The sequence below is a fragment of the Streptomyces sp. WAC00040 genome, from assembly GCF_056835925.1.
Genome location: NZ_JAKQZE010000001.1, coordinates 3110075 through 3225417, shown reverse-complemented (window position 1 = coordinate 3225417; position 115343 = coordinate 3110075). Strand labels below are relative to the sequence as shown.

Genomic DNA, 115343 nt, shown 5'->3' with positions numbered 1-115343 from the left:
ACGCATGCACAAGCTCGCGGACCATTGTGGCAGGCCATTTTGCGAAGTCTTTGTCAGGGTCCGGATCATCCCCGAGGACGCTGTTCGGGGCAGGTTTCACCGGATAACGTCGGCCCGTGGCAACGTTTCGGCTCCAGGGGAGCAAGGTGCTCGCGGTCGAGATGACCGGTGACGCCGTCAGAGCGAAGAACGGGTCGATGGTCGCGTACGACGGCCAGATGGCCTTCAAGAAGATGTCCGGCGGCGGTGAGGGCATCCGGGGGATGGTCACCCGCCGGCTCACCGGCGAGCAGATGACCATGATGGAGGTGAAGGGGCAGGGCACCTGTTACTTCGCCGACCGGGCGAGCGAGATCAACCTCGTGCAACTGCACGGCGACAAGCTCTACGTCGAGTCGAGCAATCTGCTGTGCGCCGACGGCGGACTGCGCACCGGCACGACCTTCACCGGACTGCGCGGGGGCGCGAGCGGCAACGGCCTCTTCACGACCACCGTCGAGGGCACCGGCCAGGCGGCCATCATGTCGGACGGCACCGCCGTGGCGCTGCGCGTGACGCCCCAGTACCCGCTCTCGGTCGATCCGGGGGCGTACATCGCACACCAGGGAAATCTGCGTCAGGACTTCCAGTCCGGCGTGACGTTCCGGACCTTCCTCGGCGAGGGCGGCGGCGAGGCGTTCCAGATCCGCTTCGAGGGTGACGGGCTGGTCTACGTGCAGCCGAGCGAGCGCAACACCGTCGGGGGGGACGTCTGATGCCGTTCCGTGAGATCAACTCCAAAATGGTCGAGGCGGCCGTGACGCCCGGACAGAAGATGTTCAGCCAGCGCGGCGCGATGCTCGCCTACCGGGGCGACGTCAGCTTCACGCCGAACATCACCGGCGGCCAGGGCGGGCTCGCGTCGATGATCGGGCGCCGCGTGGCCAACGAGTCGACGCCGCTGATGACCGTCGAGGGCAACGGCACGGTGATGTTCGGCCACGGCGGACACCACATCCAGGTCGTACATCTGACCGGCGAGACGCTCTACGTCGAGGCCGACCGGCTGCTCGCCTTCGACGGCACACTCCAGCAGGGCACGATGTTCATGGGCTCGCAGGGCGGGGTCATGGGCATGGTCCGCGGCCAGGTGACGGGCCAGGGCCTGTTCACCACGACCCTCAAGGGCCACGGTGCGGTCGCGGTGATGGCGCACGGCGGCGTGATCGAGCTGCCGATCACCCCCGCGCGGCCGGTCCATGTGGACCCGCAGGCGTACGTCGCCCACCACGGCGACGTGCGGAACAAGCTCTCCACGGCGCTCGGCTGGCGCGACATGGTGGGGCGCGGCTCCGGCGAGGCGTTCCAACTGGAGCTCAGCGGCAGTGGTGCGGTGTACGTCCAGGCGTCGGAGGAGAAGCTGTGAGCACGCCCCCGGTTTTCGACCCGACGACGCTGCCGAGCGACGACAACGTCAACGCGTACACCTTCTGCGTGGAGCTCAAGGGCTCGCAGTGGTTCCTCCAGAAGGGCAAGATGATCGCCTACTACGGGCGCATCGACTTCAACGGAATCGGCCACGGCCGCCTCGACCGGCTGCTGCGGACGTCGTTCCATTCCCCGCTGCACGCGAGCGACTGGGTGGTGGCGGAGGGCAGCGGCAAGATGCTGCTCGCCGACCGCGCCTTCGACGTGAACTCCTTCGACCTGGACGACGGCAACCTCACGATCCGCGCGGGCAATCTGCTGGCGTACCAGCCCTCGCTGGCGCTGAAACAGTCGATCGTGCCGGGCTTCCTGACCCTGATCGGCACCGGGAAGTTCGTGGCCGCGTCGAACGGGCCGGTGGTGTTCATGGAGCCGCCGGTCCGGGTGGATCCGCAGGCACTGGTGGGGTGGGCGGACTGCCCGTCCCCCTGCCACCACTACGACCACGGCTACATGACCGGCGTCATGGGCGGCGTCCGGGCGCTGACGGGCATCGGTGGCGCGTCGGGCGAGGAGCACCAGTTCGAGTTCGTCGGGGCGGGCACGGTGCTCCTGCAGTCGAGCGAGGCGCTGATGTCGGAGCAGGCGACCGGCGTGGTCGGGGCGGAGCCTGGCGTTCCGGGCGGTCACGGGCCGGCCGGGGGCGCGGGCCAGCACGGTTCCGCACCGCGCCTTCCCGGCCAGCTGGGGGACCTCCAGCGTCGCTTCGGGCTGTGAGCGGTAGTCTGCGGAGTGTGACGTCGAACGTCTGCGCCCCTGTGCACCCCCTGGTGCGCGGGGTGCCAGGCGTCACACCCCCCGACTTCGTCCGCTTTTCAACTTCTTAGGTAGAATCCATATATGGAGACCGAGACGGCCACTCGCTGGCTTACCGATGACGAGCAGTGCACCTGGCGCACGCATCTGGAAGTCAACAAGCTGCTGATGCACCAGCTCGAGAAGGACCTCCAGCCGTTCGGCCTGACCAACAACGACTACGAGATCCTGGTGAACCTCTCGGAGTCCCCGGACCGGCGGATGCGGATGAGCGACCTCGCGGCGGCCACGCTGCAGTCCAAGAGCCGCCTGTCGCACCAGGTCACCCGTATGGAGAGCGCCGGCCTGGTCCGGCGGGAGAACTGCGAGTCGGACCGGCGCGGACTGTACGCCGTGCTCACCGATGAGGGCGTCGCGACCATGCAGAAGGTGGCGCCGCACCACGTTGCCTCCGTCCGCAAGCACTTCATCGACCTGCTGTCGCCGGAGGCACTCGCCGAACTGCGGGACTCCCTGACCCCGGTCGCCGAGCACCTGCGCGGACGGCGCGGCAAGCTCTAGCGGCAGCGTCCGGCGACAGAGCCCCGCGCGTCCTCGCGCCGGTCCGGCCGGCGACGGCGCCGTCAGGCGCGGGTCGCGTCCGGCAGGGCCAGTTCGAACACCGCCCCGCCGGCCGGCGAACGGCCGACCGTGAGGGTGCCGCCGTGGCGATGTGCCACATCGCGGGCGATGGCCAGGCCGAGGCCGGCACCGCCCTCGTCCCTGGTGCGTGCGTCGTCCAGCCGCACGAACCGTTCGAAGATCCGCTCACGCTGTTCCTCCGGCACGCCCGTGCCGTCGTCGGCGACGGCCAGCACGATCCGGCCACCCTCGCGGCGGACGGAAGCAGTGACCGAGGCGACGGCGTGGCGCTGGGCGTTGTCGAGCAGATTGCCGAGCACCCGGCCCAGTTGCGCACGGGAACCGGCCACCTGCAACCCGTGTGTCACGTCCGGCTCGACCGGTACGCGGTCGCCGGCCCTGCGCGCCACCTCCTCCGTCAGCAGCTGCGCCGGATCCAGGACCGCCGATCCCGGCCGCTCCCCCGCGTCCAGCCGCGCCAGCAGCAGAAGGTCCGCCGCCAGCTGCTGGAGCCGCACGGTGTCCTCCACCGCGCCGGGCACATCCAGCAACTCCGGGTGCGCCGCGCCCACTTCGAGCTGTGTGCGCAGCGAGGCGATGGGGCTGCGCAGTTCGTGCGAGGCGTCCGCGACGAAACGGCGCTGCCGCTCCACGGACGCCTCCAGGGCGGCCAGGGTCTCGTTCGTCGTACGGGCGAGCCTCGCGACCTCGTCCCCCGAGTCCGGCTCCGGCACACGCCGTGAAAGGTCCTCGGAGCGGGTGATGGCCGCCATCTCGCGCCTGATGCCCTCGACGGGCCCGAGCGCACGGCGGGTCACCAGCCATGTCACCGACCCGACCACGGCGAGCAGGAGTGGCAGGCCCATGAGCATCGCGTCGCGCACGGTGGTCACCGCGTCCTGCTCGGTGGTCAGCGGCGCACCCGCGTACACCGTCGCCGTCCGGTCGTCATCGAGGCGGACCTCGACGGAGGCGAAGCGGTAATCGGCGCTGTCGCCGTCCACGGTGGCGATTCCGGAGGCGAACCCCGGATCGTCGGAGGAGACCTCTCCCCCGCCGGGGTCGTCGTCGTCACCGTCGCCGTCACGCGGCGGCGCCTGGGGCCGGACGTCCGCGCTGCCGGTCCCGGAAACCGCCTGGAGATGCTCGCTGACGGCCAGCACCCGGCCGTCGTCGCCGACGACCTGGACGGGGCGTTCGTCGTCCTCGTCGGGCAGTTCCAGCTTCTCGTAGGGCACACCGAGTGCGATCTGGGACGCCACGTCGCGGGCGGCGACCTCGGCCTGAAGATCCGTGCTGTCGATCAGGTTCGCCCGCAGGGAGAGCAGGACGGCGGTCCCGGCGGCGATCAGCGCCACGGCGACCACCAGGCCGGCGCCCAGCGCGGCCCTGGCCCGGACCGACCTCACGACTCCACCGCCACCAACCGGTAGCCGGCGCCGCGCACGGTCAGGATGCGGGCCGCGCCGAGCTTGCGGCGCAGGGCGCTGATGTAGACCTCGACGATGTTCGGATCGCCCTCGTAGGCGAAGTCCCACACGTGCTCGAGGATCTCGGGCTTGCCGACCACCTCGCCGGTACGCGTCGCGAGGTGCTCCAGCACCGCGAACTCCTTGGCGGTGAGGGCGACTTCCTCACCGCCCGCCTGAACACGGCGGGTGGCGGTGTCCACGCGCAGGTCGCCCGCCGTCAGCACGGGCGAGCCGCCCGCCCTGACGCGCCGCCGGAGCAGCGCCTTGACCCGGGCGACGAGGACGACGTACGAGAAGGGCTTGGTCAAGTAGTCGTCCGCGCCGGTGTCGAGGCCCTCCGCCTCGTCGTACTCGCCGTCCTTGGCGGTCAGCATCAGGACCGGCACGTCGTGGCCGGCGGCGCGCAGGGCGGCGCAGACCCGGTAGCCGTTCATGCCCGGCAGCATGATGTCGAGCACGACCAGGTCATGGACGCCCTCGGTGGCGCGGTGCAGGCCCTCGAGTCCGTCGTGGACGACGTCCACGGCATAACCCTCGGCGGTCAGGCCCGCGGCGAGGGAGAGCGCGAGCCGCCTCTCGTCCTCCACGATCAGCAACCTCATGCGCCCAGGGTCGCAAATGGAAGCTGAAGATCTCTTCAGGCGGCTTCAGGCTGCGTTCAGCATGGCGCGGCAAGAGTGGATCCCGTTGCTGACGCAGCAGCACCACTCGGCACAACGACTCGGGAGAACCTCATGAAGCGCAAGCTTGTCATCGCGACCGTGGTGGCGGCGGTCCTGATCGGCGGTACGTACACGGCCGCGGCGGTGTCGGACGACGACGTTTCGACCGCCGCCGCGGGCTCGGCGCCCGTCACGGTCCTGGACCGGGACGACCGGGACGACCGGGACGACCGGGACGACCGGGACGACCGGGACGACCGGGACGACGACGCGTCCGAGGACAGGGCCGCGGCCCCCGCCGCGTCCGTCACCGCGGCGCAGGCCGTGGCCGCGGCCCTCCAGCACACGCAGGGCACGGTGAGCTCCGTCGACCTCGACCTCGACGACGGGGATCGCCACTGGGAGGTGGACGTCCTCGGCAAGGACGACCGCGAGCATGAACTGCACGTCGACGTGCGGACCGGCGCGGTACGTCAGGACAAGGGCGAGGCGGAGGACGACGACCGCGACGCCCTGCGCGCCGCGTCGGTGGACGCCCGCGAGGCGGTGGAGGCCGCGCTCAGGTCCCACCCGGGGGCGACGGTGACGTCGGTCGACTTCGAGGACGAGGGGGCGGGCCGCTGGGAGGTCGACCTCGGCGAGAACGATGCCGACGAGCGCGAGTTGGCGGTCGACGCGAAGACGGCGTCGGTCACGCCCGAACCCGCGGACGACTGACCTCTCCGACCGGGGGCTCGGCCCCGGCCCCCGCGCCTCAAGCGCCGGCGAGGCCGGCAGAGTCGGCCCGCCCCGGGGGCACATCCCACGGCCGCCGGGCCGCAGGGGGAGATCAAGGGCACCGCGCGAAGCGCGGTACGCCCGTGGGAGCCGGCTTCGGGAAGCGGCCCGAAGAAACCCCGGTTACGACTGCGTCAGCCCCGCCACCAGTTCGTCCGCCGCCCGGTACGGGTCCAGCTCGCCCGCAACGATGCGCTCCGCCAGCGCGCCCAGGCGCCGATCGCCGTGCAGGTCGCCGATGCGTTCCCGCAGTGCCGTGACGGCGATCGTCTCGACCTCCGTCGCCGCCCGGCGGGCGCGGCGCTCGGAGAGGACGCCGTGCTCCTCCATCCACGCCCGGTGCTTCTCCAGCGCCTCGACGACCTCGTCGATGCCCTCGCCCCGCGCGGCGACCGTCTTCACGATAGGTGGGCGCCAGTCCCCCGGCCCACGGGACTCGCCGAGGCCCAGCATGTGGTTGAGCTCCCGGGCCGTCGCGTCGGCCCCGTCGCGGTCCGCCTTGTTGACGACGTAGACGTCGCCGATCTCGAGGATGCCCGCCTTCGCGGCCTGGATGCCGTCCCCCATGCCGGGGGCGAGGAGCACGACCGACGTGTCGGCCTGGGAGGCGATCTCCACCTCCGACTGGCCGACGCCGACCGTCTCGACCAGGACGACGTCGCAGCCGGCCGCGTCGAGGACGCGGATCGCCTGCGGCGCCGCCCAAGCGAGGCCACCCAGGTGGCCCCGGGTGGCCATGGAGCGGATGTAGACGCCGGGGTCGGAGGCGTGTTCCGACATACGGACCCGGTCCCCGAGCAGTGCCCCGCCAGAGAAGGGCGAGGACGGGTCGACGGCGAGGACGCCGACCCGCTTCCCGGCCTTCCGGTAGGCGGAGACGAGCGCCGAGGTGGAAGTGGACTTGCCGACGCCCGGCGAGCCCGTCAGGCCCACCACATACGCACCGCCGGTCAGCGGGGCCAGCGCCGCCATGACCTCACGGAGCTGCGGCGATGCCCCCTCCACGAGTGAGATCAGCCGGGCCACGGCGCGCGGCCGGCCCTCTCTCGCCTGGGCGACCAGCTGGGGTACGTCCACCATCGTGCTGCTCCGATCGTTCTGCGCGTACGGGCTTCGGCGCCCGGATTGGTGCTACGCCTGCTTACTTCGCGGGGACGCGGACGATGAGAGCGTCGCCCTGGCCGCCGCCGCCGCACAGCGCCGCCGCACCGACGCCGCCGCCGCGGCGCTTGAGCTCCAGCGCCAGGTGGAGCACCACACGGGCGCCGGACATGCCGATCGGGTGGCCGAGCGCGATCGCGCCACCGTTCACGTTCACCTTTTCCGGGGTGACGCCGAGGTCCTTCATTGACTGGTGGGCGACGGCCGCGAACGCCTCGTTGATCTCGATGAGGTCCAGGTCCGAGACCTCCAGGCCCTCCTTCTTCAGGGCGTGCCTGATGGCGTTGGACGGCTGGGACTGGAGCGAGTTGTCGGGGCCCGCCACGTTGCCGTGGGCGCCGATCTCCGCGATCCACTCCAGGCCCAGCTCCTCCGCCTTGGCCTTGCTCATCACGACGACGGCGGCGGCGCCGTCCGAGATCTGCGAGGACGTGCCGGCGGTGATGGTGCCGTCCTTGGCGAACGCGGGGCGCAGCCGGCCGAGCGACTCGGCCGTCGTCTCCGGGCGGATGCCCTCGTCCTTGGAGAACAGGACCGGGTCGCCCTTGCGCTGCGGGATCTCCACGGGCGTGATCTCCGCCTCGAAGAGGCCGTTCTTCTGGGCGGCCGCGGCCCGCTGGTGGGAGAGCGCGGCGATCTCGTCCTGCACCCCGCGCGGGATGCCGAGGCGGGTGTTGTGCTTCTCCGTCGATTCGCCCATGGCGACATTCTCGAAGGAGTCGGTCAGGCCGTCGTGCGCCATGGAGTCGAGCATCTCGATCGCGCCGTACTTGTAGCCCTCACGGGACTTCGGCAGCAGGTGCGGCGCGTTGGTCATCGACTCCTGGCCGCCGGCGACGACCACGTCGAACTCGCCGGCGCGGATCAGCTGGTCGGCGAGCGCGATGGCGTCGAGGCCGGACAGGCAGACCTTGTTGATGGTCAGCGCGGGGACGTTCATCGGGATGCCAGCCTTGACGGCGGCCTGGCGGGCGGGGATCTGGCCCGCGCCGGCCTGGAGCACCTGGCCCATGATCACGTACTGCACCTGATCTCCGCCGATGCCCGCCCGGTCGAGCGCCGCCTTGATGGCGAAGCCGCCGAGGTCGGCGCCGGAGAAGGACTTGAGCGAGCCGAGCAGGCGGCCCATGGGCGTGCGGGCTCCCGCGACGATCACGGAGGTGTTGCCGGTCTTTCCAGACATGAGCACGATCCCCTTCCAGCCGCAGCTGAGGAGTGAACGAGGGTTTACTCAAATGTACTGAGCGGTACGGCTCCGGGTCACCGTGCCGCCGGTGTGATCGCGCGCACGTTGCGTAACCGGCCGCCGGGCGCTGCACTGGTGAAATGCTGACGCGAATCGACCACATCGGGATCGCCTGCTTCGACCTCGACAAGACTGTCGAGTTCTACCGGGCCACGTACGGCTTCGAGGTGTTCCACTCCGAGGTCAACGAGGAGCAGGGCGTACGGGAAGCCATGCTCAAGATCAATGAGACGTCCGACGGCGGCGCCTCCTACCTCCAGCTCCTGGAGCCGACCCGGGAGGACTCCGCGGTCGGAAAGTGGCTGGCCAAGAACGGTGAAGGTGTTCACCACATCGCATTCGGAACGGCTGACGTGGACGCGGACGCGCAGGACATCCGCGACAAGGGCGTGCGTGTTCTGTACGACGAGCCGCGTATCGGCTCGATGGGCTCGCGTATCACCTTCCTCCACCCGAAGGACTGCCACGGCGTACTCACCGAACTCGTCACGTCTGCAACGGAGCACTGACCCTAAGGATTCCCGGCCCGGTAGAGTGGGCCGTTCCGGGCCGGGGCCGGGTCGGGGCCGTGCCGCGTCTCCGTCGTTGATCTGTCACCATTCCCCGGGGGGCCGTTCGCCGGCGAACGGTACTCGTTTGGAGACAGTTGCGACCAGGGGACGGATGGGACCGCGCAGTGCGGGGCTACGAACGCCAGGAGAGCCACCGAGCTGACGACGACCACCTCTCGCGGTTCGAAGCCGAGATGGACCGGCTGAAGACCGACCGGGAGAAGGCCGTCCAGCATGCCGAGGACCTCGGCTACCAGGTCGAGGTATTGCGCGCCAAACTCCACGAGGCGCGGCGCAATCTCGCCTCCCGTCCGGCTTACGACAGCGCCGACATCGGCTACCAGGCCGAGCAGTTGCTGCGGAACGCGCAGATCCAGGCCGATCAGCTCCGGCAGGACGCCGAGCGCGAGCTGCGAGAGGCCCGCGCGCAGACCCAGCGCATCCTGCAGGAGCACGCGGAGCACCAGGCCAGGCTCCAGGCGGAACTGCACGCCGAGGCCGTCCAGCGCAGGCAGCGTCTGGACCAGGAGCTGGCCGAGCGCCGCCAGACCGTCGAGTCGCACGTCAACGAGAACGTCGCATGGGCCGAGCAGCTGCGGGCCCGCACCGAGTCGCAGGCCCACCGGCTGCTCGAGGAGTCCCGCGCGGAGGCGGAGCAGGCACTGGCCGCCGCCCGAGCCGAGGCCGCCCGCATCGCGGAGGAGGCCCGCAGGCGGCTCGGCAGCGAGGCGGAGACCGCACGCGCGGAGGCCGAGGCGATCCTGCTGCGCGCCCGCAAGGACGCCGAGCGGCTGCTGAACGCCGCGTCGAGCCAGGCGCACGAGGCCACCACCCACGCCGAGCAGCTGCGCTCGACGACCACCGCCGAGTCCGACCAGGCCCGCCAGCAGGCCGCGGAGCTCAGCCGCGCCGCCGAACAGCGGCTCCAGCAGGCGGAGGAGAAGCTCCGCGAGGCCCGTGCCGAGTCGGAGAAGCTGCTCTCGGAGGCGAAGGAGTCCGCCGCCAAGCAGCTGTCGTCGGCCGAGTCGGTCAACGAGCAGCGCACCCGCACCGCCAAGGCGCAGATCGCCCGGCTCGTCGAAGAAGCGACCAAGGAGTCGGAGACCCTCAAGTCGGAGGCAGAGCAGGCGCTCGCCGACGCCCGCGCCGAGGCGGAGAAGCTCGTCGAGGCCGCGGCCGAGAAGGCCCGTGCGGCCGTCGCCGAGGACTCGGCCGCCGCGCTCGCCAAGGCCGCCCGCACCGCCGAGGAGGTGCTGACCAAGGCGTCGGAGGACGCCAAGGCCACCACCCGCGCGGCGAGCGAGGAGGCCGAGCGGATCAAACGCGAGGCCGAGGCGGAGGCCGACCGGCTGCGCGGCGAGGCCGCGGAGCAGGCCGACCAGCTCAAGGGCGCCGCGAAGGACGACACGAAGGAGTACCGCGCCAAGACGGTCGAGCTCCAGGAGGAGGCCCGCCGGCTGCGCGGGGAGGCCGAGCAGCTACGCGCCGAGGCCGTCGCCGAGGGCGAGCGGATCCGCGGCGAGGCACGCCGCGAGGCCGTCCAGCAGATCGAGGAGGCGGCGAGCACCGCTGAGGAGCTGCTGACCAAGGCGCGCACCGACGCCGACGAGCTGCGCTCCCGGGCGAGCAGCGACAGCGAGAAGGTCCGTACCGAGGCCATCGAGCGGGCCACGACACTGCGCAAGCAGGCCGAGGAGACCCTCGAGCGCACCCGCGCGGAGGCCGAACGGCTGCGCGCGGAGGCCGAGGAGCAGGCCGACGGCGTACGGACGGCGGCGGAGGCCGCCGTGGCCGAACTGCGCGAGGAGACCGAGCGCGTCATAGCGGCCCGCCAGGCGGAAGCGGCCGAGGAGCTGACCCGCCTGCACACCGAGGCGGAGGCACGGCTCGCCGCCGCCGAGGAGCGGCTGGCCGAGGCGCGCGCCGAGGGCGAGCGGATCCGCCGCGAGGCGGCGGAGGAGACGGAGCGGCTGCGCGCGGAGGCCGGCGAGCGGCTGCGCGCGCTCCAGGAGCAGGCGGAGACGGAGGCGGAGCGGCTGCGCACCGAGGCCGCGTCCGACGCCTCCGCGTCCCGCGCGGAGGCCGAGGCCCTCGCCGTACGGCTGCAGAGCGACGCCGCCGCGGAGGCGGAGCGGCTGCGCACCGAGGCCCAGGAGACGGCCGACCGGGTGCGCGCGGAGGCGGCGGCCGCCGCCGAGCGCGTGGGCACGGAGGCCGCGGAGGCCTTGGCGGCCGCGCAGGAGGAGGCGGTACGCCGCCGTCGCGAGGCGGAGGAGATCCTCGGCTCCGCGCGCGCGGAGGCCGGCCAGGAACGCGAGAGGGCCCGCGAGCAGAGCGAGGAACTCCTCGCGTCCGCCCGAAACCGTGTCGAAGAGGCGCAGACCGAGGCGCACCGGCTGGTCGAGGAGGCCGACCGGCGTGCCACCGAGATGGTGTCCTCCGCGGAGCAGACGGCCCAGCAGGTCCGGGACTCCGTCAGCGGGCTCCAGGAGCAGGCCGAGCAGGAGATCGCCGGGCTGCGCAGCGCCGCCGAGCACTCGGCGGAGCGCACCAGGACAGAGGCGCAGGAGGAGGCGGACCGGGTCCGCGCCGACGCGTACGCGGAGCGGGAGCGGGCGGCGGAGGACGCCGCCCGGCTGCGGTCCAGGGCCCAGGAGGAGACGGAGGCCGCGCAGGCGCTCGCCGAGCGGACCGTCTCCGAGGCCATCGCGGAGGCGGACCGGCTCCGGGCGGACACGGCCGAGTATGTGCAGCGGATGCGCACGGAGGCGTCGGACGCCGTCGCCACCGCCGAACAGGACGCGGCACGGACCCGCGCGGAGGCCCGCGAGGACGCCAACCGCATCCGCTCCGAGGCGGCCGCGCAGGCGGACCTGCTGATCAACGAGGCGACGAGCGAGAGCGAGCGGCTGCGCAGCGAGGCCGCGGAACTGCGCGCGTCGGCGGACGCCGAGGCGACGCGGCTGCTCACAGAGGCCGAGCAGATCAAGGTCGACGGCGAGGCCGAGGTCGAGCAGATGCGGGCGGCCGTGCGGGCCGACCGCGAGCAGGTGCTGGACGAGGCCAGGCAGGCCGCCGACAAGCGCCGGGCCGACGCGGCCTCCCAGGCCGACCAGCTCATCGGCGAGGCGAGGGGCGAGGCCGAGCGGATCACGGCGGAGACCGCAGCGGAGACGGAACGCCTGCGGGCGGAGGCGAGCAGCGACGCCGAGCGGCTGCGTGCTGAGGCCGCGGAGACGGTCGGTTCCGCGCAGCAGGCGGCGGAGCGGATCCGGGCGGAGGCCGAGCGCTTCAAGGCGGAGTCGGAGGCGGCGGCGGAGCGGCTGCGGGCCGAGGCCCGCGCGGAGGCCGACCAGTTGCTCGACGAGGCACGCGAGGCCGCCGCGAAGCGCCGTGCGGACGCCGCCGAGCAGGCCGACCAGCTCATCGGCAAGGCCCAGGAGGAGGCGCTGCGCGCGGCCACCGAGGCCGAGGCGCAGGCCGACGCGATGGTGGGCGCCGCCCGCAACGAGGCGGAGCGGCTGGTCTCCGAGGCCACCGTCGAGGGCAATTCGCTGGTGGAGAAGGCTCGCACGGACGCCGACGAGCTCCTTGTCGGCGCCCGCCGGGACGCGGCCGCCATAAGGGAACGCGGCGAGGAGCTGCGGGCCCGGGTGGAGAGCGAGATCGAGGAGCTGCACGAGCGGGCCCGCCGGGAGACCGCGGAGCAGATGAAGACGGCCGGCGAGCGTGTCGACAATCTGGTGAAGGCCGCCGAGGAGCAGCGCGCGGAGGCGGAGGCGAAGGCCAAGGAACTCCTCGCCGAGGCCAATTCGGAGGCGAGCAAGGTCAGGATCGCCGCTGTGAAGAAGGCGGAGGGTCTCCTGAAGGAGGCCGAGCAGAAGAAGGCCGGACTGATCCGCGAGGGCGAGCGCGCCAAGGCGGAGGCCGACCGGGAGGCCGAACGGACGGTCGACGAGGGCAAGCGGGAGCTGGACGTGCTGGTGCGCAGGCGCGAGGACATCCAGGCGGAGATCTCTCGTGTTCAGGACGTGCTCGAGGCGTTGGAGTCGTTCGAGGCCCCCTCCGCCGGCAAGTCCGGGGCGAGTGGCGGCTCGGGCGGCGTCAAGGCCGGTGCGACCGCAGGGGTTACCCGTTCGAGTGGCAAGTCATCCGACGGCTAGCCACTCAAAAGGCTGGACATTCTCCAGATCAAACCGGCATCCGCTCGATGACACGCCGCTCGGGCCCCTAGGATTCCCTCTAACACCTCACCGGTCTCATTGACAGGAACCCCATGAGCGACACTTCCTCCCCCTTCGGCTTCGAGCTCGTGCGGCGTGGTTACGACCGCGGTCAGGTGGACGACCGCATTACCAAACTCGTCGCCGACCGTGATAGTGCTCTGGCCCGAATCACCTCTCTGGAAAAGCGCATCGAGGAGCTCCACCTCGAGACGCAGAACGCCCAGTCCCAGGTCAACGACGCCGAGCCGTCGTACGCGGGTCTCGGTGCGCGTGTCGAGAAGATCCTCCGCCTCGCCGAGGAGGAGGCGAAGGACCTGCGCGAGGAGGCCCGTCGCGCTGCCGAGCAGCACCGTGAGCTCGCCGAGTCCGCCGCCCAGCAGGTTCGCAACGACGCCGAGTCGTTCGCCTCCGAGCGCAAGGCGAAGGCGGAGGACGAGGGCATCCGCATCGTCGAGAAGGCGAAGGGCGAGGCCCAGACGCTGCGCAGTGAGGCCCAGAAGGACGCGCAGTCCAAGCGGGAGGAGGCGGACGCGCTCTTCGAGGAGACCCGCGCCAAGGCCGCCCAGGCCGCCGCGGACTTCGAGACCAACCTCGCCAAGCGCCGGGAGCAGTCGGAGCGGGACCTGGCGTCCCGTCAGGCGAAGGCTGAGAAGCGCCTCGCGGAGATCGAGCACCGTGCCGAGCAGCTGCGCCTCGAGGCGGAGAAGCTGCGTACGGACGCGGAGCGCCGTGCCCGTCAGACGGTGGAGACCGCGCAGCGCCAGGCCGAGGACATCGTGGCCGACGCGAACGCCAAGGCCGACCGTATCCGCAGCGAATCGGAGCGCGAGCTGGCGGCGCTCACCAACCGCCGCGACTCGATCAACGCCCAGCTGACCAACGTCCGCGAGATGCTGGCCACGCTGACCGGTGCCGCGGTCGCCGCGGCGGGCACGCCCGCCGACGACGAGCCGATCTCCCGTGGAGTCCCGGCGCAGCAGTCCCGCTGACGCCCCCTCCGGTGGTTTCGACAGGTGCCCGGTGCCGTTCAGGCACCGGGCACCTGTGCGTCCGGTCCGTCCCCCTGGCCCTGTTTCCCGCCGGTGTCACCCTGATGCGGAAGGGGCTCCTTCCCTTCCCGGAACCCGGTGGCGGGCGCTTCCCCGCCCCCGTAGCGTGAACGCATGATCGAGCTCGAGGGTCTCACCAAACACTTCGGCAGCAAGGTCGCGGTCGACCATCTCTCCTTCCAGGTGCGCCCGGGGTTGGTGACCGGCTTCCTCGGCCCCAATGGGGCGGGCAAGTCGACGACGATGCGGATGATGCTCGATCTCGACAATCCCACCAGCGGCACCGTCAGGATCGACGGCCGGCACTACCACGAGCTCGAAGAGCCGCTGAAGTACATCGGGGCGCTGCTCGACGCCAAGGCGATGCACGGCGGCCGCAGCGCGTACAACAACCTGCTGTGTCTGGCCCAGGCGAACCGCATCCCGCGGAGCCGGGTCGCCGAGGTCCTCGACGTGGTGGGACTGACGCCGGTCGCCCGGAAGAAGTCGAAGGGCTTCTCCATGGGTATGGGCCAGCGGCTCGGAATCGCGTCGGCGCTGCTCGGTGATCCCGCGATCCTGATGTTCGACGAACCGGTCAATGGTCTGGACCCCGAGGGAATTCACTGGATCCGTAATCTGATGAAAGCCCTTGCGCAAGAGGGCCGGACGATCTTCGTTTCTTCTCATCTCATGAGTGAAATGGCCCTGACCGCCGATCACTTGATCGTGATCGGTCAGGGCAAGCTGCTGGCCGACACCTCGATGGCCGATTTCATCCAGCAGAACTCCCGCAGTTATGTGCGCCTCCGCTCCCCTCAACAGGAGGAGCTGCGCGACGCCGTGCACCGGGCGGGCATGACGGTCGTCGAGTCGGACAACGGCACGCTGGAGGTCGACGGCGCGAGCACCGAGCAGCTCGGCGAGCTCGCGGCCGAGCACCGGATCGTGCTCCACGAGCTCAGTGCCCAACGCGCCTCGCTCGAGGAGGCGTTCATGCAGATGACCGCCGGCGCGGTGGAGTACCACGCGCACTCCACCGGCGCGGGCGCACCACAACCGCCCGGCACCGAAGCCCCGCCGTCCGGCCACGGCGCCCCGCAGTGGGCCCCGCGCAAAGAGGGAGCCTGACCGATGGCATCCGTACCCGCCGTCCTCCAGTCCGAGTGGACCAAGATCCGTACGGTCTCCTCCACCCGCTGGACGCTGATCAGCGCGCTCGCCGTGACCGTCGCGATGGGCGCGGCCCTGTGCGCCCTGATGAACGCCACGTTCGACGACTTGCCGGACGCCGAGCGGCTGACGTTCGACCCGACTCTCATCAGCTTCTCCGGGATGGTGCTCGGGCAGCTCGCGATGGTCGTCTTCGGCGTCCTCGTCGTCGGCACCGAGTACAGCTCGGGCATGATCCGCACCTCGCTCGCCGCCGTGCCGCAGCGCGGCACGTTCATCTTCAGCAAGATCGCGGTGGCCGGGCTGCTGGCGCTCGTGGTCGGCATGGCGACCAGCTTCCTCACGTTCTTCCTCGGCCAGGCGCTGCTCGGCGAGCACCGCACCACGATCGGCGAGGAGAACGTGCTGCGGGCCGTCGTCGGCGGCGGCATCTACATGGGCCTGATGGCGGTCTTCTCGATGGGCGTCGCCACGATGCTGCGCAGCTCGATGCTCTCGCTGGGCATCCTGATGCCGTTCTTCTTCCTGGTCTCCCAGATCCTCTCCGCGGTACCCGGCGCCAAGGACGTCGCGCGTTACTTCCCCGACCAGGCCGGCGCCAAGATCATGCAGGTGGTCCCGAACGCCATGAACAGCGGTGACTCCCCTTACGGCCCTTGGGGCGGCCTCGGCATCATGCTGCTGTGGGTGGCCGCGGCGCTCCTCGGCGGCTTCCTCGTGCTGAAGAAGCGGGACGCCTGAACGGACCGGTAGCAGTATCTGCTTGGGCGGAACCATCAGGGCCCGGCTATCCTCCTAGCACTTACGGGGGCGTACGGCTGCACCGCCTGTGCCCCGACGACCCGAAAGTCGATGGGGCTGGAGAATGATCGAGGCAGTCGGCCTGACGAAGCGCTATGGCGCCAAGACGGCCGTGTACAACCTTTCCTTCCAGGTGCGGCCGGGCGCCGTCACCGGATTCCTCGGCCCCAACGGCGCGGGCAAGTCCACGACGATGCGCATGATCCTCGGCCTCGACCGGCCGACGTCGGGCCAGGTCACCATCGGCGGGCTCCCGTTCCGGCAGCTGCCGAACGCGCCCCGCCAGGTCGGCGCGCTGCTCGACGCCAAAGCGGTGCACGGCGGCCGTACCGCCCGCAACCACCTGCTGTCGCTCGCGCAGCTCTCCGGCATTCCGGACCGCCGGGTCGACGAGGTGCTCGGCGTCGTGGGCCTCCAGGGCGTGGCGAAGAGGCGCTCCAAGGGCTTCTCGCTCGGCATGGGGCAGCGGCTCGGCATCGCCGCCGCGCTGCTGGGCGACCCTCAGGTGCTGCTCTTCGACGAGCCGGTCAACGGCCTCGACCCCGAGGGCATCCTCTGGGTCCGCAACCTGATGAAGCAGCTGGCATCCGAGGGCCGTACGGTCTTCGTCTCCTCGCACCTGATGAGCGAGATGGCTCTCACGGCCGACCATCTGATCGTGATCGGACGCGGTCAGCTCATGGCGGACATGAGCGTGAAGGACTTCATCTCCCACAACTCGGCGGACTTCGCCCGGGTGCGTACGCCGCAGACGGAGCCCCAGCAGCGCGAGAAGCTCCTCGCCGCTCTGACCGAGGCGGGCGGCCAGGTTATGCCGGAGCCGGACGGCGCACTGCGGGTGACCGGCCTGCCGCTGCCCCGCATCAGCGACCTGGCGCACGGCGCCGACGTACGGCTGTGGGAGCTGTCGCCGCACCAGGCCTCCCTGGAAGAGGCCTACATGCGGATGACGCAGGGGGCGGTGGACTACCGCTCGACGGCTGACGAGAAGTCCGGGCTCATGCAGCAGCCGCCGATGGGACACGTCCCGCCGCAGCCGCACGTCCCCGAGGTGCCGCAGCAGGGCTTCTACGCCCCGCCGCCGCCCCAGCCCGGCCAGAACCCGTACACGGCGCCGGTGCCGGCCGCGCCGCCCGCCGCCGCCCCGGCCGAGGCCCCCGCTCCCCCGGCGGCCGCCCCCGCCGACCTGACCAAGCCCGAGGACGCACGATGACCACTCCCTACCAGCAGCCCGGCTCGTACGCCTCGCCGATTCCCGTGCGCGGGGCCAGCCTCGGTGACGCGCTCCTGTCCGAGTGGACGAAGATCCGTTCCGTGCGCTCCACGATGTGGACGCTGGGCGTGATGATCGTGCTGATGCTCGGCATCGGTCTCGGGGTCGCCGCGCTCGTCTCCGCCGCCGGTGAATCGGCCGACATCGGCGACTCGTCCGCCCTCGGCATGGGCTTCTTCGGCGTCCTGCCCGGCTCGATCTGTGTGATGACCCTGGGCGTGCTCACCATCGCGTCCGAGTACAGCACCGGCATGATCCGGACGACGCTGACGGCCTGCCCGAGCCGCGGCCGGGTGCTGGCGGCCAAGGCCGCCGTCTTCTTCCTTCTGGTCCTCACGATCACGACTCTGGTCGCGGGCCTCGTCGCGGTCATCCAGAACGCGATGGTGGAGGCGGCCGAGCCCACCGGTGACGAATGGCTGCGCGCGTCCGTCGGCGTGGGTCTGTACATCGCCTCGCTGGGGCTGCTGTCACTGGCCGTTGGCGCCATGATCCGGCACTCGGCCGGTGCGATCACCACCATGATCGGCGTGATGCTGCTGCCGCTGGTGGCGGCCATGTTCATGTTCTCCGAGTCGCTGCAGGACCTGCAGAAGTTCCTGCTGGAGTGGGCCATCCCGAGCCAGCTCATCGGCATCTACGGGGAGGCTGCGTCGGGCGGGTCCTCCGGTCCCCTCGGCTGGGAGCCGGTGTGGATCATGCTCGGTCTCGCGGTCGTGGCGCTCGGCGGGGCGTACGCGACGATGAGCAGCCGGGACGTCTGACCGCGCGCTCAGTACCTCGGCGCGTTCCTGGACCGCTGCACCTTCGAGGTGCGGCGGTCCTTCGCGTTCCAGCACGCCTTGTGCCAGTGACGGCGGTCGTCCACGCCGCCGTGCTCGGGCCAGGCCACCACGTGGGGCATGCCGGAGGCGATCTCCTGGTCGCATCCGGGGCAGCGGTACCGCTTGCCGGCGGCACTTGCACCCGCGACGTGGCGCACCGACCACTCCTCGCCCTGCCAGGACTCGCTGCTGCCGAAGCCGCCGTACCGGCCTGCGGGGTCGCTCGCTCGCTCGGTGGGCTTCTCGCCGCCTCGGGGGCGGTTGCGGCGCGGGGACACGTGACACCTCACGGGGCAAGTCAGGACAGTTGCCCGTACAGCGTACGGGCCCGGACCGCGACGCCCGTTCCTCCGACGGGTGCGCGCACGTCCTGCATCAGGGCCAGTTACCGGAAAATCGCAACAACTTCACGCCCGCCCGTGCCTTTGGCACGTGTCAGGCGTTGTTGCCTGTAGGGGGAGTGACGCGTCGGCCGCAAGGAGGCAGAAGGCGATGCGCGTTGGAACGTTCGTACTGGCGGCCCAGTTCCCGGGCCAAGGACAGGGGGAGGCACTGCACCGGGCGGTGCGTTCCGCCGAGGTGGCGGAGGAAGCGGGCCTCGACGCCGTATGGCTGGCCGAGCACCACTTCGTGCCGTACGGGGTGTGCCCGTCCGCCGTGACCCTCGCGGCGCTGCTGCTCGGCCGCACCCGCCGCATCCGTGTGGGCACGGCGGTGAGCGTGCTGCCGAGCGCGCATCCCGTGGCGCTGGGCGAGCAGGCCGCACTGCTGCATCTCACGTCCGACGGGCGGTTCACCCTCGGAGTGGGGCGCGGTGGGCCCTGGGTCGACCTGGAGGTGTTCGGCGCCGGCCTGGCCGCGTACGAATCGGGCTTCCCGGAATCCCTCGACCTGCTGCTGCGCTGGCTGCGCGAACCCCGCGTCGGCGCGCAGGGCGAACGGTTCACTTTCCGCGAGGTCGCGGTGGTCCCCCGCCCCGACGAGCTGATCGACGGGCCGTCGGAAGGACCCGAGGTGGTCGTCGCGTGCACGTCCCCGCAGAGCGTCAGGCTCGCGGCGGAGCGATGCCTGCCGATGCTGCTGGGCATGCACTGCGGCGACCAGGAGAAGGCGGACATGGTCGCCCTGTGGCGTACGCACGCTCTCTCCTCGGGACACCCGGCCGCGAAGGTCGCGGCGGCCGGGCATGTGTCGGCCGGCGTCGTCCAGATCGCCGATCGCGCGGACGAGGCGGCGGAGACCCTCGTCAAGGCGATGCCCGACTGGCTCAAGCAGGGCCTGGACGCGCATGTGACGGTCGACGGACGGCACCGCGCGATGCGCGACCCCGTCGCGTACACGGAGCTGCTCTGTACCTTGCATCCGGTGGGGCCGCCGCGCCTGGCCGCGGACCGCCTTGCGGCGACCGCGGAGCGCACCGGCATCACGCGTTTCGCGCTGCTCGCGGAGGGCTCCGGCGACCTCGCCACCACCGAGGAGAACGTCCGGCGGCTGGGCACGGACGTGCTGCCCCTGCTCGACTGACACTCGTCCGTGTCCATGGTTGCGAGGTTCCGGGTCCGACGATGCCGCCGCTCCGACATCTGTGCACCTCCAGTGATGCGGAGCGGCAGCAAAAGACTTCAGCAGTCGCGCAGTTCGGGCGACTGATTGAGCAACTGGCCCCGGATCGAGGTGAAGCGGGCGAGCCGCTCGTCGACCGAGGGGTCCAGCGGGAACACCGCGACGCGGTGGCAGTTCTGGAATGCCAGTCGCACTCCGAAGTGCCGCTGGAGCGCGCCGCGAATCGCGTCACTCGCGAGCGCGCGCAGCAGCTGACCACGTGCCTGCTCGTCCGGCGGAGGCGTCTGGTTGTCGGCGAACTCGCCGCCGTCCACCTTCAGCTGAGCCACCAGAGAACTGATCATCTCCCATGCGTAGGGCAGGGAGGTCCGGACGCAGTCGACGAAAGCTGCTTCGTCGACCTCGCCTCGCTCGGCCTGTTCCAACAGCGCCGGTGAGACGTCGAGCGACATGGGTTCTCCTCTCGCGACCCCGCAGAACAGGGCCTTACGGGCAGGGAAGGAGGAAGTGGACCGAACGACGGCATACCAATGCTGTACGGCGACGCAGAGTGCACGGCCGACGACCTCCTGTCTTCCACGGTAAGTGCGCCGACTTGAGCGCACCAGGAGATTGGGCACACAACCGGCCAAATAACGAAGGGCGCTTCCGGGGCGAATCGCGCAGCGCGGCGTGCTTCGAGTAGCGTTGCGGACCATGCGTCTCGTCATCGCCCGCTGCTCCGTGGACTACGCCGGCCGGCTCACCGCCCACCTGCCCTCCGCCCCCCGTTTGATCCTGGTCAAGGCGGACGGCAGTGTCTCCATCCACGCCGACGACAGGGCGTACAAACCCCTGAACTGGATGTCCCCTCCCTGCACATTGAAGGAGGGCGACGACAGCGTCTGGACCGTCGTGAACAAAGCGGGCGAGAAACTGATCATTACGATGGAGGAAATCCTCCACGATTCGTCGCACGAGCTCGGTGTCGACCCCGGCCTCATCAAGGACGGCGTGGAAGCGCACCTCCAGGAGCTCCTTGCCGACCGGATCGAGACACTTGGCGAGGGGTACAGCCTCATCCGCCGTGAATACCCCACGGCCATCGGCCCGGTGGACATCCTCTGCCGCGACGCCGACGGCGCGACGGTGGCGGTGGAGATCAAGCGCCGGGGCGAGATCGACGGCGTGGAGCAGCTCACCCGCTACCTGGAACTCCTCAACCGCGACCCGCACCTGGCGCCGGTGAAGGGCGTCTTCGCGGCCCAGGAGATCAAGCCCCAGGCCCGTGTCCTGGCGACGGACCGCGGCATCGGCTGCGTGGTCCTGGACTACGAGGCGATGCGCGGCATCGAGGACGACAAACTCCGCCTGTTCTGACACCCCCGTCCCCGCCGGCGCGTTTCACACCCGCCGGGCGGCACCCGGCGCGGGACGCCGCTTCCCCGGGCCGGGCCGCGGTTCGGGGCGCAGCCCCGTCCCGCCGGGGTCCGGGCGCGGCCCGGCACGGCCCGCGATGTCCCAAGTCGGCGCACCGGTCGCCCGGCCCGCCACGGGTGCCGTTCACGGCCGCACGGCTGGGGCCTGCGCCCCGGCAGTACAGCCCCACCGGGCGCCACCTGGGGCGGTGACGCCCGGCCGGCTTCCTCGCAGCGCAGAAGCGGCGCGCGGCCGCCAACACGAGGGCAGGGGCAGCCCCGCCCGTCGAGCTTTCCGGGCCCCGGGCGCGGCCGTGTCCCCCATGAGCTTCGGGCGCAGCCCCCTCCAGGGGTGGGCACAGCCCGGTCCCGCCAAGGGGTTCGGGGCACGGTTCGTCCCGTTACGGCTTCGCGCGCAGCCGGCCCCGCCGAGTGGGCAGGCAGTCCAGCCAGGCCCTCGCCATGCAGACGCAGCCCCGTCAAGGGCTCACCGGGCCCAGCCCCTCAGCGGTTCGGGGCGCAGCCCCGGTCGCGCCAAGGCTCGGGGCGCAGCCCGGCACGGCTTCGCGACACAGGCCCAGCCCCGTCAGGGCCCCCGCGCAGCCCCACCCCGCTGTGCGGGGCAGGCCCGGTCCTCTCAGGGTTTCGCGGAGGGGCGGGGAAAGCGTCCGCGCCGACGAGAAGCGACCCGTCAGATGATCGACGGCGACGCGGACACCGGCCCGCCGCTCGTCATCGTCGCTTCGTTCGACTCGCTCGCGGACGCGCTTCCGCCCGGGGCCGTGGACGTTTCGGTGGGCGTCGGACTCGGGGTCGGGGTCGTGGTCCTCGTCGGCGAAGGCGAAACCGTCGGCGGCGTCGCGACCGGCGGCGGCTTGGGACTCGACGGCGGCTTCGGGCTCGACGGCGGGCGCGAGTCCGAAGGACCCTCCGGCCGTGACGAGCTCGGCGACGGGGTCTCCCCCGGTACCGACGGGCGGTTCGTCGACGCGGGCGTCGTGGCCGACGTGGACGATCCCGTCGGCTTGGCGTCGTCCTTGTCCGCCGACGGATCGTCGGAGACGTCGGCCGTCGGGTCCTCGGCCGTCCAGTCGTCGTCGATGTCGTCCTCGTTCACCGGCTGGCCGTTGCGTACGTCGCGGCCGGGCGGCTCCTCCTGGTCGGAGGTCATGCCCAGGGTGACCACCGTGCCGAGGACCACCGCGAGCAGTGCGCCCGCTCCCGTGGCGACGAGGTTGCGGCGGGCGCCCATGAGGATGGCCGCGCCCCGGCCCGCCGGGCGGCGGGGGCCGTCCGGCGGGGTCTCCTGCTGGTGACCCGTCACCGGCGCGGCGGCGCCGCGGCCCCGGGACCCGGCCAGCGGCAGCCGCTTCGTCAGCGCCGAGGCGGACACGCCCCTCGGGGGCGACACGGGTCCCGCCTCGCCCGGGGCGGCCGGCGCCGGCCCGGACTCGCGGTCGGCGACGAGCGCGAGGGCCCGGCGTCCGGCGACGGTGCCGCTCTTGTCGGCGAGCGCGCCCCGCATACCGATCGACGCCTCGAGTTCGGCCCTGGCCCGTTCCACGTTCCCGGTGCACAGCGCGAGGACGCCCAACTCGTGGTGGAAGTAGGCCTCTTCCGCGACCTCACCGGCGATGCGGGCGGCCTCTGAGCCCATCCGCAGGGCCCGCTCCCAGGCGACCCACTGCCGTCCGGCGGCGAACGCCGGCGCGGCGCTGCGGGCGAGCAGGACGGCCGTGCTGGGATGTCCGGCGTCCCGGCCGGGCACCAGGGCGCTCAGGGCGGCCAGCACGGCGTCCGCCTCTGCCACGGCCCGCTCGGAGCTGACGGAGGGGTGCCCGGCCCACCAGGCGTAGTGCTGGGCGGCGGTGTGCGCGTGGCCGACGGCGTCCTCGTCGTAGGCCTTCTCGCGGAGCTGGGCGAGCACACCGGCCGCCAGCCGGTAGCGCGGGCCGGCCGGGGAGAGCAGTCCGCAGTTCATCAGTTCGCCGAGGGCGGCGTCGGCGTGTGTGTCCCCGACGAGGGCCGGCAGGTGTGCCTGGTGCGGTACCTCGCCGCCGAGGGCGACCGCGAAGCGCAGGGTCTGCCTGGCCGAGTCGCTGAGCCGTGAGGCGAGCAGTGAGGCGGGCGCGGCACCCTCGCCGAGCGACGGCAGGGGTACGTCCTTGCCGCCGGCGGCCGCGAAGGGGGCGAACTCCTCGAAGGCCTCCGGGTCGGTCCGCAGCTCGTCGCACTGACGCAGCAGGGCGGCGGCCTGGACGAACCGCAGGGGCAGGCCCTCCGACTCGAACCAGAGGTCGCCCGCCCAGTTGGACTCCTCCTCCGTCAGCGGCCGGTCCACGGCCTTGCGCAGCAGTTCGAGGGCGGCGGCGCGGCCGAGGCCGCCGAGGAAGACCTCTTCGAGGTGCGAGCCCGTGGCGGGTGCGGCGATGTCCGGGGTGGCCGCGACGAGGAACGCGCATTCCGGTGCGGCGTCGAGCAGCTCGTCGAGGGACGCCCCGCCGAACTCGAGGTCGTCCAGAATGACGACGGCTCCGATGTCGCGCACGAAGCCGGCGAGCGCGTTCCGGTCGGGGCGCATTCCTGGCGAGTCGTAGACGGCCGTGAAGAGTTCGTGGAGCAGCTCCCCGGGCGTGCGGCGGTGGCCGTTGAGACGTACGACCCCGTCGGGCGCGAAGGCGCCGCACTTCGCGGCGACGGCGTCGAGCAGCGAGCTGCGGCCGGAGCCCGCCGGGCCGGTGAGCCGGACGGATCGGCCGCTGCCGAGGAGTCGTACGAGCCGTGCGAGTTCCTCGTCGCGTTCGAGCAGCGGAGGTCGGGGAGCGGCGGGGCCGGGCGGCACGGGGGGCTGCGCGGCACGGAGGAACTCCGCGCGTTGCGCGGCGCTGCGGCGGGTCGGGCGGCCGGGCTGCTCTCCGTCTTGCCCGTCGGCCAGGACGGGCCCTCCGGGCGGGCAGGGTTCGATCTCGCTGCCGTCGACCGGGTTGATCGTGAGCAGGAAGTCGCCGGAGACGAGCTGGACCGTGCGCCGGGGCGTGGGCGTCGACTGTCCGGGCGTAATGGCGTCGCGCGGCGGTCGCACCGGTCCGGCGCCCTCGCCGAAGCTGTCGTTGTCCATGGTCAAAGCTCCCAGATCAGGTTCGCCCGGCCTTGTCGCCGCCAAGATCACTGTCTTGGGGCCGAAGCCGCGTGCGGTGCCTCCCGGCCTTCCTGCACGCTTTGTCGCCTCGGTCCGGAGCCCGCCTCATGGGTCCGTCGAAAGGGCAGGCGATCGAACCCTAGACGTTCGCCGCGCATCGCGAAACCTTCGGGGTGCCGCACGTCCCCGACGTCATGGTCTCAGGAGGATTGCGCTGCTCGCCCCGTTCGTGCCCCCGTCACACATGACGGGACGTTTCCTGCGCGGCGGCCCCGACCGGCCACGTGGCCGCTTCGCCGTACCCGCACCCACCCCGCCGCCGTGTCCGGCCTCGCGCCGGTCACCACCGGCGGCGGGGATCACACCCGAGGAAGCGATTCCGCGGCGAGGCCGCCCTCGATGGCGAGGATGCGGTGCAGCCTCGTCGCCACGAGCAATCGCTGCATCTGCGGCGGCACACCGCGGAGCACCAGCCGGCGGCCGCATCTGCCGGCCCGCCGGTGCGCGCCCATGATGACCCCGAGCCCGGTGGCGTCCCAGGAATCGAGGTGGGTCAGGTCGAGCACCAGGTCGCCGGCTCCGTCGTCGACGGCCGAGTGCAGGACCGTACGGGCGTCCGCCGCGCTGCGGACGTCGAGGCGGCCCCCGACGACCAGCTCGGCGTGGTCGCCCCTGATGTGCATATGCGCTCCCCGAGTGTGCTTACAGTGCCCCGTGTTGGCCCCGTGTCGACTGTGCGGCTGACTGTTCTTCGGTTCTTCTCTGTACTGCAACAACTGACTGCCGCGTAGGCGCAGGGGTTGCTACTTGTAAGCGAACCGATACCGAATTCACCCCGCCGGGTGATGCCGAACCGGTCGATAACGCCTCTTCGGCGTCAGTGCTTGTAGAAGCCCTGCCCACTCTTGCGGCCGATGTCACCGGCATCCACCATCCGGCGCATCAGCTCCGGCGGCGCGAACTTCTCGTCCTGCGACTCGGTGTAGATGTTGCTCGTGGCGTGGAGCAGGATGTCGACGCCGGTCAGATCGGCCGTGGCGAGCGGCCCCATGGCGTGTCCGAAGCCGAGCTTGCAGGCGATGTCGATGTCCTCGGCGCTCGCCACACCCGATTCGTACAGCTTCGCGGCCTCGACGACGAGCGCCGAGATGAGGCGGGTGGTGACGAAGCCGGCGACGTCGCGGTTGACGACGATGCACGTCTTGCCGACCGACTCGGCGAACTCACGCGTGGTGGCGAGGGTTTCGTCGCTCGTCTTGTAGCCGCGCACCAGCTCGCACAGCTGCATCATCGGGACGGGCGAGAAGAAGTGGGCGCCGACGACACGCTCCGGGCGCTCCGTCACCGCCGCGATCTTGGTGATCGGGATGGCGGAGGTGTTGGAGGCGAGGACGGCGTCGTCCCGTACGAGCTTGTCGAGCGCGCGGAAGATCTCGTGCTTGACCTCGAGCTTCTCGAACACCGCCTCGACGACGATGTCCGCGTCGGCGACGGCGTCGAGGTCGGTGGTGGTGGTGATGCGCGCCAACGCCGCGTCCGCGTCGGCCGCTTCGAGCTTGCCCTTGGAGACGAACCTGTCGTACGACGCCTTGATGCCGTCCCTGCCGCGGGTCAGTGCCTCGTCGGTGACGTCACGCAGAACGACGTCCCAGCCTGCCTGGGCAGAGACCTGCGCGATTCCGGAACCCATGAGTCCGGCACCGATGACGGCGAGCTTCCTGGCCACTGCGGCACTCCTTAACGACTGTTTACATGTGCGCTCTCTGCCGGAGATTAGCGGTCGTGAGGGGCCCCTGTGACCGTGAAGAGATGCGCGTCACGTCTCAGATGACGGACATCACACCGGGACGGCCCCTCCCGCTTCCCGGACCGCGCTCCGGGCGGCCCCGGCGCCACGGGCCGCCGGCGCCGGCCGTGACGGTGGGCACACGGGCCTGCCGCCGGCCCGGTGCGTAACTAGGCTGGCTTCATGGTCAATCTGACGCGCATCTACACCCGCACCGGCGACCAGGGCACCACCGCCCTCGGCGACATGAGCCGCACCGCCAAGACCGATCTGCGCATCTCCGCGTACGCCGACGCCAACGAGGCCAACGCGGTCATCGGCACGGCCATCGCGCTGGGGAAGCTGGACGAGGGGGTCGTGAAGGTCCTCGTCCGGGTGCAGAACGACCTCTTCGACGTGGGGGCGGATCTCTCCACGCCGGTCGTCGAGAATCCGAAGTACCCGCCGCTGCGGGTGGAGCAGTCGTACATCGACAAGCTGGAGGCGGATTGCGACCGCTTCCTCGAGGAACTGGAGAAGCTGCGCAGCTTCATCCTTCCTGGCGGCACGCCCGGCGCCGCGCTGCTGCACCAGGCGTGCACGGTCGTACGGCGGGCGGAGCGCTCGACGTGGGCGGCCATGGAAGTGCACGGCGAGACGATGAACGCGCTGACGGCGACGTACCTCAACCGCCTCTCCGACCTCCTGTTCATTCTCGCCAGGGTGGCGAACAAGGAGGTCGGAGACGTGCTGTGGGTGCCGGGCGGGGAGCGCTAGCGCTCGGCGCTGACCGGATCGGGTTCCTGCTCGTCCGCCGGGGCCTTCTTCGGCCGGAACACGTAGGTGAGCGTGATCAGGCCGTGGATGCCCGCCGCACGCCAGGCGCCGTACATCCAGCTCCGAAGCGAATCCGTCCGGCCGGCGTCCCCGACGTACCAGATCGCGATCTGGAGCAGCGCGGTCGCGACGATCGCGCCCACCGCCGTGCCCAGCCAGATCCTGCCCTCGTGCCGGGCGCGGGCCATGCCGTAGCGCGGTGGCTTCGGCGGCGGCGGCGCGCCGGCGAGGCGGTGCGCGGCGTGGCCGTCGAGCCACTTGACGGTGCGGTGGCCGTGACCGACCGTGTAGCCGATGTAGAGGGCGGCCAGGCCGTGTTTCCAGTCCGGCTCCGCGCCGTTCTTGAGGTCGATCGCGGTGGCCACCAGCAGCAGGACCTCCAGCAGCGGTTCGCACAGCAGCAGCGCGGCGCCGGTGCGCGGCATCTTCAGCAGGTAGCGGACGGACAGTCCGGCGGCCAGCAGCACCCAGAAGCCGACCTCACAGATCACGATCAGCGTGACGATCACGGCAGCTCTCCCTTCGTACGGTCCAAGCGTGGCCGCCGGCGGGGACGGATTCGTCGTCGCCGTCGACGAACTGCGACTGCATCCTTCGATGTACCGCGGGCTCACCCCGCGCGCGGACGCCCGGGGGCCGTGGTGCCGTGTTTGATGGACGGGTGACCTTCCCGCGCCCCCACCGTGACGACGTGTTCGCCGCGGCCGCCGGTCTGCTCGGCGGCCTGCTGCTGTACCGGCTGGGGCTGCACAGCCAGGGCGAGTCCCGAACGCCGCTGCCTGACTGGGTGACCCTGGTGCCGCTCGTGGTGACGGCTTTCCTGGAGCTTCTGCGCCGGACCATGCCCCGTACGGCGCTGCTCGTGGGCACGGTCGCCGTGATCGGCGACCAGCTCACGCTCGGCAGCATCGCGACGGTCCTGATGTTCGCGGATATCGTCTATGCGGCTGTCGTCTACGGCACCCCGGCCTCCGCCAGGCGCATCCCGGTCATCACCGCGATGGTCACCATCGCCATGACCGTCGGCTTCCTGGCCTGGTTCAGGGACGCGGCCGCGCTGCTCATCGGCGTCGTCACCGCCCTGGTCGCGTTCTTCCCTGCCGCGACGGGCGCCATCGTCCGCAACCACCGGGAGGCGGCGAACGCCGCCCGGCTGCGGGCCGAACAGACAGCGCTGCTCGCGGAGATGGACCGCACCCAGGCGATCGCGGCGGAGCGCGCCCGGATGGCCCGGGAACTGCACGACATGGTCGCCAATCACCTCTCCGCGATCGCGATCCACTCCACGGCGGCGCTGTCGCTGGACGACGAGGCGACCACCAGGCAGGCGATGACCGTGATCCGCGAGAACAGCGTCGAGGGCCTGGCCGAGATGCGCCGGCTGATCGGACTGCTGCGCGACAGCAGCGGTGACGTGGAGCCGGCCGCCGCACCCACCTTGGCCGGACTCGACGCCCTGGTGGAGCAGGCGAGGACGAACGGCCGGCAGAGCGGGCTGAGCTTCGTGCTCCGTGACGACCGGGAGAAGGCCGCCCGGCTGCCGGCGCCCGTGGAGCTCGCCGGCTACCGCATCGTCCAGGAGTCGCTGACGAACGCCATCAAGCACGCGGAGGCCGGTGAGGTGCGCGTCGAGGTGTCGGGCGGGGCGGGCGACGCGCTGCGGGTGTCGGTGACGAGCCCGTTCGGGCGGCGGCCGGGACCGCGGGCGCCCGGCTCGGGTGCGGGCCTGGTGGGGATGGAGGAACGGGTCGCGCTGCTCGACGGGACGCTCGAGGCCGGTCCGGTGCAGGGCCCGGCCGGCGGACCCGACAAGATCTGGCGCGTACGGGCGGTGCTGCCCGTGGCGGACGACAAGGAGCCATCGGCATGACGGAGCAGGAGGACGACTCGAGGACGGGGGCCCGCATCCGGGTGCTGGTCGCGGAGGACCAGAACGCGGTGCGGGCGGGGCTGGTCCTGATCCTGCGCAGCGCGCCGGACATCGAAGTGGCCGGGGAGGCCGCGGACGGCGAGGAGGCGGTGCGCCTCGCGCGCGAACTGCGCCCGGACGTGGTGCTGATGGATGTGCAGATGCCCAGGCTGGACGGGGTCTCCGCGACGCGGCAGGTGGTCGCGGAGAAGCTGGCCGACGTGCTGGTGCTGACCACGTTCGATCTCGACGAGTACGTCTTCGGGGCGCTGCGGGCGGGGGCGGCCGGCTTCCTGCTGAAGAACACCGAGGCGGGCGACCTGCTCCAGGCGGTGCGGACGGTGGCACGCGGCGAGGGGATGATCGCGCCGGCGGTCACCCGGCGGCTGATCGCGGAGTTCGCCGCGCCCGGGCCCGTACGGTCGGCGGACGCGCCTGATCCGGCCGTGCTGGACACGTTGACGAGGCGGGAGCGGGAGGTGCTCTCGTGCCTCGGTGAGGGGATGTCGAACGCGGAGATCGCGGTGCGGCTGTCGATGGCGGAGGCCACGGTGAAGACGCACGTCAGCAGACTGCTGGGGAAGCTGGGACTTCGCAGCAGGGTGCAAGCGGCAGTCCTCGCACAGGAGTTGGGCATCTGACCCGGGGCGGGACGACAGGGCGCGGACCCTTGGTCTGGACCTATTGACGATTGGTCCAGACCACCCTAATCTCACCGAGCACACCGCGGTGAGCCCCGCGGTATGCACAGTGCACGGACCACCCCTGACATGTCCGCACTCATCTCGAGGAGCATCCTTGAGCACCGAAGCGCCCCCACGCCCCCGATCACGGTTCAGAGCCACGGCCACCGCGGGACTGACCGCCCTTCTCCTCCCCCTCGCCGCCATGGTGGGACTCGCCTCGCCCGCGGAAGCGGCCACCTCGGCGACGGCCACCTACGCCAAGTCCTCCGACTGGGGCACCGGCTTCGAGGGCAAGTGGACGGTGAAGAACACCGGCACCACGACCATCAACTCCTGGACCGTCGAGTGGGACTTCCCCTCCGGCACCCGCGTCACCTCCGCCTGGGACGCCACCGTCACCAGCTCCGGCGACCACTGGACCGCCAAGAACGTCGGCTGGAACGGCACGCTCGCCCCGGGCGCCTCCGTCTCCTTCGGCTTCAACGGCACCGGCCCGGGCTCCCCGTCCAACTGCAAGCTGAACGGCGCCTCGTGCGACGGCGGCAGCGTGCCGGGTGACAACCCGCCCTCCGCCCCCGGCACCCCCACGGCCTCCGGCATCACCGATACGTCGGTGAACCTCAGCTGGAGAGCGGCCACCGACGACAACGGCATCAAGAACTACGACGTCCTGCGCGACGGCGCCAAGATCGCCACGGTCACCGGCACCACCTACACCAACACCGGCCTGACCGCCGGCACGGACTACTCGTACTCGGTCCAGGCGCGGGACAGCGCCGACCAGACAGGCCCCGTCAGCGGAGCCGTCGCCGTCCGCACCACCGGCGGCGGCGGAGAGCCCGGCCCCGGCGACAAGGTCAAGCTGGGCTACTTCACCAACTGGGGCGTCTACGGACGCAACTACCACGTGAAGAACCTGGTGACCTCCGGCTCCGCGTCCAAGATCACCCACATCAACTACGCCTTCGGCAACGTCAGCGGCGGCAGGTGCACCATCGGTGACGCCTACGCCGACTACGACAAGGCTTACACCGCCGACCAGTCCGTCGACGGCAAGGCCGACACCTGGGACCAGCCGCTGCGCGGCAACTTCAACCAGCTGCGCAAGCTGAAGGCCCAGTACCCGCACATCAAGGTCCTGTGGTCGTTCGGCGGCTGGACCTGGTCCGGCGGCTTCGGCCAGGCCGTGCAGAACCCGGCCGCCTTCGCCCAGTCCTGCTACGACCTGGTCGAGGATCCCCGCTGGGCGGATGTCTTCGACGGCATCGACCTCGACTGGGAGTACCCGAACGCCTGCGGTCTGACCTGCGACACCAGCGGCCCCGCCGCGTTCAAGAACATGATGCAGGCCATGCGCACCAAGTTCGGCGCGAACAACCTGGTCACCGCGGCGGTCACGGCCGACGCCTCGTCCGGTGGCAAGATCGACGCGGCCGACTACGGCGGCGCCGCGCAGTACCTCGACTGGTACAACGTGATGACGTACGACTTCTTCGGCGCCTGGGCGGCCAAGGGCCCCACGGCACCCCACTCCCCGCTCACCTCGTACCCGGGCATCCCGCAGGCCGGATTCAACTCCGCCGAGGCGATCGCCAAGTTCAAGGCGAAAGGTGTGCCGTCCAAGAAGCTGCTGCTGGGCATCGGCTTCTACGGACGCGGCTGGACCGGCGTGACCCAGTCCGCCCCGGGCGGCACGGCCACCGGGCCGGCGGCCGGCACGTACGAGCAGGGCATCGAGGACTACAAGGTCCTCAGGAACAGCTGCCCGGCCACCGGGACGATCGCCGGCACGGCGTACGCCCACTGCGGCACCAACTGGTGGAGCTACGACACCCCGGCGACCGTCACCTCCAAGATGAACTGGGCCAACAACCAGGGCCTCGGCGGTGCGTTCTTCTGGGAGTTCAGCGGTGACACGAGCAACGGAGAGCTCGTCGGCGCGATCAACAGCGGCCTCGGATAGCACCACGGTCCGCTGACGAAGAAGCCCGGGAGAGCCACCTCTCCCGGGCTTTGTCATGCGCTCCGTGGCGTCCCGTGCACGCAGGACATCGCTACGCGACGTTGACCCTCTGGCCGGGCGGGGCCGCCTCCAACCAGGCGAGGAAGCCGGTCAGCGCGTCCTCGCTCATCGACAGCTCCAGCCGGGTCCCGCGGTGCCGGCAGGCGAGCACGACGGAATCGGAGAGGAGCGCCAGCTCCTCCTCGCCCTCCGGCGTGCGGCGGGCCAGCACCTCGATCGCGGAGCGCTCGAGCACCCGGCGGGGCCGGGGCGCGTACGAGAAGATCCGGAACCACTCGATCCGGTCACCGTTGTACCGGGCGACGCCGTACACCCACCCTTTGCCGGAAGCATCGTGATCCTCCACGAGATTCCAGCGCAGACTGCAGTCGAACGTACCGCCGGAGCGCTGGATCAGCCTCCTGCGCAGTCCGAAGACGAACAGTCCGATCAGCACCAGTGCGACGACAGAACCGCTCACAAGCAGAGCGAGGAACATCTCCACCGACCTCCTCGCATCGTCCCGTAACCGAATATCACGTGCACCTGCATCGCCTCAGCCGCGGCACGGCCCGGAGGAGATCCGGGCCGGCCGCGGCTGAGGGTCGAACTTCTCGTGGGGCGCGACTAGCGCACCGCCACCGCACGCAGACGGACGTCGGCGCGCCGCTCGGCGGCGGCGTCCGTGTCCGACTTGGCGCGCTCCAGCGCACGCTCGGCACGCTGGACATCGATCTCGTCCGCCAGCTCGGCGATCTCCGCCAGCAGCGACAGCTTGTTGTCCGCGAACGAGATGAAACCACCGTGCACCGCGGCGACGACGGTCCCACCCTCGCTCGTGCGAATGGTCACCGGGCCCGATTCCAGCACACCCAGCAGCGGCTGGTGACCGGGCATGACGCCGATGTCGCCGGACGTGGTGCGCGCGACGACCAGGGTGGCCTCGCCGGACCAGACACTACGGTCGGCGGCGACCAGCTCGACGTGCAGCTCAGCAGCCAAGGTTGGCTCCTCGGGTCACCACCCGGCGGTCATGCCGGGTGTTGGGTCAATTCTAAGGGGCGTGAAGAAGGGGGCGGGACGTGCCCGCCCCCTTCAGCGAGTCATGCGACTCAGGAGACGCCGAGCTCCTTGGCGTTGGCCTTGAGGTCCTCGATGCCACCGCACATGAAGAACGCCTGCTCGGGGAAGTGGTCGTACTCACCGTCGCAGATCGCGTTGAACGCGGCGATCGACTCGTCGAGCGGCACGTCCGAGCCGTCCACGCCGGTGAACTGCTTGGCGACGTGGGTGTTCTGGGACAGGAAGCGCTCCACGCGACGGGCACGGTGGACAACCAGCTTGTCCTCCTCGCCCAGCTCGTCGATACCGAGAATCGCGATGATGTCCTGGAGGTCCTTGTACTTCTGCAGGATCCCCTTGACGCGCGTGGCGGCGTCGTAGTGCTCCTGCGCGATGTAGCGCGGGTCCAGGATGCGGGACGTGGAGTCCAGCGGGTCCACGGCCGGGTAGATGCCCTTCTCCGAGATCGGACGGGAGAGAACCGTCGTCGCGTCGAGGTGGGCGAACGTGGTGGCCGGGGCCGGGTCGGTCAGGTCGTCCGCGGGGACGTAGATCGCCTGCATCGACGTGATCGAGTGACCACGCGTCGAGGTGATGCGCTCCTGCAGCAGACCCATCTCGTCGGCCAGGTTCGGCTGGTAACCCACCGCGGACGGCATACGGCCGAGCAGGGTGGACACCTCGGAGCCGGCCTGGGTGTACCGGAAGATGTTGTCGATGAAGAAGAGCACGTCCTGCTTCTGCACATCGCGGAAGTACTCCGCCATGGTCAGACCGGCCAGGGCGACACGGAGACGGGTGCCCGGGGGCTCGTCCATCTGACCGAAGACCAGCGCGGTCTTGTCGATGACGCCGGACTCGGACATCTCCTCGATGAGGTCGTTGCCCTCACGGGTACGCTCACCGACGCCCGCGAACACCGACACACCCTCGTGGAGGTTGGCGACGCGGTAGATCATTTCCTGGATCAGCACGGTCTTGCCGACACCGGCACCACCGAACAGACCGATCTTTCCACCCTTGACGTACGGGGTGAGAAGGTCGATGACCTTGACGCCGGTCTCGAACATCTCGGTCTTGGACTCGAGCTGGTCGAAGCTCGGGGCCTTGCGGTGGATCGGCCAGCGCTCGGTGGCGTTGCCGTTCTCCTCGGGGACGTTCAGCACCTCACCGAGCGTGTTGAACACCTTGCCCTTGGTGAAGTCACCGACGGGAACGGTGATGCCGTTGCCCGTGTCGGTCACCGGGGCCTGGCGGACCAGACCGTCGGTGGGCTGCATCGAGATCGCGCGGACCACGCCGTCACCGAGGTGCTGGGCGACCTCGAGGGTCAGCGTCTTGAGCACGCCCTCCTCGGCCGGGTCGGCGACCTGCACGGTCAGGGCGTTGTAGATCTCGGGCATCGCGTCGACGGGGAACTCCACGTCGACGACCGGGCCGATGACCCGGGCGACGCGGCCCGTGGCAGCGGCCGTCTCAACTGTCGTCGTCATTACTTGTCACTCCCCGCGGTCGCGTCGGCCAGGGCGCTGGCTCCACCGACGATCTCGCTGATTTCCTGGGTGATTTCGGCCTGGCGGGCCGCGTTGGCAAGCCGGCCGAGACTCTTGATGAGCTCTCCGGCGTTGTCGGTCGCCGACTTCATCGCGCGGCGGGTGGCGGCGTGCTTGGAGGCAGCCGCCTGGAGCAGCGCGTTGTAGATGCGGCTCTCGACGTAGCGCGGCAGCAGGGCGTCGAGGACGTCCTCGGCCGACGGCTCGAAGTCGAACAGAGGAAGGATCTCGCCCTTCGTCTCCGTCTCCTCCTTCGCCTTCTCGAGGCTGAGAGGCAGCAGCCGCTTCTGAACCGGCGTCTGCGTCAGCATCGAGATGAACTCGGTGAAGACGATGTGGAGCTCGTCCACACCACCCTCGGCCGTGTCCTTCTCGATGGCCGCGATCAGCGGGGCCGCGACCATCTTGGCGTCCGCGTACGTCGGGTTGTCGGTGAAGCCCGTCCACGACTCCGTGACCTTGCGCTCACGGAAGCCGTAGTACGCCACACCCTTGCGGCCGACGATGTACGCGTCGACCTCCTTGCCCTCGCCGTGGAGCCGCTCGGTGAGCTGCTCCGCCGCCTTGAGGGCGTTGGCGGAGTAACCGCCGGCCAGACCGCGGTCGCTCGTGATGAGCAGGATCGCGGCCCGCGTCGGGGTGTCCACCTCGGTGGTCAGGGCGTGGTTCGTCGTCGACCCCGTCGCCACCGCGGTCACCGCGCGGGTGAGCTCGGTCGCGTACGGCGTGGAGGCGGCCACCTGGCGCTGCGCCTTGACGATGCGCGAGGCGGCGATCATCTCCATCGCCTTGGTGATCTTCTTGGTCGCGGTGACGGATTTGATGCGACGCTTGTAGACCCGGAGCTGGGCTCCCATGAGTCAGGTCCCTTCCGTCGTCTACTTGGCGGTGCTGACCGGAGCGTCCTCGCCCAGAAGCTTGCCGTCCGAGGTCTCGAACTGCTTCTTGAACGCGGCGATGGCGTCAGCGACGGACTGGAGGGTGTCGTCCGACATCTTGCCGCCCTCGGCGATGCTGGTCAGGAGCTCCTTGCGCTCACGGCGCAGGTGCTCCAGCAGCTCCGACTCGAAGCGACGGATGTCGGCGACCGGGACGTCGTCCATCTTGCCGGTGGTACCGGCCCAGACGGAGACGACCTGCTCCTCGACGGGCATCGGCTGGTACTGGGCCTGCTTCAGCAGCTCGACCATGCGCTTGCCGCGCTCCATCTGAGCCTTGGAGGCCGCGTCCAGGTCGGAACCGAAGGCGGCGAACGCCTCCAGCTCGCGGTACTGGGCGAGGTCCACACGCAGACGGCCGGAGACCTGCTTCATGGCCTTGTGCTGGGCGGAACCACCCACACGGGAGACCGAGATACCGACGTTCAGGGCCGGACGCTGGCCGGCGTTGAACAGGTCGGACTCCAGGAAGCACTGGCCGTCGGTGATGGAGATGACGTTGGTCGGGATGAACGCCGACACGTCGTTCGCCTTGGTCTCGACGATCGGCAGACCGGTCATCGAACCGGCGCCCATGTCGTCGGAGAGCTTGGCGCAGCGCTCCAGCAGACGCGAGTGCAGGTAGAAGACGTCACCCGGGTAGGCCTCGCGGCCCGGCGGGCGGCGCAGCAGCAGGGACACGGCGCGGTAGGCGTCGGCCTGCTTCGAGAGGTCGTCGAAGATGATGAGGACGTGCTTGCCGTCGTACATCCAGTGCTGGCCGATGGCCGAGCCGGTGTACGGGGCCAGGTACTTGAAGCCGGCCGGGTCGGACGCCGGGGCGGCAACGATCGTCGTGTACTCGAGCGCGCCGGCCTCTTCCAGGGCGCCGCGAACGGACGCGATGGTCGAGCCCTTCTGGCCGATGGCGACGTAGATGCAGCGGACCTGCTTCTTCGGGTCGCCGGAACGCCAGTTGTCACGCTGGTTGATGATCGTGTCGACAGCCAGAGCGGTCTTACCGGTCTGACGGTCACCAATGATCAGCTGACGCTGGCCGCGGCCGATCGGCACCATCGCGTCGACGGCCTTGTAGCCGGTCTGCATCGGCTCGTGCACCGACTTACGGGCCATGACGCCCGGGGCCTGCAGTTCAAGGGCGCGCCGGCCCTCGGTCGCGATCTCGCCGAGGCCGTCGATCGGGTTGCCGAGCGGGTCGACGACACGGCCCAGGTAGCCCTCGCCGACACCGACCGAGAGGACCTCACCGGTGCGGGTGACCGGCTGACCCTCCTCGATACCGTTGAACTCGCCGAGGACGATCGCACCGATCTCGCGCTCCTCGAGGTTGAGGGCGAGACCGAGGGTGCCGTCCTCGAACTTCAGCAGCTCGTTCGCCATGGCCGAGGGAAGACCCTCGACCTTCGCGATACCGTCGCCGGCCAGGCTGACCGTGCCGACCTCCTCGCGCGAGGCCGCGTCCGGCTGGTACGACTGGACATAGTTCTCCAGCGCGTCCCGGATCTCCTCCGGCCGGATCGTGAGCTCCGCCATCTGGGTTCCCTGCTCTCCTTGTTGGGCCCGAAGTTTCTTTGGGGGTCTGGGGGCCGACCCCCAGGAATCTTCTGCAATCTCTGCACGGCCCAACCGGGCCGCTGGTCTTGCTGTTCTGTTCTGCGCTGCGCCGTCAGCCGGCCATGCGACGGGTCGCCTCTTCGAGGCGCTCCGCGATGGTGCCGTTGATGATCTCGTCACCGACCCGCACCGAGATCCCGCCGAGGACCGTGGGGTCCACTTCGAGGTTGAGGTGCATGTCACGGCCGTACATCCGCGCCAGACCCGCGCCGAGGCGCTGCTTCTGCGCCTCGGTCAGCGGCACCGCAGAGGTGACGACGGCGACCATCCGGTCCCGCCGCGCCGCGGCGAGCTTGGACAGGGACTCGAGTCCCGCCTCCAGGCTACGTCCCCGCGGGTGGGTGACGAGACGGACGACCAGACGCTCGGTGACCGGGTCGGCCTTGCCGCCGAGCAGGCTGCTGAGCAGCTCGCCCTTGGCGGTCGCCGTGCCCGACTGGCTGGTCAGTGCCGACCGCAGGTCTTTGCTGGACGAAAGGATCCGGCCGAAGCGGAACAGCTCGTCCTCGACGTTGTCGAGCACACCGGTCTTCTGTGCCGCGGTGAGGTCGGCGGTGCTCGCCAGTTCCTCGAGCGAGTCGACCAGGTCGCGCGACTGCGACCAGCGGGACCGGACCATGCCCTTGACCAGGTCGGCGGTCTCGCCGCTGATCTGACCGGCGAAGATGCGTCCGGCCAGCTCGGCCTTGGCCTCGGCGGCCTGCGCCGGGTCGGTGAGGACCCGACGCAGCGACACCTCTCGGTCGAGCAGCGCGGTGACGGCGGCCAGCTCGCCGGCGAGCTTCGCCGCGTCGACCGACGTGTTGTCGGTCAGCGCGTCGAGAGACTCGTGCGCGGCGGCCAGCGCCTCGCGGCTGGCTCCGTTCATCGGGTGGCCTCGGCCTTCGAAGCGCCGTCCTCGAGCGAGTCGAGGAAGCGGTCGATGGTGCGGCTCTGGCGGGCGTGGTCCTCGAGGGACTCACCGACCAGCTTGCCGGCCAGGTCGGTGGCGAGCTTGCCCACGTCCTGACGCAGCGCGGAGGCCGCGGCCTTGCGGTCGGCCTCGATCTGGGCGTGGCCGGCCGCGATGATCTCCTCACGCTGCCGCTGGCCTTCCGCCTTCATCTCCTGGATGATCGCGGTGCCCTGCTCGGTCGCCTCCTGGCGGAGACGCGCGGCCTCGTGACGGGCCTCGGCGAGCTGCGCCTTGTACTGCTCAAGCACGCTCTCGGCCTCGATCTTGGCCGCGTCGGCCTTCTCCATGCCGCCTTCGATGGCCTCGCGACGCTCTTCCAGAACACGGTTGATGTTCGGGAGGAGCTTCTTCGCGAAGAAGAAGAAGACGATGGCGAAGGCGATCAGGCCGACGAGCAGCTCGGGACCCGGGGGCAGAAGCGGGTTCTGCTCCTCCGTGGCCGCCAGCTGAACGATGTTGGCGATCACATCAGTGCCTTTCGTCGAAAAGTGTCGTCAGTGAGACGTGATTACTGACCGAACACGAACGGCATAACGATGCCGATCAGGGCGAGCGCCTCACAGAAGGCGAAGCCCAGGATCTGGTTGGCACGGATCAGGCCGGCAGCCTCGGGCTGACGGGCAAGGGCCTGGGTGCCGTTACCGAAGACGATGCCGACGCCGATGCCGGGGCCGATCGCGGCGAGGCCGTAGCCGATGGAGCCGAGCGAACCAGTGACCTGGGCGAGGGTCTCAGTGGCAGCCATGCTGATTCTTCCTTTTCATTCACGGACCGGTGGGGGTTGGCCACCGGACAGCTGTGGTGGTTGTGCGGGAGGGCTCAGTGGTGCTCGGCGAGAGCGCCCTGAATGTAGGTGCAGGCCAGGAGGACGAAGACGTACGCCTGGACGGCCTGCACGAAGAGTTCGAAGACGATCATGGCCATGGTCATCACGAAGGAGACGCCGGCGGCCGGGATCATGTAGCTGTTCAACAGGTACCAGGAGGCGACGGTGAACATCACCAGCATCAGGTGACCGGCGAACATGTTGGCGAACAGTCGCACGGCGTGCGTGAACGGCCGGACGAGCAGGTTCGAGAAGAACTCGATGAACGAGACGAGCCACTTGATCGGGCCGAGGCTCGGGTCGTATCCGGTGATGTTCTTCCAACCGCCGGTGAAGCCATGGCGCTTGAAGGTCAGCGACACCCAGATCACGTAGACGATGAACGCCAGGACCGCCGGGTACGCGATGATCGACGACACCGGGAACTGCGCCAGCGGGATCACGGACCAGACGTTCATGATCCAGACGAAGAAGAAGATCGACACCATGAGGGGGACGTACTTCTCGCCCTCGCGCTTGCCGAGCGTCTCGTAGACGATGCCGCGGCGGACGAAGTCGTAGCCCGCCTCGCCGACCATCTGGAGCTTGCCCGGGACGACCTTGGCCTTCCCGAACGCCATCGTGAAGAAGGTGACGATGAGCAGCGTGGTGATGAGCGCGAGCAGCATCACCTTGTTGAACTCGAAGCCACCTACGGTGAAGATCGGCTTGAAGAGGAAGGAGTGCAGGCCCGGCGCCGGAAAGCCACAGCCGTTGTCGGCCAGGATGCGGCAGCTCCAGTCAAAGGCGAGCGTGGTCTGTTCAGCACTCACCGCGGGCTCCTTCGGCGTGACGCATGGGTTCGGCAACCTCGTTGTGTCGGAGCGGCGCGCAGCCGCGAGTCGGCACCGGACTGGTGTTTCGGATGTGGGGGCGGCAATCAGGCATCGAAGCCTCGCGTCGAGCAGGCGTCAGCTCAGATGCCCGCGCCCGCAGTGCCGCAGTTGGCACCGGACGATAGCAGGGTCTCGAACGGGCATTTATACCGGCCCTACCCCTCACGTCGCCGACCCCGTCTTTTCGCCCTGACGGGGAGCAGACGGTTCGGGTTCGACGTAAAGGACCTTGGCCTTCATGTGGGCACGGGCCTGTGCGGCCACCCATACGACGGTGGCTGCGACGAGCGTCGCGGCGAACGCCTTGGGGTTGAACAGCGTCGTGTCCTTGAACATCGCGACGAAGACGAAGAGCACCAGCAACTGCGTCGTGTACAGCATCAGACCCATGGCCTGGAAGAGCTGCGGGAACTGCTTGGCCGTCCGCTGCAGGACCACGATGCCGATCCCCATGAAGACGATGACCACCAGTGCGCCGACGGCCGCGCCGAGTGCCCCCTTGCCACCGGCGACCACGCCACTGATCACAGCGGCGATCGCGCCGGCGGCAGCGGTGGGTACGGCGGTGAGAAGAAGTGAGCGTGCGTCGTTGGACGGCATGGCGGCATCTCCGCTTGCTGGTGGGGGCAAAGTGGTGTCGTCATGGACGAGCGTAGGCCCGGTCCCGAGATGGGCCTCGGGGGCCAACGAACCGTCGCACTACGGTCCTTCGGCGCTGTCTCCGGGTCTCGTGAACGGTATCACAAACTATTTGATGAGGTCTTTACCCAGTGGTGTGCCAACTCTCACACATGAGAGTGAACGTGCCCGTGTGTGCACGACAAGCGGGCGGAATGTCTGGTAATGCAACGGTCTGGCCATCGGGCGTCATCTCACGACCGCGGACATGCCTCCATAGGAGTACAAGGATCCGGCCGCTCCCCGGGTGCACTGGGGCCGAGGAGTGCCTCCTCACGCGGCACGGCACATGCGTCCGGCCCCGGCGCCTCGTAAACCTCACGGCCGGGCGCGGGCGCGCGGATCCGGTCGGCGCAGGGCCGGACGGAACGAACGGATCGGATCAGCGAGCGGAGTCGGCCCTGCTCCGCTCCGGGAAACGGGCCCTTGGTCCCACGGCAGTCGCGCCGTTGACGCCGCTGACTCCCACGCCGACCGGCACGCGCTCCTCCTCCTGCTCGGGAGCGGCCGTGCCGTGCTGCTCGCGAGCGCCGGCCGTGGCCGCCGCGGACCTCGAACGGCGGCGGTAGCGCGGCGGCACGAGGCTCTCCGCCCACCGCGGCGCCCTCGGTGTGAAGCGCGGCAGCAGCAACAGCACCAGGCCGATCGCGCTCAGCCCCACCACCGCCAGCACGATCCACATGGACCTCGAGTGGATCGAGTACGCGACGACGCCGAAGGCGATCAGCGCCGACCAGAAGTACATGATCAGCACGGCCCGGCTGTGCGAGTGGCCGACCTCGAGGAGGCGGTGATGGAGGTGACCGCGGTCCGCCGCGAACGGCGACTGGCCCTTCCAGGTACGGCGGACGATCGCCAGCAGGAGGTCCGCGACCGGGATCGCGATGATGGTCAGCGGCAGCAGCAGCGGGATGAAGACCGGCAGCGCCGCGTGCGTGGCCTGGCGGGTGCCGCCCTCGAAGATCCGCAGGGCGTCCATGTCCACCTGGCCGGTCACGGAGATCGCGGCCGCCGCGAGGACGAGTCCGATCAGCATCGAGCCGGAGTCGCCCATGAAGATCCTGGCGGGGTGCATGTTGTGGGGCAGGAAGCCCAGGCACATGCCCATCAGGATCGCGGTGAACAGGGTGGCCGGGGACGCCGCCTCGATGCCGTAGCTGAACCAGATCCGGTACGCGTAGAGGAAGAACGCGGCGGCCGCGATGCAGACCATGCCGGCCGCGAGACCGTCGAGGCCGTCGACGAAGTTCACCGCGTTGATGGTGATGACCACGAGGGCCACGGTGAGCAGGGTCCCCTGCCAGCTCGTCAGCGAGACGGTTCCCACACCCGGGACCGGGATCCACAGGATCGTCAGGCCCTGTACGACCATGACGCCCGCGGCGATCATCTGCCCGCCCAGTTTGATCAGGGCATCGATCTCGAACTTGTCGTCCAGGACGCCGATGATCCAGATCAGGGCGGCGCCGGAGAGCAGCGCGCGTGGTTCGTTGGAGAGTTCGAAGACGCTGTTCAGGTTCTCCAGATGGTCGGCGACCAGCAGCCCGGCGCACAGGCCGAAGAACATCGCGATGCCGCCCAGTCGGGGCGTCGGCTCGCGGTGTACGTCGCGGGCGCGGATCTCCGGCATCGCGCCGGTGGCGATGGCGAACTTCCTCACCGGCCCGGTGAGCAGATACGTCACCGCGGCCGTGACACATAGCGTCAGCAGGTAATCACGCACGGGCTGCCCCACAGGAATCGCTGGCCATCTCAGCCCCACACCTTAGCTGTGGTAGCCACATGCTTGAGGACACTCGGGGCCCTGTGATGGTTGCACGGCGACGGCACAGCGATGCTGCTACCCCGCGAACGGCGGGAATCCCGCGACGAGAGCCTGCACCTTTCCGCGGATGTCGTGCGGCTCGCCCTGCTCCCGCAGCGCCGCCGTGAACAGGGTCGCGATCCGGTCCATCTCCTTGCGTCCCATGCCCTGCGTGGTGACGGCGGCGGTGCCGAGCCGGATGCCCCGGCCGTCCCCGTACGGCAGCGCGCAGGTGTCCAGGACGATGCCGGCGGCGGCGAGCCGGCCACGGGCCACCCTGCCGTCGACGCCGAGAGGTGCCGGGTCCGCGCCGACGATGTGGGTGTCCGTGCCGTCCGTCAGCACGGCGAAGCCCTCCGCCGCCAGCGCCCCGGCAAGTTCGCGCGCGTTGGCGACGACCTGATGCGCGTACGCGGTGAACGCCGGCGTCGCCGCCTCCCCGAAGGCGACGGCCTTCGCGGCGATGGTGTGCATCTGGGCCCCGCCCTGCGTGAACGGGAACACCGCCCGGTCGATGCGCTCCGCCAGCTCGGAGCCGCACAGGATCATTCCGCCGCGAGGTCCGCGCAGGACCTTGTGGGTGGTGGCGCACACCACGTCCGCGTACGGCACCGGATTCGGCGCCGCACCGCCGGCGACCAGGCCGATGGGGTGCGCGGCGTCCGCGATCAGATAGGCGCCGACCTCGTCCGCGATGTCGCGGAACGTCTCGTAGTCGGGGTGGCGGGGATAGGAGATCGAGCCGCAGACGATCGCCTTCGGCCGGTGCTGCCGGGCCAGATGGCGCACCTGGTGGTAGTCGATGAGACCGGTCTCCGCGTCCACCCCGTAGGCGACGAAGTCGAACCAGCGGCCGGAGAAGTTCGCCGGCGAACCGTGCGTGAGGTGCCCGCCGTACGGGAGCCCCATGGCGAGCACCGTGTCACCGGGCCGCAGCAGGGCCGCGTACGCCGCGAGGACCGCGGAGGAGCCGGAGTGCGGCTGCACATTGGCGTGGTCGGCGCCGAACAGGGCCGTCGCCCGCTCGATCGCGATGCGCTCGGCGGCGTCGACGAGCTCGCAACCGCCGTGGTGGCGGGCGCCCGGATAGCCCTCCGCGTACTTGTTGGCGAGCGGCGACCCGAGAGCGGCGAGCACCGCGGGAGAAGTGAAGTTCTCCGCGGCGATGAGCTGGAGGGTGGTTGCCTGCCGCTGCGACTCCCCGAAGAGGATGTCCGCGATCTGGGGATCCTGACGGCGCAGTGCCTCGAACGACGTCGACGGCACGGAAGGCACTGCGCGGGCTGCATCGGTGACGGACATGACGGCTCCGGGGCCTCGGGGGGAGCTGCGGCACATCCAATGTAGAACCGGCGGACCGTGGCCGCGCGGTGCGTGCGCGACATGGGTACCGGCGGGGGCGTTCCGCTGCGCGGGGCCGTTCCCCACCCCGCCTCTTCAACGAAACCGGGCTCCACCCGGACCCGGCACCGCGCTCGGCGCGGTGTTCGTGGGCTCCGCCCAGTACCCCCGCGCCTCAATCGCCGGCGGGGCCGACGCACTCAGCCCGCCTGAGGGCACCTCGCACGGCCGCCAGGCCGTAGAGGGACGGCAGGGGAACAGGCCCGCCGCGGGCGCCACGCATCCGCGCCGCGCCCGTCAGGACCGCGCCCGGACCCCCGTCAGCGCCGTGACCACCGGGTCCAGCGCCTGATGGATCTCGTCGCCGATCGAGCGGAAGAACGTGATCGGCGCCCCGTACGGATCGAACACCTCGTCCGCGTCCGGGCTCGGTGCCAGCAGCCATCCCCGCAGCGCCGCCGCCGCCCGCACCAGCGCGCGCGCACGTTCGACGACACCGTCCTCGCGGGGGTCGGGGAGGGTCGCCGGGTCTATGGCGCGTACGAGGCGGGTGAACTCCTTGAGCGTGAAGGTCCGCAGGCCCGCCGAGTGGCCCATCGAGATGACCTGCGCACGGTGGTCGCGCGTGGCCGTCAGGACGAGGTCCGCGCGGATGACGTGCTCGTCGAGCAGCTCGCGCCCGACGAACCCGCTCGCGTCCGCTCCGAAGTCCGCGAGGACGATCTCGGCGTTGGCCTCCATCGGGGCGCCCTCGTGGCCCCATGTGCCCGCGCTCTCCACGATCAGGCCGCCCGTGAGGGGATCGCCGAGGCGGTCGCTCAGGGCATGGCGGGTCAGCCGCTCGGTGATGGGCGAGCGGCAGACGTTGCCGGTGCTGACGTGGAGGATGCGGAAGGCCTGGCCGGTGCTGCTGGTTTCCGCTATGCCACGCCCCTGCGGGGCGGTCAATTGGCCACCTCGAGGTCTGGTACGACCTTGCGCAGCTCGTCCGCGGAAAGGGCGCCCTCACGCAGCAGGACCGGCACCTTGCCGGTGACGTCGACGATCGACGACGGCACGATGCCGGGCGTCGGGCCGCCGTCGAGGTAGACGGAGACGGAGTCGCCGAGCATCCCCTGGGCGGCGTCGCAGTCCTCGGGCGAGGGGTGTCCCGTGAGGTTGGCGCTGGAGACGGCCATCGGGCCGACCTCGGTGAGCAGTTCGATGGCGACCGGGTGCAGCGGCATCCGGATCGCGACGGTGCCACGGGTGTCCCCGAGGTTCCACTGCAGGGACGGCTGGTGCTTGGTCACCAGGGTCAGCGCGCCGGGCCAGTAGGCGTCGACGAGCTCCCATGCCTGCTCGGAGAAGTCGGTGACGAGCCCGTGCAGGGTGTTGGGCGAGCCGATGAGGACAGGGGTGGGCATGTTCCGGCCGCGCCCCTTCGCCTCGAGCAGGTCGGCAACGGCCTCGGGGCTGAAGGCGTCCGCACCGATGCCGTACACGGTGTCGGTGGGCAGCACGACGAGCTCTCCGCGGCGGACGGCCGATGCGGCCTCGCGCAGGCCGGTGGTGCGATCCGTCGCGTCGTTGCAGTCGTATCGCCGAGCCATCAGCGGGCCTCCTGGTACACGTGCTTGGTCATGTGCTTGGTCATGGCATGGCCTTGCGGGCGGTGGCGAACCGCGGCCGCTTGTTCAGGTCCGGGTGGTCGGCTGCGTCGGCCCAGCCGGATTCCTCGTTGAAGATCCACGGCACCTGCCCGCCCTGGGTGTCGGCGTGCTCGATGACGACGAGGCCGCCGGGCCGCAGCAGCCGGTGCGCCGTGCGTTCGATGCCGCGGATGGTGTCCAGGCCGTCCTCGCCGGAGAACAGGGCCATCTGCGGGTCGTGGTCGCGCGCCTCGGGCGCGACGTACTCCCACTCGGTGAGCGGGATGTACGGCGGGTTGGAGATGACCAGGTCGACCTGGCCGTCGAGCTCGGGCAGCGCGGTGAGGGCGTCGCCGTGGTGGACGGTGACGCGGGAACCTTCGGCGTTCTTGCGGGTCCACTTCAGGGCGTCCTCGGACAGCTCCACGGCGTGCACGCGCGAACGCGGCACTTCCTGGGCCATCGCGAGCGCGATGGCGCCGGAGCCGGAGCACAGGTCGACGATGAGCGGCTCGACGACGTCCATGGCGCGTACGGCTTCTATCGCCCAGCCGACGACCGACTCGGTCTCGGGGCGCGGCACGAACACCCCGGGGCCGACCTGGAGCTCCAGGTAGCGGAAGAAGGCGCGCCCGGTGATGTGCTGGAGCGGCTCGCGTGCCTCTCGGCGGGCGACGGCCTCCCAGTAGCGGGCGTCGAAGTCCGCGTCCTTGACGTTGTGGAGCTCTCCCCGCTTCACGCCGTGCACGAACGCGGCGAGCTCCTCCGCGTCGAACCGCGGTGACGGCACGCCGGCGTCGGCCAGCCGCTGGGTGGCTTGGGCCACCTCGGCAAGCAGCAGGTTCACGTGCCTACCCTTCCTGTGACGCTCGTGCGGACGATTCTCTGACCTGCGGGACTGCGGGAACTGCACCGGCTCCGCCGGGTCGCGGGCTACTGGGCAGCCGCGAGCTTGGCGGCGGAGTCGGCGTCGACGCACGCCTGGATCACTGCGTCCAGGTCACCGTCGAGCACCTGGTCCAAGTTGTACGCCTTGAAGCCGACGCGGTGGTCCGAGATCCGGTTTTCCGGGAAGTTGTACGTACGGATCTTCTCCGACCGGTCAACCGTTCGGACCTGGCTGCGGCGGGCGTCCGCTGCCTTGCTCTCGGCCTCCTCCTGGGCCGCGGCGAGCAGCCTGGAGCGCAGGATACGCATGGCCTGCTCCTTGTTCTGGAGCTGGCTCTTCTCGTTCTGGCAGGAGGCGACGATGCCGGTCGGCAGGTGCGTGATACGGACGGCGGAGTCGGTCGTGTTGACGGACTGGCCGCCGGGTCCCGACGAACGGTAGACATCGATGCGCAGGTCGTTGGCGTGGATCTCGACGTCGATCTCCTTGGCCTCCGGCGTGACCAGCACACCGGCCGCGGAGGTGTGGATACGGCCCTGGGACTCGGTGGCGGGAACGCGCTGCACGCGGTGCACCCCGCCCTCGTACTTCAGCCGTGCCCAGACACCCTGGCCCGGCTCGGTCGCACCCTGACCGCCCTTGGTCTTGACGGCGACCTGGACGTCCTTGTAGCCGCCGAGCTCCGACTCGGTCGAGTCGATGATCTCGGTCTTCCAGCCGACGCGCTCCGCGTAACGCAGGTACATCCGCAGCAGGTCACCCGCGAACAGGGCGGACTCGTCGCCGCCCGCGCCGGCCTTGACCTCGAGGATGACGTCCTTGTCGTCGCTGGGGTCGCGCGGGACGAGCAGCAGCCGCAGCTTCTCGGTGAGCGCCTCGCGCTGCTTCTCCAGGTCCTTCACCTCGGCGACGAACTCCGGGTCGTCCTGGGCCAGTTCACGGGCCGTCCCGATGTCCTCACCGGTCTGCTTCCAGGCGCGGTACGTGCCGACGATGGGCGTCAGCTCGGCGTAGCGCTTGTTCAGCTTGCGCGCGTTCGCCTGGTCGGCGTGGACCGAAGGGTCGGCGAGCTGCTTCTCGAGATCGGCGTGCTCGCCGATCAGTTCCTCGACCGCTTCGAACATCGATGGCTCCTGGTTTCGTACACGAAGGGGTGGCTGCGGTGGCTGCTCAGAACGGACAAAGCGCCGGTCCCGGCCACCCCGGAGGGGGCGGCCGAGGACCGGCGCAGTGGCTCGCTACTTCTTGGCGGAGCCGGCAGCCTTGCCGAAGCGGGCCTCGAAGCGGGCCACACGGCCACCGGTGTCGAGGATCTTCTGCTTGCCCGTGTAGAACGGGTGGCACTCGGAGCAGACCTCGGCGCGGATGTTGCCGCTCTGGATCGTGCTACGCGTGGTGAATGCCGCACCACAGGTGCAGCTGACCTGGGTCTCGACGTACTCGGGGTGGATGTCGCGCTTCAAGGTGTCTCCTAGGTTCGGGAGGGCGCCGGGTCGCACGGGCGGGGATGCTCGTACGTGAACCGGGGCCGACGTACCAGTCTGCCAGGACTGGCCGTATCTCCCAAAACCGGGGTGGTCGCCGAAGTATTCCTGGCGGTCGAAGTGGGTATTACGGACTCTTCACGACGGCGGCGGCGTCGCCCTTGTCGCCCGCCGAGTCCCGCACCGCGGAGGCAGGGATGGGCCTGTCCTGCTTGAGCGCCGTCCATACCTGCCGCGCGCCGGTCTCGACGGGCACGACACGGTTGGGGTCTGCGGGGTCGTACTCCACCGGCAAGGTGATCATGTCGACGTCCTCCGCGTCGAGGGCGCCGAGCCCTCTGGCGAAGCCCATCAGCTCGTTCACCGAGTCCAGTTCGGAGTCGGGCGTGATCGCCTCGGTGCCGGCGTCGGCGAGGTCGAGGAGCTTCTTCGGGCTGCTGAACACGCCCACGTCCTTGACCTGCTCGATGAACGCCTTCATGAAGGCCTGCTGGAGCTGGATGCGGCCGAGGTCGCTGCCGTCGCCGACGCTCTTGCGGGTGCGTACGAGGCCGAGCGCCTGCTCCCCGTCCAGGCTGTGGGTGCCGGGCGGGAGGCTCAGGTGGCTCTTGCTGTCGTCGATCGGCTGCGTGGTGGTGATGTCGACGCCGCCGAGCTCGTCGACGAGCTTCTTGAAGCCCGTGAAGTCGACCTCGATGTAGTGGTCCATGCGGATGCCGGACATCGCCTCGACCGTCTTCACGGCGCAGGCGGGGCCACCGATCTCGTAGGCGCTGTTGAACATCGCCCGCTCGTCCATGGGGACGTCGGTGCCGTCACGGCCGGTGCAGTCGGGCCGCCCCACCATGGTGTCGCGCGGTACGGACACGACGCTCGCGGTCTTGTGGCCCTCATAGACGTGGACGACCATCGCCGTGTCGGAGCGGGCGGCGCCGTCGTCGTCGCCGTACCCGGAGTTCTGGCCGGACCGTGAGTCGGAGCCGAGCACCAGGACGTCCATGGAGCCGTCGTCGACGTTCTTCGGGCGGTCCTCGCCCAGTGCCGTCTTGATGTCGACGCCCTGGAGGTTCCCGTTGAGCTTGAAGTAGAGAAGGCCGAGGCCGGAGCCGCCGACGAGGACCAGCGCGGCCGCCACCCATGCCACGACCGTCCAGGTCCGGCGGGCCTTCGTGGGCTGCTTGCGGCGTCTGCCGCCGCTTGGTCCCCCCACGCCCCTCGGGCGTAGGGGGACTATTCGGCCGCCGCGACCGTTCTGCTCGCTCATGCTCTCCTCGGCTCTCGCTGCTCCCGCTACCCCCGCCGGTGGTGTTCAGGCGCGGTTTGTCGTATTTGCTCAGACGTCGGAGCAGCGAGAAGCGTTGCACGGCCCGGTGAGAAGTCCCTGAGAACGCCTCGGGCCCACCGCGCGGTGCGCGATGGGCCCGAGGGACAGCTCGAGGGACCTGGTCCACCCTTGTCACCGGCGGTTCTGCCGGCGGCGGAGGTGGACCGGTGGTCCTGCGCCGGGCCCCTGACGGGCCCGGCGGCTGTGGCGAAGCTCTCTCAGTCGTTGCCGTTGCCGGCGGACGGAGTCGTCTTCTGGATCTGAAGCAGGAACTCGCCGTTCGACTTGGTCTGCTTCATCTTGTCGAGCAGCAGCTCGATCGCCTGCTGCTGGTCGAGTGCGTGCAGCACACGACGCAGCTTCCAGGTGACGGCGAGCTCGTCGCTGCCGAGCAGGATCTCTTCCTTACGGGTGCCGGACGCGTCGACGTCCACCGCCGGGAAGATGCGCTTGTCGGCGAGCTTCCGGTCGAGCTTGAGCTCCGCGTTGCCGGTGCCCTTGAACTCCTCGAAGATCACCTCGTCCATCCGCGAGCCGGTGTCGACCAGCGCGGTGGCCAGGATGGTCAGCGAGCCGCCGTCCTCGATGTTGCGCGCGGCGCCGAAGAAGCGCTTCGGCGGGTAGAGCGCGGTCGAGTCGACACCACCGGACAGGATGCGTCCGGAGGCCGGGGCCGCCAGGTTGTAGGCGCGGCCGAGGCGGGTGATCGAGTCCAGCAGGACGACCACGTCGTGACCCAGCTCGACGAGACGCTTGGCGCGCTCGATGGCCAGCTCGGCGACGGTGGTGTGGTCCTCCGCGGGACGGTCGAAGGTCGAGGAGATGACCTCGCCCTTCACCGACCGCTGCATGTCGGTGACCTCTTCCGGACGCTCGTCGACCAGGACGACCATCAGGTGGCACTCAGGGTTGTTGTGGGTGATCGCGTTGGCGATCGCCTGCATGATCATGGTCTTACCGGTCTTCGGCGGGGCCACGATCAGGCCTCGCTGGCCCTTGCCGATCGGCGCGACGAGGTCGATGATCCGGGTCGTCAGCACGCCCGGGTCGGTCTCGAGACGCAGCCGGTCCTGCGGGTACAGCGGGGTCAGCTTGTTGAACTCGGGGCGGCCGCGGCCCGATTCGGGCGCCATGCCGTTGACCGAGTCGAGGCGGACCAGCGCGTTGAACTTCTCGCGGCGCTCGCCTTCCTTGGGCTGGCGCACGGCACCGGTGACGTGGTCACCCTTTCGCAGGCCGTTCTTGCGGACCTGGGCGAGGGAGACGTACACGTCGTTCGGGCCGGGCAGGTAGCCGGAGGTCCGGATGAACGCGTAGTTGTCGAGGATGTCCAGGATGCCCGCGACGGGGATCAGGACGTCGTCGTCGGAGACCTGCGGCTCGCCGGCCTGGAAGTCGTCACGGCCACGGCGGCCACGGCGGTCGCGGTAGCGGCCGCGGCGTCCGCGACGACCACCGGCCTCGTCGTCGAAGTCGTCCTGGGGGCCGGTGCTCTGCTGGCCGCCCTGACGCTGCTGGCGCTGGCCGCCCTGCTGCTGGTCGTCGCCCTTGCCACGGCGGTCACGGTCACGCTGGCGCTCACGGCGCTCGCTGCGGTCGCCGCCCCGGTCGCCACGCTCGCCGCCCCGGTCGCCGCGCTGGCGGTCGCGACGGCCTTCGGCGGTGTCCACGGCGGCGTCCGCCTTGGCCTCGGGGCGCTCGTCGGTCCTGACGTCGGTCTTGACCTCGACGGCGGTGTCCCCGCGGGCCTCGGTACGGGTGTCCGGGCTGCCCGCCTGCGCCGTGGCGCGACGGCGACGGCGCTCACCGGCCGGCTGGTCTTCGCTGGCCGGCTGTCCCGGGATGTCGATCTGCTGCTGGGCGACAGCCTTCTCGGGCTTGTCGGCCTTCTCCGCCTTCTCAGCGGCGGGGGCAGCGGCCTCGTCACCCGTGCGGGTCTTGGACGTGGCGCGGCGCTTGGGCTTGGCGGGGGCCTCGGCGGCGCCCGCGTCGGCGCTCTTCGCCGGGGAGGTCCCTCCGGCCTGCGCCTCCTTGATGACCTCGATCAGCTGGCTCTTGCGCATACGCGCGGTGCCCCTGATGCCGAGGCCGGACGCGACCTGCTGCAGCTCGGCCAGGACCATGCCCTCGAGGCCGGTGCCGGAGCGGCGGCGCCGTGAGGTGGTGCCCGAGGCAGCACCTGTGGCGGGCGCGGCGTTGTCGACGTTGTTGTCGGCAGTCACGCCCATCAGATCGGTGGTGTCGCTCACGAAGGGTCCTTCCCTGGAGCGGACGTCGGCCTTCTGGCTCGGCGACCGGTTGTGCTGTCCGGCTTCGGTCCCGGGTATGGGCCGTGCCGGAGCGGTGGTCCCGCCGGAGAATTGACGGCGGAGAGAGATACATGCATACGTGCAAGGTCCGGCCCGAGGTCCCCCTGCTCGGCCCACTCCTGGAAAAAGCGAGGGGTGTCGTGCCGGTTCCGGAGCGTGCTCGAAACTGCTCAGGCAGGCTGCTCAGGCAGTTTGGGGAGGCTCCCGGAAGAGTGGTGGTCCCGATGAGGGACGCAAAGCGCCGCGTCGTGAAGACGACGGCCGCTGACTTGAGGTTAACACTACCGGCTCCAACAAACATTCCCCCTCTCTCTCACCGGCAATCGTGTGGCAATCGTGTGTCCCTAGGGCGCGAGCGGCAGAACGCTCGCACCCGCGGCGTCGAAGGCGAGCCGGTTGGCCGCCCATCCCTCGCCCGCCAGCCGTGCGACCTTGTCGGCCGCACTGTCCTCGGCCAGCGCGAGCACCGTCGGGCCCGCGCCGGAGATGACTGCGGGGACGCCGTCGGCGCGCAGTCGGTTCACCAGATCGACGCTCTGCGGCATCGCCGGGGCCCGGTACTCCTGGTGGAGACGGTCCTCCGTGGCGGGCAGCAGCAGCTCAGGACGCCTGGTCAGGGCCTCGACGAGGAGAGCGGCCCGGCCTGCGTTGGCGGCGGCGTCGACATGCGGGACGGTGCGCGGGAGAAGCCCGCGGGCCGTCTCCGTGAGTACCGGCTTGGACGGAACGAAAACCACCGGAACGACGGAATCGGCGGGATCCATCCTGATCGCGCGCGCCGCTCCCGATTCGGTCCAGGCGAGGGTGAAACCGCCGAGCAGACAGGCGGCGACATTGTCCGGGTGGCCCTCGATCTCGGTCGCGAGCTCGAGCAGCGCCACGTCGTCGAGCTTCGCGTCGCCCCCTATCGTCACGGCGCGGGCGGCGACGATGCCGGCGCAGATCGCCGCCGAGGAGGAGCCGAGACCGCGGCCGTGCGGGATGCGGTTGGCGCAGACGACCTCGAGGCCGCGCGGCTGACCGCCGAGCAGGTCGAAGGCCGTGCGCAGGGCCCGTACCAGCAGGTGGTTCTCGTCCCGGGGCAGGGTCGACGCGCCCTCACCGGCGATGTCGATGTGCAGACCGGAGTCCGCGACCCGGACGACCACGTCGTCGTACAGACCGAGCGACAGCCCCAGGGCATCGAAGCCCGGACCGAGATTGGCGCTGGTTGCGGGGACGCGCACCCGGACGGCGGCGGCGCGGAACGCTGGACCGGCCATCGCTCGACGACTCTCCTTGGTTCTGAACTGCGGGATGTACACGATTGGTTCGAGAGGCAGGAATACCCGTGGGCCTCGGCGGTGGAAACACCGCGACGGCAACGACACCGCGCATATGCGGCGGGCCGGGTTCGGGTACAGCCTATCGAAGGAAGGTTCACCTGCGACATAGGGCGCACAGGAGGCGCACGATGCGTGTCGCGAGCCTCCTGTGCCTCTACGTATGACGTTGTCCGGGTTGCCATACTTTCCAGTAGGGCAACCGGACGGGCGCAAGCGGTCTTCCGGCCGGATCAGGGCCGCGAGCCGCCCTGTTCACGCCGGACGCCGCGCCGGCTACGCGAGCCCGAGGCGCTCCGCCGCGGCGGCCGAGTCGACCGGGACGGTGACCGGCTGGGGCGCTCCGGCGACCGCCCAGTCGGGGTCCTTCAGGCCGTTGCCGGTGACCGTGCACACGATCTTCTGTCCCGGGTCGACCTTGCCCTGCTCCGCGGCCTTCAGCAGACCGGCGACGGACGCGGCCGAAGCGGGCTCGACGAAGACGCCCTCCTGCGACGCCAACAGGCGGTAGGCGCGCAGGATCTCACGATCCGTCACCTCGTCGATGAAGCCGCCGGACTCGTCGCGTGCGGCGATCGCCTGCGTCCAGGACGCGGGGTTGCCGATCCGGATCGCGGTGGCGATCGTCGACGGGTCCTTCACGACCTCGCCGCGCACGATCGGCGCGGAACCGGACGCCTGGAAGCCCCACATGCGTGGCGTCCGGGAGGACATCGCGTCCGCGGAGTACTCCTTGTACCCCTTCCAGTACGCCGTGATGTTGCCGGCGTTGCCGACGGGCAGCACATGGATGTCGGGGGCATCGCCGAGCGCGTCGACGATCTCGAAGGAGGCGGTCTTCTGACCCTCGATCCGGTACGGGTTGACCGAATTGACCAGCGCCACGGGGTAGTTCTCCGAGAGGCTGCGCGCCAGGTTCAGGCAGTCGTCGAAGTTGCCGTCGACCTGAAGGATCTTCGACCCGTACACGAGGGCCTGGCCCATCTTGCCGAGGGCGATCTTGCCCTGCGGCACGAGGACCGCGCAGACCATCCCGGCGCGCACCGCGTACGCGGCGGCGGAGGCGGAGGTGTTGCCGGTGGAGGCGCAGATGACGGCCTGCGCGCCCTCCTCCTTGGCCCGGGTGATGGCCATCGTCATACCGCGGTCCTTGAAGGACCCGGTGGGGTTGGCGCCCTCGACCTTGAGGTGCACCTCGCATCCCGTGCGCTCGGAGAGGACCTGCGCCGGGACGAGCGGCGTGCCACCCTCACGGAGCGTGACGACCGGCGTCGTGTCCGTGACCGGAAGACGGTCCCGGTACTCCTCGATGATGCCGCGCCACTGGTGGGTGCCGTTGGTGGTCATGGGTCCCTTACTCCCCTTCAACACGCATGATGCTGGCGACACCGCGCACGGTGTCGAGCTTGCGCAGCGCCTCGACGGTCCCTGAAAGGGCGGCGTCGGGCGCGCGGTGGGTGACGACGACGAGAGAGGCCTCGCCGTCCTTGCCCTGCTGGCGCACCGTATCGATGGATACGCCGTGCTCGGCGAAGACCGTCGCGACCTGGGCGAGGACGCCCGGCTTGTCGGCCACGTCGAGGCTGATGTGGTAGCGCGTCACCACGTCGCCCATGGGGCTCACGGGCAGCTGGGTGTACGCCGACTCGCCGGGCCCCGTTGCCTCGGCGAGCTTGTTGCGGCACACGGCGACGAGGTCACCGAGCACGGCGGACGCGGTGGGCGAACCGCCGGCACCGGGGCCGTAGAACATCAGCTGCCCGGCGGCCTCGGCCTCGACGAAGACGGCGTTGTACGCCTCGCGGACCGACGCCAGCGGGTGGCTGAGCGGGATCATCGCGGGGTGCACGCGGGCCGTCACCGACTGCCCGTCCGCCGCACGCTCGCAGATCGCGAGGAGCTTGACGGTGCAGCCCATGCGGCGGGCGGAGGCCATGTCGGCCGCGGTGACCTCGGTGAGGCCCTCGCGGTAGACGTCGTCGAGCCGTACCCGGGTGTGGAAGGCGATGCCCGCGAGGATGGCGGCCTTGGCGGCCGCGTCGAAGCCCTCGACGTCGGCGGTCGGGTCGGCCTCGGCGTATCCGAGGGCGGTCGCCTCGTCGAGCGCCTCCGAGTACCCCGCCCCCGAGCTGTCCATCTTGTCGAGGATGAAGTTGGTCGTGCCGTTGACGATGCCGAGGACGCGGTTGACCTTGTCGCCGGCGAGGGACTCGCGCAGCGGCCTGATCAGCGGGATCGCGCCGGCGACGGCGGCCTCGAAGTACAGGTCGCGGCCGTGCTCCTCGGCGGCGGCGTACAGCGTCGCGCCGTCCTCGGCGAGCAGCGCCTTGTTGGCGGAGACCACAGAGGCGCCGTGCTCGAACGCGGTGGTGATGAGGGTGCGGGCGGGCTCGATGCCGCCGATGACCTCGATGACGACGTCGATGTCGCCGCGTTTGACGAGCGCGGTCGCGTCCGTGGTGATGAGCGCCGGGTCGATGCCCTCGCGCACCTTGGACGGGCGGCGCACGGCGACCCCGGCGAGCTCCACCGGGGCGCCGATACGCGCGGCGAGGTCGTCGGCGTGCGTCGTCATGATGCGCGCCACCTCTGAGCCGACCACTCCACAGCCCAGCAGCGCCACCTTCAGCGGACGCGTACGCATCATCCGACCTCGCTTCTCATTACTTCTTGGATGTGGACCAGTCTCACCCACCGAACCGGAGTTTCTGCCCTCCGTCCGGCATGCGAGACATCTATCTCAACTATCCGACGTCGAGACGCAGGAGATCTTCCTCCGTCTCACGCCGGACGATCACCCGTGCCTCGCCGTCCGCGACGGCGACGACAGGCGGGCGAAGTGCGTGGTTGTAGTTGCTGGCCATGGAACGGCAGTACGCGCCGGTGGCCGGCACGGCGATCAGATCGCCGGGCGCGAGGTCGGCCGGCAGGAACGCGTCCTTGACCACGATGTCGCCACTCTCACAGTGCTTGCCGACTACCCGGCTCAGCATCGGAGCGGCTTCGGACGTCCGCGACACCAGGGCGACGCTGTACTCGGCGTCGTACAGCGCGGTACGGATGTTGTCCGACATGCCGCCGTCGACGCTGACGTACGTACGCAGTCCCTCGAGCGGCTTGACGGTGCCGACCTCGTACAGGGTGAAGGCGGTGGGCCCGACGATCGCACGGCCCGGCTCGACGGAGATGCGCGGCGGGCGCAGCCCGGCGGCCTCACACTCACGGGTGACGATCTCGGTCAGGGACTTCGCGATCTCGTGCGGCTCACGCGGATCGTCCTCGGAGGTGTACGCGATACCGAGGCCGCCGCCGAGGTCGATCTCGGGCAGCTCGACGCCGTGCTCGTCCCGCACCTCGGCGAGCAGCTGCACGACCCGGCGGGCGGAGACCTCGAAGCCGGCCATGTCGAAGATCTGCGAACCGATGTGGGAGTGGATGCCGATCAGCTCGAGCCCGTCGAGCCTCAGCGCCCGCCGCACGGCCTCCGCGGCCTGACCGCCGGCCAGCGCGATGCCGAACTTCTGGTCCTCGTGGGCAGTAGCGATGAACTCGTGCGTGTGGGCCTCGACGCCGACGGTCACCCGGATCTGCACCCGCTGCCGCTTGCCCATGCTCTGGGCGACGTGCGCGACCCGGACGATCTCCTGGAACGAGTCGAGCACGATCCGCCCGACGCCGGCGCCCACCGCCCGCTCGATCTCCTCCACCGACTTGTTGTTGCCGTGGAAGGCGATGCGCTCCGCGGGCATCCCGGCGGCCAGCGCCGTCGCCAGCTCACCGCCCGAGCACACGTCGAGGTTGAGCCCCTCCTCCTTCAGCCACCTGACGACCGCCCGGGACAGGAACGCCTTGCCCGCGTAGAACACGTCCGCGTCCTTGCCGAAGGCGTCGGCCCAGGCGCGGCAGCGGGCACGGAAGTCGGCCTCGTCGAGGAAGTAGGCCGGGGTCCCGAACTCCTCCGCCAGCCTGGTCACTTCGATCCCGCCGACGGACACGACACCGTCGGCGTTACGGGTGACGGTGTCGGCCCACACCTTCGGGTCGAGGGCGTTCAGGTCGGTGGGCGGTGCCGTGTAGTGCCCCTCGGGGAGGACATCGGCATGACGGGGACCGGCGGGGTGTGCGGATCGGCTCATCGGAATCTGGTCTCTCTCACGTCTCACAGATGGTCGGGCGCGCTGATACCGAGCAGGGACAGGCCACCGGCGAGCACCGTCCCGGCGGCTTCGGCAAGAGCGAGCCGGGATCGGTGGGCGGCCGAGGGTTTCTCGTCCCCGACGGGCAGCACGCTGTGCTGGACGCTGCTCTGGAAGGAGAGAAGAGCGTCGGCGGTGACTTCCAGATGCCGGGCAAGCCGATCGGGCGCCCTGAGCCGGGCGGCGTCCGCGAGGACGGCGGGATGATCACCGATGGCGGCGGTGAGAGCGGGGGCCTCCACATGCTCGTCCGGGCTGCCGGCGAACCCGAGCTGCGCGGCGTTACGGGAGAGGGCGCGGGCGCGGGCGTGGGCGTAGCGCACGCGGAAGAGGGGGTTGCGCTCGTGCTGGAGGAGGAGGGGGTGGGGGTTTAGGGGGTCGGCGGGCGCGGGGCGGTCGGCCGGGGACGCGTCCGTGGTGAAGCGGCCGGCCGGAAGGCGGTCCGCCGGGGACCCGTCCGGGGCGGGGCGGTCCGCCGGGGACCCGTCCGGGGCGGGGCGGTCGGTCAGGGGCCGGTCGTGGGCCGCGGCGGCGAGCAGTCCCCACCGGGTGGCGTCCACACCGAGGCGCCGCAGGAGCGTTGCCGCGTCGTCCGCGGCGGGAACGGGTGCGACGTCCGTACGGAGCCGCCCCCGCGCGTGCTGGGCCTCGATGCGTACGCCGAGATCGGCCCAGACGGGGTCGGCGGTGCCTTCACAGAAGGTCCGGCTGAGGGTGCCCTGCGAGAGCAGGATCCGGCGCAGGGTGTCGGCCGTGACGGCTGCTCGTACGTCGGCCCGGTAGGTGGGCTGCTCGACGGCCCCGGTCAGGTCGGTCCAGCCGTACTTCCGGCCGCGCTCCAGGACGTCCCGTACGAGCCGCTGCTGGGTGTCGGACTCGAGGGTGATGTTGAGGAAGCCGGGCCCGGTGATGTCGACGGCGGCGATTCCGGGGGCGGCGGCGATGCGGTGTCCCAGCTCCGCCGCCACTTCGGCGGCAGGCCGTCCGGCCTGCCGTGCCAGCCGCAGCGCGATCCCGGTGGCGTAGTCCCCACGCCCACCGGGCCGGGGCCGCTCGATCTTGACGACCCCGGGGGCGTCGACGCGCAGCGCACCGTCCTCCACGGCACGGCACACGGCGTGCCGCACGGTACGGGAGAGCTCTGCGGGGGTCACGGGACAAGCGTATGGGAGGAAGGGGGGCACTCCGCGAACCGGTTTCGCGATGCGGGCACTGCGGGGGCGGTCGCGGTAACGCGGACGGTGATCGCCTGCGGGGGCAGTCGCGGTTACGCGGACGGTGGTCGCCTGCGCGGAGGTACAGGCGCCGGGCACGGGCACCACCGGTCATCGGCACGCCGCGGTCACGGGCGCGGTCAACCTCTGGCGCTCTCCGCCCGCCCGGCCTCATGCCTGCCGTCGACGGACCGCGGGCCACCCTCCCCGGACTCGCGGGAGTCCCCGGTCCCCCTGGGCTCCCGGTGCATCAACTTCCGCACGACGCGCACGAGCTCTGCCGGCTCGAAGGGCTTGGCGAGGAAGGCTTCGACCCCGGCGGCGACACCGCAGTCGACCTCGTACTGCGTACAGGCACTGATGATCGCGAGGGGGATGTGCCCGGTGCGCGGGTCGTCCCGCAGCAGGGCGGCGGTGCGCAGGCCGTCGAGCCTGGGCATGACCACGTCCAGCGTGATGACGTCCGGCTGTACCTGATGCACCACATCCAGACACTCGGCACCATCGGCCGCGGTCACGACCTCGAAGCCCTCCAGCTCGAGGTTGACCCTGATCAGCTGCCGAATCACCCGGTTGTCATCGACAACGAGCACTCGGCCGGACACGCCGGACACAACTCGAGAGTAGGTCCGAGGACAGGGCTGCGTCCGGGTTTTGCCCACTTCCGACCCGTGCGGGCGAAGGGCGGGAAGGAGGGAGGCGGGTGGACGGTGGATCGTGTACGGGGACGGGGCTCCACGCGGCAGGTCCGCAAGCGGATCGGATCGGGCTGCGGGAGGGTGCTGGGGCTGCTGTCCGGCCAGTGGGCCCGGACCGGAGAATCCCGTTCCGCGGCGGCTCGGAAACCCGTTCCCCAGGACCCGAAATACCTGTTCACGATGACCCTTCGGGAGCTGGTAGGGTTCTACCCGTCGCCACGCAGCAGCGCGGCGCGCGCCCCCGTAGCTCAGGGGATAGAGCAACGGCCTCCGGAGCCGTGTGCGCAGGTTCGAATCCTGCCGGGGGCACCCTGTATGAGGTGCCCAAAGACCCCGTCACCAGCGGAAACGCTGAGGCCGGGGTCTTCGCGTATGTGCAGCCGTATGCCGCTCGGAGTCGCCGTATGACAGAGTCCGCGGCCTATTCGCGGGATGGATCATAAGGCGTCGTCCCAGGTCAGCGCCTCGAAATGGCGAAGGCCCCCGGACAGGTCCAGGGGCCTAGCAGGTGAGCGAATGGATCACCCGTGGATCTCGCGGATCAGGGCATCGTCGTCGTTGAGCTCCAGGCTGTACGGCAGTCCGAAGCGGCCCAGTAGTTCGGCGAACTCTTCGAGGCGCAGCGGGTCGACGACCCCGTTGAGCAAGATTGTCCGGCCTTCGATGGGATCGATCTCGACCTGGCACCAGCCGGTTTCAAGCTCGTAGCCGTACCAGGACGAGGACCTGGACCTCCAGCCGGCCCGCACGAAGTGCTCAGCGACAGCGGATGCGTCGCGGCAACCGCGTACGGTGCCACATACGTTGTTGCCGACATCGATCCACTTGGAATCGAGCCTCTGGCCCTTGTCGGATACGTCCACGCTCGGATTATCAAGCACGACGAAGTCCACCTTCACTCGTACTCGCGCAATAGATCTTCGATCCGGCGGTTGGCGACTTCCTGCCTGCCGTCGAGGCACTTGGCGTACCGGCTGAGCAGAACCTCGACGCTGTTGCCGGCGCGCTCGGCCACCTCAGTGGCGTCCACACCGGCGTTCAGCCACGTAGAGAGGGCGGAGTGCCGGAGGTCGTACGGGCGCCGAGCAAGCGGCGAGGCGACCGCCGCAGGCGGAAGTGCCAGCGTTCGGGCTTCCTGCCAGGCCCGGTAGTAGGTCGAGGAGGAGACCACTCCCCCGTTCTCGCTGAAGAACAGGCGGCCGTCATCGGCGGTCCCAAAGGTGTCGATGTGCTCGCGGAAGATGGTCACGAGCTGGGGAGGGATGGGCACCCGCCGGACGTCCTCGTTAGGTCGGTTCTTCAGCCCGCGGTCATCGTGACTCTCGCCGGAGTCGGTCCACTGCTTGCCCACGCTCGGCCGCGTCCGGTGCAGGAGTGCAGACCCCCACCCGGAGGCCGGGAGTGTCAGGTCCGACTCGGCCAGGCCCACTGCCTCGGCTGGACGAAAGCCACCGAAGTACATGCCGGCGAAGAGCCCGACCAAACGCCGACCGCGGGCCCGCCGGTACCCGCCGACGTAGGAGACGGCGTGCAGCAGTGCCCGGGCCTGCTCAGGGTTCGCGACAACCCGAGGGTCAACCTCCCCGGCCACTTTTGGCTTTTGCCAGCGAATGGACGCGAGCGGATTCTCTGAGAACTCGCCGAGGTCGACTGCATAGTTCATGGCGTTGACGAGGGTGCGCCGCTTTCGGCGAACTGTTTCGGCAGCAGCCGCGGTGCCGTCAAGTTTCAGCTTGAGTGAGTCGAGGACGGCCCGTCCGACAACGGGATCGGCGAGGTCTGCCAGCGGCCGCGAGGCCTTGCCGACCCAATGCAGGGTGTTTCCGATGTCCGTAGGGAGCTCCCTGTCACTCGGCCCCGGGAGGACAAAAGCCCAGGTGCGCAGCGCCTTGCGAAGCACCTCATCGGCGGGCCGACCGGGTCGATCGTCCAAGAGTGCGATCGTCACTGCGGCCAGGGACTCATTGATCCCATCGCGGGTGTTGGGCGCGGCGTGCGGCCATTTCATCGCAAGGTAGCGAAGGGCGAATTCGTACCAGCTCAGCGTGGCTTTCTGCTCGACCATCGAGTCCGGCAGCCCGGATTCTGTGTCGAACTCTTCGCCCTCACGCGCCGCTCGAAGAAGCTTGGAGCGAAAACTGTCGGCGAGCGCTTTGGTCTTACGCGTCTGAGAGAAGGGCTCCCCTGCTACCTTCCATCGCACCTCGTAGGAGGGGCGAACACCCTTCTTGGTCCGGATCGACCACACGCGCACGTCGGTCGACTTCACGCTGCGACGCCCTCCAGCCCACGGAGCCAGGCAGCAAAGTCGGAACGCCACACGCGCAGCTCTCCGTTGGGGAGCTTGAAGGCCGCCGGTCCTTGCCCAAGCTCACGCCACCTGTAGAAGGTCCGGCGGGACACTCCGCCCAGCTCGGCGAGAATCTGCGGAACGGTCATCAGCTCGTCTTTCACGTCAGGCTCCTTCCAGGGCTGCGAGGGCTTCGCGGGCGGTTCCGCGGTTGAGTTGGATGTCGCGGGCGATGGTGGCGGCGAGGGCGGATTCGCCGGGGGTGTGGCCGTGTCCGGCGTACTCCCAGGAGGCGAGGACGAGGACGGTGTCCGGGTCGCCGAGGGCGTCTTGGTCCTGGGCGGCGCGGTAGTCGGCACGGATCTGGCGGAGTGCGCCGAGGGTGGTGGAGTAGCGGCGGGACTTGGTGGAGAAGTGGCCGCGGAAGCCGAGCATGTGAGCCCAGGCCCCGAGCTTGCGGTCCGGGTAGAGCGGGGCGAGGTCGAGGCAGGCCTCGATGAGGCGGCGGGGGTGATCGGGCACTTCCAGGAGGTCGAGGACTTCCCGGTTCCCGATGCGTCGGTCGAGGCTGCCGGTCGACTCGGCGGCCTTGGTGGCGTACTTGGCGACGTAGGACGCGACGGCCTGCTCGGTGATGTCGGAGCCGTCGTCGAAGGCTTTGACCGGGCGGATGTCGAGCTGGGTGCCCCAGCGGAAAGGCCGGCGGGGCTGGTCCCCGGCGGCCGGGACGGTGATCGAGGTGTAGGAGTGGGCGACGGCGGCCCGGATGGAGTCGTCGAGCAGCTGCACGGTGGCCCAGGACGGAGGCGGCGAGTCGGGGCCGTCCGGTCCGTCGAGGCGGATCACGGCGTGGAAGTGGATCGCGCCGCGCTTTTGGAATTCGGCGACCTTGCCGTATGAGACGCGCAGCACGTCTTTGAGTTCGCGTTGGGTGAGTCCGGCGCGGGCGGCGATCTCGCGGCGGAGCCGGGTGGTGAAGCGCTGCCAGAGCTGTCCGGCGTGGTTGTTGAACAGGACCGTCCCGGCGTAGTCGTAGGTGGCCGGGTCGAGGGCGGTGCCCAGGGCAGGGTCGTCCTCGGGGTGGCGGGTGCCGCAGCGGCAGACGCCACGGTCGGGCCGGTTGTGGACCGGGCCGAAGGACGGGGCGGTGAGGGTGGCGAAGACGCGCGGGTGGTCGCGGACGGTGGCGGGGATGTCCTTGGTCTCGTCTCCGGCGAGGCCCGCGCGGATGAGGTGGTAGGTATCGCCTGCGTAGGTGTAGGCGCAGGTGGGGCAGCGGGTGGCGCGGCGGTTGCCGCAGGCGACGCGGAGCCGTCCGTCCGGTTCGGTGTCGGTCGAGTAGCGGCGCAGGGTCTCGCCAGTGGTCTTGTCCTTGGCGAGGGTCCAGCCGGTGAGGTGGATGGGGTCGGAGCAGCCGCCGGTGCGGTGAATCTGGTCTTTCCAGCGGTCGAAGCCGGGGGACCCGGCCACCCGCAGGACATCCTCGAGGGTGGCCGGGTCCAGGCCCGCCGCAGTGGCGGTATGCGTCACGCGGCCACCTCGACGCGGGCGGGGATCGGCCGGCGGGCGGGTCGGGTGCCGGTGCCGTGGCAGGCCGGGCAGTGGACGGTGATGGTGCGCAGGTTCCCGTGCCGGTCGCGGCCGCCGAGGGTGACCCGTACGGCGGGGAAGCCGTCGCAGTTCGAGCAGACCCGCACGGGCGTGGTGGTGGGCTGGGCCATGATGGGTGTCCCTTCTTGTCCTTTGCGATGGGTTGGGGCACGGCTCCCGGGGCGGGCAAGACTTGGCGGTTGAGACCGCCCCGGGGGCCGGTCAGCGGCGCTTGTGCTCGGAGGTGATCAGCGAGCGAACGACGAGCGCGCACACGGCGCCCGAAGCCGCGGTGACGGCGACCGCCAGGAGCATCGAGACCAGCACCGCGCCGACGACCAGGACGACGGCGGTGCCGCCACCGACGAGGGCGAGCGCGCTGCCGGGCGTGAGCTGGACCGTGGGCCGGGCAGGCACCGCCGGGGCCACAGGGACCGGGGCGGCGGTCGGGGTGTGCTGGACGATCGCGGTCGGCTCGACGGCGGGCGGGGTGACGATGCCGGTCGGGGTCGGCATGGTCGGGATCTTCGGGCGGAGCATGGCGGTTCTCCGTTCGGTCACTTGGTGGTGTTGTTCACGGCGTCGACGCCGGTGCGGGTGCCGGACTCGATGGCGGGGGCCAGGAAGGTGTCAGCGAGGAGGAAGCCGCCGAGGAGGAGCACCACGATCAGCCAGGTCGGCGGGCGGAAGCGGATACCGAGGTAGCCGAAGACGGCGATGACGAGGACGAGCGGGAGTTCGACGTTCATCGGACGGTCTCCTGTCAGGCGATGCGGCAGCGGTGAGTGCGGGCCGCGAGCTGGGCCGCGGAGGAGCTGGAGTAGTCGGCGGACCAGCCGCAGCGGTCGGCGGTGCAGACGGCGGCGTGCTTGGTGCGCCCGTGCCGGTCGCGGTGCGTGCCGACCTGGATCGGTCCGATCCGCATGACGGAGTGGAAGTGGTCTCGGGCGGGCATCGCGGTGTCCTTTCGATCAGGTGAGTTGGGCGGCGATGGCGTCGGCCATCGGGGCGGGGACGCCGAGGCGAGCGCGCAGAGTGTCGGTGTCGATCCGTGTGCCGGTGGCGGTACGGTGCGCGTCGGCGACCTTGCGGGCGTGCTCGACCAGGGCGGCCGGGACCGGCGGAGCCGGGGCGGGAGCGGGCTCGGGCGCTGCGGGCAGGGCCGGGGTGGGCTCCGGCTCGGTGACGGGACCCGGCTCAGGTGCGGACTCCGGCTCGGCCGGCACAACCTCCACCGCCTCCGGCTCCGGCTCCGGTTCGGGGCCGAGGGCGGGGCCAGCCGTGGTCGGCGAGTGGGCGAGAAGCGTGCCGCCGAGGAAGGCGAGCGCGGGCCATCCGGCGATGCCGAAGCGCAACCAGGCGGGCGGATGCGCCAGGTCGAGGAATCCTGCGGTTGCGACGTTCGCGCCAAGCGAGGCCACCAGGGCGATCAGGAACCAGCACCAGGCGAGCCGGGACGGCCCGTCGTTGCGCAGCCGTCGCCAGGCGGCGACGAGGAGCAGGTCGACGGAGACCGGGTAGGCCCAGGCTTTCCATCCGGTCTGCCCGGCAGCGGCGGCAAGGTCGTGCAGGTGGGCGAAGGACAGGGCCCCGGCGATCACGGCTTGCACCAGGACGGCGTCGACGCGGAGTGAGCGGGTCATGTCTTCACCTCCTCTTGGGGTGTCAGGCGGTCGGGGCGGTGCCGGAGCCGAGGCAGGTCAGGCAGAGCGCGGCCTGTCGGTCGGTGGTCTCGCGGAACTTGCGGGCGGAGCCGACGCGGACTGATTCAGCGGTCTCGCCGGCGCCCTTGCAGTCCGGGCACTTCCTCGCGCGGGGCTTACGGGCGCTGGCCATCACTGCCGCCGCGGAGCGCGACCCAGGGCGCGGGCCACCGCATCGAGGTCAGTCGGCGTGTAGGCGGTGCGCACGCCGGAGATCGACATCCCGGCGGCCTCGGCGAGCTCGGCCAGGGTGTAGGGCCGAGGGCGTGTGAACTCTCGTGCATAAGCCAGGTACTCGCGAATGTCGCGGTCGAACTGATCACGCGTGGACCGCAAGGCAGCGAGCTGACCGAGGAAGTCGTCAGGGGCGAGACCGTCCAGGGTGGCCAAGGGGTGAGGCATGACAGGTCCTCTCAGGTTTCGGGCATGGCGGGGGTAGGGAGTTGGCGCGAGGTGGTCGCGTCGACCGGGTGCGGGTGTGTCAGGCGGAGGCGGGTGCCTCTGTCGCCGGGATCTTGACGAGCGGCACCGTGGGCGGCAGTTCGGGCCGGAAGGCGGCGAGCGCGGGCAGTTCCGGAGTGCGGTGGGCGTGCCGGTTGCAGGCGTTGACGGCCTGGCGCATCGAGGTGCGCGGGGTGCGGATGCGGGCCCAGCCGCCGGTCGAGTCACCGGTGACGGCAAGGCCCGGAGTGTCGGTCGGGATGGAGATGGCGGCCAGGACGGCGTCGGGCGCGATGTCGCCGAAGGCCATGTTGGCGCTGGTTTCGTCGTTGACGCGGTGGGCGGTGCGGGCGGTGAGCTGGGCGCGAAGCATGGTGATGCCCTTGCCGAGTTCGGAGCCGAAGCGCTGCCCGCAGATCTCCAGATAGATGCCGGCGGCGCGGCCGAGCTGGGCCAGGCGGACGAGGGCGGTGATGATGCGGTCCCGACGCGGTTCGTCCGCCTTGGTCGGGGACAGGGCGAGTTCTGCCACCTCGTCCACGAGGACCACGATCGGGACAGGCCGCAGATGGGTCGGGAGGTCCCAGATGTCGGCGGCGATCTCCGCGTCGGGGATGTCGGAGGTGATGCGCTGGTCGGCGCGAACCAGTTGGTAGACGCCCTCCATGTGCGTGACGAGCGCGTCGAGGAGGTCGGCGGCGGTGTCGGGGTTGTCGGCCAGCGCGGAGAACCGGCGGGCCAGCGGGAACAGCTCCACCCCCTGTTTGCAGTCGACGCCGACCAAGGCCACGTCCTGTGCGGCGAGTTCGGCGACCAGATGGCGCTGGTAGACGGACTTGCCGGAGCCCACGGCCCCGATCGTCAGTGCGTGTGGTGAGGTCCGGTAGTCGCGGTAGTGCACGGCACCGTCCTCCCGTAGCGCGACCGGGACCCGCATCGGCATGCGGTCGAGCTTGGCGGGCATCTGCACCCGGGCTAGGACGTCGTAGCCGGTCATCCGCAGCTCGACCACACCGGACCGGATCTCGCGCGAGGTGACGCCTTGCATGGTGAACGAATGCCGCAGCCGGTCCGTGGAGGCGGCGAAGTCGAAAGCGTCTTGACCGGGCCGAAGCCCCAGCCTCAGCACCAGCCCGGTACGGGTCGGGCGCAGGCTCAGGATGCGCGGCGGCCGGGGGTTCGGGACCGGCCGGCGGGCGATTCGAGCCCAGGCCAGCCGCCACCGGGACGGCGGGACCGTGAGCCCGCAGGCGTCCATGACCGAGGCGTACCGGACCAGGACCCGCAGGGCCGCGAGGCCGATGCCGAAGGCGAGCCAGTACCAGGCGGGCCGACGCCACTTGAGCAGCAGCGCCAGCCCGACGACGGCCAGCAGACCCATCGCTGTCCCGGTCACGATCAGGCCGCCTTCGGCTTGCCGGCGTCGGCCGCCAGGGATGTGACGGCGATCGCACGGAAGCTGATGCCGTGCCGCTTCTGGCCGTTGAACTCGTTCTCCCACGGCCGGGCCACCACGCCGGTCAGGCCGACCGGGGTGCCGGTGGTCAGCTCGCCGGTGAACCCGGTCTCCGGAACGGTCAGGCTCAGGATCTCGGCGTTGCCGTTCATCACGAACATGACGTCGATCGTCATCAGCGGTGCACCGGTGTCCCGGTCAGTGGCGACCTCTCCGGTCTGACGGTTGGCAATCTTCGGCTGAGGGGGCTGGGCCACCATCACGACGGCTCCGGTGGTGTCGACGGGAATCTGACGCACAACGATCACTCCTCTAGAAGTGCTGGACTCCGTCACTCATGTACATGAGTGACATGAAGAAGAGTGCATGACTCCTATATATGAGTCAACCCGCCAGGACGAAGAAGTCCCGGCGGGTTGAGGGGAGTTGAGCGAGCGTCAGTCCGATGCGGGGATGCGGTACTCGAAAACGAACTGGTCAGCAGCCATGAGGGTGTCGCAGACCTCCACGACGCGACCCGCTTCGGTGACCGCATTGCGGAGGAGATGAATGACGGGTGCGCCGGGGCTGAGCGCCAGTTCGGATGCTTCGGCCTTGGCGGCCGGGCGCGCTGTCAGCGTCTCGACGAACTCGGCGAAGACGTGGCCGTCGCCCTCCAGCCGAGCGTAGATGCCGCCGGGGCCGGGGTTCTCGGCGAACAGCTCGGGGATGTCCTTCACCACGTCCCACGGCAGGTATGACGTGGCGGTTTCCACCGGGACGCCGTTGCGGAAGTAGAGGCGTCGCCGGGCGAGGACCTGAGTGCCGGCGGGAACGTCGAGCCGTTCGGCGATCTCCTCGGGAGCTTCCATCGGGCCGATGTAGAGGACGCTCACCTTGGCCGTGGCGCCGGACTGGGCAGACTCGGCGAGGTAGGCCGCCTTGCCGCCGCGGCGGTGCGAGGCGCGGAACCGGTCCGAGGAGCGCAGCCGCACGGGCGGCCGGTCCTTCACGATCGAGCCCTTGCCATGGCGGGTGTCCACCAGGCCACTGGCCCTGACCTCCACCATGGCTTTGCGGATGGTGCCGCCGGAAACGCCGTAGCGCTCCACCAGCTCGGATTCGCTGGGCACCAGGTCACCAGGCTTGAGGACGCCTGCCCGGATCTGCTGAATGATCTCGTCGGCGATCTGAACGTACCGAGGTACGGACCTGCCACCTCCTACGGGAGTTCCCACAGTCCTTCTCACTCTCCTATGCTCCTGTACATGAGTAACAGCGCCAGCGAGACCCAGTCAACGCCACTGCACTCCGTGTCCGTGGCGGGAGCAGTGGTGCGCGAGGACGGGCGACTCCTGGCGATCCGTCGAGCGGACAACGGAACCTGGGAGCTGCCGGGCGGGGTCCTCGAACTCACCGAGGCCCCCGAGGAAGGCGTAGCCCGCGAGGTGTGGGAAGAGACTGGTATCCGGGTCGAGGTCGACGAGCTGACCGGGGTCTACAAGAACACCACGCGCGGCATCGTTGCCCTGGTGTTCCGTTGCAAGCCCGCTGGCGGGGTAGAGCGAACCTCAGTCGAATCGACGGCAGTTGATTGGCTCACCCCGGAAGAGATCGCCGAGCGCATGGCCGAGGTCTACGCGGTTCGCCTGCTCGATGCGTTGGACGGTAGCGGCCCTCATGTGCGCAGTCACGACGGCAAGCGTCTCCTGAAGGCCGGCTAAGGCGATCGGATCAGGCGTCGAGCCAGGCACGGCGATCCCGGGCGACGCCGTACACACGCTGCACCTGCGATTGATCAAGAACGCCGGACAGGGGCCCGAGAGCGGAGACCTCACGCTCGCGGTAGACACGGACAGCCACTTGCGTAGCTACAACGTTCAGCTCGGAGACGCCGACGAAGACCAGGACCGGCTGAACCGGGACCGCAAAGCCTGAGTACGTTTCGAGCACTCGTTGAACTCGCTTCGCCTCAGCTCGACTCTTGATCGCGTACGGCTGTGGCTTGCCATGGTTGACCCTGATCATGTCGTCCCCGACCCAGACGGCCTTGCCCTGGTGGTTCTTGGTGTTGACGCTGAACACCCCGCCAGGGCCGATGAGTAGGTGATCAACGTCGACGTCACGAGGTAGCGGGACGGCGTGAAGAACGTGCCAGCCCTGTCGGGTGAGACGGTTCAGCTCGGAGCCCACTCTCTTCTCACCGGCCAGGCCAGTTCGCCATGACTGCATTGGGCTTGGCCGGCGCAAGAGCCAAGCCAATGCCCGTTCTGTCAGCGTTGGGCCGGACTTGTTCAGTCGCTCTCGAAGTGCGGTGCCAGGTGCGTTGGACGCTAAGTCGAACTCAGGGGACAGCGGCGGCAGCTGCGGTGCCGCGGGCAAACCAGGCTTGGTCGTTGACGGCTCATGCATGTGCGGCGCGAGCGCATCCAGAGCAGCCTGTCGATACTTCGGTTCCACAATGGTGACCTCACCGGACCGGCGGTCGAGCCACGCGACAGCGGTGCCGTCAGCCAGATTCGCGTAGAGCCGATCATGCCCGAACCGCTTCCACGACGTGATGCGCAGTTCCTCCACTGAACCCCCAGTGCTCGTAACGACGTTGTCGCTATCGCAGCAGCGGGACCCACGGAGCCACAAGAGCGCCCATGCGGTAAGAGTTTCTCTACTTCATCAAGGCGGCTCGCTCCGCTCGCCGCGCGCGGCCCCGGCTCCAGCGCCGGGTCCCGACGCTCCTGTCTCCGCCCCGCTCCGGGCCCCGGCTCCGCCGGCCGCGCGGCTAGTGCGAGACGTCTTGCCCGAGGTAAGAACGAGGCCGGTACGGGGTTGGGGCGGTCGCCTCCGCGGCTTTAGGCAGCCACCATGGGGCGAGCCTCGAAGATCGGGGCCCACATCGTGCTATTGCGGGCAGGTCCACAGACTGCCCGATTCACGGCAAGCTTACGGGCCCCGATCTCTCGCCCCATGGCAGCTCCCGCCCAAAGCCGCTACGCCGACCTCATTTCCCTACTGCTGGTCCGATCTCATTAGCGTCGACTGATTCGGGGAGTCCGTAGCGAGTGGCCCCCTCGAATGTTGGAAGGTCAAAGTGCGTCGTGCGCATATCTACCGATGCCAGGAGACGGTTAAGTATAACGATCGAGTACAACGTGACCGCATCGTGAAGGCGCGCAAATTCAGACTGCCCGATTGTGAGGCGATCTCCAACGGACAGTCCATAAGAAGGGCAGGCGTCCGTGAAACGTTGGTCTGCTATACCTCCGCGGTGGGCTAGTACGTTCCTCACGTTCTGGGCTTCGAACAGCGCATCGCGCAGGCGAGGGTCGACCGGGCCGCCGAGCCCTACGCAGTCGAGCAATTTTTCGAATTTGGTGACTCCGCTCTTAAGGTCCAGCTTGAGGTCTCTTTGTACTTCACTTACGAGCAGGCGGACTCGTTGCTCGTCTGACAGGCTTAGGAAGTCAGCAATCGGGACCTTGATTCTCGAGAAGACCTGATGCCGCAACACTTCCGGCTTGAAGGCCATCCAGGCTTCCACTGTGTCCTCAACTAGACACTCCAGCGCCCCCCAGATTCCCATGATGGAGTGAGCGTGCAGAAGTCTGAAATCTGCGTCCATTTCGGCTTGAGCGAGAGATACGTCTGCTTGCCTTTGGGCGAGATTGGTCTCGCTTGTTTCCCTCCTCTCGGAATGACTTCAAGCTATTCGGATCCTTCTTCACGCGATCCCAGAGATCATTTATCATGTGCCAGTAAGCATCGGACGCATCCAGGAAAGTGATAATGGCGTTGGTTTTTTCGGTGCGCTTATACGTCCTCGCTCCGACTTTCTCTTCCTCCTGTTTAAGGGCGAGCTGCGACTGCGACTCCACCTGTTTGATATCAAGTTGAGATTTCGCATTCGCTGCCGCGACACTTTTTTGAGTGAGGAATGTAAGCCATCCGACGAGGGCGCCACCAAGTAGAGTGGCGATGATACCGCCGAGCCCGAGCCAAAAAGCTTCGGACAGTGCTGCGTGCAGAGTGCTAGCGGCCATTTCTGATCTCCCTCTCCAGGGACAGGAGGCCCAATGCTTTCCATTCATGCATGCTTCATAGAGGCACGATAACTTTCGATACTGTGAACGGGTGAATAGTTGCGTGCTGGATAATTGCCTAAGGGCCGACACTCGGCGAGCGGGCAAGTGCGAGATCTGCTCCGTATGCTTCTGGGAAGACGACGGGCAGGGCGGTCACGACGCGGATTCGGGTTCGAGGCGGGCCAAGCGGACTGGGCCTCGCCGTAGCTCGGCGCAAGTTCTTGCCAAGGGGCCTGTGACGAGCGGTGCGCTCAGTTCGTGCGTGACCCTTTGCCGGACGAACACCCGCCAGCCTGGCATCCCTAGCTGACATCAACGCCGCCGACGGCAACGAACGGACATGGCGGAATGAGCATCGAGCGGTGGCCGTACGACCGCGTTCTGGCTGTCGCAGGGAACGCTGATCGAACTTACAAGCAAAATGCCTGTGCGGTGTCCCTGGCCTCGGGTCATGGTTACGGTTCAGCCGCCAGCGCGGACCTTGAGGCCCGCAGGGCGCAGGTCCTCGTGCAGGATGCCAAGGTGCGCTTCCTTCCTGAGCTGGACACCAAGTTGAATGTGTGGACTTTGGCCGCCGTTCTTACCGCCCTCTACACGCTGTTTGGCGTCGCCAGGGGATGGTGGCGCGCCACGTTGGGTAAGCGTCGCAGCCTGATCAAGGCCTACCGGCGCCTGGCCCCCTTCGTGCGGGACGACTACGTCAGGGCTCTCTTCGGTGAGCCAGCCTGGAGCCACAAGCAGCACGTGGGGGTCCACGGCAGGGGCGACGATGACGCTCCCGCCCTGCACGACGTCGAGGTGACGGTACGGACATGGGCTCTGGGTACCTTGGGATACCTCGTCACTTGGTGCAACGAGGATGACGAGGTATTGATGTATGGGCTGACCACGTGCAGCCCCCTACTCCGCCCGTCACTCGCCGTGGGCCCCTACAAGGTTCGACTTGGCCGGACCCGCTTGTCGGCTCTGCCGGCGCCGTCGACGGTCGATGACGGGCCGTGGCCAACGTTGGGAGCAAGGCGCTTCTGCTACGCCGAGCAGCACTACTTCGGCAGCCCAGGGGGTTACCGGACGTGGGTGCTCGGTGTGAGTGACACAGGCAGCCCAGCCCTTCCTCCTATCGATTGCACGGCGTGGGAAGAGGCGGAACTTGGCGCCTATCGAGCGCAAGCCGTGATCAATTCCGTACTCATAACCGGTAGTACACCCATCGACCTCAACTCGATACTCCCGTATGGCGTTGCCCCCGATCACGACAGGGTTCGGCTCCTTGACCTCCGCTCCCCTGCACGGATCGCTTTGTCTGTCCGCTGCCGGCATGGTGTCGCGGCGGTACGCAGCTTGAAGTTCCGCGGACGGCGTTCTCGTTAGAGCCGTCGGCAGAGTGAGCGCCTGGCCGAAATCCAAAGCAGCGTGCCAGATCCGTGCCAGATCGAGCGGTCTGCCACGGTCAATCGCAGTGCATGAGGTACAGGAACCCGCTAACGGCCGAGGCTCTGTTGGAGGCTCGTGACCAGCTCAAACGAGTTCTTGATCCCCGCCAGGCTTACAAAGCAGCCCTCCCCACGGCGCCTGGCGACGTGGGCTCCTATCGTGAGATTGGTTCCTGGCCGCCTCACTCACGCCGTCCAGCAATTAGAAGTCGTCGTCCTCGACCCGGACGCGCGCGCCCGCCTGCTGTGCCTTCTGCTCAATGGCTCCCTGTGCACCCTCCGAGGTAATAAGCGTCACGCTCAGGCTAAAGAGCTGGTGGTTAGTCCTGGGTGCATCAAGGACTTTGCTCAGCTCCTTGAGGAGTTGCCAAACCTGTTCACGAGCATCTGGAGCGGTGATGCTGCGGTTGGTTAGTTCGATTATGTACCGCTTGAAGGAGGTGAGATCCGAGCTGCTCGGAGCGGCATCTCCGGTGCTGGCCTCGCCGGACTGTCCCGCCGTGGCCCGGTACTCCTGGTCGTCGACGCCGAACAGCCCGCTGGGCTCTTCGCCACTGAGTGGCTCGCCTGGCTGCTTCGGGATCGGGATCGTCGTGGTGCTCTTCGACGCACCACTGGCGGCGGGCACGGTCTCCGCCGCCTTGACGGCGCGGCGAAGGTTCTGGCTAATGGAGCCGATCGAGATATGTTCCGGAGAGGCGATAGCGAGCTTGTCACCGTCGGAGTCCGCCAGCTCCCAGCCGTTCTTGAGCAGAACGAAGATTGCCTGGCGTATCTCGTCGGTCGCGGTAACCAGGGGGAACAAGGGGTTCTTGTAGAAGGATTGGACAACTTCGCGAGGTGTCAGGGTTCGCTCGAACGTGTCCAGCAGGGCAGCGAGGTAGTCCGCCGAGAGGCCTGCCGTAATCGTTGCGCGACCAGCCTCCACGAGTGCCGCCCACACCTGGTCCCCGCGCAGTGATGACTTGCTGTCGTCGTCGAACCGCTTGAACTCCACATGCAGCCCGTCCGAGGCGCGGACGAGGTACGCGTAGTGCTGGAAAGCCTTCTCGATGTCCTTCTTGAGCTTGTCCTCAGCCTCGGTCACCTTGGTGGTGGCCTCGCGGAGCTCGTCGACATCCTCGGGGTTGAGCTGCTTGAGGACACTGCGCCAGGCAAGAACCTCCCTGGCGCGCTTGCGAGCCACTTCCCGCCGCTGTGTGTTCACGCAGGCCACGATGCAGCTGGCGGCATTGTCCACGCGCAGGGCATCGGGTCCGAGCCCGAGAAGTGCTGTGATTTCGGCGCGACTGATCGTGTCCTTACCGTTGAGGAGCGTCCAGCGGCGCGAGTCGAGCACGACAAGGCGGGTGACGGCCGAGTCCACCCCCTCAAACGTGCGCGGCAGGTCGATAACCCCGGTGGCGGCCGGCGCGTCGATGAAGCGGATCTCGTCAAAGATCCCACGACGAGCGAGTTTCTGCGTCTGCTCCCAAACCAGCTTTTCGCATGAGGGCGGGTCCACCAGCGCCAGGGAGGCGGTGAAGTACATCCGGAGCGTCTGCCTGATGGACAGGTAGTAGCGGCCGGGTGCGTTGGTCGGCTGGGTGATCTCAAGGGCGCCGAGGCCGTCCTCGCCGGTGAGGGCGTTGAAGACCTCCTCGGCGTCGGTGTACGGGGTACCGGGGGCCGGCGTGGGCTCGAGGATAGCCGCAAGCATCTCGCTCTTTGTCGCCCCCCGGCCGCCGCGCGGGCGCGCGACCATCGAGTAGCAGAACAGGGCAGTGGCCATACGCACACCCGCGTGGTCCTGGCGGGCCGTGACACCGGCAGCACGCAGCCGCTCGTCGATGGCGACAGCCCGTCCTGCGGACCCGTCGGTGCTGGTGATGTCGGTGGTGGCGACGGAGCGATAGCCCTGGATGGCCCGGTCGTTGCCCATGAACATGCCGGAGGACAGCAACTGCTCAAGGGCGGTCGTGAGCGGGATGTCGCCTACGCCGATGAGGGCTGGCGCCCAGCGCCCGGTCTGGTGCTCCGTGACCCAGTGCAGCGCAGTCCGGGCGAAGATCGCAACCGTGGAGCGGACGCGCTGGAAGTTTTGGACCTGTGACCACTCCTCTCGCACCAGTCGCATGAGCTCGGGGTGGAACGGGTAACTCGCCTTGACTCGCTCGGTGAAGCCGGTCAAGCCGCGGTTCGGGCCGAGCTTGTCGAGCACCTTGTCCCGCCAGCCGGTATCGCTCGCCGCACCGTACTGTTTGGCTACGTGCGACGCCGCAACGCCCACCTCGGCCGGCTCGAACAGGCGGCGCTGGATGATCGAGGCAAAGTCGTGGGACTCCGTCACCGCGACTCTCCCGTCCGGGCCGTTACGCACGAGTCGCTCGGAAACATAGCTGCGGAAGTCATCGGCGAGCGGGGGATAGCCGCGCTCGTCGAGCTCGCTGCGGATCATAACCACGACACATACGACGCGGGGCACGTCGTCACAGGCGTCCATGAGAGCGTTAAGGAACGCCTTCTCGTTGGGCATGCGGTCGATGTTGGTCGCGTCGGCGAGCTGCAGCACGTAGTCCATGAGCTCGTCGAGGAGAATGAGTACCGGCCGTCCCGCGTCACTGAGCGCCTGCTGCAGCGTCCCCTTGTTGGGCCCGCCCTCGACGTAGTGCCGGTAGCGGTCCATGTCGCCCCCGGTCAGCGACCAGAGGAACCGCTCGAACAGGTTCGTGGCCGGACCGAACGTCTCGCTGGGCTTGCCCGGGCTGAAGTAGTCAGCCGTGAGAACAACGGCCTGGGCACCGGTGAGGTCTACATCGAGACCGCCCTGGCCGGCTTCACCACGGACCTCGCGACCCAGCTCCGTGGCGAAGAACTCCAGCGGTGAGTTGGCCATGTGGTACAGCCCGACGAGGGCGTGGCTCTTGCCTCCACCCATGCCTTGGTCCAGGTGGAACAGCGCCGTGGTCTCGGCGTCGGTGCCTAGCCGGCGAGCGACGCGGCTGAAGAAGCCGACGAGGTTCGGAGTGGGCTGAGTGATGTCGCCGTAGTAGTCGACCTTGCGGTAGGGCACGTCAACGGTCTGGTAGACGGCCTTGTGCAGGCTCATCTGCAGCTCGCCAACTGAACCGTCGGACGCGATGACCTCGGGCCGCAGCGTGAGGACGTCGGCCCAGTGCGAAGCGGTGCCGGTCGACATGCTCAGGACTCCTTGGTGGTGAACGACAGGGTGAGCTGGTTGTCGCGCTCGCCAGCGGCGAGCTCGGTGGCGACGCGGTGCGCGAGGTTGGCGATGGTGCCGGCGTTGCGCTGAACAGCGGTGAGAGCCTTGGCCACTGTGTCGCTGGGCGGTAGCTGCGCGAGGATCTCCCCGACGACGGCCCACAGGTGCGCGTCAGTGGGCTGTCGGTCGGACTGGGCGACGACAGCGGCGACGCTTTCGGTGGCGCCTTGGTCCCAGGCAGCGGCCATGGCCCGGACCACCTCGAACGTTGATGACTTGTCGCTGACAGTGCTCGGCGCGTCGAGTCGCAGCTTGTAGCCACTCTTGCTCTCCGTGAGTAGCGCGCCGCGCAGATCCTCCAGGTGCAGATTGTCCGCCTGCGCCTGGAATCGAGCCTCGCCCTTGGGAACGTCCGAGCGCGCGAAGAGCCGCTGCCAGAAGACGGCGAAGCGGGTCGGCGCATCGAACGTCTCAAGCGGCAGTTCATCCAGCTTGAGCGCCGTGGCATCGCGGACCGCGGTGCGCGCCAGCGTGAGGTAGCGGTCGAGCTCAGCCTGCTTGCCGTCGGGCTTGAGAATCTTGGCGTAGCGGCCGTAGACCTCCATCGCCGGCCCATAGGCAGCCATGAGCTGGTCAGTGAGTGCCAGGCCATCGCGGTCCCACTCCCGCGCGGCCGTCTTGACCCGCTCGGCGACCTCACGGTCGACCTGAGCGGCGGTGGCTACCGGCCGGTTCGCGGCGGCGACACGGCAACCAATCGCTACCGTGACCTTGATGCTCGCCACACCAGTCGAGGCCGTCTCGGTCCTCGACGGCCAGGAACTGGTGACGACGAAGCCGGCATCGTGAAGGGCACCGAGCAGCCGTCGCCACGCGTCCGGGTCGGAATGCCCAAACACGACGACGAGGTGGCCGTCCACGCGCAGCACGCGCCGTGCCTCGCCGAAGGCACGGCTCAGCATCTGCTCGTAGAAGTCGCGAGTTCGGTGCTCGCCAGGGGCGTTGCCGTTCTTGACGATGATTTCGTCGGTCTTGTCCTGCAGGCCGTCACGTCCGGCGTGCTCGAACAAGTCAGGCATCACCTCGCGAAGCGCGCGGCGAAGCCAGACATAGAAGAGGTCCGACGCGTCGGCGTAGTCGATCATGTTGTAGTAGGGCGGGTCAGTGATGACGGCATCCACGGATCCGTCCCGGAAGGGAAGGGCGATCGCAGAGGCTTGCCGGAACCGCCCAGGGCGGCCGGCGGGCGACTCCGCAAGGACTTTCTTAAGAGCGTTGATGCCGCTCTCGCTGACGCTGGACCACGTGCCTGGGCCATTCCCGGGCCCGGTCTCGACGTAGTCGAAGTTGAACGAGACCTTGCTCTCGTTGGAGAAGACGTGGTCAACCTGCGCGCGGTTCTGAGCTGTGCCGTTCGGATTGCCGTGACTGCGCAACTTGGCGCCGCGGGTGGCCACGCGCAGCTGGCGCTGCAGGTTCGCGGCTGCGTACCCGGCCAGCGCAGTGGCGTACTCGGAGCTGACGCCGACCGCAAGGCACTCAGCAGCGATCTCCTGAATTGCACGGGCAGTTGCAACGAACTTGGTCGTCTGCCGCGCATTCATCAAGTTCCCGTATGTGCGATAGCCGTACGCGCTGGCCCTCACGGTGTGGTTGTTCCCCGCAGGTATCACCTCATCGGGTACGGCGCAAAGGCCAGCCAATGACGGCAATGAGGACAGGTCAACCGAACTTGCTGCGTTGACCTCGAGTTCGGTCGGAACCCTGAAAACCTTGCGGGATCCCTGAAGCTCCTCACCGATGGCCAGCAAAGCGTCGCGGTACTGGCCTGCGTGCCCCATGCTTTTCACAGATTCAAGCGTGTGCACGTGGCCGCATGCGGGGAACGGGCACCGCGCGCTCTTCCCCTTCTTGCCGGAAGCCGCAGCGAAGGTTGGCTCCTGGGTCGGCGGTCCCTCGATGACCTCAGTGCGCCACGTATCCTGCTCGGTGACCAGCCGTAGCGACTGTCCGTCATCCTCCGTGTACTTGTACGGGTGCCGGAGGACGAGAGAGCCAATCAGGGGAAAACGGCGCTTGCAGTTGTCGCAGGTGATGGTGACGGCCCACAGGTAGGCCCAGGGGAAGGCTCCGTTGCTGCTGCGTGGATACAGCGGAGATGTTTCCGCCGCGACCCGAGACCCGACCTCAGCCAGAACCTGACGTACGTCCTTGAGCAGGCGGGGCTCGTTTTGGTCGAACAGGCCCTCATCCGCCGAAGGCGGCTCGAAGGGGAGATCCGGCTCCGCAGACCAGTCGCGCAGTGTGTAGTCGGCCAGCAGACGGCCAGCCAAGGTGGCCACCGGGCTCAGATCCGTGCCAACGGCGGTCACGCCGAGGCGGGCCGCTTCGAGTGGAATGATGCCGCGACCGCTAAACATGTCGAGGACGACGGGGCGACCCGCCGGATACTGAGCGGCGATCGCTTGACGGAGCCGCTGCTGCGCGCCCGAGTCCCCGCGCTCGATCGCAAGGCGCACATCGTTATGGTGGATCGCTTGGTTTGGCAGGAGCGCCGCCAGCACAGCGGCGCGCGCCTGAGCGATGGGGCGAGAGGCGAACCAGGTGAAGAGGGCCTTTTCGCTGCGGCCGGATCCGGCCGGGGTGCCGACGGCGGCGTCGACCGAGGAGCACGGGAACCAGTGGTCGATCAGGCGGCTGTGCACGTCACTGACGGTGTCCGCGGTGGCCGTCGTGTCTGTCGACGGCGCTTGGTTGGTGGTGGTCACCGCTGCTCTCCCATCAGCCGACGCAGGTCGGCAACCTTGATTTGGAACCGCTCGATGCGCCGTGGCCCTGTGGCTAGGAGCCTGGCTGGGTCCTGGGCGCGAACGAGAACTGTCGGGGATGTGGCGCAGTCGGCCACGATGTAGAGCCAGTAATCTTGGCCGCGCTGCTGCGCCTGGGCCCACTCGTGCTGCTCCAGCCAGACCGGCTCCAAGCCCGCGTGGAAGCCCTTGACCTCAACGAGGCGTTGTTCTCGGGTCGTGCGGTGCCGGGCGAGCAGGTCGTAGCCGACGCCGGCGGTCTGGCGATCGTCCACGTCGAAACCGAGCCGGCCCAGCTCGGTCAGGACGGTGGCTACCGCGACTGCTTCGCTGTTGGGGTCGTAGCCGAGCTGGTCGGTGCGGGCCTCACCGATGACGTGTGCCCACCCGACCAAGCGGGGAGCGCTTTGCCCGACTCTGCTGATGTCGTCGAGCTGGGCAAGACGGTTGCGCTTGAGCTCCTCGAAGCGGGACATCCGCTCACGCCGTTCGGTGGCAGGCAGATCCTCAAGCTCGTCCATGTAGCGGTACTCGACCTGGTCAAGCTGCTGGCGCGCCTTGTCGACCCACGCCTCCCGCTCCGCGCGGGCCCGGGCAATCTCACGCGTGAGCGCCGCCCGGGCTTCCAGGGCGCTGTCGTGCCGCAGCGCCGGGGACAGGGGCGGCGCGCCATGGCTGGCACCGGTCGGCCTGAGCAGCATGAGGGACTCCCAAGCGCTCTCGAATGCTCCAGCGCCGGAGTACCGGATGAGGACCGGGGACTTGCGGCGCTGCCGCCGGATGCCGTCGTGCACCTCGACCTCGGCGTCGTAGACCAGGAAGGTGTAGTTCGTCAGCGACGCGGGGTCGCTCAGGATCGTGCCCCGGATGAGCTCACTCTCGCCGGTGCGCAGTGCGAGGTCGGTCAGTTCGGCGAACGATTCCTCAGTAGGCCCAAGCACCACGACGTCGTCCAACCCCTGAGAGCCGTCGTTGATGGCCTGCCGAACGGAGGCACCGTCAGCAGCGACCAGCGCGTCGTGCTGGCCGCCGAGTGTCGGCGGCAGCAGCCGGGCCGAGGTGACGCGGCGGATGCCCTTGGCCGGGCCCGGGCCGAGGCGCCACTGCTCGGCACGGGCGAGCTGGTCGACGAACCCGTCGACGATGACGGGGTTGATCGCCTCGAGGCGGTCGCTGCGGAACCGGTCGAGCGCTGCCTCGGTGTTGGCGGGCGTGTGGAGCCGGTCCTCGTCGCTAACTAACTCCCGTGCCTTGGACAGCAACTCGGATGTATCGGGAACGGTGACGGCCTGACCGGCTTGAGCATCGATGAGCGCGCGAGTGTAGTCGAAGCCGGTACGGGCGGCGGTCGCGTCGAGCAAGTCGAAGATCCGTCCCTCGAGCGCTTCTCCGGCAGCCTCAAGGTTGTTGAGCATGACCTCCTGTACCCGCCCCTCGCGGGTATCGGGGGCGACGAGGTGGTAGATGTGCACCGGCTTGGTCTGGCCGATACGGTGCAGTCGGCCCATGCGCTGTTCGAGGCGGACCAGGGACCACGGAATGTCCCAGTTGATCATGACGTGTGCGGACTGCAGATCGATGCCCTCGCCGCCGGCGTCGGTGGAGACCAGAACCTGGAACTCACCGGCGAGGAACCGCTGCTGGAGCTGGTCGCGCTCGTGGTGCCTGACGGCACCCTCGAGGGTCTCGACGCTGTACCCGGCGTGGGCGAACTGACTGGCCAACCAGCGGGCAGTGTCGGCGAACTCGGTAAAGATGAGCAGCTGGCCCTGCCCCGGCGCGATGCCGTGGTGGGTAAGGTGCTTGTGGGTGCGTAGCCACTTCGTGGACGGGCCGGCGGTCGTGGCCAGTCGGATGGTCGCGAGGACCCCGTCTATCGCCGTGAGCTCTTCGCTCTTGCTTCGGCTGCGGGCGTTGACCACGATGCCCTCGGCGCGCTCCCATGCCTCGTCGTCCTCGACGGCAAGGTTGACTGACCCGTCGCCCTGAGTGAACTCGTCAGGTATGGGGCCGTCGACCCGGCTAGACGCCGGCCCCTTGAGGGCCTCGTGCCGTCGCGTAATCGTGGCGGCGGCGGCCACCAGCGAAGACGCGGCGCGCTTGCCGTAAATCGAGCGGGCCAGGGTTGCATTCTCGCCGTAGTAAGTGTCGACGTAGTCCATCACCGCGATGTAGGCCGCGACTTCCGGGCAGCTGAGGTCGATGGACACAGTCTCGGCGTACCGGGGCGGGAAGAGATCATTGCCGTCGAAGTCCTTCAGCTCCTCCTTCATCCTCCGCAGGAAGGACAGAGTCGAGGGCTTCAGTGCATGGTCGTACTCAGTCTTCCGCGGGTCCCAGGGGTACAGCGTGGCATCCAAGAGATTGAGCAAGCCCCGGAAGAAGTGCTCCTTGCCGCGATGCGGCGTAGCAGTGAGCAGGAGGAGGTGGTGGGTACGATTCGCCACCTCTCTCGCAGCGCCGAGGTACTGGGAGGTGGGGGTCAGCCGGTGCGCCTCGTCAAAGACGGCGAGAGACCACGATGCTCGGGCCCCGGAGACCTTGCGCCGGACGTCGGAATTGTAGGTGTACAGGTCCACGCTCACGACCCACACGCTGACGCGTGGATCAAGGTCGCGAGGGTTCCGCGCGATCTCGGGGGTGATCGTAGCCCCCTCAATCGCGAAGTAGCGGCGTAGGTCCCGCTTCCACTTCTCCACCAGGTGCGCGGGCACGATGATCACTGTTCTGCCGGGAACCAGCCCTCGACGGGTGCCCTCGGCTATATACATACCGGTCATGATCGTCTTACCGGTGCCCGGCTCGTCCGCGAGCAGGAATCGCAGACGTGGCTGGGCGAGCATGTGGCTGAAGACGGCCTCGTCCTGGTGCGCGTACGGGCGCAGGGGACGCGTGGCGAGCACCGCTGACCGAATGCGCGGGACGGCGTATTGCATCCACCGGCCCCATAGTGCTGCGAGCGCCTGGGCGGGGTCGCCTTGGGCATCGTTGACAGGTACAGCAGCCGCACGCAGCTCAGCGAGGCTCAGTGCCGTGTCGGTGAGTGTGCCGTCGCTGCGGCGCACCACGAGGTCGACTCCATCGCCAACACCGGTAGCCGCAACGACGGTAGCCATCCCGCCGTCGATGAAGAGTTGGCTGCCAGGGGACGGCAGGTTATCCGAGCTCTTCCCGCCCATACCTCACCCCGCTCGCAGCTAACAGTGCCACCGGACTACGTGGGCTGGGAGCCCGCGGAGCCCAGTACCCCTAAACCGCACAGCCACTCGCGCCGAACTGCGTGTACGAGAAGGGGAGTTCGATACTAGAGCCTTTACGGCCGCCGACCGCTCGGATGTTGCGGCCCGTCACCCAAGGGCAGAGCATCACTGATGACCAGTCATGTCGATCATCATGCATACCGCGAAGGAAGTATGGAGACTGCGTGATCAAAGTGTGATCTGAAGCTCCACGGCGCCCCTTCGCCATGGTCCAGCCCTGACGCCACGAACCATGTGCCACAGGCGCGCCACATCCAGCGGAACGTCAGTGCGGCCTAGCCGTCGAACTCCCACCACATAGGAGGAAGATCGGCGAGTGGACCTGGTGGCTTGAGCGCTTTGCCCTTGATCTCGGGCTTGGCCTGCACGATGCGAGGCCGAGGACGCCGTGCTGCCTGAGCGGCTGCCCTCTTTTCCAGCCAAAGGGCGCGCGCCTCGGCAGCCTGGTCTTCGTGCCGCTGCGCCCGCTCCGGTGTCCGCTCGTTACTGGACTTGGGACCTCGCTGCGGTTGGGCCGCAGTAGCCGCGGCACCCTGCAATTTGCGGTGGCATGGTCGGCACCGATAGCCCTCGGGGTACGGCCTCATTCGTGCCACGTTCCGACAGTCCGGCTGGCTGCATACGACGGCGTTCAAGCTGCCCCCCTTGGACGCAAGATGCACACACGCTACTCAGTGTGTCCGGGAAGTAACAGTCTTCGGGGCAGATAGCGCACTGTGCCGTCGTTGACGTGCCAGAGCACCCCCGGGTTGCAGTGCCAACCTGTAAGGACTGGCTGCAGCCAACGGCCGCGCTCGATCGGGGGCTGGCGAGCTCGGGGCATCCCTAAGCTGGAAGATCCCCGGATCTGTGGCCTATCTGTGGACTCGATGGCTCCACCTACCCTGTTGCAAGGACGTGACCTGCGGCTTTGCCATGGACTCCAACGGCCTCCGGAGCCGGGTGCGCAGGTTCGAATCCTGCCGGGGCACCCTGCATGAGGTGCCCAAAGACCCCGTCACCAGCGGAAAAGCTGAGGCCAGGGTCCTCACGTGTGCCCGAGGGCACCGCCAGAACTGGGCGTGCAGGTCCCGGTCCGGGCCGGTTCCCAGCGGTAGGGCCTCGACGGGTTTCGTCCATGCCCAGCACTGCGACCTCGGGCAGCGGTGCCTCCATGGCTGTGCGGGCTTTGCCGCGGAAGGCGTTATCACGGTCGGCCAGGCAAATGCAGGTCCTGGGCAGCCAGGATGACCGTGGATCCGGCATCGCGAACTCTGCGTCCCGCCCAGGCTCAGAGCCCAGCAACGTCGTGTCGTTGACCATGTCCGCCGGCTCCTGCACGACCGTTCTGTGTAGCGAACGGAGGTGATCGCTCAGGGCCGCAGCATCCTGGATCCGTCACCGTGCCCGAAGGCGTCACAACAATCGGCTGAGTGTGGTTCGCTGCCGGAGTGACTCAGGACTTGGAGATCGTCGCATTCGAATCCGCCGAGGCGTTCGAGGCATGGCTCGGCGAGAACCACGCCGTCTCGTCCGGCATCTGGCTCAAGCTTCGCAAGAAGGGTCCCGGAGTCGTCTCGCTGGACTACGCCCAGGCGCTCGACGCGGCACTCTGTTACGGCTGGATCGACGGCCAGAAGGCGAAGTTCGACGACCAGTGGTGGCTCCAGCGGTTCTCCCCGCGCAGGCCGGGCAGCAAGTGGTCCAAGATCAACCGGGACAAGGTGGCCACCCTGATCGAGCAGGGCCGGATGCGTCCGCCGGGGCAGGCCGAGATCGACCGGGCCAAGGCGGACGGCCGCTGGGAGGCGGCCTACGACAGCGCGAGAACCGCCACGGTGCCGGACGACCTCGCGGCGGCCCTGACCGCCGCCCCGGCCGCGGCGGCGTTCTTCAGGACCCTGGACCGGCAGAACCGCTACGCGATCCTGTACCGGATCCAGGACGCCAAGAAGGCCGAGACCCGGGCGCGCCGGATCGAGAAGTACGTAGCGATGCTGGCGGAGGGCGACAAGCCGTACCCGTAGTCGCGGAGAGGGCCCACGGCTCACATGGTGCCCTGGGCTCCCGGCACGCCTACGGACCCGGCAGCAGCCACCGTGCCCTCACCGGATCCCGGGTCCGGCGCCTGACGACTTCCCTCCATGCCGAACTCACCTACGCCTATGGCGTAGTCGTGCTCCTCCAACCCCGAAGCCGGCACGTCATGGATGTTGCCGACCAGCCGGGGGGTCGGCTGAGGATCAACCGCTTGCTTGCGGTCGCGGACCGCGGCCGAGCGCTCGGCTCCTCTGCCGAACCGCCCCGGCTGCTGAGACCCCACGCAATGCCCTCGGATCCGGCGTCGTCACGGCACCGTGAACCAGCAGACGTCACCTGAGTCGGGCAACCGGGAATGCGAACCGGCCTCTGCCGCGATCCGGGCAAGGGCCTCGGCCTTGTTCAGCCGCCAGAGCAGGAACGGCTCTTGGGCGGACTCCGTCAGGTCGCCCGCTCGCGCTCCGGCGTCGTACAGGTCGCCGACGATCCGCAGGAGCAACGTCAACTGCTCCTGGAACGGCGCTCCACGTCCGAGCAGGACCCCCACGGAGCCGCCGATGACAGAGAAGCCGAGCCAGTCGTCGTGGGCGTACCGGACCAGATACTCCAGCTCGCGGCGGTATGCGTCTGAGTCATCGTCTTCCTTGCTCCATGCGGAGGTTCACGCGCGCGGCCGCGCTCCTCTCCCATTCGGTCATGCGCGCGGCCGCATCCTGCCGAACCGGATCCGCCAGTGCCATCCGGCTGCCGGACTCCAAGGCGTCGCCCGCGTTCATGACAAGCATGATCACTTGCGCATATCGCTGAAACGATTTCCTACGGGCTGGGTGCACTGCTGAAAGGAGTGAGACGCACGAGGCGTCCGGAGCTGCGTGCAACTGCGGCAGGTTCGAGTCCTGGCCGGGCATCGCGGGCCCCGCGCTGGTGGGGGCCGGTGGACGGGTTCGGCCCCGCCCCCGGTTGCCGGGGGCGGGGCCGAAGCCGCTACGAACGGTGCTGTGGTGGGGCTACTCCTGGCCGGCGGTGCGGCGGCGCTTCCACCACACCAGGCCTCCGCCCACGGCAGCGAGGGCCGCGGCGAGTCCGGCGATCAGTCCGACCGGCGTGCTGGAGCCGGTGTCGGCGAGATCGCCTCCCGGGCCCTTCCCGCCGCTGCCGCCACCGGTCCCGCCGGTGGCCGGCGGCGTGCTCGGCGCGGTGGGCTTGTCCGTCGGCTCACCCGGCTCGGTCGGCGTGGGGGTCGGCTTCGGTGTGGGAGTCGGCGTCGGGTCCGGAGTGTCACCGCCGCCGGAGACGTCGGAGGCGACGGTGTTGCCGCCCAGTAGCAGCAGGTTCGCGTTCCCGTCCTTGGCGTTGTCCGTCAGCGTGCGCACCGATGACTTCGTCTCCCGGGGGAGGTAGGGGTGCTCGGTGTCGAAGCGGGCCTTGACCATGTTCTGCTTGGGCTGCTTGGAGAAGTCCACCCCGCCCACGCTCATGGTGTAGGGGCCGCCGCCGGCGTCGTGCTCCCACTGCTGCTCACCCTCACGCAGCGACTTCAGGTACGCCTGGAACACGCTCTCCCGCGTCCAGTCCTTGTTCTCGCCGCGCAGCGGCCATGAGGAGACGTCGTTGCTGTTGATGACCTTGTGGTAGTCGGTCGGGGCCTTGGCGTCCTGCTGGCGGATGAACTCGGCCGCCACACGGGCCGTGTAGACGCGGCGCAGGTCGGCGTAGCGCGGGTCGTTGTTCACGCGCCTTTCGACCTCGGGCATGATCAGCCGGTTCATGCGGTCCTCGGTGGCCTTCTTCTCGGCCTCGTCGAACTCGCACAGGTAGGGGTCGCCGGGCATGTTGTCGATCTTCAGGTACTGCGCCTTGACCTTCAGCGGCGTGTCCAGGATGTGGATGCCGCCTTTCTCCTCGCGGACGACCGCGGTGTCCGGTTCGATCCAGTTGCGGACCTGGAACCAGCAGGGGATGCCATCGGCGTTGCGGGGCAGCGACTTCCAGTACTGGTCCGCCTCCGGGCGCTTCTTCGGGTTCATCGCATCGGCGAAGTCCCTCTTCAGCTCCAGGTCGGCTTCCAGCAGGACCCGTCCGGCGTCGGTCTTCCCGAACGCGCTGTCCATGATCTTGTCGGGCTGGTCCGGGTTGAGGTTGACCCAGAACTTCTCCGGGGTCAGGGCGAGCCAGGTGAAGAACGCGTCGTTGATGAGCTGCGCCTTCTCCTTGCCTCCCCAGCCGGCGGTGTCCTCGGCTACTTCCTTCGCGGAGAAGCTGTAGTCGACGCCCTGGCCCTTGACCGGCTTGCCGATGTACCGCAGTTCCAGGGTGGTGAAGTCCACTCCGCCGGGCCCCTTGGGCTGGAGCCGGTTGGGGTCGGCCGCGTTCTTGCGGTCCAGGAACTCCTTCATGTCCTTCGGGTTCGGGCGCGACTCGCGGATCAGGTCCTGCGCGCCGCCGCCGGTGACACCCTTGGAACCCGGGGGCTGCATCGTGGTCGTCCTGTCCCGTACGCCGCCGCCCGGAGCCAGCTCCACCTTCTTGGAGCGGTAGTTGTACTCGGTGACCTTGCCCGGGGCATTCTTCCTGAGTTCGTTCAGGTGGTCCCTGGCGGACTTGTCCTGCGGCTCGGCGAAGACGTACTTCAGGGACTTGACCGGGCTTTCCTTCTGCTTGGACCAGGCGATGTCGCCGGGCTTCTGCTTGGGGTCCGGGTGCCCGTTGGACTTGATCTCCAGCGACTCGCCGGTGCGCTTGTTCCAGGCGTCCGGCTGGCGCCGGTGGGTCTTGCCGGTGTCAGGGTCGGTGAAGTCGAACTCCTTCTGGCAGATCCAGTCGTCGCCGACGAGCCCGTGATCCTTGATGATCTTCTTCTCGAACGCCTTGCCCCGCGGGTCGTTTCCGGCGTTCTTGATGAGGATGATGTCGCGCCAGTAGGTGAAGTCACCGTAGGCGTTCGGGTTCTTCTTGCTGGCCCTGATCCACTTCCACCAGACCCGGTCGACAGCGCGGGACTTCGGCGGCTCCTTGGGCTCCTTCTCCAGCCGCGCCACGTCCTCTGCGGACGGCGGACCGAGGCCGTCCCACTTCTTGCCCGGGTTCTCGTACTCGTATTCGTCCCAGTGCGCCTTGGCCCGCGAAGCGTCGCCGTCGGGCAGCTCCACGATGGCCACGAGATCCTCGGCCAGGTCGAAGTAGTCGCGGCAGAGCATCCCCGGGTTCGGCGGTTTGGCCGGCGCGGCGTCCGCGCTGGAGGTGAGGCCCGGCAGGCCGGTGAGCGCGAGGGTCGCCGCGGCGGCGACCGCTACGGCGGACGCCAGACGAGCCCTCACGCGTGAACGTATGGATTGCAACTCTTTGTCCCCTACCTGCGGGGGCTTGAGGGACAGGTAAGAGCGGTGTGAGCCCCCGTGACATGACACCGCCAACGATAGAGTTTGTATCTCAACTCGACGCGGCTGCAAGCGGATTGGCGGAGCGACACGCCGAACCTGCCGCGCCGGCAGAGAGGCCGGTAAGGTCGGCCGGCATGGAGATGACCGAGGACGAGTACCAGGAACTGGCCGAGCTGGACCGGATTCGCTCCAGCAACCCCGTCCTGGACGCCTGGCTCCAGATCCAGCGGCAGGAGTTCCCCGCGTGGGCCCGGCGGCACGAAGGGGACTGGGACTTCACCCCCGGCTCGCTGGAGCGCCTGGAGGCCCTCGTCCGCTCCCGCTACGCCGGCAGCGACCAGGCATGGGAGGAACGCGGCGGCGACTTCCTCCAGACGGCCGCCTGGTACGTCGGCGAGGTCCACAACCGCACCTGCGGTACCCAGTGGCAGTACCACCCCGACTCCGCCGCGGCCGACCCCGCCGTGTGGCCGTTCGTCACCGTGCCGTTCGACCGGCTCTTCGACTTCGAGGACGAGGACGGCATCGAATCCGACGCCAGGCCGTTGTACACGCCGGTCAACCGCCTGTGCGCAATCCTCGACGCGGACGGCGGAAGCCTCGTCGCGGACCTCGATCTCCACACACCTTCGCGGTAGCCCCGCGCCGCGGCCGTTGCCCCGGTGACTGACCACCGGCGTCGCGCACGCGCGTCCGGCCGGGAACTGGCTCTCCATCACCCTGAAGACGTGCAAGCACAAGCCCGGGTACATGGTCTACACGCCGCACCCGGAGTGAGAGTGACCTGGTAATGAAGCGCAAGGACATCTGGATCGATTTCGGCTTCAGCGGCCTCACCAAGTGGTTCGGCAGCCCCTGGTCCGGCGAACACACCCCGCTGGAGATCGTCGTGCTGGCCGCCGACTGGGGCGACGGTGCTTACGCACCCACCCTCCTCGAGGACGCCGCCGGGCTGCTGGACTCACCGCTGCCCACCAGGGTGATCGACATCCTGTGGTGTGCGGCCGTCGGCATGGAATTCGTCCCGGATGCGCGATGGGTGGACGGACGCGACTGGCTCCGCCAGATCGTGGACGTCTGCGAGGAACGCATCCGCAGGGACGAACCGCGATCCGTTGCCCATCCGCAGGTGTCCGCGTGGGATCCGAAGCTGAAGGACGCGGTCCTCGCCGAGGTGCGAGCTCTCGCACCGGAGTTGGACCGCGCCACCGCCGACCACCCCTACTACGGGGTGCCGGAAGTGGTCCCGTCGCTGGAACGGGTCGTCATCGAGGTCGACCCCGACCTCGGGTTCAGGCTGTTCCTGCGGGTCCTCAAGGCGTACTTGGTTCCGATCAGCGAGTCGCAGCACCTTCGGTACCGCGAGCTGGGCGAGAGATTCGGGTACAACGAGTCCGTTGTCGATGACGGCACTCTCCAGTTCATGCCGCCTGCGCACTGACCGCTGAGCACGATCGCCGAGGGCGGTATCCCGGTCTTCCCCGGGTACCGCCCTCGGCCCTTCGTCATCCGCACAGCTCTTGGAGGACAGAACCCTCAGCCCGCACCGGCAGGCGATTGCCGGGCCAACCGCGGTGCGCGCGATCGAGGAGGCTCTCGGCCAGGTTGACCCCGACCTCGGATTCAGACTGGTCCTGCAAGTGCCGGCGATGCTGTCGGTCCTGATGGCACACCGCGGAACCTGCGAGTGAGGCGAGCGCCGACTTCTCAGGTCGGCTCACGGTCACAGCGTCAGAGGAGCCGGTGGCGGCGGTGAAGCTCCAGAGTGGCGACGACCGCAACGCCGACGGTTATGTGCATCAGGGTCAAGGCTGCGACGGTGCCGCCATCGGCTCCGGACGACAGCGGGCCGGCGACCGACAAGAGTGCCAGGCCGCCGCCCAGGTACTGCGCGATCCGCAGGAAGACCGGCTTCCACAGGGACAACAGCAGGGCAGCACCCGTCCCGACGACCAGCGGGACGGCTGAGGCGCCGATGACGCCCCCGACCGTGATCGGATGCTCTTCGCCGCCGTCGACGATGACGAGCAAGGCACCGGCCAGCTCGGCGACCGCGAGAACGATCAGGTTGACGACGACCGCGCAGACCGCCCCGGCGACCAGGGCCTTCCACCAGGTGAGGCCGGAGCGGGGGACATCGGACGCGTCGGACCCAGCGGGGCCGGGGCTTTGAACCGTACTGCTCGGCATGGGCTTCTCCAATGGGTGAAGTGCCGCGCCGCCCTTGGCCGTCGGCGGCGCCTACGAGTAAACCCTCCAACCTGAACCACACTTGAGGTCAAGACCCGTCCGGGTGGGAGGGTGTGGAGACGTTCGGCGTCCTCGGTGATGCCGCGCTTGCGGTCGGCGTTGGTCAGCATCAGCCGGAGCTTCCATGCGGGCAGCTGGGCGGCGAGACCGGGTGGGCGCCGCCCAGAGGACCTTCCGGGCATCCGGCCGGGTGAGTGCCCGGCCTTGTCCCGCCAGGTTTCGATCGGGGCGGGTCAGCACTCACACGGCAGCGAGGGGGGCCGGTCGGCGATCTGCTGCCGGTTCCAGCCGGCGTCGTGGTGAGCGGGCGAGGACGCCGATGGCCTGGGCCAGGTCGCTGCCCGCGGGCATCGGACGGAAGGTGCGCAGGTCCGGTCCGGGGACGTACTCCACGGCGAGCCAGGGCCGGTCCGCGCCCGCGTCCGCACCCACGCAGGCCGCGACGAACGGCCCGTACACGGTGCGCAGGCTGTTGACCTCGAACAGGAAACGCGCCCGGGTGTCCTCGCCGGCTTCGACCAGCTCGGCGGTCGGCGTGCGTCGCTTCTCGTCGGTGGAGCGAGCGAGGCGCTCACGCACCATGAGCGTGAGACGTGGCGGGACCCGGGAGTCGTATCCAGCTCCCGGGTCCCTGGGGATGCCACCCAATTGCGCACGCCAGTGGCGTTTAAGAGTACGGATCAGTCATAAGGCCGACGTGTTCTTCCTTTGAACTACCGCACCGTGTGAGAGGTGCAGGCTGGATTCGAACCCGCATCCGCCGGCGTTCGTCCGTACCCGGTCGATCTGGCGATCGGTGGCGATGCTGAAGCTGGAGCGAGAGTCTGAGTTTGATCACGGTTGCCTCTGCCAAGTTGGGCCACCCCGGCGCGTAGTGCCGGGGGAAGGACTCGAACCTTCACTGTCACCGTGTCGTCAGGCTGAACCTCAGTTTCAGCTTGCGCCCATCACGCGAACCGGTCCTCATTCCGGCCCGCGCCTGTTGCGCACCCCCGCGCTCGCACGCGGGGGCGATCATGGGCCGACGCCCGGGGCGTCGGCCGGTGTGCCGTCAGCCGAAGAGGTAGCCGAACACCGCGTCGCCGACCCGCTGGTCGGAGACCTCGACGCTGTTTGCCTCCTCGCGGGCGAACTTGACCGCCGTCTGGAGCTTCTCGACCCGCTCCAGGAGTTCGTTCACCCGACGTGCGGGCAGCGCTCCGGAGAACTTGACCGTGGTCCAGTAGCCGATCGGGACGTCCTCGTAGTAGACCTCGACCTGCGCCGGGTGCTTGTCCGTCGCCTCGGCCTTGACGTGGTTCCGCGGAACCTTCTTCGTCCGGATCGTGCGTACGGGGTCGGTCTTCCACCAGTCCGTCGACGGGTCGAGCGACCAGGACTCGGCGCCGTCCAGTACGGGCAGCTTCTTCACGAAGGTGTGCAGGTCGACGAGCTGCTTCTCCAGGAAGAGCAGGTAACTGACCGGTGCCTCGGCGACGATTGTCCGGCCGTCGACGACGACGTCCGCGCGTGCCGAGCAGTTGGCCCAGTCCTTGGTGGCGGTCACGTCGAACAGCCGGGTCAGCGACGCCGACATCTCGCGGAGCACGTCCTCGGCCTTGACCTGGACCCGGGTGGACTCGGGCGGCAGTTGCTCGCCCTCCTCGTCCTTGGGCTGGTACGTACGCGAGATTCCGGCCAGCAGTGCGACCTTCTGCACTCGCTGGTGAGCCGTGGTGATGTCCTGGAACGACTTGCTCTTGACACCCTTTTCCACGGCGATGATCTGATTGAGCTTCGCCACTTCTCCCCCTTCGAACAGCAGTGAACGTACCCGAGAAAGTGGCGCCCGGTCCCCTGATTTTCGGCGACATCGTCGGGCAGGTGGCGCTTCGCCGTGGCGAGGGCGAGCATCGCGGCGCGCGAACCGTCCACGGACGGAATGGCGAAGCCGCCGAAGTCAGTGGCCATCTGGGCCAGGACCACGCCGATCACCGCGGCCGACACCGAGCTGCCGAGCGAGCACATCAGGGTGTCGAAGCTGTTGGCGGCGGTGGTCTCCCACTGGGGCACCGCGCCCATGATGAGGGCCGGCATCACGCCGTACGCGTGCGCAAAGCGGGTGCCGAAGCCGGACCTGGCCACGTTCCGGAGCGGCGCGGGCACGCACCGGCCACCCGACCGTGCTCCGTGCCCCTGGGCTACGCGGGCCGCTACGCGGGCCGTTGTTCCCCTTGTGACAGGAGCCACCAAGGTGGGCGGCACGCTGTACGGCGCGACCGAGCACGACGCGGACGTCGGTGTGCACGCCTTCGACGCCGCCACCGGGAAGCTGCGCTGGACGTACAACGACAGGACCGGGGCCATCCAGCAGTGGTACGCCGTGGGCGCGGGCGAGCGGCTGGCCGTGATGCACGACAGGCGGCTGTACGCGCTGCCGGCCGTCTGAGTCGACCGCGCGGCGGGAACCAGGCCCGGCCCGGGAGCGCCGGGAAACGGGTCGGGCCTCGGCGGCGACGCGTCTCCGGTCGTGCGCTACACCTCCAGCCAGACCTCCGCGAGACGGGCGACCTCGTGGACGCGGTCCGCCTCGCGGGCGGTGAGTTCGCCCGACAGCGGGGCCAGCGCGGACACCTGGCGTTCGCGGTAGACGCGTACGTCGGTCTGGGTGGCCGCCACGTCGAGGGACGCGGCGTCCACGAACACCAGCACGGGCTGGACGCGGACCGGGAAGTCGCAGTGGCTCTCCAGGACCTTGCGGACGAGGGCGGCCTCTGCCCGGCACTCGGCGATGTACGGGCGCGGGTCGCCGTCGTCGATGCGGACGGTGTCGTCGTCGGCCCGTACGGACTGCTGCGGGTGGTACTCGGTCCGGACCGTGAACACGCCGCCGGGGCCGATCAGCAGATGGTCGATGTCCGCACCGTCGGCGAGCGGGATCGAGTGCAGGACGCGCCAACCGTGGCGGGTGAGGCGGCCCAGTTCGGCGCCGGTCCGGCGTTCGCCGAGCAGTTCCTTGCGCCGCGACTCGTCCATGGGGCGGCGGCGCAGGAGACGGGAACTGAGGCGTTCGAGCCGGCCGGAGTCAGGGGTGGCGGCATCCCCGGACGAGGAGTTCGCGCGCAGAGTCGCGCCGGGCCGCCGGGAGGCAAGGTCGTTCTCCGGGGTCAGGCGGGGCAGCCGGTCCCCGGGGCCGTGGCGTACGAACGGCTCCGCCCCGGCCGGTTCCGGGAAGCCCCCCGCCGCGGGCGCCGCAGGCGGCGCGACGACCGTACGGTGCGCCTCGGCGGCTCCGCCGGTGACGGCAGGTCCGACGACGTCGGCGTACGCGTCACCGCGGGCGTACGCGTCACCGCGGGCGTAGGCGTCACCGCGGGCGTAGGCGTCACCGTCGGCGTACGCGTCACCGCGGGCGTAGGCGTCACCGTCGGCGTACGCGTCACCGCGGGCGTAGGCGTCACCGTCGGCGTACGCGTCACCCTCCGGTTCCGCGTCGGCGAGGGCTCCCGGGTGGACGAACACCTGCGGCTCCGCGCGGGTCAGCAGCTCGGGAGCTCTGCGGGCCAGCGCGTCGGTCACGTCGTCGCGGTAGCGGGCGTGCACCACGGTGATGCCGCCGGTCCTGCGGTCCGCCCAGCCGATGGGCGTCCCGTCGGGCAGGTTGACGTACAGGCGGTCGTGCCCGAAGTACTGCCAAGCGGTGACCGTCAGTTCCTCGAGCATGCCCTGCCTCCTTCGCCCCTGAGTGGAGCTCGACCCTGCGGTAATGTCCGGTGCCGCCGGACGGCGGCACCGGCCCCCGTACGACACAGACTCACCCGTGCGTCCCTCGCGCAGAAGGGCGCAGACCGGGCGCATTGGTCGACGGGGTGTCACTCAGAGGCCGGACCTGGGTCTATGCCGTCGGTACGTGCCCTGAGCGCGTGGCCGACGGCGCGGCGGGGCGCACGGGCGAGGGAGGAGACGAGGGCCGGGCATGTTGTGCGGGAAGAAGGGGACGAAGCGGTCGGCGAGCCTCTCGAACGACGCGGGCACCGGCAACTCGTCCTCGTTCCGAGGAAGTTCCGGACGGTGGGCAGGCCGGTCCCGCGCGGGTGTCGCCCCGTATTCTGGCCGCGTCAGTTCTCGCGTCCCACGCCCCCCTTTTTGGAGGATTCCGTGACCGTCGCCGCTCGTCCCGTCGCCACCGTGGCCGCCCCGCTGGACCCGGCATCCGCGGATGCCCCGGAGGTGGTGCGGCGGCGCGGACGCACCCTGCTCGTGCAGCGCGGGGACGAGCACGTCGCCGTGGTCGACGCGAGCGGACAGGCGGCGCCGGTCCTCTTCCCGGCGCCCTGGCCGCGCGGCTTCGGCACGGTCGCGGTGTCGCCGGAGGCGGACGCCGTGGTGTTCGCGGGTGTGCACGCGGCGCGTTGTGTCGAGGCCTCGGGCGCGGTGCGGTGGGAAGTGCGGCACGGCTGCTGGAGCAGCGCCGAGTGTCCCCTGATGCACACATCGTTCGCGGAGTACGCCGACGACGAGGACCACAGGTACCCGGACAGCGGTTCGGCGGCCTTCTCCGCGGACGGCAAGCTCGTCTGGGCACACGTGCGAGGTCCGCTGGCCGACGACGCGGGGACGGACGACGGCGACGAGGCGGAGGACGGCGAGGAGCTGTGGCTGGTCCTGGACGCCGCCGACGGCAGGGTCCTGGGCCGTGCGCAGACCATGACCGTGGGCTCCGTCTCGTACCACACCCCGCACCCGGACCCTACGTGCATGGGGCTGAGCGTCGGCGAGGGCGAGGAGGGTTCGCCCGTGCTGTGGGGGCGGTTCGACGGGCCGGGGCTGTCCGTCGAGAAGGTCGACGACGAGTTGCTGCTGCTGGCGGTGAGCCCGTCGGGACGGCGTCTGCTGACCGTCGACGCCGGGCAGTACACGCTGGCGCTGCACTCGGCGGAGGACGGCGCGGTCCTGCGGGAGCTGGACGCCGACGGCGCCGTGCCACAGCATCCGGACAGCGCCGGCGGCGACCGGGTGTACTGGGACCTCGAGGGGGCCTTCGCCGGCGAGGACGCCGTGGTCACCGGCACGTCGGGGTGTGACGCCGGGTACAGCACGGTCCGCCACTGGCTTGTCGACTCGGCGGAGATGACGCTGCGCGGCGAGGTCTCCTATCCGTTCCCGGTGGCCGGGCCGGCCCGCTCCGCGGGCGACGGGACGTGGTTCACGGTCTCCGCGGACCGGACGGCGGTGCACCTGTGGCGCCTGGCCGACGAAAGCTGATCCGGAGCCGAACAAGGCGCGGCCCGCCGGTCGGAACCGGCGGGCCGCGGTCGTGCGCGGGCGTTCAGCCCGTGGTGCGTGCGGTCTCAGCCGCGTGCGGTCAGTACCGCGTGGTCTGCCAGAACATCCGGAAGCGCGTCTTGTCGCTTGCGCCCCGGAAGACCTTGCCGCCCAGGTTCAGGGTCTGCTGCACCAGAGGCGCGCAGATTCCCTTGCACACGTTCCTCGATGTGCCTCCGTAGACGACCTCGTAGTCCGGGTTCCTCTTCACCCAGTTGAAGACGGCCTCTTCGGCGTGCTCGTACGCCTGCTTGCCCTTCGCGGTGACCCGGCCGGGGACGGCCGATCCCTGGATGAAGTCCTCACCCTGGTTGAGGACGTTCTGACCGACCTCGTCGATCTTCTTGCCGCCGGCGAGCGAGACCTTTTCGACGATGTCGCCGGTCTTCTTGTTCCTGACGCCGATCACGGCGACCGTCGACCAGCCGTGGCCCTTGCCCCACTGGTTCTTCAGGTCGTCGGCCCGCTTCTGGGCGGCTATCGCCTCGTTCTCGTAGCCACAGTTGTGGACGAGGACCGCGGTGTGCCGCGTCCCCACGTAGTACGTGTGGACGCCCTCGACCGAGAGGTTGTAAACGCGCGTGGTGCGGTGGGCCGTGTCGATCGCGGTGATCTGGACCCAGGTGCCCGCAGAGGTCTGCAGCCACATGCCGGGCTGCAGTTCGCTGCCCTTGACCCATCTACCGAAGTCCGGCAGCCAGTACAGGTGCTCCGCGGTCGAGGTCAGTTCGAACTCGGCCTTGCCGTTCCTACCGTCGCTGTCGACGGTCAGGGTGACGAGGTCCTTGCCTCCCTCGTGGTCGCGGACCCGGGTGACCGTCCGGGAGCGGGTGTCCCCGGTCTCCGGGTCGGTGGCCACCACCTGGTCGCCGGTCCTCAGCGACTCGATGCTGCGGGTGCTGCCGTCCGCGAGGACGACCTGCGTGCCGGCGACGAAGCTGTTCGTCTTGCAGCTCGACGCGGCGGGCTGGTCGGGCTCCTTCGCCGACGGTGTGTCTGGCCCGTCCGTCTTACGGGTCGAGCCGGCCGCGTCCGCGGCGTCGTCGGCCTTGTCGGCCGCCTTCCGGGTGTCGTTGGCAGAGTCGGCGGCGTCGAGGCCCTTCTTGGCGTACTTGCCCGCCTTGACCGCCGTCGCGCCGTAGCCCACCAGCGGGATCGCCGAGCTGAGTGACAGCGCGGCGTCGGCGTAGTTGCCCTCGGCCGCGTACCAGATGCCGTTGGCCACGTCCGCGACCTCGCCGACGACCGGGATCAGGCCGACGACGTCGAGCGCGGCGTGCCCGATGTCCGAGAGGGACAGGCCGAACAGGTGCCCGTCGAGTTCGACGAAGGTGATCGGGTTGCCGCCCGCGAAGGCGTACCGGTTTCCGGTGAACGGGTCGGTGGCGAGGGACATGTCGCCGAGGGCGCCGCTGTAGGCGTCCCGGGTGAGGAAGCGGTTCAGACCCGGGTCGTAGTTGCGGAAGCCCATGTCGTACGTGCCCGACGCGCCGTCCCAGCGGGCTGAGTTGAAGCGGAAGGCGTTGTACGTGTCGGCGTCGCCGGTCCCGCCGGCGGCGGGCTTGTCGGCGCCGGTCATCTGCGACTCGTCGTCGCTTCCGTAGGCCCGGTAGCCGTATGTGGCGCGGGTGTTGCCGTCCTCCTTGGTGATGGCCTCGATGTCGCCGCGGGGACTCGTGACGTACTGCGAGTACTCCTTGGCGCCGCCGTCCTTGTGCTTGATCTGCGTGGCCCGCTGGCCGCCGGCGAGGTACTGGTAGTCGGTGTCGGTCTTGCCGTCGACGGTCTCGCGCAGGAGCGTGCTGTCCATGCCGAGGTAGGTGAACGCCGTGGTCTTGGACTCGGCGCCGGAGGTGGTCTGGGAGACCGTCCGGTCGAACGGGTCGAAGACGTAGGAGGTGGTCACCGCCGCCGCGCCGGAGCCGGCCCGGACCTTCGCCGTGCGGTCGAAGCCGTCGTAGTAGTACCTCTCGGCGGTCTGGCCGCCGGTGCTGACCGTGTCCAGACGACCCAGCGGGTCGTAGTTGTAGGTGGAGGTGATGCCCTGGGCGGTGGCCGACAGCAGCCGGTTGCGGTCGTAGCGCTGCGTCGTGGTGACGCCGTCCAGGGTCTGCTCGACGATGTTGCTGTTGCGGTCGTAGGTGTAGGACTCGGTCGCCGGGTCCTCACCGGCCTTGGTGACCTTGGCGATCCGGTCCTGCGGGTCGTAGTCGTAGGTGTAGGTGTTGTCGATGTACGCCGTGTTGTCGTCGGCGTTCATCAGCTTCAGCACGTCCTTGGCGCGATGGCCGTTGGGCGTGTACTCCAGGTCATGCTGTGCGACGACGGTGCCGCCGGACTTCTTCTCGAGCGACTGCTTGACCGAGCCGTCGAGGTAGTACTGCATGTCGAGCGTGTTGCCGTTCGGCTTCGTCTGCTTCAGCAGCTGGCCGCGGCCGGTGTAGGTCATCGAGGTGATCTGCTGGTTGCCCGCCGTGGGCGAGTCCGCGTTGGTCACCTTCTTGACCATGTCCCGCTCGTCGTACTCGATCTTCGACCAGGTCAGGTCGTGGGTCGAGGTGAGCGGGTTGCCGTTCTCGTCGTACGTCAACGCGGTGGTGTTCTTGACCGTGCCGCCGGCGAGTTCCTCGACCTTGGTGATCTGGTTGAGGCCGTCGTAGGAGATCCGGTACGTGTCGGCCTTCGCGCCCGGCGAGTGGTCCTGGACCTCGACCATGTTGCCGTTGGCGTTGTACCGGTAGGTGAAGTCCTTCTTCTCGTTGTCCGTCTCACCGGTGTTGGAGCGGACGAGCTTCACCGTGTCGGCGAGGACCGTGCCGCCCGCGGCATCGGTCAGGGTGACCTTCTGCGGACCGTCCTCGACGAAGGCGTACGACCCGAGCGAGATCCATTCGCCGGCCCGCTGGGTCTGGTCGACGGTCCTGGTGACGCTGCCGCCGTCGTGGTCGACCTTGAACTTCGCGTCGCTCGCGGCCCCGGTGATCCGTGGGTGCCGTACGAAGACCTCGTAGGTGCCGTTCTGCGGGATGTTGAGCTGCCAGGAGAACGACGCCGCCCCGTCGCCCGCGGGGTGCGAGTAGGTGTCGTAGCCGTACTGCTGCTCGGCCTGCGTACGGGACCAGTTGCCCTGGGTCGCCGTGTTGTTGAAGTCCGAGCTGTCGACCACGACGACCTGCCGGCCGACGGGGACGCCGTCGTCCGAGCGGGCCTTCTGGTTGCCGGACGGGTAGTAGTCCCAGGTCATGGTGCGCTGCTGGGAGCCGCCGGCCGAGGTGAGGGTGTTCTTGGTCTGTTGGCCGAGTGCGTTGTACTCGTAGGACGTGGTGATGTCCCACGGGTCCTTCGCGGTCCTGGTCCAGCCGTTGTCGTAGTAGGTGTACGTGGTGACGTTGCGGACGGTCTGGCCGTCGGACGGCGACGCGGAGACCTGGCTCAGGTTGCCGACCGAGTCGTAGAAGTAGAACGTCGAGTCGGGGGTGCTGTAGCGGGCGTCGTCCTTGTCGAAGGGCGAGCGCTCCTCCTTCACCCGGTTCAATTCGTCGTAGACGGTCTCCGACGTGTAGTCGGTGGTGTCGTCCGTGGTGGCGACGCCGCGCGGAGTGATCGTCCTGGTCCGGTTGCCGACCTGGTCGTACTCGTACTTCGTCGTCCGGTACGTGATCGTCCCGGAGCCGTCCTTGCTGAACGGCGCCTTCGACTCGACCAGGGCACCGCGCTCGTCGTACACGGCGAGCGTCTCGTTGCCCTCGGCGTCGGTCCGGCCGGTCTGCAGGCCGTCCTTGTCGTAGCGGACCGAGGTGGCCCACTCCAGCGCGTCGATGGTGCGCACCACACGGCGGTTGAGGTCGTACTCGTACCGGGTGGTGTAGTCGTCCGGGTCGGCGCTGGCGTGCTTGCGGGGGTCGGTGACCTTGGTGACGTTGCCGACGGAGTCGTACTCCACGGTGGCCTTGTGGCCCTCCGCGTCCACCATCTCGACCGGCTGGTAGATGGGGTCGTACCGCGTGTGGGCGGTGAAGTCGCCGGCCTCGGGCGTCAGGTTGCCCTGCGGGCCGGTGACCGTGACGATGTTGCCGGCCTTGTCGTACGCCGTCGTCGTCCGGCGGCCCGGGTCGGTCGGCTCGTCACCGGGGTCGACGCTCTCGACCAGTTGGTCGGCCTTGTCGTAGGCCGAGGTCGAGACGGTGCCGTTGGGCGCGGTGACCTTGGTGATGTTGTCGTTGGCGTCGTAGACCGGTGCCGGGGTGACGATGAAGTCGCCTTGCGTCCGGTCCTTGGGCTCCCTCTTCTCCAGCGGGCGGCCGAAGACGTCGTAGGTCTGGGTGACCTGCGCCCCCTGCGCGTTGGTCACCTCGAGGACGTTGCCGCGCGCGTCGTAGTCGAAGTGCGACGGGTTGCCGAGCGCGTCGGTGATGGTGTCCGGGTAGCCGACGGGCCGGAAGCCGCTGTTGACGGTCGCGTTGCCGTTGGCGTCGACGGACCGCGTCACCTGACCGTAGGTGTCGTACTCGGTGCGCGAGGTGTAGTCGCCCTCCGTCGCGGAGGCCACACCCTTGGGGTCGGTCACGGAGGTGACGTTGCCGCGGGTGTCGTAGCCGAACTGCCAGGTGCGACCCTCGGGGGACTTCTTCTGGAAGAGGTCGGCGATGTGGCCGTCCAGGCCGGTGGCGTAGGTGAAGGTCTGCGCCTCGGTGCCGTTCTTGTTGGCCTCGGCGTCCTTCTGCTCCAGCGGGTAGCCGGTCTTCGGGTCGTAGACCCAGGTCGTGACGGCCCCGTTGGCCTCTTCGAGGCGGGTGACGTTGTTGTCGTCGTCCCACGTGAGCCTGGTGGTCTCGGACTTGGCGTTGGTGAGCTGGTTGACGCGGCCGTAGCCGTCCAGCGACTGGGTGGTGACGTGGTTCTCGGGGTCGGTCACCTTGGTCTCGACGAACGAGCCCGCGGTGCCGTCGGGGTCGCGGTAGACGTAGCCGGTGGCGCCGGCGAGGCGGTCGGTGATCGTCTGGGTGTTCCAGTGGAACTTCGGGTCGTCACCCTCGCTCGGGTAGTAGTAGTCGAGCGAGGTGGCGTTGCCGCGCGGGTCGGTGACCTTGACCAGCTTGGCGTTCTTGTTGCCCTGTGTGGCGTCGTACTCGAAGCCGAACACCTTCGGCTGGGAGGAGCCCGCACCGTCGGTGAGCCTGGTGAGCAAGCCCTTGTCCGAGTATTCGAAGGTGAGCGTGCGGCCCGAGATGTCCGTCATCGACCTGACGTGGTCGATGATCTTCGGGCTGGTGGTGTCGGCCTTCGTCCAGTAGTCGACGGTCAGGCTCTGCCGCCCCGCCGGGTCGGTGATGTACCGCAGGAACTTCAGAGGCTTGTTGTTCGACTTCCGCTCTTCGTAGGTGTAGGTCTGCGTGTTGCCGTTCTTGTCGGTGATCGACGTCAGGTAGCCGTCGCAGTCGAAGAAGAACTGCGTCCGGTCGGGACGGGTCAGCGACCAGGCGTTCGGGTCCCCGTCCTTGTTCGGGGTGCAGTCCACGCCCTCGCCCTGTCGCAGCAGGTAGTGCACGCCGGCCGGGGCCTTCCACGTACCGTCGTCCTGCTTGCGGAAGGTGTGCTCGGTGCCGTCGCCGTCGGGCAGCGTCACCTCGGTCGGGTTCGGGTTGGGGTGGAAGTCCAGCGCCGTGCCGAGCCGCAGCGGCATCGCGGCCTGCGCCGACCAGCCGTGACCGAGGACGGTGTCGGATGTGTCCTGCGAGTTGTAGGCGAAGCGGGCGAACGTGGTCAGTCCGCGGCCCGGGTTGGAGAAGGCATTGTACTGCCAGACCGTGTTGCCCGCGTACAGGTTGGTCATCAGGGTCGAACCGGCGCCGGTGTTCTTGCCCGCGTACGAGTAGAACTTCTCCAGGCCGAGCTGGTTCGAGGTCGGGTCCTCGACGCGGACGTTCTGCGCGAGCGGCGCGATGGACTCCGTCGCCGACAGCCACGTACCCGCGGTCCGGTTGCGCAGGTCCCACTTGAGGACGTAATCGAGGCGCTTGTTGCCCGAGTCCGAGTTGATGGGCGCCTGCAGCGCCGCCTTGACGGTGGCCGACTGACCGGGCAGCAGGTCCTCCGGCAGCGCCGTGGAGAGCTGGTTGCCGCCGGTGGTGGCATCGGTGCCGTCGGGCAGCGACCACGTGTAGGAGAGGGCCTGGTCGGCCGCCTTCCACACACTCGTGGTGGTGTTGGTGACGGTGACGTCGACGGTGTACCGGTCACCGGGCGTCATCCGGGCGGGGGTGTAGGGCGAGAAGTACGTCGAGTCCGTGGACCTGGCGAGGTAGGTGACGACGAGCTGCGGGCGCAGCTGCGGCTCCTCGGCCTCCGAGGACAGGAAGAGCGTCCGCTCCTGCGGGCCGGTGGCCGACTCGTTCTGGAGCTTGATCGCGAGGCCCTTGTCGGACGCCGGGTCACTCACCCAGGACTGGGCGAGCGAGGTGACGTTCCAGGACTGGCGGGCGGGGTCGTTGGTGACCGTGCCGACGGTGTCCGCGACGGCCGGGTCCATGTCGCCGCCGGGCGTGGTCCACGCCGTGGTGGCGTCCGCCTTGTTCCAGGAGGCGTCGGTCTCGGCGAAGTCCTTCTTCAGGGCGTGGACCTCGTAGACGGCGCCGTCGCTGCCGGTGGTCGTCGTGGTGCCCCACAGGTCCAGCTGGGCGTCGATGACGCGGGAGGCCGACGGCACCTGGCTGAGCGCCGGGAACTTCAGCAGCGCCCGGGTCGTGCCGTACGTCGAGGAGTTGTTGCCGACGGACAGCCACGGGTGACCGATGCCGGACTCGGTGATGGCGTCGTGACCGGTGGCCGGCCGGGCACTGGAGAGCGTGGTGTCCGCCGCGTCGCCCTGCAGGACCAGAGTGGTGCGGCCCGCCTTGGGCAGCTTCACGATCTGTGTCGGGGCGGGGACGACCTGGCCGTCCTTGGTCTTGACGGCGACCATGTAGTAGAAGACGTTGCCGAACGCATCCACCGAGTCGGCCGGGGTCGGCGACGCGGTGGTGTCGGTGTACGAGGTGGTGCCCTCCGGGACGGGTGCGATCAGCGTCTGGGGTGACGGCGTGAACGTCTGGAAGACGCTGCGGTGCACCTGGTACTCGACGATGTCGTCCCGGTCGCTGATCGGGTCCTGGTCCTGGTACGCGTCCCAGTTCAGCTCGGCCCCGGTGGCGTGGATCACCGTGGGGGCTTGCAGAGTGGCGCCCGGCCGGCCCCAGGTGAGCACCAACTTGGGGTAGTTGGCGACCTCGCCCTTGTATGCGTACTCGGCGGCCTCATAACGCGGGCCGCCCTTGGGGGCGTTCGCGCTCTCGTCGCCCGCCTTGACCACGAAGCCGTGGTTGGCGTGCGTGCCGTCGATCCAGGACTGGACGGTCCTGGTCACCGGGAAGCTGTGCCAGGTGTTGGCCTCACCGGGCTTCTTGGTGACCACGCCGCCCTTGGTGAAGCGCACGGCGTCGGCCAGGACGGCGGTCGAGGTCGACGCGGGGCCGTCGCCGAGTACCACCTTGCCCGCGGTGCCCGCCTTGAACGGGTGGGTGCCCAGCGTCTTCCACACGCCGCCGCTGCCGGCCCGCTGGTCGACGGCGTACGTGGTGCTGCCGCCGGCGTGGGTGACGGTGTACGGGGCGTTCCCCGCGCGGTCGGAGGCGGGCACGTAGTGCGCGTCGACCTGGTAGTCGCCGTCCTCGGGGAGGTCAGGCTGCCAGGTGTACGTGTCGCCCGCGACCGAGTCCTTGTTGTACAGGTAGTCCTTGTTGACCGCGTACTGCGTGTAGGCAGTGTTCCCGGACGCCGGCCAGGAGCCCTTCGCCGCGGTGGTCCCGCTGTCGCGGTCGTCGACGAGGACGGAGGTGCCGGACAGCTCGCCGGTGATGCCGGAGGCGTTGTCCCATGTCGCGGTGGTCTCGTCCCAGGCGGCGGTGGCGCGGTGCGCCTCCAGCCGGATCTCGCTGTCGCCCGTGGTGTGGGTCTGGTCGAAGTACAGCTTGAGGTCGGCCGAGTCCAGCTTCGTTCCGGCCGGCACGGCCCCCAGCGGGAACCTCAGCAGGGCGCGGGAGGAACCGCTGGTGGTGTTGCCGACGGACAGGCGCCAGTTGCCGTCGTAGTTCGACGCCGGGCCGTCGGAGCTGATCATCACGTCCTGCGACTGGGAGGCCGTGGGCGCGATGGAGATGGTCGGGTCGACGATCACCGGGTAGCGGCGCTCGGGCGCCCCCAGCCACGCGGCGTCGGGCCGCAGCGTGAGCGTGTACGAGGTGCCCTTGCCGCGCAGGGTCTGTTCGACCCGGTCCGTGCCGGCGACCCCGTACGGCGACTCGCCGTCCTTCTTGGCGTCCGTCATGAACGGGGCCGGGATGACCAGTGCGGGGCGGGTGGGACCGGAACTCTCGCTGTAGAGGGCGATCGAGCCGCCCGCCCGGCGTTCGGCCTTCAGGCCACCGGTGGTGAGGGTGAACTCGTAGGACGGCGCCGTGGTGGGCGCCGTGTTGAGGACGATGCCCTCCTTCACGGTGCCGTTGCCGACGGTGTACGTCAGATCGGCGCCGTCGCCGAGGGCGTTCTTGTACGTGACGGTGGGCCCGTCGGCCTCCGGCTTCAGGCTGCCGGTGGCGCCCTTGACGCCGATGGCGGCCCAGCGGCCCTCGTCGAGCTCGAAGCGGACGAGCTCACCGGGACGCTCACCGAAGTAGGTGCGCGCCACGTTGGTGGTATTGGCCAGGGTGAAGCCCTTGCGGTCCGCCGGCTTCACGGTGGGGTCGATGGCCCGCCAGCTCTTGCCCGTGTCGTAGTGCGTGGGCACGGCGGAGACCTCGGACTGGACCCGCCCGTCGGACAGCTGCCAGTGCCGGGAGCCGGGGGTGCGCCGGTCGGTGAGCTCCTTGACCCGCTCGGGCTTCGGAGCGGCCCGGCCCTTCGGCAACTGCTCGTTGCTGGGCACGGCGGTGTCCGGCAGTTTCGGAGGTTTCGCTGCGGGCTTGTCGTCGTCGAGGCCGAAGAAGTCCTTCAGCCCTTCTGTGAAACCGGAGCCACCGCCGGATGGCGCGGCGAACGCCGGTTGCGGTACGCCCGTGAGGGCCACCGCCACGACGCAGCTGATCACCAGCGAGCGTCGCATCCGTCTCTCTGACATCGTCTCTCCTCGCTCAACTGAGGCTTCCCAGAGGCGAGTTGTAGCGATGTTGGCCCTGCCCATGTCAAGCAAGGCGACATTTGGTGCTCAGGGCGCGAGACGGGCGGGAGGCGGTGACGGGACCCGCCGCCCGGCCAGGGTGCCGGACCCCCTTGCCGGCCCGCGGGGGCTGCGCGTCAGCGCAGGACGCGGGACGAGCGGATCACCAGGTCCCCCCAGCGGCGCGGCCGTCATGAGCGACGCCGCCGACCCACGCGGTCGTTCCCCGCCCGCGCGGAGACCGCCAGGAAGAATCAGCCCGACGGCATGGTGCGCCGTCCGTCCTGCGCGGGAACAATGGGCGGTCGTCCCCCGACCCGCGACAGGGGAGAACATGTCACAGCGCAGTGACCTCCGGCGGCGCAGGGCCGCCCTGGAGGACGAGTGGTCCCGGTGGGTGCCCGGTTTGAAGGCGGCCAGGTGGTCGCCGGGTGGCGGGGCGTTGCGGCCCGAGGTCACGGAGTCCTGGGTGCGTTCCCTCAGCAGCGTCGATCCGGGCCGGGACAGCGCCCCCGTGTCGGACGGTGGCACGGTGCACCACCGCTGGGCGGGTTCACCGCTGCGCGGCCCCGTCGAGGGCCTGACGGACGAGCTGCACAGCATCGCCGACGACGCCGGGTTCGTCACCGCGGTCACCGACGAGTGCGGCACCATCCTGTGGACGTGCGGCAGCCGGACGATGCAACGTCGCGCGGAGCGGGTCAACTTCGCGCCGGGCGGCCGGTGGGACGAGCAGGCCATGGGGACCAACGCACTGTCGCTGGCGCTGCGTACGGGCCGCCCGAGCACGATCTTCTCCGCGGAGCACCTGGTCACCGCCCTGCACGGCTGGGTCTGCTACTGCGCGCCGATCCGCGACCCCGGCGGCCGGATCCTCGGCGTGCTGGACCTGTCGACCACCTGGGACCGCTCGCACCCGCTGGCCATGTCCACGGTGCGCGCGCTGGTCTCGACGATCGAGACCCGGCTGCGGGCGGAGCCGCCGGGTCCGCGCGGCACCGGCGGCGTGCGGCTGCGGTGCCTGGGGGTCGAGGACGCCGTGCTGGACGGTACGCCGCTGCCGTTGCGGCCGCGTCAGCTGGAGATCCTGACCCTGCTCGCGCTGGAGCCCGACGGCTTCCCGCCGGAGCGGCTGCGTGAGGCGCTGTACGGCGAGAGGCCCGTCACCGCCTCGACCTTCAAGGCGGAGATCTCCCATCTGCGCCGGGCCCTGTCCGGCGGCATCGCGACCCGCCGATACGCGCTGACGACGCCCGTCGCCTGTGACGCCGTCGATCTGCTGCGCGCGCTGGAGACCGGCGACACCGCCGCCGCGCTGCGCCACTACCGCGGCCCGCTGCTGCCCCGGTCGGAAGCGCCGGGGATCGTGGGGTGGCGGGTCCAACTGGAGGTTGCCGTAAGGGAGGCGGTCCTCGCCTCCGCCCGTCCGGAAGACGCCCTCCGCTACGGCGAACGGGCCCCGTACGACGCGGAGGTGCACCAGCACGCGCTGCGCCTGCTGGGACCGGGCGACGCCCGCCGGGCGCTCGCGGCCGGACGGCTCACCACCGCCCTGCGCGACGACTGACGGCGGACGGGGCGATCGGGCCGCGCGAAGGCTCAGCCGTCGAAGGCGGGGGGCCGCGCCAACCCCGCACCAACCTCGCGCGCTCACAGTGTGCTCAGCACGGGGGCGTGACCGCCGCCGTGCCACCGCACTCGCCATCCACCGAGGAGAGCCGCCATGGTGTACGCGCAGCCAGGTTCCGAGGGCAGCATCGTCGACTTCGCCCGGCGATACGACAACTTCATCGGGGGCGACTGGGTCGCCCCCGTGGAGGGCCGGTACTTCGACAATCCGACTCCGGTGACGGGCAAGGTCTTCTGCGAGGTCGCCCGGTCTTCGGGCGCGGACATCGACCTGGCCCTGGACGCGGCCCACGCCGCGGCCGGCAAGTGGGGCCGGACGTCCGCCACGGAACGGGCCAACATCCTCAACCGCATCGCGGACCGGATCGAGGAGAACCTCGAGAAGATCGCCGTGGCGGAGACATGGGAGAACGGCAAGCCGGTGCGCGAGACGCTCGCGGCCGACATCCCGCTGGCCGTGGACCACTTCCGGTACTTCGCCGGCGTCGTCCGCGCCCAGGAGGGCAGCATCGCGGAGATCGACGCGGACACCGTGGCGTACCACTACCAGGAGCCGTTGGGCGTGGTCGGTCAGATCATCCCCTGGAACTTCCCCATCCTGATGGCCGCCTGGAAGCTGGCGCCCGCGCTCGCCGCGGGCAACTGCGTCGTCATGAAACCGGCCGAGCAGACACCGGTCAGCCTGCTGCTGGTGGTCGAGCTGATCGCCGACCTGCTCCCGCCGGGTGTGCTCAACGTCGTCAACGGCTTCGGCGTCGAGGCCGGCAAGCCGCTCGCCTCCAGCCCGCGCGTCGCGAAGGTTGCGTTCACCGGTGAGACCACCACCGGGCGCCTGATCATGCAGTACGCCAGCGAGAACATCATCCCCGTCACGCTGGAGCTGGGCGGCAAGAGCCCGAACATCTTCCTGCCCGACGTGACCGCCGCCGACGACGACTACCTGGACAAGGCCGTCGAGGGTTTCGTGATGTTCGCGCTCAATCAGGGTGAGGTCTGCACCTGCCCGTCCCGGGCGCTGATCCACTCGTCCGTCTACGACGAGTTCATGGCCCGCTGCGTCGAGCGCACGAGGGCGATCGTCAGCGGTGACCCGCTGGACCCGGCGACGATGATCGGCGCTCAGGCGAGCAACGACCAGTACGAGAAGATCCTTTCGTACATCGACATCGGCACCCAGGAAGGCGCCGAGATCCTCACCGGCGGCGGGCCGCGCACGGTGCCAGGGCTCGAAGGCGGCTACTACATCGAGCCGACGATCTTCCGCGGCAGGAACGACATGCGGATCTTCCAGGAGGAGATCTTCGGTCCGGTCGTCTCCGTCACGACGTACGACTCGGTCGACGAGGCACTGAAGATCGCGAATGACACGCTGTACGGCCTGGGTGCCGGCGTATGGACCCGTGACGGGAACACGGCGTACCGCCTGGGCCGGGAGATCAAGGCCGGCCGGGTGTGGACGAACTGCTACCACGCCTACCCGGCGCACGCGGCGTTCGGCGGCTACAAGAAGTCCGGCATCGGCCGGGAGAACCACAAGATGATGCTCGACCACTACCAGCAGACGAAGAACCTGCTGGTGAGCTACTCGGCGAAGAAGCTCGGTTTCTTCTGATGACCGAGCGGGCGAGGCGGGTGGAACTGTCGGACGCCGCCGAGGAACTGGTCGGACGGCTCGCCGCGCGGCACGGGCCGGTGATGTTCCACCAGTCCGGCGGCTGCTGCGACGGCAGCGCGCCCATGTGCTACTTGCGGGGCGAGTTCCGGGTCGGCGGCTGCGACGTGCTGCTCGGCGAGGTCGCCGGCGGCGCCCCGTTCTGGATGAGCGCGGACCAGTATGCGTACTGGCGGCACACGCACCTCACCGTCGACGTGGTGCCCGGACGGGGCAGCGGTTTCTCGCTGGAGGCGCCGGAGGGAGTGCGGTTCCTGCTCCGGTCCCGGCTTCTCACGGACGAGGAGCTGGCCCGGATCGAGGCGGAGCCGCCCCTGCCGACGGGTGACGAGGTGACGGGCTGACCGATCCACCCTCCGAGCGGCCGAGCGGCTGCTCGGCGGGCAGCCGGCCGGACGCTCCGCGGTCTCGCGGTCACGGGAGCCGGACCCGTACTGCCGGGCCGGCTCCCCTGAGACCGTCTGTGCATGGCTCGGTATCAGCTGTTGGGGCGCTTTCCGTGGTTCGCGCCCTTCTTCTTGCGGGCGCGCCGCTTGTTGCCTCGTTTGGACATGCGCGTCTCCCTCGAATCGGGACTTTTCCGACGCCGCCAGTCTAGGAACCGTGCCCTGGGGCCGCATCAGTTCGCCGGGGTCAGCACACGCTCCAGGTCCGCCAGGTCCTTGCCGATCGAGCCACGCACCTTGCGCGCCATCAGCGGGGCGGCGAGGCGGTAGTAGCCGCCTGCCTCGCCGCGCACCCGGATGCGGGCGAGGGTGCCGTTCTGCCGTGGCGCGAAGGTGTACGTGACGTGCATGGGCATCGGACCCGCCACCGAGATCATGTCGAGCAACCGGAGCGGCTCATAGGCGGCCACCCGCAGCACGTAGTCGATCCGCTTGCCCAGGAAGTAGGCCGTCCGGGTCACCTCGGCCCCCACCCCGAAGCCGCCGCCTTCGGCCTCCCGCGTCAGTGCGGCGCGGCGGATGCCCTGGGTCCACTCGTGGTCGTGGCGCCAGTCCATGGCGTAGGCCGCGACGCGCTCGGGCGGCAGCGGGATCAGACGCTCGGCCGTCTCGTCGATGCTCATACCGCTCACCCGCTCCTCTTCCGGCCGGGCCCGCCGCCCCGCCTGCGCCCAGGATCGCGGCGGGGGACCCGCGCCGCGACCGGCCGGGCGGCCTTGGTGGTGGTGGCGTTACGGGCTGCCTTTGACCGACTGACCGACTGCCCGACTGACCGACGGCTGGGCCCGGGCGCCGTATCCCTCAGCGGGGGGCCGGTTCGGCCGGACGGAGAGGTGCGGGCGCCGCCCTGCGGGCCAGCCGGCGGCGGGTGCGGGTGAGCATCAGACGGGCCGCCAGCGGGTGGACGCGGCGTACCAGGGCCCAGTACAGGCGGCCGCGCAGGTTGTGGAGTCTGACGACGGTCGTGAGGGTGGCCGCGTCGTCCTCGATCAGGAGCGACGCCCGGAAGTCCAAATGTCCCGCGTCCTCACCCAGGAGGATCTCGTTCGGCGCGGTCGCGCGGACGGGGAACGGCAGGACGGTGCTCCAGGCGCCGGGGTCCCGGGGCAGTCCGGGATTCAGCGGGATCCGGCAGGCGTCCACGAAGTCCGGCTGCCCGTAGGCCTGCAGGGCCAGGGCGGCCGACGCCGGGGGCGCAACGGGCTTCGCCCGGTCGCCGACGGCGCTGAACAGGAGGCGCGCCCTGCGGGTCCAGGGGGCGGGTCGCAGCGGGGCGCCGGGGGTGGCGGCGCGGACGGCGTTGTCGAGCAGTTCCTCGATCATCGTGTCGTGCAGGGGCCCGATCACGAACGCCCACAGCAGGGCCTCCCGGACGTTCTGCCGCTGTTCGAGCACATGCCGCATCAGGCACCGGCCGGGGCCGAGGGGTTCGATCTCCAGGGCGTGAAAGCCGCTCTCCGGGGGCGGGAAGTCGAAGCGTATGCGGCGACCCGGCTCGTATTCACCGACCGCGTAACGGACGAAGCCGTGGCCGCCGTCGGCGCCGACGCCGAGCGGACGGTCGAAGCGGATAGGGGGCCACACCGGAGTGGGGCTGAGCGGGTCGTCGGGAGCCGAGAGGCGGTCCAGCAGGGCCCCGACGGTCTCCGCCGGGGCGTCGACGATCCGTTCGTGAACGTTCCGCAACGTGCGCATCACGCACCTCCATACGGTGGCGTACGTTTCTCCGTACGGTACCGTATGGAGATGCGGAAAGGTGAGGCGGAGAAGAACCGGGAACGCAAGCGGCTGACCGCCGGCGACTGGGCGGACGCCGCTCTGGCGGCCATGGCCGAGCGCGGGCTCGCGGGGGTCGCCGTGGAGCCGCTCGCCGCCCGGCTCGGCACCACCAAGGGCAGCTTCTACTGGCACTTCACCAACCGGGACGCGCTGGTCACCGCGGCGCTCGAGCGCTGGGAGGAGATCTGCACCGAGCAGATCATCGTCGCCGTCGAGGCCGAGGCGGACCCCGAGAAGCGGCTACGCACCCTGCTGCGCCACGCGACGACATCGGCCGCGGACGATGCGCTCGAGCTGTCACTGCTGGCCACCGCCGCCGACCCCCGGGTGGCCGCGGTCCTTCAGCGGGTGACCGAGCGCCGCATCGAGTACCTGGCCGGCCTCTTCGAGAAGTTGGGCTTCGGCGCGCGGGAGGCTGCCCGGCTCGGCCTGCTGGCCTACAGCAGCTACCTCGGGCACACCCAGCTCAGCCATGCCGTTCCCCACGTCCTGCCGACCGGCGAGGGGCGGGACGCCTACCTCGAGTCGCTCATCGACACCCTGCTCCGCCGGTAGCCCGCGCGCCGCCCGGCCGGACCATCCCCCCGCGGCACGGCAGCAGGCATGCCGCCTTCCGGTCGGCGCCGTCCCGGCCCGCACCTGGCACGCCCGGGCCGGGCGCCACCACCCCGGACCACGCCCTCCGACCCCGCCCCGACGGGCACCGCCCGTCCCGCCGGAGCCCCCGCACCCCGACCCTGCCGGACCCTGGCAGCCGGCCACTCCGCCTCCTTCCGACACCGCACCGCACCGCACCGCACCGCACCGCACCGCACCGCACCGCACCGCACCGCACCGCACCGACGGCCCGTACCCCGTCCCGGCCACACCCCGCCACCGCCGACGCCCGGCCACCACCCCCGAACGCTGTCCACGCTGTCCGGACGGACCACGCGACACCCGGGCCGAAGAAGGCTAGGCCGAGGAACGCTTCCGCTGCGTGGACTTCTTCGCCGCCGGCTTCTTCTCCGCGGAGGACGTCGACTTCGCCGTGGACCTGGACGCAGACTTCTTCGCCGCGGTCGACGTCGACTTCGCGGCCGTCTTCTTGGCGGCCGTCTTCTTCGCCGCCGTCGAGGTCGACTTCTTCGTACCGCCGGACGACTTCGGCGACGCCGCCGCGCGCCGTCCCTTGATCGGCGTCACCCGCGCCTCCTCGCCGGAGGGCTCCTCGGCCCCCTCGCCCCGCGCCTCCCGCGCCGCCCGCACACTGCCTTCCAGCGCCGCCATGAGGTCGATGACCTTGCCGCCCTCGCCTTGCGCAGGAGCGTGCTCGGGGAGCTCACCGCCCCCCTCCACCTTCGCGGCGACCATCGACTCGACCGCCTCCCGGTAGTCGTCGTGCAGCGAGTCGAGATCGACCTCGCCGAGGGTGTTCATCAGCGCGTCGGCCAGGTCGAGTTCGGCTTCCCGTACAGCCACGTCGGTCTGCGGCGCCACACCCTCCGGCTCTCGGATCTCGTCCGGCCACAGCAGCCCGTGCATGGTGATCACGTCGTCCACGACGCGGAGCATGCCGAGCCGCTCCCGGCCGCGGAGCGCGAACTTGGCGATCGCCACCCGTTCTGAGCGTTTGAGGGCCTCGCGCAGCAGGGTGTAGGGCTTGGCGGCCGACGCGCCGTCGGCGGAGAGGTAGTACGCCGTGTCCATCTGAAGCGGGTCGATCGCGGAGGCGGGCACGAAGGCGACGATCTCGATCTTCTTCGCGGTCGGCAGCGGGAGGGCCGCGAGATCGTCGTCCGTGATCGGGATCATCGATCCGTCGGCATCCTCGTACGCCTTTCCGATCTCGGCCTGCGTGACCTCCTTCTCCTCCAGTTCGCAGACCTTGCGGTAGCGGATCCGGCCGCCGTCGGCGGCGTGGACCTGGCGGAAGGAGACGGAGTGGTTCTCGGTGGCGTTGACCAGCTTGACCGGGATGCTGACCAGCCCGAAGGAGATCGCGCCGTTCCAGATGGATCGCACGTTTCATCCCTTTCATCCGAAAAAATCCGGGTTTCGTGGGATTCTCATCGTATGACGCCGATCACAGAGGTGGAGGGGCGGCGCCTGGCGCTCACCAACCTGGAGAAGGTCATCCATCCCGCCACCGGGACCACCAAGGGCGAGATCGTGCACTACTACGCCGTCACGGCGGAGGCGATCCTCCCCCATCTCGTGGGCCGCCCGGTGTCCTTCCTGAGATATCCGGACGGGCCGGACGGGCAGCTGTTCTTCACCAAGAACCCGCCACCGGGCACCCCGGACTGGGTGCGCACGGCGCCGGTCCCCCGCTCGGAGGACCCCAAGGCCCGCCAGGTCGTGATCGACGACCTGCCGTCGCTCGTATGGGCGGCCAACCTGGTGGTCGAGTTCCACACCCCGCAGTGGCGCGCCGACGAGCCGGCCGTCGCCGACCGCCTGGTGTTCGACCTCGATCCCGGCGCGCCCGCGACCATCGCCGAGTGCTGCGAGGTGGCTCTGTGGCTGCGCGAGCGGCTCGCGCGGGACGGGCTGGAGGCGTACGCCAAGACATCCGGCTCCAAGGGCCTGCATCTGGTCGTACCGGTGACCCCCACCCCCTCCGAGCAGGTCTCCGCCTACGCGAAGTCGCTGGCCGTGGAGGGCGAAGCCGCGTTGCCGAAGCTGGTGCTGCACCGGATGGCACGCTCGCTGCGCCGGGGCAAGGTCTTCGTCGACCACAGCCAGAACGCCGCCGCGAAGACGACCGCCACCCCGTACACCCTGCGGGCCCGCACGGAGCCCGCCGTCTCCGCACCGGTCACCTGGGAGGAGGTCGAGGAGGGCCGCGCGGACGGGGCCGGCCTCGTCTTCCGCCTCCACGACATCGCGCCCCGGCTGGAGCGGTACGGGGACCTCTTCGCCTCCGTGGACGACCCCGCCGGCGCCGGAAGCCTGCCGTGACACTGCCCCGGCCGCCCCTGAAGGTCGCGCTCGCCGAGCCGGTGAACGCGCTGCCGCGGGGCGCCGGGCTGGCGTACGAGCCGAAATTCGACGGGCACCGCATGGTGATCTTCCACATCGGCGGCGAGGTGCTGCTCCAGGCGCGTTCCGGGAGGATCGTCACGGCCGCCTTCCCCGACCTTGCCGCCGCGGCGCGGGAGCTGCCCGAGGACACGGTGCTCGACGGCGAGGTCGTGGTGTGGCGGAACGGGCGCACCGACTTCGCCGCCGTGCAAAGACGAGCGGCCGCCACACCGGGCAGGGCCCCCGCGCTGGCACGCGCCCTGCCCGCCTCCTACGCCGCCTTCGACCTGCTCGCGGAGGGCGGGGTGGACCTGCGCCCGCTGGCGTACGAGAAGCGGCGGGCGCGACTGGTGGCGGTGGCCGGGCCGCTGGGGCCGCCGCTCCAGCCCGTGCCGATGACGCGCAACCGGGCGGAGGCGGAGGGCTGGTACCAGACCCTGCCCGGGATCGGTGTCGAAGGACTGGTGGTCAAGCGGCTGGACCAGTCGTACCGGGGCGGTGTGCGGCTGTGGCGCAAGCTGCGGCACACCCGCACCCACGACGCGGCCGTCGTCGGCTTCACCGGCGGCAAGGAGCGTCCGGCCGCCCTCGTCGTGGTGCTGCCCGACGACGACACACCGGTGGTGTCCGGCCCGATGGCGCCGGCGCTGCGGACGCAGGCGGGGGCACTGCTCGCCTGGCGGGCGGGCGGCGGGATCGGCACGGCGGTCGCGACCGGGATCGGCGAGGTCACCTATCGGGCGGTGGAGCCGGGGGTGACGGCGGAGGTCGAGCTGGGCACGACGCGGCACACCGTGACGACGGTGATGAGGCTGCGGTCGCCCGAAGAACTGGATTAATCAAGTTTGACTAATCGCCACTGGGGGCAGTACCTTCTGCGACGCACACGCGTGGCCCGAGTTGATGAACGGCAAGGAGAAAGTGTGACCTTTCTGCCCGACACCGGATACACCCCGAGCGCGGAGGAACTGGCCGGCATCCAGGAGTGGTTCGCCGCCTACGACGCACACAGCAGCAAGCGCGAAGTCGGGCGTATGGCGGACATGGCAGTGTTCCCGCTCAACCTGATCAGCGACGACTCCTCCGGCAACGGCGCCTCCGCCCAGTGGGACCGCCGGCAGTTCGTCGAGACCATGAGCCATGTGATGGGCGAAGGGAGCGACGACATCTCCTTCGAGTCGGTACGGACCCCTGTGTTCCTCTCCCCCGCGATGGCCGTCGTCTTCACGGACTCGACCATGACCATGGACGGCCGGACCCAGCAGTTGCGGTACGCCGACATCCTGATCAAGCAGGACGGCAAGTGGGCGTTCCAGACGATGATGCAGGGCGGCTGGGGGGACAACCTCCGCTAGAGACGGCCCTGCCGGCCGAGGGGCGTCACCCCCCGGCATCTCCCCGGCCGGCAGGGCGTGAGCACCACGGGCACCGCCTCGCGGCGCCGGTCCGCAGGCGTCGCGGACCGGCCCGCGACGGCGGCAACAGGCCTGGATTCAACAACCCCGAGACAACCCCGTCGGATACCGGTCAGGATGTCGGATCCTTGGGGCACACTTCCCCCAGACACAGGGTTGAGACCCAAGGTTTTCTTGGGAGGGGGACAATCGTGTTCGCGGGAATCGACGAGGTCGAGTGGGCCTCTCTGCAACACGCCTACGGCCCGGCCGACGATGTGCCGGAGCTGCTGCGCCAACTGGCCTCCGTGGATCCCGCCGAGCGCGAGAGCGCACTCGACGCCATGTACGGGGCCGTGCACCACCAGGGCGACGTGTACGACTCGACGCTGGCCTGCATCCCGTTCCTGATGGAGCTGGTCGCCGATCCCGCGGTCGAGGACCGGGGAGGCATCGTCGAACTGCTCACCAGCATCGGCAGCATCGACCTGGACGGCGACGACGAACTCGACCCGGAGGACGAGGAGTTCGAGGACGCCGCGAACTACGCCATGGCAGCCTCCGCGGTGACCGCGGGGGCCGATGTGTTCCTCGGCCTGGTGGACGACCCGGACCGCGGTGTGCGGCTCGCCGCGCCGCTCGCGCTGGCCACCCTGCACACCGAGCCGGTGCGCGTCCTGCGTCTGCTGCGGTCCCGGCTGGACGCCGAGCAGGACCCTGAGGTGCGGCTCGCGTGCGTGGAGGCCACCGGGCGGATAGCGCTGCGGCACCAGGGGCTGCTGCCCGAGGTGGTGGAGTGGCTCACCGGGCTGTCCGGGATGGCGTACGGAGCGGGTCTCCGGCTGGCCGCGATCGCGCAACTGGCGCGCTGCGCCCCCGGGGCGCTGCCCTTGGACGTGGTGCCCGGGGTGACGGGGCTACTGCGTGAGCTGCGCACGGAGCCGGTGGCGGCGGTCCCGGCGGCCGAACGGCTGCCGTCGCCGACGCTGCTCGGCCAGCTGCGCCAGGTGCGAGCCGCCGACACCGTCGGCCGTCCCGCGCCCTGGACGGCCGACCTGCTGCGCACCCTGCACTCGGGCCTCGGCGACCGGGTCGAGGACCGGATAGCGCTGCTGGCGGACCAGCTGTGCAGTCCGGATCGGGCGCAGCGGATCGACGCCGTACGGATGAGCAGCGCGCTGCTGCGGACATGGCGGGGCGCGTACGGGGAGCTGGTCGGCCTGATCGGCGACCAGCTCGCGGACCCGGAACCGCGCCTCGCCGCGGCGGCGGCGTACGCACTGGGGGACCTGTTCGGCCTGGCTGAGCCGGCGGCGGACGCGCTGGCGCGGCGGCTGGCCGCCGAGCCGGGCAGCTGGGTGCGCGAGTGGGAGAGCGGGCCGCCGACGCTGGGCCCGGCCGTCCTCGCGCTCGCGCGGGCCGGCGACGCGCGGGTGGTGCCCGTGCTGGCGCGTCTCCTGGAGCGGCCGGACGCGCCACGGGACCTCGCGTACGCGCTGGACCGGCTGGGCGGGGCCGCCGCCGCCCTCGCGCCGGCGCTGCGGGAGCGGCTGGACGCGCTGGAACTGGACGACCGGTCCTCCGACGGCGCCGTGGCGCTGCTGCACGGCCTGTCCGTGCTGGGGGCGGGCACGGCGGCGGGCTCGATGCCCGCCGTGCTGCGCGTACTGCGGGACGCGCCCGGCGAGGGGCGCGGCTGCCTGACCGACGCCGCGGTGCGGACGCTCACCGCTCTCGGGCCCGCCGCGCGCGAGGCGGTGCCGTATCTGTGGGGGCTGCTGCGCGAGGCGGGGTACGAGCGGGGGGCGGACCGGCGGTCGGCGTGCGGTGCCGTGGCCTGCTTACCGCCGGCGGCGGCCGCACGGGCCGCGGGCGCCCTGTGGGCGATCGAGGGTGACGCCGCCGCGGTGGTGCCGGTGCTGTGCGCGGTCCTGAACGCGCCCGAGCAGGCGGCACGCCGGTCCGCGGCCTGCGTGCTCGCCTCCACGGGGACGGCCGGCGCGCCGGCCGCGCCGCAGCTCGCGAGGCTGCTGCGGTCGATGGAACCGTGGACGCGGGTGCGGGCGGCGGAGGCTCTGTGGCGGGTGACGGGGGACCCTGAGGCCGCATGGCCGGTGCTGCGCGCGGCCTGGGAGACGATGCCGCGCACCCGGGTGCCCGTCGCGGCGTGTCTGGCGGACATGACCACGGCGGGCGCCGAGGGAGCAGTCGGTCTGCTCGACCGTGAGCTGCTGTCCGCAAGACGTCATAACGCGATCGACAACGGGGCGGACAGTCATGACATCGTGGAGGACGAGAGACTGCTGGCTCTGTGCCGGCGGGCGGTTCACCGCAGGCCATGACTTCGCGTGCCGAGCGAAGCGTGACGGCGGACCATGAACGGGGAGGACCCGACAGCATGATCATCTTCGGTACCAAGGGTTACATCTACCAGCTGGCGATACTGACGCTGGTGTGCGGCCACTGCGGCAATCCCTCCGCGCACACGCTCAGGAAGCGGGTCACGAAGTTCACGCTGTTCTTCGTGCCGCTGTTCCCCTTCTCCACGAAGTACGCCACCCAGTGCACCTTCTGCGGGGCCGAGCAGCAGATCTCCTCCGAGCAGGCGCAGCAGCTCCAGGCGCAGTCGGCGGGCGGCGGCCAGGGCGTGCAGGGGAGTCAGCCGTACGGGCAGGCCCAGCAGGGGCAGCAGAACCCCTACCAGCGCTGAACCGTAGGCGGCGCGGGCGCGGCGGGCGGAGCTCGTCTCCGCCGCCGGCCGACGCTGTGTGACGGCCCATCTGTTCGACGTCGGCGCACCCTGACATAAAGGGACAAACGGGCTGGCCGCTTGCTACGTTGCGTGACATGACCGCAACGACAGCGGGCACTTCGGGGCCCGAGCCGTGTCCCGCGCCCCGTCCGCCCAAGCGGCGGGGCGTCGAACTGTCGCTCCTCCTCGGCGCCGTCGTCATCTGCGTCCACGGCTACGTCGCCGTCGGTCTC

At 69.7% G+C, this 115343-nt stretch carries 103 protein-coding genes, 1 tRNA gene and 1 pseudogene (1 of these 105 cut by a window edge); 37 read left to right on the top strand and 68 right to left on the bottom strand.

Annotation, left to right across the window (positions count from 1 at the left end):
• Window positions 1–116 precede the first annotated feature (116 nt).
• The 4 genes from MDN94_RS15100 (at window position 117) to MDN94_RS15085 (ending at window position 2784) form a co-directional block, all read left to right on the top strand.
• Window positions 117–755: an AIM24 family protein gene (locus MDN94_RS15100; RefSeq protein ID WP_482726314.1), complete on the top strand. Its 639-nt coding sequence runs from the start codon at window positions 117–119 to the stop codon at window positions 753–755.
• Complete coding sequence (locus MDN94_RS15095) at window positions 755–1405, top strand: AIM24 family protein (RefSeq protein ID WP_482726313.1); 651 nt, start codon at window positions 755–757, stop codon at window positions 1403–1405. The genes MDN94_RS15100 and MDN94_RS15095 overlap by 1 nt, the downstream gene beginning before the upstream one ends.
• Complete coding sequence (locus MDN94_RS15090) at window positions 1402–2184, top strand: AIM24 family protein (RefSeq protein WP_482726312.1); 783 nt, start codon at window positions 1402–1404, stop codon at window positions 2182–2184. Before MDN94_RS15095 ends, MDN94_RS15090 begins: the two co-directional genes overlap by 4 nt.
• Before the next feature lie 123 nt (window positions 2185–2307).
• Window positions 2308–2784, top strand: coding sequence for a MarR family winged helix-turn-helix transcriptional regulator (locus MDN94_RS15085; protein ID WP_189471127.1), 477 nt, complete (start codon window positions 2308–2310; stop codon window positions 2782–2784).
• Between the two features lie 62 nt (window positions 2785–2846).
• On the opposite strand, the gene MDN94_RS15080 is transcribed toward MDN94_RS15085, so the two are convergent.
• Both MDN94_RS15080 and MDN94_RS15075 read right to left on the bottom strand, forming a co-directional pair.
• Entirely contained in the window at window positions 2847–4253 is a 1407-nt protein-coding gene (locus MDN94_RS15080) for a sensor histidine kinase (protein WP_482726311.1), read from the bottom strand.
• Entirely contained in the window at window positions 4250–4918 is a 669-nt protein-coding gene (locus MDN94_RS15075; protein ID WP_482726310.1) for a response regulator transcription factor, read from the bottom strand. The genes MDN94_RS15080 and MDN94_RS15075 overlap by 4 nt, the downstream gene beginning before the upstream one ends.
• A 132-nt stretch (window positions 4919–5050) precedes the next feature.
• Here MDN94_RS15075 and MDN94_RS15070 point away from each other — a divergent pair, with 132 nt between their 5' ends.
• Entirely contained in the window at window positions 5051–5695 is a 645-nt protein-coding gene (locus MDN94_RS15070) for a PepSY domain-containing protein (RefSeq protein WP_482726309.1), read from the top strand.
• 183 nt (window positions 5696–5878) lie between these two features.
• On the opposite strand, the gene meaB is transcribed toward MDN94_RS15070, so the two are convergent.
• Window positions 5879–6835, bottom strand: coding sequence for a methylmalonyl Co-A mutase-associated GTPase MeaB (gene meaB / locus MDN94_RS15065; protein ID WP_005311799.1), 957 nt, complete (start codon window positions 6833–6835; stop codon window positions 5879–5881).
• Between the two features lie 61 nt (window positions 6836–6896).
• Complete coding sequence (locus MDN94_RS15060) at window positions 6897–8099, bottom strand: acetyl-CoA C-acetyltransferase (RefSeq protein WP_441266137.1); 1203 nt, start codon at window positions 8097–8099, stop codon at window positions 6897–6899.
• Between the two features lie 143 nt (window positions 8100–8242).
• Here MDN94_RS15060 and mce point away from each other — a divergent pair, with 143 nt between their 5' ends.
• The 7 genes from mce to MDN94_RS15025 all read left to right on the top strand — a co-directional run bounded on the left by mce (window position 8243) and on the right by MDN94_RS15025 (window position 17978).
• Complete coding sequence (mce, locus tag MDN94_RS15055; protein ID WP_100109188.1) at window positions 8243–8671, top strand: methylmalonyl-CoA epimerase; 429 nt, start codon at window positions 8243–8245, stop codon at window positions 8669–8671.
• 167 nt (window positions 8672–8838) lie between these two features.
• Window positions 8839–12876: a polarized growth protein Scy gene (gene scy, locus MDN94_RS15050; protein WP_482726308.1), complete on the top strand. Its 4038-nt coding sequence runs from the start codon at window positions 8839–8841 to the stop codon at window positions 12874–12876.
• 113 nt (window positions 12877–12989) lie between these two features.
• Window positions 12990–13928, top strand: coding sequence for a cellulose-binding protein (locus MDN94_RS15045; RefSeq protein WP_482726307.1), 939 nt, complete (start codon window positions 12990–12992; stop codon window positions 13926–13928).
• Between the two features lie 174 nt (window positions 13929–14102).
• Window positions 14103–15098, top strand: a complete 996-nt coding sequence (locus MDN94_RS15040; RefSeq protein WP_482726306.1) for an ABC transporter ATP-binding protein — start codon at window positions 14103–14105, stop codon at window positions 15096–15098.
• Between the two features lie 3 nt (window positions 15099–15101).
• Window positions 15102–15881 carry an ABC transporter permease gene (locus MDN94_RS15035; protein WP_482726305.1) on the top strand — a complete coding sequence of 260 codons (780 nt, stop codon included), beginning with the start codon at window positions 15102–15104 and terminating at the stop codon, window positions 15879–15881.
• A gap of 124 nt (window positions 15882–16005) precedes the next feature.
• Complete coding sequence (locus MDN94_RS15030; RefSeq protein WP_482726304.1) at window positions 16006–17154, top strand: ABC transporter ATP-binding protein; 1149 nt, start codon at window positions 16006–16008, stop codon at window positions 17152–17154.
• On the top strand, window positions 17151–17978 hold the full coding sequence (locus MDN94_RS15025; protein ID WP_482726303.1) for an ABC transporter permease: 828 nt from the start codon (window positions 17151–17153) through the stop codon (window positions 17976–17978). Before MDN94_RS15030 ends, MDN94_RS15025 begins: the two co-directional genes overlap by 4 nt.
• Before the next feature lie 8 nt (window positions 17979–17986).
• Here the strand turns inward: MDN94_RS15025 and MDN94_RS15020 are convergent, their stop codons facing one another.
• Entirely contained in the window at window positions 17987–18316 is a 330-nt protein-coding gene (locus MDN94_RS15020; protein ID WP_441266144.1) for an ATP/GTP-binding protein, read from the bottom strand.
• A 214-nt stretch (window positions 18317–18530) separates the two neighbouring features.
• Here MDN94_RS15020 and MDN94_RS15015 point away from each other — a divergent pair, with 214 nt between their 5' ends.
• Window positions 18531–19562: an LLM class flavin-dependent oxidoreductase gene (locus MDN94_RS15015; RefSeq protein ID WP_482726302.1), complete on the top strand. Its 1032-nt coding sequence runs from the start codon at window positions 18531–18533 to the stop codon at window positions 19560–19562.
• 98 nt (window positions 19563–19660) lie between these two features.
• Here the strand turns inward: MDN94_RS15015 and MDN94_RS15010 are convergent, their stop codons facing one another.
• Window positions 19661–20053 (bottom strand): SCO5389 family protein, encoded by a 393-nt coding sequence (locus MDN94_RS15010; RefSeq protein ID WP_005311822.1) that lies wholly within the window; start codon window positions 20051–20053, stop codon window positions 19661–19663.
• Window positions 20054–20297: 244 nt separating this feature from the next.
• On the opposite strand from MDN94_RS15010, the gene nucS reads away from it, so the two are divergent.
• On the top strand, window positions 20298–20960 hold the full coding sequence (gene nucS, locus MDN94_RS15005; protein ID WP_482726301.1) for an endonuclease NucS: 663 nt from the start codon (window positions 20298–20300) through the stop codon (window positions 20958–20960).
• 729 nt (window positions 20961–21689) lie between these two features.
• Here the strand turns inward: nucS and MDN94_RS15000 are convergent.
• The 3 genes from MDN94_RS15000 to MDN94_RS14990 form a co-directional block, all read right to left on the bottom strand.
• Complete coding sequence (locus MDN94_RS15000) at window positions 21690–24116, bottom strand: ATP-binding protein (protein ID WP_482726300.1); 2427 nt, start codon at window positions 24114–24116, stop codon at window positions 21690–21692.
• Window positions 24117–24496: 380 nt separating this feature from the next.
• Entirely contained in the window at window positions 24497–24820 is a 324-nt protein-coding gene (locus MDN94_RS14995) for an STAS domain-containing protein (RefSeq protein ID WP_018845393.1), read from the bottom strand.
• Window positions 24821–25014: 194 nt separating this feature from the next.
• A complete protein-coding gene (locus tag MDN94_RS14990) occupies window positions 25015–25863 on the bottom strand; it encodes a 3-hydroxyacyl-CoA dehydrogenase family protein (protein ID WP_441266147.1) in 849 nt (282 codons plus the stop codon).
• Between the two features lie 243 nt (window positions 25864–26106).
• On the opposite strand from MDN94_RS14990, the gene MDN94_RS14985 reads away from it, so the two are divergent.
• The gene (locus tag MDN94_RS14985) at window positions 26107–26679 is read left to right on the top strand and encodes a cob(I)yrinic acid a,c-diamide adenosyltransferase (RefSeq protein ID WP_482726299.1); all 573 of its coding nucleotides are present in this window, start codon (window positions 26107–26109) and stop codon (window positions 26677–26679) included.
• Here the strand turns inward: MDN94_RS14985 and MDN94_RS14980 are convergent.
• A complete protein-coding gene (locus MDN94_RS14980) occupies window positions 26676–27248 on the bottom strand; it encodes a hypothetical protein (RefSeq protein WP_482726298.1) in 573 nt (190 codons plus the stop codon). The two genes, MDN94_RS14985 and MDN94_RS14980, sit on opposite strands and share 4 nt — an antisense overlap.
• 152 nt (window positions 27249–27400) lie before the next feature.
• Here MDN94_RS14980 and MDN94_RS14975 point away from each other — a divergent pair, with 152 nt between their 5' ends.
• The 3 genes from MDN94_RS14975 (at window position 27401) to MDN94_RS14965 (ending at window position 31297) form a co-directional block, all read left to right on the top strand.
• Entirely contained in the window at window positions 27401–28609 is a 1209-nt protein-coding gene (locus tag MDN94_RS14975) for a sensor histidine kinase (RefSeq protein WP_482726297.1), read from the top strand.
• Entirely contained in the window at window positions 28606–29289 is a 684-nt protein-coding gene (locus tag MDN94_RS14970) for a response regulator (RefSeq protein WP_482726296.1), read from the top strand. The genes MDN94_RS14975 and MDN94_RS14970 overlap by 4 nt, the downstream gene beginning before the upstream one ends.
• A gap of 157 nt (window positions 29290–29446) precedes the next feature.
• The gene (locus MDN94_RS14965; RefSeq protein ID WP_482726295.1) at window positions 29447–31297 is read left to right on the top strand and encodes a glycosyl hydrolase family 18 protein; all 1851 of its coding nucleotides are present in this window, start codon (window positions 29447–29449) and stop codon (window positions 31295–31297) included.
• A gap of 91 nt (window positions 31298–31388) precedes the next feature.
• Here the strand turns inward: MDN94_RS14965 and MDN94_RS14960 are convergent, their stop codons facing one another.
• The 25 genes from MDN94_RS14960 to MDN94_RS14840 form a co-directional block, all read right to left on the bottom strand.
• Window positions 31389–31835 carry a DUF2550 domain-containing protein gene (locus MDN94_RS14960; protein WP_453459672.1) on the bottom strand — a complete coding sequence of 149 codons (447 nt, stop codon included), beginning with the start codon at window positions 31833–31835 and terminating at the stop codon, window positions 31389–31391.
• Between the two features lie 128 nt (window positions 31836–31963).
• Complete coding sequence (locus MDN94_RS14955) at window positions 31964–32338, bottom strand: F0F1 ATP synthase subunit epsilon (protein ID WP_005311845.1); 375 nt, start codon at window positions 32336–32338, stop codon at window positions 31964–31966.
• A gap of 110 nt (window positions 32339–32448) precedes the next feature.
• Window positions 32449–33891 carry a F0F1 ATP synthase subunit beta gene (gene atpD / locus MDN94_RS14950; protein ID WP_482726294.1) on the bottom strand — a complete coding sequence of 481 codons (1443 nt, stop codon included), beginning with the start codon at window positions 33889–33891 and terminating at the stop codon, window positions 32449–32451.
• Window positions 33891–34808, bottom strand: a complete 918-nt coding sequence (locus MDN94_RS14945; protein WP_482726293.1) for a F0F1 ATP synthase subunit gamma — start codon at window positions 34806–34808, stop codon at window positions 33891–33893. The genes atpD and MDN94_RS14945 overlap by 1 nt, the downstream gene beginning before the upstream one ends.
• 21 nt (window positions 34809–34829) lie before the next feature.
• Complete coding sequence (gene atpA / locus MDN94_RS14940; RefSeq protein ID WP_482726292.1) at window positions 34830–36422, bottom strand: F0F1 ATP synthase subunit alpha; 1593 nt, start codon at window positions 36420–36422, stop codon at window positions 34830–34832.
• A 133-nt stretch (window positions 36423–36555) separates the two neighbouring features.
• Window positions 36556–37371, bottom strand: a complete 816-nt coding sequence (locus MDN94_RS14935) for a F0F1 ATP synthase subunit delta (RefSeq protein WP_482726291.1) — start codon at window positions 37369–37371, stop codon at window positions 36556–36558.
• The gene (locus MDN94_RS14930) at window positions 37368–37925 is read right to left on the bottom strand and encodes a F0F1 ATP synthase subunit B (protein WP_159687158.1); all 558 of its coding nucleotides are present in this window, start codon (window positions 37923–37925) and stop codon (window positions 37368–37370) included. Before MDN94_RS14930 ends, MDN94_RS14935 begins: the two co-directional genes overlap by 4 nt.
• Window positions 37926–37966: 41 nt before the next feature.
• Window positions 37967–38203 (bottom strand): ATP synthase F0 subunit C, encoded by a 237-nt coding sequence (gene atpE, locus MDN94_RS14925; RefSeq protein ID WP_147988146.1) that lies wholly within the window; start codon window positions 38201–38203, stop codon window positions 37967–37969.
• 74 nt (window positions 38204–38277) lie between these two features.
• Complete coding sequence (gene atpB / locus MDN94_RS14920; RefSeq protein WP_482726290.1) at window positions 38278–39096, bottom strand: F0F1 ATP synthase subunit A; 819 nt, start codon at window positions 39094–39096, stop codon at window positions 38278–38280.
• Between the two features lie 225 nt (window positions 39097–39321).
• Complete coding sequence (locus MDN94_RS14915; RefSeq protein ID WP_482726289.1) at window positions 39322–39759, bottom strand: Cg1360 family ATP-synthase-associated protein; 438 nt, start codon at window positions 39757–39759, stop codon at window positions 39322–39324.
• A gap of 460 nt (window positions 39760–40219) precedes the next feature.
• Complete coding sequence (locus MDN94_RS14910) at window positions 40220–41560, bottom strand: MraY family glycosyltransferase (RefSeq protein WP_482726288.1); 1341 nt, start codon at window positions 41558–41560, stop codon at window positions 40220–40222.
• Between the two features lie 117 nt (window positions 41561–41677).
• Window positions 41678–42943 carry a serine hydroxymethyltransferase gene (locus tag MDN94_RS14905; RefSeq protein WP_482726287.1) on the bottom strand — a complete coding sequence of 422 codons (1266 nt, stop codon included), beginning with the start codon at window positions 42941–42943 and terminating at the stop codon, window positions 41678–41680.
• 336 nt (window positions 42944–43279) lie between these two features.
• Complete coding sequence (locus tag MDN94_RS14900; RefSeq protein WP_467106737.1) at window positions 43280–43930, bottom strand: arsenate reductase/protein-tyrosine-phosphatase family protein; 651 nt, start codon at window positions 43928–43930, stop codon at window positions 43280–43282.
• On the bottom strand, window positions 43927–44574 hold the full coding sequence (locus MDN94_RS14895) for an L-threonylcarbamoyladenylate synthase (protein WP_005311872.1): 648 nt from the start codon (window positions 44572–44574) through the stop codon (window positions 43927–43929). The genes MDN94_RS14900 and MDN94_RS14895 overlap by 4 nt, the downstream gene beginning before the upstream one ends.
• A gap of 40 nt (window positions 44575–44614) precedes the next feature.
• Window positions 44615–45460 (bottom strand): peptide chain release factor N(5)-glutamine methyltransferase, encoded by an 846-nt coding sequence (gene prmC, locus MDN94_RS14890; protein ID WP_005311874.1) that lies wholly within the window; start codon window positions 45458–45460, stop codon window positions 44615–44617.
• A gap of 86 nt (window positions 45461–45546) precedes the next feature.
• On the bottom strand, window positions 45547–46626 hold the full coding sequence (gene prfA, locus MDN94_RS14885) for a peptide chain release factor 1 (RefSeq protein WP_482726286.1): 1080 nt from the start codon (window positions 46624–46626) through the stop codon (window positions 45547–45549).
• A gap of 114 nt (window positions 46627–46740) precedes the next feature.
• On the bottom strand, window positions 46741–46965 hold the full coding sequence (gene rpmE / locus MDN94_RS14880) for a 50S ribosomal protein L31 (RefSeq protein ID WP_441264204.1): 225 nt from the start codon (window positions 46963–46965) through the stop codon (window positions 46741–46743).
• Window positions 46966–47113: 148 nt separating this feature from the next.
• Window positions 47114–48250, bottom strand: a complete 1137-nt coding sequence (locus MDN94_RS14875; RefSeq protein ID WP_482726285.1) for an LCP family protein — start codon at window positions 48248–48250, stop codon at window positions 47114–47116.
• Window positions 48251–48528: 278 nt separating this feature from the next.
• Window positions 48529–50559, bottom strand: a complete 2031-nt coding sequence (rho, locus tag MDN94_RS14870; protein WP_482726284.1) for a transcription termination factor Rho — start codon at window positions 50557–50559, stop codon at window positions 48529–48531.
• Window positions 50560–50963: 404 nt separating this feature from the next.
• Window positions 50964–51881, bottom strand: a complete 918-nt coding sequence (thrB, locus tag MDN94_RS14865) for a homoserine kinase (RefSeq protein ID WP_037773743.1) — start codon at window positions 51879–51881, stop codon at window positions 50964–50966.
• Between the two features lie 336 nt (window positions 51882–52217).
• Complete coding sequence (gene thrC, locus MDN94_RS14860; RefSeq protein ID WP_482726283.1) at window positions 52218–53288, bottom strand: threonine synthase; 1071 nt, start codon at window positions 53286–53288, stop codon at window positions 52218–52220.
• 7 nt (window positions 53289–53295) lie between these two features.
• On the bottom strand, window positions 53296–54585 hold the full coding sequence (locus MDN94_RS14855; RefSeq protein WP_482727078.1) for a homoserine dehydrogenase: 1290 nt from the start codon (window positions 54583–54585) through the stop codon (window positions 53296–53298).
• 100 nt (window positions 54586–54685) lie between these two features.
• Window positions 54686–56077, bottom strand: coding sequence for a diaminopimelate decarboxylase (lysA, locus tag MDN94_RS14850; RefSeq protein WP_482726282.1), 1392 nt, complete (start codon window positions 56075–56077; stop codon window positions 54686–54688).
• Window positions 56078–56100: 23 nt separating this feature from the next.
• Window positions 56101–57291, bottom strand: coding sequence for an ArgS-related anticodon-binding protein NrtL (nrtL, locus tag MDN94_RS14845; RefSeq protein WP_482726281.1), 1191 nt, complete (start codon window positions 57289–57291; stop codon window positions 56101–56103).
• Window positions 57292–57491: 200 nt separating this feature from the next.
• Window positions 57492–57956, bottom strand: coding sequence for a response regulator (locus MDN94_RS14840; protein WP_482727077.1), 465 nt, complete (start codon window positions 57954–57956; stop codon window positions 57492–57494).
• Window positions 57957–58286: 330 nt separating this feature from the next.
• Between MDN94_RS14840 and MDN94_RS14835 the strand changes: the two genes are divergently transcribed.
• Window positions 58287–58358 (top strand) — tRNA-Arg (locus tag MDN94_RS14835).
• 212 nt (window positions 58359–58570) lie between these two features.
• Here MDN94_RS14835 and MDN94_RS14830 read toward each other — a convergent pair.
• The 14 genes from MDN94_RS14830 to MDN94_RS14765 form a co-directional block, all read right to left on the bottom strand.
• Window positions 58571–58912 carry a hypothetical protein gene (locus MDN94_RS14830; protein WP_482726280.1) on the bottom strand — a complete coding sequence of 114 codons (342 nt, stop codon included), beginning with the start codon at window positions 58910–58912 and terminating at the stop codon, window positions 58571–58573.
• A 32-nt stretch (window positions 58913–58944) separates the two neighbouring features.
• On the bottom strand, window positions 58945–60318 hold the full coding sequence (locus MDN94_RS14825; protein ID WP_356621025.1) for a tyrosine-type recombinase/integrase: 1374 nt from the start codon (window positions 60316–60318) through the stop codon (window positions 58945–58947).
• Complete coding sequence (locus MDN94_RS14820) at window positions 60315–60488, bottom strand: helix-turn-helix transcriptional regulator (RefSeq protein ID WP_356621150.1); 174 nt, start codon at window positions 60486–60488, stop codon at window positions 60315–60317. The genes MDN94_RS14825 and MDN94_RS14820 overlap by 4 nt, the downstream gene beginning before the upstream one ends.
• Before the next feature lie 16 nt (window positions 60489–60504).
• Entirely contained in the window at window positions 60505–61869 is a 1365-nt protein-coding gene (gene repSA, locus MDN94_RS14815) for a replication initiator protein RepSA (RefSeq protein WP_482726279.1), read from the bottom strand.
• Entirely contained in the window at window positions 61866–62060 is a 195-nt protein-coding gene (locus MDN94_RS14810; RefSeq protein ID WP_482726278.1) for a hypothetical protein, read from the bottom strand. The genes repSA and MDN94_RS14810 overlap by 4 nt, the downstream gene beginning before the upstream one ends.
• A gap of 91 nt (window positions 62061–62151) precedes the next feature.
• Window positions 62152–62469, bottom strand: a complete 318-nt coding sequence (locus MDN94_RS14805) for a SpdD-like protein (protein ID WP_482726277.1) — start codon at window positions 62467–62469, stop codon at window positions 62152–62154.
• Between the two features lie 17 nt (window positions 62470–62486).
• Window positions 62487–62678, bottom strand: coding sequence for a hypothetical protein (locus MDN94_RS14800; RefSeq protein WP_482726276.1), 192 nt, complete (start codon window positions 62676–62678; stop codon window positions 62487–62489).
• A 14-nt stretch (window positions 62679–62692) separates the two neighbouring features.
• Window positions 62693–62884, bottom strand: a complete 192-nt coding sequence (locus MDN94_RS14795) for a mobile element transfer protein (protein WP_441262809.1) — start codon at window positions 62882–62884, stop codon at window positions 62693–62695.
• Between the two features lie 16 nt (window positions 62885–62900).
• Window positions 62901–63572, bottom strand: coding sequence for a DUF2637 domain-containing protein (locus tag MDN94_RS14790; RefSeq protein WP_482726275.1), 672 nt, complete (start codon window positions 63570–63572; stop codon window positions 62901–62903).
• Window positions 63573–63594: 22 nt separating this feature from the next.
• Window positions 63595–63765 carry a hypothetical protein gene (locus MDN94_RS14785; protein WP_482726274.1) on the bottom strand — a complete coding sequence of 57 codons (171 nt, stop codon included), beginning with the start codon at window positions 63763–63765 and terminating at the stop codon, window positions 63595–63597.
• Window positions 63765–64034: a hypothetical protein gene (locus MDN94_RS14780; protein ID WP_482726273.1), complete on the bottom strand. Its 270-nt coding sequence runs from the start codon at window positions 64032–64034 to the stop codon at window positions 63765–63767. The genes MDN94_RS14785 and MDN94_RS14780 overlap by 1 nt, the downstream gene beginning before the upstream one ends.
• Before the next feature lie 79 nt (window positions 64035–64113).
• A complete protein-coding gene (locus MDN94_RS14775) occupies window positions 64114–65454 on the bottom strand; it encodes an FtsK/SpoIIIE domain-containing protein (RefSeq protein WP_482727076.1) in 1341 nt (446 codons plus the stop codon).
• 17 nt (window positions 65455–65471) lie between these two features.
• Window positions 65472–65828, bottom strand: coding sequence for an SCO3933 family regulatory protein (locus MDN94_RS14770; RefSeq protein WP_356621015.1), 357 nt, complete (start codon window positions 65826–65828; stop codon window positions 65472–65474).
• Between the two features lie 138 nt (window positions 65829–65966).
• Window positions 65967–66746 carry a GntR family transcriptional regulator gene (locus MDN94_RS14765; RefSeq protein WP_482726272.1) on the bottom strand — a complete coding sequence of 260 codons (780 nt, stop codon included), beginning with the start codon at window positions 66744–66746 and terminating at the stop codon, window positions 65967–65969.
• Window positions 66747–66764: 18 nt separating this feature from the next.
• On the opposite strand from MDN94_RS14765, the gene MDN94_RS14760 reads away from it, so the two are divergent.
• Complete coding sequence (locus MDN94_RS14760; protein WP_482726271.1) at window positions 66765–67232, top strand: NUDIX hydrolase; 468 nt, start codon at window positions 66765–66767, stop codon at window positions 67230–67232.
• Between the two features lie 10 nt (window positions 67233–67242).
• Here MDN94_RS14760 and MDN94_RS14755 read toward each other — a convergent pair whose 3' ends face one another.
• The 3 genes from MDN94_RS14755 to MDN94_RS14745 form a co-directional block, all read right to left on the bottom strand.
• A complete protein-coding gene (locus tag MDN94_RS14755; RefSeq protein ID WP_482726270.1) occupies window positions 67243–68085 on the bottom strand; it encodes a nuclease-related domain-containing protein in 843 nt (280 codons plus the stop codon).
• A 421-nt stretch (window positions 68086–68506) separates the two neighbouring features.
• Window positions 68507–69034, bottom strand: coding sequence for a hypothetical protein (locus MDN94_RS14750; protein ID WP_482726269.1), 528 nt, complete (start codon window positions 69032–69034; stop codon window positions 68507–68509).
• 19 nt (window positions 69035–69053) lie between these two features.
• Window positions 69054–69545: a hypothetical protein gene (locus MDN94_RS14745; protein WP_482726268.1), complete on the bottom strand. Its 492-nt coding sequence runs from the start codon at window positions 69543–69545 to the stop codon at window positions 69054–69056.
• A 91-nt stretch (window positions 69546–69636) separates the two neighbouring features.
• On the opposite strand from MDN94_RS14745, the gene MDN94_RS14740 reads away from it, so the two are divergent.
• Together MDN94_RS14740 and MDN94_RS14735 are read left to right on the top strand one after the other, a co-directional pair.
• Entirely contained in the window at window positions 69637–69897 is a 261-nt protein-coding gene (locus tag MDN94_RS14740) for a CPCC family cysteine-rich protein (protein WP_482726267.1), read from the top strand.
• Between the two features lie 38 nt (window positions 69898–69935).
• Window positions 69936–70958: an ETEC_3214 domain-containing protein gene (locus tag MDN94_RS14735; RefSeq protein WP_482726266.1), complete on the top strand. Its 1023-nt coding sequence runs from the start codon at window positions 69936–69938 to the stop codon at window positions 70956–70958.
• A gap of 264 nt (window positions 70959–71222) precedes the next feature.
• Here MDN94_RS14735 and MDN94_RS14730 read toward each other — a convergent pair whose 3' ends face one another.
• The 3 genes from MDN94_RS14730 to MDN94_RS14720 are packed head-to-tail and all read right to left on the bottom strand — an operon-like array spanning window position 71223 to window position 80097.
• Window positions 71223–74198 (bottom strand): DUF499 domain-containing protein, encoded by a 2976-nt coding sequence (locus tag MDN94_RS14730; RefSeq protein ID WP_482726265.1) that lies wholly within the window; start codon window positions 74196–74198, stop codon window positions 71223–71225.
• 2 nt (window positions 74199–74200) lie between these two features.
• Entirely contained in the window at window positions 74201–76990 is a 2790-nt protein-coding gene (locus MDN94_RS14725) for a DUF1156 domain-containing protein (RefSeq protein WP_482726264.1), read from the bottom strand.
• On the bottom strand, window positions 76987–80097 hold the full coding sequence (locus MDN94_RS14720; RefSeq protein WP_482726263.1) for a helicase-related protein: 3111 nt from the start codon (window positions 80095–80097) through the stop codon (window positions 76987–76989). The genes MDN94_RS14725 and MDN94_RS14720 overlap by 4 nt, the downstream gene beginning before the upstream one ends.
• Before the next feature lie 1622 nt (window positions 80098–81719).
• On the opposite strand from MDN94_RS14720, the gene MDN94_RS14715 reads away from it, so the two are divergent.
• The gene (locus MDN94_RS14715) at window positions 81720–82295 is read left to right on the top strand and encodes a YdeI/OmpD-associated family protein (protein ID WP_482726262.1); all 576 of its coding nucleotides are present in this window, start codon (window positions 81720–81722) and stop codon (window positions 82293–82295) included.
• Between the two features lie 20 nt (window positions 82296–82315).
• On the opposite strand, the gene MDN94_RS14710 is transcribed toward MDN94_RS14715, so the two are convergent.
• From MDN94_RS14710 to MDN94_RS14700, 3 genes are all read right to left on the bottom strand, one after another.
• Window positions 82316–82471, bottom strand: a complete 156-nt coding sequence (locus MDN94_RS14710; RefSeq protein ID WP_482726261.1) for a hypothetical protein — start codon at window positions 82469–82471, stop codon at window positions 82316–82318.
• A gap of 144 nt (window positions 82472–82615) precedes the next feature.
• Complete coding sequence (locus MDN94_RS14705; RefSeq protein ID WP_482726260.1) at window positions 82616–82855, bottom strand: hypothetical protein; 240 nt, start codon at window positions 82853–82855, stop codon at window positions 82616–82618.
• Between the two features lie 460 nt (window positions 82856–83315).
• Complete coding sequence (locus MDN94_RS14700) at window positions 83316–85625, bottom strand: LAETG motif-containing sortase-dependent surface protein (protein WP_482726259.1); 2310 nt, start codon at window positions 85623–85625, stop codon at window positions 83316–83318.
• 197 nt (window positions 85626–85822) lie between these two features.
• Here MDN94_RS14700 and MDN94_RS14695 point away from each other — a divergent pair, with 197 nt between their 5' ends.
• On the top strand, window positions 85823–86326 hold the full coding sequence (locus tag MDN94_RS14695; RefSeq protein ID WP_482726258.1) for a hypothetical protein: 504 nt from the start codon (window positions 85823–85825) through the stop codon (window positions 86324–86326).
• Window positions 86327–86478: 152 nt separating this feature from the next.
• The gene (locus MDN94_RS14690) at window positions 86479–87129 is read left to right on the top strand and encodes a hypothetical protein (protein WP_482726257.1); all 651 of its coding nucleotides are present in this window, start codon (window positions 86479–86481) and stop codon (window positions 87127–87129) included.
• 290 nt (window positions 87130–87419) lie between these two features.
• Here MDN94_RS14690 and MDN94_RS14685 read toward each other — a convergent pair whose 3' ends face one another.
• The 4 genes and pseudogenes from MDN94_RS14685 to MDN94_RS14670 all read right to left on the bottom strand — a co-directional run.
• Complete coding sequence (locus tag MDN94_RS14685; protein WP_482726256.1) at window positions 87420–87878, bottom strand: DUF6069 family protein; 459 nt, start codon at window positions 87876–87878, stop codon at window positions 87420–87422.
• 300 nt (window positions 87879–88178) lie between these two features.
• Window positions 88179–88520, bottom strand: coding sequence for a hypothetical protein (locus tag MDN94_RS14680; RefSeq protein WP_482726255.1), 342 nt, complete (start codon window positions 88518–88520; stop codon window positions 88179–88181).
• A 469-nt stretch (window positions 88521–88989) separates the two neighbouring features.
• Window positions 88990–89721 (bottom strand): DUF7873 family protein, encoded by a 732-nt coding sequence (locus tag MDN94_RS14675; RefSeq protein ID WP_482726254.1) that lies wholly within the window; start codon window positions 89719–89721, stop codon window positions 88990–88992.
• Window positions 89722–89825: 104 nt separating this feature from the next.
• Window positions 89826–90062: pseudogene (locus MDN94_RS14670) on the bottom strand (MFS transporter); the annotation flags it as partial.
• Between the two features lie 91 nt (window positions 90063–90153).
• On the opposite strand from MDN94_RS14670, the gene MDN94_RS14665 reads away from it, so the two are divergent.
• Entirely contained in the window at window positions 90154–90366 is a 213-nt protein-coding gene (locus MDN94_RS14665; protein ID WP_482726253.1) for a hypothetical protein, read from the top strand.
• Between the two features lie 86 nt (window positions 90367–90452).
• Here the strand turns inward: MDN94_RS14665 and MDN94_RS14660 are convergent, their stop codons facing one another.
• Window positions 90453–91640 carry a nuclease-related domain-containing protein gene (locus MDN94_RS14660; protein ID WP_482726252.1) on the bottom strand — a complete coding sequence of 396 codons (1188 nt, stop codon included), beginning with the start codon at window positions 91638–91640 and terminating at the stop codon, window positions 90453–90455.
• Between the two features lie 435 nt (window positions 91641–92075).
• On the opposite strand from MDN94_RS14660, the gene MDN94_RS14655 reads away from it, so the two are divergent.
• On the top strand, window positions 92076–93182 hold the full coding sequence (locus MDN94_RS14655) for a hypothetical protein (protein ID WP_482726251.1): 1107 nt from the start codon (window positions 92076–92078) through the stop codon (window positions 93180–93182).
• A gap of 100 nt (window positions 93183–93282) precedes the next feature.
• Here MDN94_RS14655 and MDN94_RS14650 read toward each other — a convergent pair whose 3' ends face one another.
• A complete protein-coding gene (locus MDN94_RS14650) occupies window positions 93283–102393 on the bottom strand; it encodes a golvesin C-terminal-like domain-containing protein (protein ID WP_482726250.1) in 9111 nt (3036 codons plus the stop codon).
• Window positions 102394–102766: 373 nt separating this feature from the next.
• On the opposite strand from MDN94_RS14650, the gene MDN94_RS14645 reads away from it, so the two are divergent.
• From MDN94_RS14645 to MDN94_RS14635, 3 genes are all read left to right on the top strand, one after another.
• A complete protein-coding gene (locus tag MDN94_RS14645) occupies window positions 102767–103999 on the top strand; it encodes an AfsR/SARP family transcriptional regulator (protein WP_482726249.1) in 1233 nt (410 codons plus the stop codon).
• Window positions 104000–104155: 156 nt separating this feature from the next.
• Window positions 104156–105673, top strand: coding sequence for an aldehyde dehydrogenase (adh, locus tag MDN94_RS14640; RefSeq protein WP_482726248.1), 1518 nt, complete (start codon window positions 104156–104158; stop codon window positions 105671–105673).
• On the top strand, window positions 105673–106077 hold the full coding sequence (locus MDN94_RS14635) for a DUF779 domain-containing protein (protein WP_482726247.1): 405 nt from the start codon (window positions 105673–105675) through the stop codon (window positions 106075–106077). The genes adh and MDN94_RS14635 overlap by 1 nt, the downstream gene beginning before the upstream one ends.
• Before the next feature lie 134 nt (window positions 106078–106211).
• On the opposite strand, the gene MDN94_RS14630 is transcribed toward MDN94_RS14635, so the two are convergent.
• The 3 genes from MDN94_RS14630 to MDN94_RS14620 all read right to left on the bottom strand — a co-directional run bounded on the left by MDN94_RS14630 (window position 106212) and on the right by MDN94_RS14620 (window position 107874).
• Entirely contained in the window at window positions 106212–106286 is a 75-nt protein-coding gene (locus MDN94_RS14630) for a 50S ribosomal protein bL37 (protein WP_403856427.1), read from the bottom strand.
• Window positions 106287–106352: 66 nt separating this feature from the next.
• Window positions 106353–106802: an SRPBCC family protein gene (locus tag MDN94_RS14625; RefSeq protein ID WP_482726246.1), complete on the bottom strand. Its 450-nt coding sequence runs from the start codon at window positions 106800–106802 to the stop codon at window positions 106353–106355.
• A 178-nt stretch (window positions 106803–106980) separates the two neighbouring features.
• Complete coding sequence (locus MDN94_RS14620) at window positions 106981–107874, bottom strand: DUF2867 domain-containing protein (RefSeq protein ID WP_482726245.1); 894 nt, start codon at window positions 107872–107874, stop codon at window positions 106981–106983.
• Between the two features lie 45 nt (window positions 107875–107919).
• On the opposite strand from MDN94_RS14620, the gene MDN94_RS14615 reads away from it, so the two are divergent.
• A complete protein-coding gene (locus MDN94_RS14615) occupies window positions 107920–108513 on the top strand; it encodes a TetR/AcrR family transcriptional regulator (protein WP_482726244.1) in 594 nt (197 codons plus the stop codon).
• A 399-nt stretch (window positions 108514–108912) separates the two neighbouring features.
• Here the strand turns inward: MDN94_RS14615 and ku are convergent, their stop codons facing one another.
• Window positions 108913–109962 (bottom strand): non-homologous end joining protein Ku, encoded by a 1050-nt coding sequence (gene ku, locus MDN94_RS14610; protein WP_482726243.1) that lies wholly within the window; start codon window positions 109960–109962, stop codon window positions 108913–108915.
• A 51-nt stretch (window positions 109963–110013) separates the two neighbouring features.
• Here ku and ligD point away from each other — a divergent pair, with 51 nt between their 5' ends.
• From ligD to MDN94_RS14580, 6 genes are all read left to right on the top strand, one after another.
• Window positions 110014–110901, top strand: coding sequence for a non-homologous end-joining DNA ligase (gene ligD, locus MDN94_RS14605; RefSeq protein ID WP_482726242.1), 888 nt, complete (start codon window positions 110014–110016; stop codon window positions 110899–110901).
• Window positions 110898–111803: an ATP-dependent DNA ligase gene (locus tag MDN94_RS14600; RefSeq protein WP_482726241.1), complete on the top strand. Its 906-nt coding sequence runs from the start codon at window positions 110898–110900 to the stop codon at window positions 111801–111803. Before ligD ends, MDN94_RS14600 begins: the two co-directional genes overlap by 4 nt.
• An 84-nt stretch (window positions 111804–111887) precedes the next feature.
• Complete coding sequence (locus MDN94_RS14595; protein ID WP_482726240.1) at window positions 111888–112319, top strand: DUF4440 domain-containing protein; 432 nt, start codon at window positions 111888–111890, stop codon at window positions 112317–112319.
• A gap of 251 nt (window positions 112320–112570) precedes the next feature.
• On the top strand, window positions 112571–114700 hold the full coding sequence (locus MDN94_RS14590) for a PBS lyase (protein ID WP_482726239.1): 2130 nt from the start codon (window positions 112571–112573) through the stop codon (window positions 114698–114700).
• A 56-nt stretch (window positions 114701–114756) separates the two neighbouring features.
• Window positions 114757–115068: a zinc-ribbon domain-containing protein gene (locus MDN94_RS14585; protein WP_482726238.1), complete on the top strand. Its 312-nt coding sequence runs from the start codon at window positions 114757–114759 to the stop codon at window positions 115066–115068.
• Between the two features lie 137 nt (window positions 115069–115205).
• Window positions 115206–115343 carry the beginning of an FtsW/RodA/SpoVE family cell cycle protein gene (locus MDN94_RS14580; RefSeq protein WP_482726237.1) on the top strand. The gene runs 1254 nt beyond the window's last position, so 138 of the gene's 1392 nt are visible here — the first part of the coding sequence; it begins with the start codon at window positions 115206–115208; its stop codon lies off the right edge, out of view.

Coding starts and splice junctions, on each gene's coding strand:
- MDN94_RS15095 (WP_482726313.1), top strand. CDS start 755: ATGCCGTTCCGTGAGATCAACTCCAAAATGGTCGAGGCGGCCGTGACG.
- MDN94_RS15085 (WP_189471127.1), top strand. CDS start 2,308: ATGGAGACCGAGACGGCCACTCGCTGGCTTACCGATGACGAGCAGTGC.
- MDN94_RS15075 (WP_482726310.1), bottom strand. CDS start 4,918: ATGAGGTTGCTGATCGTGGAGGACGAGAGGCGGCTCGCGCTCTCCCTC.
- MDN94_RS15070 (WP_482726309.1), top strand. CDS start 5,051: ATGAAGCGCAAGCTTGTCATCGCGACCGTGGTGGCGGCGGTCCTGATC.
- meaB (WP_005311799.1), bottom strand. CDS start 6,835: ATGGTGGACGTACCCCAGCTGGTCGCCCAGGCGAGAGAGGGCCGGCCG.
- MDN94_RS15060 (WP_441266137.1), bottom strand. CDS start 8,099: ATGTCTGGAAAGACCGGCAACACCTCCGTGATCGTCGCGGGAGCCCGC.
- mce (WP_100109188.1), top strand. CDS start 8,243: ATGCTGACGCGAATCGACCACATCGGGATCGCCTGCTTCGACCTCGAC.
- MDN94_RS15045 (WP_482726307.1), top strand. CDS start 12,990: ATGAGCGACACTTCCTCCCCCTTCGGCTTCGAGCTCGTGCGGCGTGGT.
- MDN94_RS15040 (WP_482726306.1), top strand. CDS start 14,103: ATGATCGAGCTCGAGGGTCTCACCAAACACTTCGGCAGCAAGGTCGCG.
- MDN94_RS15035 (WP_482726305.1), top strand. CDS start 15,102: ATGGCATCCGTACCCGCCGTCCTCCAGTCCGAGTGGACCAAGATCCGT.
- MDN94_RS15030 (WP_482726304.1), top strand. CDS start 16,006: ATGATCGAGGCAGTCGGCCTGACGAAGCGCTATGGCGCCAAGACGGCC.
- MDN94_RS15025 (WP_482726303.1), top strand. CDS start 17,151: ATGACCACTCCCTACCAGCAGCCCGGCTCGTACGCCTCGCCGATTCCC.
- MDN94_RS15015 (WP_482726302.1), top strand. CDS start 18,531: ATGCGCGTTGGAACGTTCGTACTGGCGGCCCAGTTCCCGGGCCAAGGA.
- MDN94_RS15010 (WP_005311822.1), bottom strand. CDS start 20,053: ATGTCGCTCGACGTCTCACCGGCGCTGTTGGAACAGGCCGAGCGAGGC.
- nucS (WP_482726301.1), top strand. CDS start 20,298: ATGCGTCTCGTCATCGCCCGCTGCTCCGTGGACTACGCCGGCCGGCTC.
- MDN94_RS15000 (WP_482726300.1), bottom strand. CDS start 24,116: ATGGACAACGACAGCTTCGGCGAGGGCGCCGGACCGGTGCGACCGCCG.
- MDN94_RS14995 (WP_018845393.1), bottom strand. CDS start 24,820: ATGCACATCAGGGGCGACCACGCCGAGCTGGTCGTCGGGGGCCGCCTC.
- MDN94_RS14985 (WP_482726299.1), top strand. CDS start 26,107: ATGGTCAATCTGACGCGCATCTACACCCGCACCGGCGACCAGGGCACC.
- MDN94_RS14970 (WP_482726296.1), top strand. CDS start 28,606: ATGACGGAGCAGGAGGACGACTCGAGGACGGGGGCCCGCATCCGGGTG.
- MDN94_RS14960 (WP_453459672.1), bottom strand. CDS start 31,835: ATGTTCCTCGCTCTGCTTGTGAGCGGTTCTGTCGTCGCACTGGTGCTG.
- atpD (WP_482726294.1), bottom strand. CDS start 33,891: ATGACGACGACAGTTGAGACGGCCGCTGCCACGGGCCGCGTCGCCCGG.
- MDN94_RS14945 (WP_482726293.1), bottom strand. CDS start 34,808: ATGGGAGCCCAGCTCCGGGTCTACAAGCGTCGCATCAAATCCGTCACC.
- atpA (WP_482726292.1), bottom strand. CDS start 36,422: ATGGCGGAGCTCACGATCCGGCCGGAGGAGATCCGGGACGCGCTGGAG.
- MDN94_RS14935 (WP_482726291.1), bottom strand. CDS start 37,371: ATGAACGGAGCCAGCCGCGAGGCGCTGGCCGCCGCGCACGAGTCTCTC.
- atpE (WP_147988146.1), bottom strand. CDS start 38,203: ATGGCTGCCACTGAGACCCTCGCCCAGGTCACTGGTTCGCTCGGCTCC.
- MDN94_RS14915 (WP_482726289.1), bottom strand. CDS start 39,759: ATGCCGTCCAACGACGCACGCTCACTTCTTCTCACCGCCGTACCCACC.
- MDN94_RS14905 (WP_482726287.1), bottom strand. CDS start 42,943: ATGTCCGTCACCGATGCAGCCCGCGCAGTGCCTTCCGTGCCGTCGACG.
- MDN94_RS14895 (WP_005311872.1), bottom strand. CDS start 44,574: ATGGCTCGGCGATACGACTGCAACGACGCGACGGATCGCACCACCGGC.
- prfA (WP_482726286.1), bottom strand. CDS start 46,626: ATGTTCGAAGCGGTCGAGGAACTGATCGGCGAGCACGCCGATCTCGAG.
- MDN94_RS14875 (WP_482726285.1), bottom strand. CDS start 48,250: ATGAGCGAGCAGAACGGTCGCGGCGGCCGAATAGTCCCCCTACGCCCG.
- thrB (WP_037773743.1), bottom strand. CDS start 51,881: ATGGCCGGTCCAGCGTTCCGCGCCGCCGCCGTCCGGGTGCGCGTCCCC.
- thrC (WP_482726283.1), bottom strand. CDS start 53,288: ATGACCACCAACGGCACCCACCAGTGGCGCGGCATCATCGAGGAGTAC.
- MDN94_RS14855 (WP_482727078.1), bottom strand. CDS start 54,585: ATGCGTACGCGTCCGCTGAAGGTGGCGCTGCTGGGCTGTGGAGTGGTC.
- lysA (WP_482726282.1), bottom strand. CDS start 56,077: ATGAGCCGATCCGCACACCCCGCCGGTCCCCGTCATGCCGATGTCCTC.
- MDN94_RS14820 (WP_356621150.1), bottom strand. CDS start 60,488: ATGACCGTTCCGCAGATTCTCGCCGAGCTGGGCGGAGTGTCCCGCCGG.
- MDN94_RS14810 (WP_482726278.1), bottom strand. CDS start 62,060: ATGGCCCAGCCCACCACCACGCCCGTGCGGGTCTGCTCGAACTGCGAC.
- MDN94_RS14805 (WP_482726277.1), bottom strand. CDS start 62,469: ATGCTCCGCCCGAAGATCCCGACCATGCCGACCCCGACCGGCATCGTC.
- MDN94_RS14800 (WP_482726276.1), bottom strand. CDS start 62,678: ATGAACGTCGAACTCCCGCTCGTCCTCGTCATCGCCGTCTTCGGCTAC.
- MDN94_RS14795 (WP_441262809.1), bottom strand. CDS start 62,884: ATGCCCGCCCGAGACCACTTCCACTCCGTCATGCGGATCGGACCGATC.
- MDN94_RS14790 (WP_482726275.1), bottom strand. CDS start 63,572: ATGACCCGCTCACTCCGCGTCGACGCCGTCCTGGTGCAAGCCGTGATC.
- MDN94_RS14785 (WP_482726274.1), bottom strand. CDS start 63,765: ATGGCCAGCGCCCGTAAGCCCCGCGCGAGGAAGTGCCCGGACTGCAAG.
- MDN94_RS14780 (WP_482726273.1), bottom strand. CDS start 64,034: ATGCCTCACCCCTTGGCCACCCTGGACGGTCTCGCCCCTGACGACTTC.
- MDN94_RS14775 (WP_482727076.1), bottom strand. CDS start 65,454: ATGGGTCTGCTGGCCGTCGTCGGGCTGGCGCTGCTGCTCAAGTGGCGT.
- MDN94_RS14760 (WP_482726271.1), top strand. CDS start 66,765: ATGCTCCTGTACATGAGTAACAGCGCCAGCGAGACCCAGTCAACGCCA.
- MDN94_RS14750 (WP_482726269.1), bottom strand. CDS start 69,034: ATGGCCTTCAAGCCGGAAGTGTTGCGGCATCAGGTCTTCTCGAGAATC.
- MDN94_RS14745 (WP_482726268.1), bottom strand. CDS start 69,545: ATGGCCGCTAGCACTCTGCACGCAGCACTGTCCGAAGCTTTTTGGCTC.
- MDN94_RS14735 (WP_482726266.1), top strand. CDS start 69,936: ATGAGCATCGAGCGGTGGCCGTACGACCGCGTTCTGGCTGTCGCAGGG.
- MDN94_RS14730 (WP_482726265.1), bottom strand. CDS start 74,198: ATGTCGACCGGCACCGCTTCGCACTGGGCCGACGTCCTCACGCTGCGG.
- MDN94_RS14695 (WP_482726258.1), top strand. CDS start 85,823: ATGGAGATGACCGAGGACGAGTACCAGGAACTGGCCGAGCTGGACCGG.
- MDN94_RS14690 (WP_482726257.1), top strand. CDS start 86,479: ATGAAGCGCAAGGACATCTGGATCGATTTCGGCTTCAGCGGCCTCACC.
- MDN94_RS14685 (WP_482726256.1), bottom strand. CDS start 87,878: ATGCCGAGCAGTACGGTTCAAAGCCCCGGCCCCGCTGGGTCCGACGCG.
- MDN94_RS14680 (WP_482726255.1), bottom strand. CDS start 88,520: ATGGTGCGTGAGCGCCTCGCTCGCTCCACCGACGAGAAGCGACGCACG.
- MDN94_RS14660 (WP_482726252.1), bottom strand. CDS start 91,640: ATGCTCGAGGAACTGACGGTCACCGCTTGGCAGTACTTCGGGCACGAC.
- MDN94_RS14650 (WP_482726250.1), bottom strand. CDS start 102,393: ATGTCAGAGAGACGGATGCGACGCTCGCTGGTGATCAGCTGCGTCGTG.
- MDN94_RS14645 (WP_482726249.1), top strand. CDS start 102,767: ATGTCACAGCGCAGTGACCTCCGGCGGCGCAGGGCCGCCCTGGAGGAC.
- adh (WP_482726248.1), top strand. CDS start 104,156: ATGGTGTACGCGCAGCCAGGTTCCGAGGGCAGCATCGTCGACTTCGCC.
- MDN94_RS14635 (WP_482726247.1), top strand. CDS start 105,673: ATGACCGAGCGGGCGAGGCGGGTGGAACTGTCGGACGCCGCCGAGGAA.
- MDN94_RS14625 (WP_482726246.1), bottom strand. CDS start 106,802: ATGAGCATCGACGAGACGGCCGAGCGTCTGATCCCGCTGCCGCCCGAG.
- MDN94_RS14620 (WP_482726245.1), bottom strand. CDS start 107,874: ATGCGCACGTTGCGGAACGTTCACGAACGGATCGTCGACGCCCCGGCG.
- MDN94_RS14615 (WP_482726244.1), top strand. CDS start 107,920: ATGGAGATGCGGAAAGGTGAGGCGGAGAAGAACCGGGAACGCAAGCGG.
- ligD (WP_482726242.1), top strand. CDS start 110,014: ATGACGCCGATCACAGAGGTGGAGGGGCGGCGCCTGGCGCTCACCAAC.
- MDN94_RS14585 (WP_482726238.1), top strand. CDS start 114,757: ATGATCATCTTCGGTACCAAGGGTTACATCTACCAGCTGGCGATACTG.